Genomic DNA, 115,343 nt, shown 5'->3' on the forward strand with positions numbered 1-115,343 from the left:
GCATGGAAAATAGGTTTAGCTTGGGGCATTGGACACTTAATAGGAATGATTACTATTGGGTTGCTTTTTGTGCTTTTTAAAGAACTCATTCCTGTTGAAAAAATCTCTGAATATAGCGAGCAACTGGTTGGTATTGTTTTAATAGGTATTGGTTTATGGGCTATTTACAAAATCTTTAAAAAGCCAGAGCAGCACGAACACTTGCACATTCATACAGAAAATGCGCCTATTATTCATAAACACACACACGAGCACACTCATAAAAAAACGCACGAGCATAAACATCCAAAAATTATCAGACAGAGTTATGTGGCTTCATTAAGTATCGGCGTTTTGCATGGGCTTGCAGGTATAGCTCATTTTTTAATATTTCTTCCTGTATTAGCTTTTGAATCTCAAGTGGACTCTATACTTTATATTGTTGGATTTGCTTCGGGCATCATTTTAGCAATGACCATTTTCGCGTTTGTTATTGGCAACATAGCAGCGTCTGAAAAAGCTGGACATAATGAGTTATTCTTTAATGGCATTCGTATGGCGGGTGGCTTATTCGCCATAATTATAGGAATTTATTGGACTTTAAATTTTTAACAAATTCTGGGCAGTTGTTCTCCAATCATAGGACTCACTATACGTTTTCCTCCAATAGTACTGGTCATAACCACTTTACCAGGATGCGCTTCAGTAATTTCACCAATACACACCGCCTGTTTTCCTTTGCTATCTTTTTGCATCCATTTAACCACCTCATCCGCAATATACTGATCTACAATGGTAATAAAAACACCTTCATTAGCTACATAAAGTGGGTCTAAACCTAAAATTTCGCACGCAGCAGCCACTTGTCTATCCAGCGGTAAATCAGTCTCGATTATGGAAACACCTTTTTTAATTTCTGAAGCAATTTCTGTTAACACACTCGCCAATCCACCTCGAGTCGCATCTCTAAATAAATGAATACCATGTCCGAATTCGTTTATTAGATCATTGGCAATAAAGTTCAAATTGGTCGTATCACTGACGATGGTAGACTCGAACTCCAAACCTTCGCGCTGCGACATGATGGCCATACCATGTTGCGCGATACTTCCATTTACAATAATCTTATCGCCAACTTTAATGTTTTTAGCCCCAATATTTCCTTTAGGATTTACCGCGCCAAAACCCGTAGTATTAATAAATATTTGATCGCCTTTACCACGTTCTACAACTTTAGTATCTCCGGTTATAATTTGAACTCCACAAGTTTCGGCAGTGTCTTTAATTGAATTAACTATCTTTATAAAATCTTCAACCAACAACCCTTCTTCAATAATAAATGCTAACGATAAATATTTGGGTTGAGCGCCACACATCGCCACATCGTTAACGGTGCCATTTACAGCCAATTCACCAATATTTCCGCCTCTAAAAAAGATAGGAGACACCACAAAACTATCAGTTGATATAGCGATTTTGCCTTCAATTTTAACTACAGCGCCATCGTGTTTTTTATCTAAATACGGATTGCTAAACGCTTTAAAAATAATGGCATCGAGAAGATTTTGTGTCATTAATCCACCGCTTCCATGTCCTAAATTAATCGTCTTATAATCTATCATTTCTACTTATTAGATGTCGTTAGTACTAAAATGAAAATAAGCTGCACAGGCGCCTTCCGAAGAAACCATCGGCGCTCCCAAAGGATTCGAAGGGTTGCAGGTTTTTCCGAAAGCGGGACATTCCTTGGGTTTTTTTATACCTCTTAATATCTCTCCCGCAATACATATGGAGCTTTCAGGCACCTTAATTTTTTCAATATTAAATTTAGTTTCAGCATCAAAAGCCACAAACTCCTTTCTTAATTTATAACCGCTATTTGGTATTTCGCCAATACCCCGCCACTCTCTATTAGCAACATCAAAAACTTGGTGTATAACTTTTTTTGCAGCAATATTGCCTTCTTCTTTAACAACGCGCGCATATTGATTTTCAACTTTATGATTACCGGCTTCCAATTGACAAACGGCCATATAAATACCCTGAACTAAGTCTAATGGTTCAAATCCGGTAATTATTATTGGAATGCTATACTTTTTTGCTAAAGGATGATATTCTTCATTCCCCATGATTGCGCATACATGCCCAGCGCCAAGAAAAGCATCGATATTACAAAATTTATCGTCCAAAATAGCTTCCATCGCTGGAGGCACTAAAACGTGCGATACTAAAATCGAATAATTTGTAAGTCCCTCTTTTTGCGCATGAAGCACTGACAATGCATTTGCCGGAGCCGTGGTTTCAAACCCTACAGCAAAAAAAACAACTTCCTTTTCTGGGTTATTTTTAGCAATTTTCACCGCATCTAATGGAGAATATAACACGCGTAAATCGCCACCATCTGCTTTAGCTTCTAATAAACTTTTTTTACTTCCGGGAACCCGAATCATATCGCCAAAAGAACATACGATAACACCCTTTTCCAGCAATTCTATTGCTTTATCAATAAGACTTAACGGCGTCACACAAACCGGACAACCAGGTCCATGAATCATTTGAACTTGCTGCGGCAACAATTCAAGAATCCCGTTGCGAACTAAACCATGTGTTTGACCACCACAAACCTCCATAATCTTCCAGGTTCTTGTTACTTTTTTAGCAATAAGATCCAAATAGCCTTTTGTAGCTTCTAAATTTCGATATTCACTGAGATATTTCATTGTAAATGCGTTCTGTTTTCACAATTTAAATAATACATCATTTGTCCGAATGCCATATTCTCATCGTTAGGTGTTAAGTTACGATTAAAATATAATTTATACCTGTTATCATTAAGTTCAATTAGCATATCAATCAACGTTGTATTCTGAAATACGCCGCCACTTAAACAAATTTTTGAACTCCCACTATTCTCAGCTACCTTATAAATTATTGAAGCTAAAGTAAATAAAAAATTAGTCGCAATTTGTGCTGTTTCAAGTCCGTTCTTTATATCAGATTGCACTCCTTTAAGAATTAGTAATGTTGGAATTGTTTTTCCTGAAAATCCTTTACAATAATTAACACAACGCCCGATATTATAATCAATAATCCTGTTTTCAAGTAGCATAGCCGCTTCACCTTCAAACGAATTAAAATCGCATATTTTTAACACAGAAGAAACCGCATCAAACAGTCTTCCTACAGAAGATGTTTTCAGCTTATTTTTACTTTTTATAGCAGTTAAAACGTTTAGTTCTTCTCTTGAAAATTTTGAATTAAGCAGGTCATGGAATGATTCGTCTGCTAAAGAAAACAAAGATAACCGTGGTTCTTTAGACATTTTATCGCCAGAAATCCAATCAAAATACTCAAAATGAGCAAGTCTTTCCATTTCTCCCGCGTTGTATTTAAAAAATTCGCCGCCCCAAATAGCACCATCGTCTCCATATCCCGTTCCATCCCAAACAACACCTAGAACATTATCATCTTTAAATAAACCATACTCCCCGAGTACCGCGGCAAGATGCGCTTTATGATGCTGTATAAAATAGAGCTTTGTATTCCATTTTTTAGATAGTTCTAAACCATATTGAGTACTCTGATAATTTGGGTGTTTATCGACTAAAATGACTTCTGGTTTCTGTTCAAATATGTTAATAAACGCCTTAATTTCTTCCACAAATCTATTGTAGACATCGAAGTTTTCAAGATTACCTAAATACTGCCCCACATATAAATGTTGATTAGGAAAAAAGGCGATACTATTTTTTAAATCTGCACCTAATGCCAGTATTTTGTCGTTCGATTGAACTTCAACATTTAAATAATTTGGCGCATAGCCACGGGAACGTCTGAAGAGACATTCAAAATTATATTTATCGCTGATTTTTAAAACTGAATCGTCTTGCGGGTGTGTAATTTCGAGGTTATGATGCAAAAAATAATCTGCAACCGATTTTAATTTAACCTCAACATCCTTTTTATGACTAAGAATTGGGGAACCATGAATATTACCACTGGTAGCCACAATCGGGACATCCAGCTGGTTGGCAAGCAATTGTAAGATTCCTGTATAGGGTAGCATAACCCCGAGTTGATTTAAGCCGGGAGCAACTTCTTGCAATGCGATATGGCCTTTATAATTTGATAAAGAAATTATGGTGATGGGACGCTCGGTGGATGTTAAGACGTCAATGGCTTTTGCGTTTAAGCAAGCTTCATTTTGCAGTAGTTCTAACGAAGGATAAAGTACCGCAAATGGCTTATTAGGTCGATTCTTAAGCGTTCTTAATTTTTTTACAACACCGTCATCTTCGGCATTACAACATAATAAATAGCCACTTGTGTTTTTAATCGCTATTATTTTTCCTTCTGAAAGTTGTTTAGCAATGGTTTTAAAAATATTTTCAGCCTTAAAAATATTTCCTCGATTATCGGTGAATTCAAAAGAAATTCCACATTCTGGGCAGGTATTTGTTTGCGAATGGAAGCGTCTGTTTGCAGGATTGGTGTACTCATTATTACAAGATTCACACATGGGGAAATCGGCTATACTTGTATGTGCGCGTTCAAAAGGAAAGGTTTTGGTAATCGACCATCGCGGACCGCAATTAACACAGGTAGTAAAAGCATAATTGTATCGTCTGTTTTTAACATCGGCTATGTCTTTTTTACAATCGTCACAAATCGCAAAATCGGGTGTTAAGGGTAAATTAACCTGACCTTCTTTACTTGACGGAATAATTTGAAACCTATTAAAGTTTTGGATTGGTACTTCTTCAATAGCACTCGAAATAATTTTAGATACTGGCGGTGGGTTTTTAATTAAATTATCGTAAAAACCCTCAGCATTCTTAGGTGCTCCGGTAACATAAATGATAACCCCGTGTTCATTATTTGAAACGGTTCCTGTTAATGAAAAATCTTTTGCTAAACTGTAAACATAGGGTCTAAACCCAACACCTTGGACTTGGCCAGAAACTATTATTTTATAAGTTTTTGCCATTTGACAACCCTTTTTTTTAAAACTATAATTGCGCTAATTTTTTTAAATTATTATGCATCAGCTTAGGGGAACACTAAAATTATTGAATGATTAGCACTCCCTAGATGATATATATCATATGCATCCTGCTCTGTTATTTATATTTTTAAATGTTTTATTCATCTAAAATTCAATTTATGCACGAACTATCTGTAGCCATAGGCATTGTTAGAATTGCTGAAAATGAAACAAAAAAAGCCCATGCCAAAAAAGTTGAAAAAATAGCGCTTGAAATTGGTACGCTTGCTGGAATCGCTTTCGATTCTTTAGATTTTGTATGGCCCGTTGCCGTTAAAGACACCATTCTTGAACATGCCAAACGTGAAATTACTATAATACAAGCAAAGGCAAAATGTATAGATTGCGATACGATTTTTAATGTCGATAACTTTTATGATGCTTGTCCAATATGCTCAAGTAATTTTAAAAGTATTATTCAAGGTAAAGAGCTGAGAGTGAAATCCTTAGAAATTGTTTGATCATTTCAAGTTTTGCTAGTTTCTACTTTGTTTATTACTCTGTTCCTGCAAAAAATTTAAGTTTTTATTATTCCTGCCATTTATTCTGTAAAAAGTGCTTTAACTGATCTTTGTCATTGTTTTACTCCTTGATAATAAATAAATTACATACCATCGAAAAATTTCTGTATTATGGAGTCTAAAGAAGCTACTGCAAAAAAATCCTCTTTAATGAACGTTCTCTGGGATATTCAGAATAAAAGAAGGTACATTAGTCAAGATGACAAGACTAAAATCGCGAAAGAATTTAATATTTCGAAAATAGAACTCGAAGGGGTTACTTCTTTCTATCACTTCTTTCATGATACACATGCTGGTAAATTCACTATTTATTTAAATTGTTCTACCATTTCTAAACTTCATGATTACAAAGCAGTTAAACAGGCCTTTGAAGAGGAATTAGGCATAGAAATTGACAATGTAACGAAAGACCGTTTATTCGGATTTTTTAAAACCTCGTGCATTGGTTTAAGCGATCAAGAAACATCGGCGCTAATCAATTTTCATCCGTTTACAAATTTAACGCCTAAGAAAGTTAAAACTATAATTTCAAAATTAAAACAAGGGCATTCGGTAGAATCTTTAAGTAATTTTCCAAAAGATAATATTCGCTACACCCCAGAGCAAGATAAAACCGTGTTTTTTAAATCATACACCCCGGGTATCGCTCTAGAAAAACTAAAACAATTTACTCCAGATGCCATTATAGAGACCGTAACCCAATCTAAATTATCGGGTCGTGGTGGCGCTTTTTTCCCAACAGGTATTAAGTGGCAATTCTGTAAAAACAATGTTTCCAATCAAAAATATATTATTTGTAATGCGGATGAAGGAGAACCAGGAACTTTTAAAGACCGTGTGTTAATGAATAAATACCCTGGATTGCTTCTTGAAGGCATGACTATAGCAGGTTATGCCGTTGGCGCTACAGAAGGAATCATTTATTTAAGAGCAGAATATTTATACTTAAGAAGCAAACTTGAAGAAACCATTAAGGAATTCAATAAACAAGGACTTTTAGGAAAAACTATCCTAGGTATTGATGGTTTCGATTTTAAAATTACTATTCATTTAGGTGCTGGAGCCTATGTCTGTGGTGAAGAAACCGCCCTTATCGCATCAATGGAAGGCAAACGTGGAGAACCCACTACCAAAGAATTTTTCCCTGTAGAAAAAGGATATTTAGGCAAACCAACAGTTGTGAATAACGTAGAAACCCTCTGTGCGGTGCCTAGAATTCTAGAAATGGGCTTAAAACACTATTTAACTATAGGTACCAAGGCAACCCAAGGCACCAAATTATTAAGTATTTCTGGCGATTGCGAAAAACCAGGAGTTTACGAAATTGAATGGGGCATGAAATTAAAGGAATTTTTAGATCTAATAAAAGCTAAAGATCCACATTACATTTTATTTAATGGTTTCGCTGGAGAATTCCTGTCGTCTGCCGATTTAGACCGAGACATATCAGGCGAAAATTTATTAGCAGACCACATTCAATTTACCTTTAAAGACCCCATAGAATATTCGCGTAAAATGAGTGGTGTTGGTCTAAGAAGTGGTGGATCGTTTATGGTATTCAACTCACAACGCAACCTGCTTTCCATTCTTAAAAACATTACCGATTTTTTTATAGCAGAATCCTGCGGCATATGTGTACCGTGTAGAACAGGAAACTTTTTATTGAGTAAAAAAATTAATAAAATCATGCTTTGTCATGCAGACAATACCGATTTAGACGAAATTAAAGAATGGAGCACCATTATTAAACAATCCAGTAGATGTGGTTTAGGCAAACTATCAACAAACTGTTTGTTAACTGCCATGTTAAAATTTCCTGGAGAATTCCAAAAATGTTTGCTTGCAGAAAGTGATGTGAATCATGCTTTTAATTTAGAAAAAGCTGTTGAAAATTATAATAGTGTAATTGAAGAAATAGAAAGTAGTCATGGATAATCTAATAAACATAAAAATAGACGGAAAAAACTACCAAGCCCACGAAGGAAAAAATTTGGTAGATGCTGCTAAAGAGAATGGTATATACATTCCAACTTTATGTCATTTTCATGAAGTGAATCCACCATTAGGAACCTGCCGCATTTGTACGGTTATTGTAAATGGCAAAACTACCACAAGTTGCACAACAAAAGTGTATGAAGGCATGGACGTGGAAATAAACACGCCCGAACTTTTAAATACAAGAAAAGCTATTATAGAAATGCTGTTTGCCGAGGGAAATCATTTTTGTCCGTCCTGCGAAAAAAGTGGTCATTGCGATATGCAAAACCTGGGCTACGATATGGGCATTACCAATACACGCTTTCCGCATGTTTACAGCCATAAGGCGGTCGATTTTACATCAGACCGTATGATTATGGAATCGAATAGATGTATCCTTTGTAAACGTTGTGTGGAAGAAATTAAAACCAAGGACGGCAAAGATGTATTTTCTTTTGTGAGTCGCGGTGTTAAAACACGCGTTCAAATTGATTATGAACAAGAAGCTAAATTAACCGATGCCGAAGCGATGCACGCCATGAACATTTGTCCTGTTGGCGCTATTCTGATTAAGGGTATGGTTTACGAACAACCGTTTGGAGATCGAAAATATGACATTGTTGGTAAAGATAAAGAAGCCCCCAAAAGAGATAGCCTTAAAAAAAGAACAAACGACAATAAATTTATAGTTGCAACGACATCGCTAGCAGGTTGCTTTGGATGCCATATGTCTTTATTGGATATTGATACAGATATCATCGATATTTTGGAAATTATTGAGTTCAATAAATCACCTTTAACAGATATTAAAAAATTTAGTAAACGCTGTGATATCGGACTTATTGAAGGTGGCTGTGCCAATTCTGAGAATGTAGAAGTGCTAAAAGAATTCAGAAAAAAATGCGACATTTTAATTGGCTTTGGCGAATGTGCTATTATGGGTGGTATTCCTGCCATGCGTAATTTTGTTCCGCTTAAAGAATGCTTAGAAGAGGCGTATATTCATGGATTAACAAGCGAAATTGGAGCCAACGTTATTCCAAACCATGAGGATATTCCTAAAATACTAAACAATGTATATCCATGTAATGAAATTGTAAAAATTGACTATTACATTCCTGGTTGCCCACCTAATGCCAACCATATCTGGAAAGTTGTAAAAAATATTCTCTTAAATGAAGAATACTCTATTACCCACGAAGAATTTAAATACGATTAACAATGAAAAAGATAGTTATAGATCCAGTAACCAGAGTTGAAGGGCACGGAAAGGTCACTATTCATTTAGATGAACATAACAAAGTAAAAGATTCCTTCTTTCATATTGTAGAGTTTCGTGGTTTTGAACGGTTTATACAAGGACACCCATACTGGGAAGCTCCTGTATTGGTGCAACGTTTGTGCGGTATATGTCCCGTAAGTCATCATTTGGCAGCTGCTAAAGCCATCGATCAAATTGTTGGACTCAATCCTGAAGATTTATCTGTACCTGCTCAAAAAATTAGAAAACTATTGCACTTTGGTCAAGTTTTTCAATCACATGCTTTACATTTTTTCTACTTAGCATCTCCAGACTTGTTGTTTGGTGTTAATGCAGATCCGGCAAAACGTAACGTCGCCGAAGTAGCCATCGAGCATATGGATTTGGCTAAAAAAGGCATTTTAATGCGGAAATTTGGCCAGGAAATAATCAGAGCCATCGCCGGAAAACGTATTCATGGTATTTCGGCTGTTCCTGGTGGTGTTCATAAAAAAATTACTGTAAAAGACCGAGATTATTTCTTAAATAGTAAAGAGATTCCATCGGTTGATGCCATGATAAACTGGTCTAGCGAAATCATTCAATTCCTAAAAGGATATCATGACGCCAACAGACAATGGCTAGATGAATTTGCCGATTATCCTTCCGGACATCTGGGATTAGTCAATAAAGAAAATGGCTTTTTAGAATTATACGATGGTAATTTAAGAGCGTTAGATTCCAATGGAAAAGTTATTTTAAATGACATTCCAAACGATGATTACCTCCAATATTTTAATGAAGGTGTAGAAAAATGGTCCTATTTAAAATTCCCTTATTTAAAAGAAATAGGCAAAGAAAAAGGTTGGAATCGTGTTGGTCCCTTAGCAAGAATTAATGTTTGTAATGGCATAGAAACGCCATTGGCAGAAGAAGAGCGCATCATGTTTAAATTAGCTACCAATAACAAAGTTAATAATAAAACTATGTATTCGCATTGGGCAAGATTAATTGAAATGTTATACTGTGCTGAAATGATGAAAAACTTGCTTAATGATGAAGATATTTTAAGTAACGACCTGATTAGAAAAGGCGAAAGACGTGGCGAAGGTATTGGTATTATTGAAGCGCCAAGAGGTACATTGATTCATCATTATGAAGTTGATGATAAAGATCGAATTACCCGTTGTAACTTGATTGTATCTACAACCCATAATAACGAACCCATGAATCAAGCGGTGCGTTGGGTTGCTAACAATGTGATAAGTGGCAAGCCAGAAATTACCGAAGGCATGCTAAACCAGGTTGAAGTTGCTATTAGAGCTTACGACCCCTGTTTAAGTTGTGCTACCCATGCGCTTGGGCAAATGCCACTTGAAATTTCGTTGTTTGATAATGATGGTAAATTAATAGATGAGAAAAAACGATAAAAAGGCAACCCTTGTTTTTGGAATAGGCAACAATGGCAGACAAGATGATGGTTTAGGCTGGTTTTTTTTAGACTTTTTAAAAGAACAGAACACTACGATGGACTTGGAATACCGTTATCAGTTACAAATTGAAGATGCTGAGTTAATTTCTAATTACATTCAAGTCATTTTTATTGATGCGACAAAAGAAGAAACGAAAGATGGATTTTATTTAAAACCTTGTCATCCATCAGAAAAATATAGTTTTAGTACACACGCATTAGCACCAGAAACCGTATTGCATTTGGCATCTAAACTATATGATTACAAACCAGTTGCCTTTGTTTTTGGAATTCAGGGTTATGAATGGGAATTGAAAATCGGCTTAAGTAAAAAAGGAGCCAAAAATCTAGACAAAGCGAAAAAATATTTTAATGATACAGTTATAATTGATTATCTTTAAGTAAATAAAAACGACTAAAATTATGTGTGGAACTTGCGGTTGTGGATCAGAAAAAAATGGGGTAACCATTCAAAATCCTAAAGAAATAAAAGCTCACGATCATCATCATCATGATGGTCATAGTCATACACACGATCACCATCACCATGATGGCGATTCTCATAGCCACAGTCACCATCACCATGATCATGACCATGACCATACGCATAGCCATCATCACCATCCTAAAACTGTTATAGAACTAGAACAAGATATTCTGCATCATAACGATGTGATGGCCGCCAGAAATAAAGGCTATTTTGAAGCTAAAAATATATTTGTATTGAATTTAGTAAGTTCACCTGGTTCTGGTAAAACGGCCATATTAGAAAGAACTTTATCAGATTTAAAAAATGATATTCCTTTTTATGTTATAGAAGGCGATCAGCAGACTCTTAATGATGCAAATAGAATTGATGCTTTAGATATTCCCGTAATTCAAATAAATACCGGGAAAGGCTGCCATTTAGAAAGTGACATGGTTTATGATGCTGTTAAAAAATTGAATGTAAAAGACAACTCCATTTTAATGATTGAAAATGTGGGGAATTTGGTGTGTCCTGCCATGTTTAATTTAGGAGAATCGAAGCGCGTGGTTATTATAAGTACGACTGAAGGTGAAGACAAGCCTATTAAATATCCAGATATGTTCCACTCTTCTGATATTTGCATTATAAACAAAATAGATTTGTTGCCCTATGTAAACATCAACATCAACAAATTAAAAGAATATGCCTTAAAGGTGAATCCAGATTTACAATTCTTTGAAGTTTCTGCAACAACTGGCGAAGGCATGACCAAGTGGTACGACTGGTTAAAAGCTCAAAAAAATAATTAGATAATTTAAAAAGTTATGTGTCTATCCATACCAGGAAAATTAATCGAAATTACGGCTCAACTTGACGAAATTTTTAGAACAGGAAAAGTCTCTTTTGACGGTGTTGTTAAAGAAGTAAGCTTAACCCTTGTTCCAGAAGCCAAAGTTGGCGATTATGTGATGGTACATGTTGGGGCCGCTATTAGTATTGTTGATGAAGAGGAAGCTAAAAAAACATTTGAATTATTAAAACAACTCGACGAATTGAACGATTTGTATCCACCGAATATTCCCTAAAATTCATCAAACCTAATTAATGTTTTCTACTTGTTTTAAATTTGATTTCAACTCCTATTTTAACTCATTCGTTTGAAGTTTTTCTCATCAAAAAATTTCATAAGTAGTGCTAAATTGTCTTTCTTCTTTTAGCTAAATAATAGCAATAATTGTATCTTCATCCTCTAAATTATTTGAAGACTTTAAGATTCTTTATGTGATCCATTTGTTATGTTAATTATCTGTTATGTTAATTATCTATTTACCAAAAGTTAATTCCTAAAAACACATCAACAGGGAATCGCTAGAAAGTTTCGAAATAAACCAGAATACACACAATAAATCCATGCTTTTTCACAAAAACATGATTTAAAAAATAAAATTATTTATAAAATGCAACAAAATACACATCTAAAAACATCAAACGAACTTGTTGGAACTGTTATCTCCATTGAAGAAAATAAGGCTACCGTACAATTAAAAATATCAGAAAATATGGCTGTTGATTCCGTAGGATTAGCGCACGGAGGCTTCACTTTTGGTTTAGCTGATTATGCGGCAATGGTGGCAACCAATCACCCTAATGTTGTGTTGGGTAAGGCTGAAGTGAAATTTATAAAACCTACTGTAGTTGGAGATTTATTAACCGCTGAAGCTGTAATTTCAGAAAAAGTTAACCCTGTTAAATCTGCCGTTTCGGTTACCGTTAAAAATCAAAATGAAGTAGTAGTGTTTGAAGGTGACTTTATTTGTTTTTCATTAGACAAACACGTGTTGCAGAATTTATAAATAGACAACCATATTTAAAAAAATAATTTTGCTATCCGATTTGTTGTCCTTTTTTCACAGCATTTTACAATTAATTTCGGATTCAATAAAAATCAAAAAACCTGTTAATCATATGATTAACAGGTTTTTTATTGTGATTGATATACTAAAAAGTCGGGGTGGCAGGATTCGAACCTGCGACCTCCTGCTCCCAAAGCAGGCGCGATAACCGGGCTACGCTACACCCCGATTTGGTTATCTTTAAATTGCGGAGAGACGGGGACTCGAACCCCGGCGACAGTTACCCGTCGACAGATTAGCAATCTGCTCCATTACCACTCTGGCACCTCTCCTAGTACATTAAATGAACTTGTGCAATAAAATTGCGGTTGCAAATGTAATCTATACATAATAAGAACGCAACTATTTTATTTACTTTTTTATAAAAATTATTCAGGGTATTCTATTCGTAAATGGTAAATGTTTGCAAGCTTGTGTTTTAACACCTTTTTTATAGATTGTATCTCTTTAAAAGTAATATTCGCGTTTAAAAACTGACCTTCCTCAATCTGCTTATCTACAATACTTTCAACAAAAGCATCAATTTTTGTAGATGTTGGTTCCTTCAAACTTTTTGAAGCAGCTTCAACGCTATCACACATCATTAAAATGGCTGTTTCTTTACTAAATGGTTTCGGTCCCGGATAACAAAAATCTGCTTTATTTACCGCTTCAATATCTTTTTTCTCCTTCATATAAAAATAATACACGGTACTTGTGCCATGATGCGTTCTAATAAAGTCGATAACGCGGTCTGGTAAATTATATTTTTTAGCAATTTCAATGCCGTCAATTACATGCGAAATTATTATTCGTGCACTTTCTTTAGATGATAATTCATCGTGCGGGTTTATGCCGGTGGATTGATTTTCGGTAAAATACGTTGGATTTTTCATTTTACCAATGTCGTGATACAACGCTCCAACCCTAACCAGCATCGCATTGGCGCCAATCTCATTTGCGGAGGCTTCAGCAAGATTCGCTACATTTAAGGAGTGATGAAACGTTCCTGGAGCTTTATTAGAAAGTTCTTTTAAAAGTGTTGAATTGGTATCTGAAAGCTCTAATAACGATACATCGGAAACCAAACCAAAAATCTTTTCGTATGCATAAATTAAAGGCTGAACAAAAAGTGTCGCAAGTCCACTTAATATAAACCAGATAAACATTTCCCATTGAATATTCTCTACACTTCCTTCATGAATTACATAAAATGCAAAATAAGCCACGATATATACAGAGGTTATTTGACCTACCGAAATAAACAAATTAGCACGCTTATATAGTTCTGATACAGTTAAAATGGTTACGATACCCGCAAGTATTTGAAGAAACATATATTCATAACTATTAGGCACAATAAACCCTAATAATAATACAGTTATTACATGTGCAAACATCCCTAAACGTGCATCAAAAAAGGCCTTAAATATTAAGGGTAAAATACAAATAGGAACCACGTAGATAAACTTGGAATCGTAATTTACAACCAGTGTGGTTATAAATATCATTAAGAAGATATTAAAGAAAATAAAGGTGACTTTAGTATTATTTTCAAATACTTCTCTTCGATACTTTCTTAAAAACAAATACAACATAAGTAGTGCCAGCGCTACTAATAAGGTATAAGCAAATATAATCCAGTTATAATTTGATTTTCCCCACTCCTGAGATTCAAACTCCGATTGTAACGATTTTAATATTTGAAACCTTTCGGCATCAACGACTTCTCCTTTCGAAATAATTAATGTTCCTTTTTCAACACTACCTCTTACTAATGCAATTTTATTTAAATCTTCCTGTAATGCCTTTTCTGTAAACGACTTATTAAATACAAGGTTCGGTTCAATCAGGTCAAAAAATAATGAAATGAAATTCTTTTTATATTTAATTAAATTGTGTTTTAAGAGTGATTTCTCGATTATGGGCGTTATGGCATCTTGTTTTATTATTTCAGAAAAAAAGCCTTCTTGTTTTTTAACCCGATCTTCAAGAATTACGATACTACTGGTTTCAGAAAAATTATAACTCTCCCCTAATACGCCAACTATATAAAATTCTGATATAATTTCTTGTCCGACCTTAAATAAACTATTGTAAGTTACCCGCGGTAAGGAATCGGAGAACATTTTTTTAAATTGAGCTGCAAAAGATTGAGTAACCCGAGTTTTAACTGAGTTGTCTAAATCGAAATACAACACCGAGTTATTTGCAATTTCCTGCTTTTCTTGTGTTAATTCGGCATCATTCTTTTTTATTGCAAAATCAAAAGGCGCTAATAATACTTCCGATTGCCAGGGTTTTCCTTTTTCAAAATTATATTTAAACTTTCCGCTTTTAGGAAATAAATACACTATTAAAAAAGTTGTACAGATAAACAACAAACCTTTATATATAAAGGAATGGTTTCTGTATAATTTATTTATAAAGTCTTCCATTTAAAAAGTTAAGGAAACCAAATGTAATAAAATTATATACTTCTAGCATTCTTTATAATGCAGGAATCGTTCAAATTTCTACTAAAAAATGATTATTTTCGCATGTACTAAGCATAAGTAAGAACTAATGAACAAAGAAGTCGTAATTGTTTCTGCAGCAAGAACGCCCATAGGTAGTTTTATGGGCGCATTATCAACCATTCCAGCACCTCAACTTGGAGCTATCGCCATAAAAGGTGCGTTGAACAAAATAAACCTTAATCCAGCTTTGGTTGACGAAGTTTTAATGGGTCAGGTTATTCAAGCAGGTGCGGGTCAAGCACCAGCAAGACAAGCTGCCATTTATGCGGGAATTCCCAATACGGTGCCATGTACTACTGTTAATAAAGTTTGTGCGTCGGGCATGAAGGCTGTTATGCAAGCGGCTCAAAGTATTGCCAATGGCGATGCGCATATTATTGTTGCAGGTGGTATGGAAAATATGAGTTTGATTCCACATTATTTATATGCCAGAACGGGTACGAAATTCGGACCAACATCGCTTATTGATGGTATGCAAAAAGATGGCTTAGTGGATGCCTACGACCAAAATGCCATGGGTGTTTGTGCTGATGCCTGCGCTACCGAATATAAATTTACCAGAGAAGACCAAGATGCTTTCGCAATACAGTCGTACAAACGGTCTGCGGCTGCATGGGATGCTGGAAAATTTGACAATGAAGTAGTTCCTGTAGAAGTTCCGCAACGCCGAGGCGAACCTGTAATAGTAAGTAAAGATGAAGAATTTACTAACGTAAAATTAGATAAAATCCCGCAATTACGACCTGCTTTTACTAAAGATGGCACCGTAACTGCTGCGAACGCTTCTACCATTAACGACGGCGCTGGTGCGATGATTTTAATGAGTAAAGAGAAAGCTCAAGAACTAGGTTTAAAACCACTCGCAACGATTAAAAGTTTTGCTGATGCTGCCCACCAACCAGAATGGTTTACAACGGCACCTGCAAAAGCATTACCAAAAGCCTTAGATAAAGCCGGAATTACACTGGAAGATGTTGATTTTTTTGAATTTAACGAAGCGTTTTCTGTGGTTGGTTTGGCAAATATGAAAATTCTTGGACTTCATGATACGAACGTTAACGTAAATGGTGGCGCCGTGTCGCTTGGGCATCCGCTGGGTTGTTCGGGTGTTAGAATCATAATTACCTTATTAAATGTATTACAACAAAACAACGCTAAAATTGGTGCTGCAGCCATTTGTAATGGTGGTGGCGGCGCTTCGGCAATTATAATAGAACGTTAACATTATTTTTTAATTGAATAGTATTTATTTTAAGATGGTTTATTACTCGAAGTTTTTATTACGAATGTGTATTGTATGTTTCATGGTATTTCAAAATATAATTATCAATAAGCAATAGACAATAATTATATGCAATACGGAATTTGTAATTTAAGCATTGTTCCTTTAAGATTTGATGCTTCTGATAAAAGCGAATTAGTTTCGCAAGTGCTTTATGGCGACATTTTTAAAATTTTAGAACAGCGCAAACAATGGAGCAGAATAAGAATTTCTTTTGATGGTTATGAAGGTTGGATTGATAACAAACAGTATGTAGAAATAACCGAAGAAAACTATCAAAAAATACATAAAGGAAACCTAAAACTATCTATAGACTTGGTTGAGTTTATCCAAGACACAAATAGCCAATTACATCCCATTATTTTAGGTTCGTCTTTAAACGGCTTATCGTTATTAAATCATTCTCATGATGGTCATATAGTAACGGGTAAAAAACCCAAAGAAAACATTATTGAAACCTCATTTTTATATTTAAATGCCCCCTATTTATGGGGAGGCAAAACGCCCTTTGGAATAGATTGTTCGGGTTTTACCCAAATGGTTTATAAATTAAATGGCTATAAACTTTTACGCGATGCTTCACAGCAAGCCTCCCAAGGAGAAGCTTTAAGTTTTATTGAGGAAAGTGAACCCGGAGACCTAGCGTTTTTTGATAATAGTGAAGGCATCATTACGCATGTTGGCATTATTATGAAAGATAATTACATTATCCATGCACACGGAAAAGTTAGAATAGATAGATTAGACCATTCTGGAATATATAATGTCGATAAAAAAATACACACCCATAAATTACGCGTTATAAAAAAGGTCATATAATCTGTTTTTTAGCGTTCCTTAAACATTACTCGAAGCCTGAAAATGTAATTAGTTAACACGAAATTATATTCAACATAAGTCAAAGAAAAAACACCAAAATAAAAAAGCCGCTAAAAGCGGCTTCTTCATTTTATTAGAAAAATATTAATTGTTATTCTGCAGCTTCAAGTGCATCCACTTTTACTTTCATTTCTTTAAACTTAGCAGTCTCACCAACAATATTGTAAATATTCATTAATGTTTTAGCTGCACTAATATTTTTAGCATCTATTTCTAATGCTTTAGTTAAAAAAGGAATGGCATCTTTATATAATTCTTGACGTTGTGTTTTTAACTCTTCGTATCTTAAATCGTCTTTTTTAGAATTTCCTAAACCATTCATTTCTTTAATTAATGGCTCTTCTTTAGATAAAATTAAAGCCGCTAAATTAATATAGGCATTGATATAATTTGGATTTAATTCAATACATTTTTGGTAATAAGCTCTAGCTTCTTTTGCATGACCAGACTCTGCAGAGATTACTCCTAAATTATATTGTAACTCTGGATTGTTAGGATCCATTTTAGTAGCTTCCTCTAACAAAGTTTTAAACTGCTCGATATTACCTAATTTATAGTAAATATTTGCTTCAGAAAGTATTAAGTTAATATCGGTAGGACTTTCTGCTCTTGCATCTTTCATGGCTTTTAGTGCCTCGTCATCTTTACCTTGACTTACATAAATAAGCGCCACATTTTTAGCGATTTCTGGTTTTTTAGATTCTGAAAGTCTTTGCCCTGGATTCGTATGGGTTTTTGTTTTAACAGACATGTCTCTAATATCCTTGTTAGCAAAAATCTCTTCTTCATTTTTACTTACATCGGTTGCATAGTACTGCTTTTCAATACCTGTATATCCTAATGCTTTTAATTCTTCGTATAAGCCTAAAGCTCTATCATACTCCTGAACATTCACTGCGGTAGCAGCCGCGTAATATAAGAATGTAGTATCTCGTGGACTTAAGCGATATGCTTTTTCAAAGTATTTTGATGATGTAGAAAAATCTTTTTTCTCGTAATAACTATTTCCTTTAGTTAAGATACCATTAACCATGGTTTGTTTTAAGGTAGTAACCTCAGAATCAAGAGAACCTTGTACTTTATTTAAACTTTCTAATGCAGCATCAATATCTTTTATGCTTCCAGCGCCGTTAGCATATAATGTCTCTGCATTTAAATAATAATATTGAGCTTTTAGTTTATCATCCATCGATGACATTAAAGCTTCTGCTTGTTTTAATGCTGCCTTAGCTTCAGCGAAATTATTTCCTTTTATAGCCTTTTCAGCCGTTTTCAATTCTTTTTTCTGTGCAAATGAAAATGCACATATTGAAAATGTTAAAGCTATGATAATCTGTTTTTTCATTTTTAGTAATATTTAATTTAATTTTCCGTGTTATTTTCGTCTATGTTTGTATCAAGAGTTGTGCCATCGTTGGTATCTTCACTATTTTCAATACCTTCGGATGTTTCTACTTCATCATCCTCATCGCGCATTACTTTGGCAACCGCCGCAATGGAATCGTTGTTTTTAAGGTTTATAAGTTTAACACCTTGTGTAGCTCTACCCATTACTCTTAAATCTTTCACTTCAAGTCTTATGGCAATACCAGATTTATTGATAATCATTAAATCATCATTATCTGTTACACTTTTAATGGCCACTAATTTACCAGTTTTTTCTGTAATTGAAATGGTTTTCACCCCTTTTCCACCGCGATTGGTAATTCTATATACTGGCTCACCATCTTCTGGATCATCAATGTAAGTACGTTTTCCGTATCCATTTTCTGAAACCACTAATACCGACTCTTCTTGTGGGTTTTCAATAGTTACCATACCAATAACTTCATCGTTTTTATCGGCAAGTGTGATACCTCGAACACCAGATGCACTTCTACCCATTGGGCGCGTTTTTGCTTCTTCAAAACGAATGGCCTTACCAGATTTAAGCGCTAACATCACTTGGCTATTACCAGTTGTTAACCTTGCTTCTAATAAAATATCGTCTTCTTTAATAGTGATGGCATTAATACCGTTTGTTCGTGGACGCGAATATTGCTCTAATGATGTCTTTTTAACCTGACCTTGCTTCGTAGCCATAATTACATAATGACTGTTTATATAGTCTTCGTCCTTAAGGTCTTGCGTACAGATAAATGCTTTAACCGCATCATCTTGCTCAATATTTATTAAATTTTGAATTGCTCTACCTTTCGATGTTTTGCTTCCTTCTGGTATTTCGTAAACACGCATCCAGAAACATTTTCCTTTTTGAGTGAAGAACAACATATATTGATGATTCGTACCAACAAATAAATGCTCTAAGAAATCTTCGTTTCTGGTTGTTGATGCTTTTTGACCAACACCGCCTCTGTTTTGTGTTTTATATTCTGATAATGAAGTGCGTTTAATATAACCAGCGTGCGAAATAGTGATAACCACTTTTTCATCGGCAATCATATCTTCAATACTTAAATCACCTCCGGCATACTCAATAACTGAACGACGTTCATCTCCGTATTTTTCTCTTACTTCAACTAATTCGTTCTTAATAATTTCCATTCGACGCTCTTTTTTATCTAAGATATCTTTTAAGTCGATGATAAGTTTCATTATATCTTCATACTCTGAACGCAGTTTATCCTGCTCTAAACCAGTAAGTTGACGCAAACGCATCTCAACAATGGCTTTCGCTTGTATTTCAGATAATTCGAAACGTTTTATTAAATTTTCTCTTGCTTCGTCTGCATTTGAAGATGCTCTGATTATGGCAATTACTTCATCTATATTATCTGAAGCAATGATTAATCCTTCTAATATATGTGCACGTTCTTCCGCTTTGCGTAATTCGTATGTTGTACGTCTAACAACAACTTCGTGTCTGTGCTCAACAAAATAGTGTATTAACTCTTTTAAGTTTAACAACTGCGGACGCCCGTTTACCAATGCAATATTGTTTACACTAAAAGACGACTGTAACGCTGTGTATTTGTATAATTTATTAAGAACGATATTTGGAATAGCATCGCGTTTTAAAACATATACGATACGCATCCCGTTTCTATCAGATTCGTCACGTATTGTAGCAATGCCTTCTAGTTTTTTCTCGTTAACCAAATCGGCAGTCTTCTTAATCATGTCCGCCTTATTGGTCTGATAAGGTATTTCGGTTACAATAATACACTCTCTCCCTTGAACTTCTTCAATATTTGCTTTTCCACGAACAACAATTCGTCCTCTACCGGTATGAAACGCTTCTTTTACGCCATCGTAACCATAAATAGTTCCTCCTGTTGGAAAATCTGGAGCTTTAACGTGCTTTATAAGCTCATCTATTTCAATATCGTTGTTTTCGATGTAAGCAATGGTACCATTAACCACCTCGGTTAAGTTATGAGGCGGCATATTTGTAGCCATACCAACTGCAATACCCGAAGCTCCATTTACTAAAAGCCCTGGAATTCGTGTTGGTAATACCGTTGGTTCTTGTAAAGTATCGTCGAAATTAAGTTTATGATCTACTGTTTCTTTATCAATATCTGCCAACATGTCTTCAGATATTTTGCGCATACGTGCTTCTGTATAACGCATTGCCGCTGGACTATCGCCATCAATTGAGCCAAAATTTCCCTGGCCATCGACTAACATATATCGCAAACTCCACTCTTGCGCCATGCGCACCATAGCATCATACACCGAAGTATCTCCATGCGGGTGGTACTTTCCTAAAACTTCTCCAACTATTCTCGCTGATTTTTTGTGTGCACCTGTCGCTCTAACTCCCAATTCATGCATACCAAAAAGTACACGTCTGTGAACTGGTTTTAATCCGTCTCTTACATCTGGTAAAGCACGTGACACAATGACCGACATTGAGTAATCAATGTAAGCCGTTTTCATCTCATCTTCAATATTAATAGGGATCAATTTTTCTCCTTCTGCCATAAATAATTTAATTAAGTTTTATGAGTTTTTCAAAACATGCTAATATACGTATTTCAATAGTCAACATAAGCCTATTGAAGCTATTTTTTCGTGTTTTTTATTAACAATTATAGACGCTTTTTTCGTTAATAAATATGCCTTAAAAAATTTTGATTTTATAAACTTTTTTTCGTCAATTAGCAACTTTCACACATTTTAAGGTATAGTTTTTGCCGTTAGTAAAATGTTTTAGTATTTTTAATGCAGAAAGGAAACTGATATGGACGATAATTTTTCACCTAGAGTAAAGGATGTAATAGCTTATAGCAAAGAAGAAGCGCTACGATTAGGGCACGATTTTATAGGCACCGAGCACTTAATGCTTGGTCTATTGCGTGACGGCGATGGTAAAGCCATCAATATTTTAAACGCGTTAGATGTAGATTTAAACCATCTAAGACGCAAGGTTGAAATATTAAGTCCGGCAAACCCGAATATCTCGGCTGCAACAAATCAGAAAAAGAATTTACATCTTACAAGACAAGCAGAACGTGCTTTAAAAACAACTTTTCTAGAAGCTAAACTTTTTCAAAGTGCTTCTATTAATACAGCGCATCTATTGCTATGTATTTTAAGAAATGAAAACGACCCCACTACCAAGCTTTTAAATAAGCTTAAAGTTGATTACGACAATGTTAAAGAACAATTCAAACTTATGATTACAAACGATAGTGATTACATAGAACCAAAAGCCGAATCTTTTCAAGACGACGATTCGCATGCTGAAGATGGCGGTTCAAAAGATAATATTTTTAATAGTCCAACAGGAAAAACAAATAAAAAATCTAAAACACCTGTTTTAGATAATTTTGGTCGTGATCTAACAGTTTTGGCCGAAGAAGGCAAATTAGATCCAGTTGTGGGACGCGAAAAAGAAATTGAACGCGTTTCGCAAATTTTAAGTCGAAGAAAGAAAAACAATCCGCTTTTAATTGGCGAACCTGGAGTGGGTAAATCTGCTATAGCGGAAGGATTAGCGCTTAGAATTGTAAAGCGCAAAGTATCTAGAATACTTTTTAACAAGCGTGTAGTGACCTTAGATCTAGCAAGTCTTGTTGCGGGTACAAAATACCGTGGCCAGTTTGAAGAGCGTATGAAAGCGGTTATGAATGAGCTTGAAAAAAATGACGATGTTATTTTGTTTATCGACGAAATTCATACCATTGTAGGCGCTGGTGGTGCTACCGGAAGTTTAGATGCTTCAAACATGTTTAAACCAGCCTTAGCACGTGGCGAAATTCAATGTATAGGTGCTACAACCTTAGATGAATACAGACAATATATTGAAAAAGATGGTGCCTTAGAACGTCGTTTTCAAAAAGTAATCATCGAACCAACTTCGGTTGAAGAAACGATTGAAATTTTAAATAATATTAAATCTAAATACGAAGAACATCATAATGTTAATTATACACCAGAAGCGATTGAAGCTTGTGTTAAATTAACAAATCGGTATATGACAGAGCGTTTCTTACCAGATAAAGCGATTGATGCTTTAGATGAAGCCGGATCGCGAGTACACATTACCAATATTGAAGTTCCTAAGCAGATAATTGAACTTGAAAAACAACTTGAAATTGTAAAAGAAACAAAAAATTCGGTTGTTAAAAAGCAAAAATATGAAGAAGCTGCTAAACTTAGAGACGACGAAAAACGTCTGGAAAAAGAATTAGCTATAGCTCAAGAAAAATGGGAAGAAGACACCAAACAACATCGCGAAGAAGTTACAGAAGATAATGTGGCCGATGTGGTGTCTATGATGACTGGCATACCTGTAAACAGAATTGCCCAAACAGAGATTAATAAATTGGCCGAATTACCAAAACTTATCAAAGGAAAAGTTATTGGTCAGGACGAAGCGGTTGCTAAAGTTGCTAAAGCTATTCAACGAAACCGAGCTGGTTTAAAAGACCCTAACAAACCTATTGGTTCGTTTATATTTTTAGGTCAGACAGGTGTTGGAAAAACCCAATTAGCCAAAGTATTATCTCGTGAACTATTCGACAGCGAAGACGCACTTGTTCGTATAGACATGAGTGAATACATGGAGAAATTTGCAATCTCTAGATTAGTAGGTGCACCTCCAGGATACGTTGGCTATGAAGAAGGCGGACAATTAACCGAAAAAGTAAGACGTAAACCTTATGCAGTTATTCTTTTAGATGAAATTGAAAAAGCGCATCCAGACGTATTTAACATGCTATTGCAAGTACTTGATGATGGCTATTTAACCGATAGTTTAGGCAGAAAAATTGATTTTAGAAATACTATCATCATCATGACATCTAACATTGGAGCGCGTAAACTTAAAGATTTTGGAACCGGAATTGGTTTTGGAACATCATCTCAAAAAGCACAAGAAGATGCCAATGCGCGTGGGGTAATTGAAAACGCCTTGAAAAAATCGTTCGCACCAGAATTTTTAAATAGAATTGATGATGTGGTTATGTTTAACGCTTTAGAAAAAGAACACATCAACAAAATTATTGATATTGAACTTAATAAACTTTTAGTTAGAATTAAAGATTTAGGCTATACTCTAAAACTAAGTGATAAGGCTAAAGATTATATTGCAGAAAAAGGTTTCGATAAACAATATGGTGCTAGACCTCTAAAACGTGCGATTCAAAAATACATTGAAGATGCCTTAGCAGAAGAGATTATAACCTCTCATGTTGAAGAAGGTGATAGCATAATTATTGATTTAGATGAAACGACTCAAGAGCTTAAAATAAGTATTGAAAAAGCAGAAAAGCCAGCTCAATCTTAGTAAATATTTAATGCATAAACAAAAAACCACACGCCGTTGCGTGTGGTTTTTTTTATGCCTATTTCTTTAATTTGCTTGTTTCGGCACCCTAAATAATAAAATAATTCCTGCTAAAAAAAACAGAAATAAAAACAGAATACCATTACGCATGCTACCTGTTATCTGATCTATGGAAGCGAAAATAACCATTCCGATTACGATGCCTATTTTTTCGGCCACATCATAAAAGCTAAAGTAGGATGTTGTATCATCAGTTTCAGGCAAAAATTTTGAATACGTCGATCTTGCTAAAGCTTGTATACCACCCATAACCATACCCACTATAGAAGCTGCTAAGTAAAATTCCGCAGGTGTTTTCATAAAATACGCATAAAAACACAAAGACATCCAAATGGCATTTACAAAAATGAGTGTTTTTATGTTTCCAAATCTAGCTGAAGCTCTGGAAGTTAAGTATGCACCAACCACAGCTACTAATTGTATAATTAAAATGCTAACAATGAGTCCCGTAGTTTTCTCATCGTTACCTCCCCAGGCTATTTCTTCTTCTCCAAAATAAACCGCCACAAGCATGATGGTTTGTACCGCCATACTAAACACAAAAAAAGCATATAAATAGCGTTTTAACCTTAAATTTTGCTTGAGTTGGTTCCATACCAACTTTAATTCTTTTAAACCATTAAAAACAACTGTTGTTGTAACTTTATGACCTGAAGAAGTTCCTTTTGGTAAAAAATAAAATGAATATTGACTAAATAATGCCCACCACAAACCTACTGTTACAAAGGCATACCGCATCATCAAAATTTTTGATGCGCCATCATCCTGACTCATAACCATCGCTAAATTTATTATTAACAATATTACACTGCCAATATATCCTAAAGAAAACCCTTTGGCACTTATACTATCTTGCTGTTCTGGAAACGCTATGTCTGGCAAATAAGAATTATAGAACACCAAACTTCCCCAATACCCTATTAATCCCATAAAATAGAATATTAAACTTAAATGTATGCGATCGGGAGTAATATCAAACCAATACAACCCAATACAACCTGCGCTCCCAACATAACAAAAGAATTTCAAAAAATTCTTTTTGTTCCCTACATAATCGGCAATTCCTGAAAGGATGGGCGACAAAAAAGCCACCACTAAAAAAGTAAACGCAGTAACAAATGTTATTAAGGCGGTGCTTTTAAACTCAAATCCGAAAGCCTGAACTTTTTTTATTTCACTTAAAAATAACGCCGAATAAAATATTGGAAAAATGGACGATGCGATGGTTAATGTATAAACCGAATTTGCCCAATCGTAAAACGCCCACGCGTTCAAAAGTTTTTTGCTTCCTTTTTCTAATACTGCCATAATAAAAAAGCTGCTCTTTTATGAGCAGCCTCGAAAGTACTTAAATATTTTTATTTATGTAAAAAACTATTATTTAAATGTGGTGACCCCAAATTTCTTTGCCTCTTCTCTAGCTTTTGGTGCTAAGGCTTCAAGATTAGCGATACGCGATGCGTTTGATGGATGCGTGCTTAATAACTCTGGTGTTGATTGCCCATTACTTAAGGCACTCATACGTTTCCAAAGTTCTGCTCCTTCAGCAGGGTTATAACCAGCAATCGCCATTAAATACAATCCTATTTTATCAGCTTCGGTTTCATGACTTCTACTAAATGGTAACATCACGCCTACTTGCGACCCAATACCATAATATTGATTAAAAGCATTTCTAGATTGCTCGTCTTTAATCGCAATATTTCCCGCAATAGCAACGCCTTGCTGAACGTAAGCTGCACTCATACGTTGCTGACCATGATTCGCTAAGGCATGTGCTACTTCATGGCCCATTATAGCTGCTAAGCCAGTTTCATCTTTCGCTATTGGTAAAATTCCTGTGTAAACCACAATTTTTCCTCCAGGCATACACCAAGCATTTACTGTTTTATCGTCTACTAAATTATATTCCCACTTGTAATCATTTAAATAACCAACATGCCCGTTAGCCGTTAACCAGCGCTCTGCAGCAACTGCAATTTTTTGACCCACACGCGTTACCATTTCGGCCTCTTTAGTGCCTTTAACTACTTTGTTTTCGGTTAAAAACTGGTCGTATTGCGCGAAAGCTGTTGGAAACAATTGCGAGTTGGGAACCAATGCCATTGTTTTCTTTCCTGTAAATGGATTTACTGCACAGGCTGAAATGATGGCAACAACACCAATAATTAGAAGTATATTTTTCAGTTTCATCATAGTTACATTATTAATAAACAAAAGTACAAAAATTGTACCTTTCTTTTTGGACACGTTTTTTTTTAATTAGTCACTTTTATAATTAAAATTTTTAAACAGGAAAGTGTGTTATGTTTTTACATATTATACGACAAAATGATTGTGTTCAATCTGAAAATAGTAACCATGAAAAGATACTTAATTTTTATTACGGCCTTACTTTTATTTAATTGTAATGGAAATTCGCAAAAAGATAAAAACAAAAGCTTCAAAATAACAAAAACGGATGCAGAATGGAAAGCACAGTTATCTGACATGGCCTATTATGTTTTGAGGAAAGAAGGAACCGAACGCGCATTTTCAAGTCCGTTAAACAAAAATTACAAAAAAGGTATTTATGTTTGTGCAGGTTGTGATACCCCATTATTTAAAAGTGAGCACAAATTCGATTCTGGAACAGGTTGGCCAAGTTTCGATAGAGAAATAAAAGGTAATGTCGCATTTTCAAGTGGCTCGGATTTATTTTATGGAATTGAAGAACATTGCGCAACTTGTGGCGGACATTTAGGGCACAAATTTAATGATGGCCCAAAAAACACCACTGGTATTAGACATTGTATAAATGGCGCCGCACTAAAGTTTATTCCTGAGAAATAAAATAACATCTTTACTTTATGGAAAGCTATATTGATAGTGCTATAAAGCAGTTTACATACTATAAAAGTTTAGGCGATAAAACTTTGGAACAGTTAACTTTCGATGAACTTAAGAAAGAAATGGCAACAGATTCTAATTCCATTTCTATAATTGTAAAACATATTGCGGGTAATATGTTAAGTAGATGGACTAACTTTTTAACCGAAGATGGTGAGAAATCTTGGAGACATCGCGATTCTGAATTCGAAGATTCATACAATTCAAAGGAAGAATTAATACATAATTGGAATAATGGCTGGAAATGCTTATTCGATACTTTAAATCTGTTAAATGATTCTGATTTGGAACGAATCATTTATATTAGAAATGAAGCACATACCGTAACCGAAGCTATTAATCGGCAATTAGCGCATTACCCTTACCACGTTGGCCAAATCGTTTTTATAGGAAAACTTATTAAAGGTAAAAACTGGCAATCTTTGTCTATTCCTAAAGGGAATTCTATAAAATATAATGAAGAAAAATTTAGCCAAGTAAAAAGCAAAAGCCATTTTAGGGATGATTTGTGGCAATAACTACATTTGGTATGGCGATGTTTTTGGCTGATAGGTTTGCGTTAGGGATTGAAGCGGCATCCTTTTGGTTTTCTTAAAAAAACCAAAAGATATAGCGGAAAGCCCGACCCTTGTGGTAACGCCCAAAATTTTAAACTACCCTTTTAGCTTCCTTTTAAACGGACGAATTATTAATCGTGCTTCTCTATCAAAACGAATATAATTATACACCCAATTTACAAAAACCACCATACGATTTCTAAATCCAATTAAGAAAAACAGGTGCACAAACATCCACACGTACCATGCAAATACCCCTTGAAATTTAAACTTTGGTAAATCTACCACGGCTTTATTACGCCCAATGGTTGCCATGGCGCCTTTATCTTTATATATAAAAGGTTTCATGGGTTGTTTTTCTATTAAGCGAATCATATTATCACCTAATTGTTGTCCTTGTTGAATGGCCGGTTGCGCCATCATTGGTAATCCATTTGGGAATTCTTCTGTAGCCATACAAGCAATATCGCCAATGGCGAAAATAGTTTCGAATCCTTTTACTTGATTGAATTCATTTACCAAAAGCCTATTGCCTTTTGTAATATAATCTTCTGCGTTTAAACCTTTAATAGTCGCTCCTTTTACGCCTGCTGCCCAAACTAAAGTGGCGGTCTCGAAAGTTAAATCGGTATTGGTTGTTACTTTTCGGCCATCATAATTGGTAACGCGTACGTTCTTCCAAATATTAACTCCCAGTTTCTCTAAAAAATCTTCAGCCCTTTGTGAAGCTTTGTCACTCATGCCTTTTAAAATACAATCGCTGGACTGAATAATATGTATCTGCGCCAATCGCGTGTCTAGATCTGGATAATCCTTTGGTAAAATTCCTTTTTTAATTTCAGCCAATGCACCTGCAAGCTCTACTCCTGTTGGGCCACCGCCAACAATCACAAAATTCATAAGCGCATTGCGCTCGTTTAAATCGGATGTTAATAAAGCTTCTTCAAAGTTTTCTAGAATTAAGCTTCTTAAATTTAAAGATTCAGGTATGGTTTTCATTGCCATACTATACTTTTCGATTTCAGAATTACCAAAATAATTGGTTTCAGCACCCGAAGCTACTACCAAATAATCGAATTTTAACGGACCAATATCGGTCATCACTCTTCTATCCTTCGTACTTATTTCTTCAACATTAGCAAGTCTAAAATGAAAATTTGGAAAATCTTTAAGAATTTTTCGAATAGGATATGCTATAGAATCTGGCTCTAATCCGCCGGTAGAAACTTGGTATAATAAAGGTTGAAACGTATGATAGTTGTGTTTATCTAATAACACAACCTGCACTTCTTGCTTCGATAATTTTTTGGCTAACGCTATGCCAGCAAACCCGCCTCCAATTATTACAACCCGAGGATAACTGGTTAAAGGTATGTTCATATTCTAATTCTTAAAAACAAAGGTAACAAAAGATTCAAATTTATAGGTTTCTAAATTCTTTATTCGAAATACGTTTCGTAAATTGGCACCCTAATATTAACTGATTATAAAAATCTCATGAGTAAATACGATATTATTGTTCTTGGAAGTGGTCCTGGTGGTTATGTTACAGCTATTAGAGCATCGCAATTAGGCTTTAAAACTGCAATTGTTGAAAAAGAAAATCTTGGTGGTGTATGTTTAAATTGGGGTTGTATACCTACAAAAGCATTGTTGAAATCTGCACAGGTTTTTGAATATTTAAAACACGCGGGAGATTATGGGTTATCTGTTAAAGAATACGATAAAGACTTTAATGCTGTTGTAAAACGTAGTCGTGGTGTTGCAGAAGGCATGAGCAAGGGTATTGAGTTTTTAATGAAAAAAAACAAAATCGACGTTATTAAAGGTTATGGGAAACTTAAACCTGGTAAAAAGATTGATGTTGATGGAACAGAATATAGTGCCGACCACATTATAATTGCAACAGGAGCACGTTCTCGTGAATTACCAAGTTTACCTCAAGACGGTAAAAAAGTAATTGGTTACAGAGAAGCTATGGTGTTACCAACCCAACCTAAAAAAATGATTGTGGTAGGTTCTGGAGCTATTGGTGTTGAATTCGCTTATTTCTACAATTCTATGGGAACAGAAGTAACCATTGTAGAATATTTACCAAATGTAGTGCCTGTTGAAGATGAAGATGTATCTAAACAATTAGAAAAATCTTTTAAGAAAAGCGGTATTAATATTATGACTTCTGCCGAAGTAACTAAAGTTGATACTTCTGGCGCTGGTGTAAAAGCGACTGTTAAAACAAGTAAAGGTGAAGAAATATTAGAAGCTGATATTATTTTATCGGCCGTTGGTATTAAAACAAACATTGAAAACATTGGTTTAGAAGATGTGGGTATTGCGGTTGATAGAGATAAAATTTTAGTTAACGGATTTTACCAAACAAACATCCCTGGCTATTATGCGATTGGAGATGTTACACCTGGTCAAGCATTAGCACACGTTGCTTCTGCTGAAGGTATTTTATGTGTTGAAAACATTGCAGGAATGCATGTTGAGGCTTTAGATTACGGCAACATACCTGGTTGTACTTATTGTACGCCAGAAATTGCAAGTGTTGGTTTAACCGAAAAGCAAGCTAAAGAAAAAGGATACGACATTAAAGTTGGAAAATTCCCATTCTCTGCTTCAGGTAAAGCGAGTGCTGGCGGAAATAAAGATGGTTTTGTAAAAGTTATATTTGATGCTAAATATGGCGAATGGTTAGGTTGCCACATGATTGGTGCCGGTGTAACCGATATGATTGCCGAAGCTGTTTTAGGAAGAAAACTAGAAACTACAGGACATGAAGTGTTAAAAGCAGTTCATCCTCACCCTACTATGAGTGAAGCGGTTATGGAAGCTGTGGCTGCCGCTTATGATGAAGTAATTCATTTATAGACCATTAGATTACTAGACATCTTAGATTACTAGATAAAAAAGTTCCGACATGTATCGGAACTTTTTTGTTTTATAATGATTTATCTACGTGTTAAATTTTATTAGGAATCTATAAAAAACTTTGGACAGCCAAATCGTAACTCTGCAAACCAAAACCAAGAATAACGCCTTTAGCATTTGGCGAAATATAAGATTGGTGGCGAAACTCTTCTCTGCTAAATGTATTTGAAATATGCACTTCTACTACAGGCGTTTCTATACCTTTAATAGCATCTCCGATCCCAATAGAAGTATGGGTGTAAGCCCCTGCATTTAATATAATACCATCATAACTAAATCCAACTTCGTGCAGCTTGTCTATTAAATAACCTTCTACATTAGACTGAAAATATTCTAATTGCACATTAGGGTATTTTTCCTTAATAGCCTCAAAGAACTCTGTAAACGTTAAACTTCCGTAAATATTTGGTTCGCGTTTGCCTAATAAATTTAGGTTTGGACCATTGATGATGATTAGTTTTTTCATGAAGTAAATATATTAATTTTTGATATAAAAAAAGAGGTACTGTTTTTCTTTACTTAAAACAGTACCTCTCTATCAAAATTATATTTTAAAGCTTGAAAACACCTCCAACATTGAATGAACTTTTAGAGTTTCTAATCCCATAAGGTAAAATACCATCTTCAGCAACATCTATAAAACCACCATATCCCTGATAATCGATGACTAATTGAAAGTTTTCACTAACATCAAATTTATATCCAATACCCAATGCAATACCTACATCAACACTTTTCAAAAAGTCCTTTATATCCACGGTTGGACCGTCTGAGAATTCAGTTTTTGCACTTTCGATAAATGCAACCGAAGGACCGAAATTTAGAAACCAATTTCTATTTTTACCAAAATGCCAATTTGCGTTTAAAGGAACCGATAAATAATTTAATTTATCGATATTATCATATCCGTCTTTAGCACCCATGGTATCGTACAATAAACCAGACCTCAAACTCCATCTGTCATTTAAATAATACTCTACAATTGCGCCTGCAGTCAATGATATTCTGGCATCATAGCCATAATTTCTATCGCTTGGAGTATAGGTTGAGAATGCCACTCCTAATTGAGGCGCTAAGGTGAAATCGCCAGTGTTACTTTGAGCGTTTAAGGTGTTCAATCCGAGTATCAATAAACCAATAAGAACTAATTTTTTCATAATTTTAAGTCTAATTTAATATGTGTTATTACTAATATAAAAGTAGTATAATTATATTTGTAAATAACAAAATTTCTTACGTGAATTTTCAAAAAATAAAACAAAAAAAAGGAAGCTATTTAGCTTCCCGTTTTTTTAAACATTCAAATTAATTACAATCCAAATTGCACACCTAAGGTTAGTACATCAAACGAACCACCATCAAGACTCACGCCTCTGTAAGCAAAAACAATATCCATTGAGTCGCTCACACTGTAATACGCTCTTGGTGCATAATAAAATCCTCCATCATTACCATCATTTATACCAATTGCATATCCTAAATCTGCTCCTAAGCCAAATTTATCTGAAACATTAAAACGTGCAGCAGCCGCGATAGGTAAAAATTGAACATCATCAACATCTAAAGTAACTGATCCACCTTCACCAAAATCGTAGGTTTCTGAATCCCCAAAAGAATGAGAAAAACCTGTAGCTATACCGGCATCGAATCCGTCGGATACTTCCCAGAGATAACTAAGATCTACAGTAACATTAAAAGTCCATCCATCTCCCGCATCACCAATTGGAAGTCCTAAATTAACACCAGCATTAAAATTGCCTTGAGCATTCAAATTACTCATAGCTAAAACCGCAAAAACAAATCCTAAAACTAATTTTTTCATAATGTCTTAATATTTAGTTGGTTAATAACGAATAAATTTAATGTTTTTTTTGACACATTCGTAAATTACTAATGTAATTTTTATTGATATCGTAAAAAATACGTAGAGGTACGTATTAAATATTCATGTAAAAATATAATAGAATTATCCTATTTTTACACTTATGAAATGGCAACATGCATTAAAAGATTATCAACTCTATTTAAAAATTGAACGTGGGCTTTCTAAAAACTCCATTGATAATTATACGCTTGATGTTGAAAAATTAATCCGTTTTTTAGAAGACAAAAACATTAATGATTCGCCGATTACCATTACAACCGAAACCATTCAACACTTTATTTATGAAACTGCCAAAACTGTAAAAACCAGATCGCAGTCACGTTTAATTTCAGGTTTACGAAGTTTTTTTAATTATTTGGTGTTTGAAGATTATATAAAGATTAATCCGCTAGAGCTTATTGAATCTCCCAAAATAGGCCGAAAACTTCCAGATACTCTTTCTGAAGATGAAATAGATCGCATCATCAACGCCATAGACTTAAGTACACCAGAAGGCGAACGCAATCGCGCCATGTTAGAAACTTTGTATGGCTGCGGACTGCGAGTTAGCGAACTCACAAACCTTAAAATATCGGATTTATTTTTTGATGAAGGCTTTATAAAAGTGACGGGAAAAGGCGATAAACAGCGCTTTGTGCCTATTGTGAATGTCACGCAAAAATATATCACTATTTATAGAACAGAAATAAGAAATCATATGAGTGTTAAACCAGGTTTCGAGGATACTCTATTCTTAAACCGACGGGGTAAACAACTTACTAGAGCCATGGTTTTTACCATTATTAAACAATTAGCCGAAAAAATAGGACTTAAAAAAAGCATATCTCCGCATACGTTTAGACATTCTTTCGCAACCCATTTATTACAAAACAATGCAGATTTGCGCTCTATACAACTTATGCTCGGGCATGAAAGTATTACCACCACCGAAATTTACGTGCATCTGGACAAAAGTCATCTCACTAAGGTTGTAGAAAAATACCATCCTAGAAAATAAACTGCATTTTATCGAATATTTTTGTTTTTAGTCGGATTTATTATATCTTTGCCTATAACTATTTTAAGTTTTATCGTACAAAAATATATTTAAATAGCCCCTTATCTCTCAGGTCATAATGGATATTAAAAGAAAAACTCATAAAACATTCAACTTAAACACTTCAAATTCAATTGATTTCAATGAATTAAAGTGGAAGTTTGCTTTAAAAAACTCTAACATAGGCATTTGGGATTTTGATGCGAATTTAAATAGAGTCTTTTTTTCTGAAGAATCTAAAAACATCATAGGTTTTAAATCGGATGAGTTTGGGTCTAATCCTCAAGATTGGAATGACAGAGTGCATCCCGAAGACAAAGAAAAATATTTTAAGGATTTTAACGACCATTTAAATGGGCTAAAACCCATGTACACCAACACACATAGAGTGCTATGTAAAGACGGAACCTACAAATGGATCTTAGATAAAGGAAAAATAATAGAAAGAGACAAAGATGGAAATCCTCTAAGAATTATAGGGACGCATTTAGATATTACCGAACAAAAAGAAAACGAGCTAGCGAATGCTAAATTGTTAAAATTGCTTAAACTCCAAAATGATAAATTAACAAATTTCGCGCACATTGTAACACATAATCTCAAATCGCATGCTGCAAATTTTGAAAACTTATTAGAATTTTACGATGAAGCAGAAACTGCGGAAGAAAAAGAAGAGTTAATTGGCCATATGAAAACGGTTACGGAATCTTTAACTAAAACCATAGCTAATCTCAATGAAATAGTATCGATTCAAACCAACAAAAATGACGAAGTTAAAAACCTTAATATATACAGCTATATTAATAATACTATAAATCTCTTGGAGGTTGAAATTAAACAATCGCAGGCGGTGATTATTAATGAAGTTAATCCACTTATTAATATAGATTTTAATCCGGCGTATCTAGAAAGTATTTTTCAGAATTTAATATCAAATGCCATTAAATACAAACACCCCAATAGAGCGCCTTACATACAGTTTAATTCTATCGAAACAACCGATTCTTATCAAATCACCATTCAAGATAATGGTTTAGGTATCGATCTGGATAAATATGGCGACGAAGTGTTCAAACTTTACCGAACGTTCCATAGAAATGAAAACTCTGAAGGTGTTGGTCTCTACTTAATAAAAAATCATATAGAATCTTACGGAGGAACTATCACACTACACAGTGTGGTAGACGAAGGTTCTATATTTACTATAACATTACCAATCAAAACAAAAAAACCGGTTAATTAACCGGTTTTTTTTTGATTCTTATTTAGCGATATTTACTGCCCTTGTTTCTCGAATAACTGTAACCTTTACTTGTCCTGGATAGGTCATATCGGTTTGAACTTTTTGAGAAATACTGAATGATAATTCGGCAGCTTTTTGATCATCTACCTTTTCACTTTCAACAATGACTCTTAACTCTCTTCCCGCCTGAATAGCATACGCCTTTTTAACACCATTAAATCCAAATGCAATATCTTCTAGATCTTTTAAACGTTGAATATAACTATCTAAAACTTGACGTCTTGCACCTGGACGAGCACCAGATATAGCATCACATACCTGAATAATAGGTGCTAATAGCGATTTCATTTCAATCTCGTCGTGATGTGCTCCAATGGCATTACAAACTTCATCTTTTTCACCAAATTTCTCAGCCCATTGCATACCTAAAATAGCATGTGGCGTTTCCATATCGGCTTCGGCATCCGGCACTTTTCCAATATCGTGTAACAATCCAGCACGCTTCGCTAATTTAGGATTTAACCCTAATTCGGCAGCCATTACCCCACAAAGTTTGGCTACTTCACGCGAGTGTTGTAACAGATTTTGTCCGTAAGAAGAACGATATTTCATTCTACCTACCATTTTAATAAGCTCTGGATGTAAATTATGAATTCCTAAATCTATAACTGTACGCTTACCTACTTCTATGATTTCTTGTTCGATTTGTTTTTTCGTTTTTTCAACGACTTCTTCAATTCTTGCAGGATGAATTCTTCCGTCTGTTACTAACTTATGCAACGACAAACGTGCAATTTCTCTTCTAACAGAATCAAAACACGAAAGTATAATAGCTTCCGGTGTATCGTCTACAATAATTTCAACGCCAGTAGCCGCTTCTATAGCGCGAATATTTCTTCCTTCACGGCCAATAATACGTCCTTTAACATCATCCGATTCAATGTTGAAAACAGACACACAGTTATCGACTGCCTCTTCTGTTCCAATACGTTGAATGGTGTTTATAATGATTTTTTTAGCGTCTTGCTCTGCCGTTAATTTGGCTTCTTCCAGGGAGCTTTGAATGTATGCCATCGCATCATTTTTAGCTTCTCCTTTTAAAGATTCTACCAATTGTGCTTTAGCTTCTTCGGCAGAAAGACTAGAAATAACTTCTAACTGTTGTACCTGACTTTTATGTAATCGGTCAATTTCTTCTTGTTTCTTTTCTAACACATCAATTCTGTGGTCATAGTCCTTTTCTTTTGATTCAAGACTTTCACTCAGTTTTTTAGTTTTAGAGAGCTCATTAGAAATTTGAGACTCCTTATCGCGTATACGTTTTTCTGCTTCGGCCATTTTTTTATCACGACCGAGAATCACTTTTTCGTGCTCTGCTTTAAGCTCTAAAAATTTTTCTTTAGCTTGAAGTATTTTATCTTTTTTAATTGTTTCTCCTTCACTATTCGCCTCTTTAAGAATTAATATGGCGTTCTTTTTAGCTTCTTTAACCAGTTTAGAAGCGTTATTTTTCTCTAAGGCTTTTGCTATTATAAAACCTATAATAAGTCCTATAATTACACCAGCAGCAATCAATATAATTGAGTTATCCATTATTGTGTTTAGTTAATTTTAATATATAAAAAAGCCTACATCAGTTTGAAATTTTGTATAAACTCCTTAAATACAGGTTTAAGGCTAACAAGCTGATCAAGGATCTGCTAGGTACTGAAATAAATTCAGCACATGCAGCATGCTTTTACAACTTAAACTCACCTTTTTTAAAGAATTAACGTTGAGTTTATCAAATATAAATAACTAATGTAGGCAGTAACTTTTAGTTTATTTTAAAGAACGTTTAAGAGACTAAATGCGATTGTAGCAAGTTATTTAAGGCATTTAGTTTTTCTTCTAAATGCTCACTTACACTCTCTTTATCAATAGACTTCTGTTCAACCTGAGATGCAAATTGTAAAGCACACATAGCTAATACGTCTTGTTTATCTCGAACAGAATAACTTTGCTCAAATTGTTTAATCATCGCATCAATGTTTTTAGCCGCTTTTCGTAACCCTTCTTCTTGACTGGCTTCAATTGTTAAAGGATACACACGATTGGCTATTGAAAGCTTAATTTTTAACTTTTCTGACATTGGCTCTTTTATGTATTAATCAGAGAGTTGCGCTATACAATGGTCTATATCTCTAATTAATGCGTTTATTTTAAGCTTAGTTTCTCTTTTATTTTCGTCACTACCAAGTATTGTATTTGCCATTTTTAAAGCTTCATATTTTTCTTCCCAATTTGCTATTTGCACTTTTTGGTTCTGAATTGCTTGCCTTGTAATCTCTAATTCTTTATTCAATTTCGAGTTAGCCAGCTTTAAAAGCTCAAGTTTGTGTAATACTTTGCTAATTTTGTTTTCTAAAGAATCTACAATATCTTCAATATTACTCATTTACAAATTTCAATACTTATCTCACAAAGTTAACATACCTGCTTATAAATTACAATTGTTTTTTAATAAAAATTTATTTTTATCGTTATTACTCAAAATCAAGACAATGCATCATTTTTATTCTATTCCTTTGCACATTCACATCTAATTAATATTTTAGCAACAACTACTTACATATGCGAATTATCTTCTTTTTAATTTTAACGGCCTCACTATTTTCTAATGCTCAAAATAATTATCCTCAGGATTATTTTAGCAATCCTTTAGAAATTCCACTTATTCTATCTGGAAACTTTGGTGAGTTACGTTCTAATCATTTTCATTCTGGATTAGATATTAAAACACAACAGCGCGAAGGCTTAAAAGTTGTAGCCTGCGCCGATGGCTTTGTAAGTAGAATTAAAGTGTCTCACTTTGGGTTTGGAAAGGCATTATATATTACCCACCCAAACGGATACACAACAGTGTATGGGCATTTGCAAGAGTTTTCTCCAGAAATTGAGGCCTATGTTAAAAAACACCAATACGAAAAAGAGTCTTTCGAAATTGAATTGTTTCCAAGCGCAGAAACGCTACCTGTTACTAAACAAAGTCTTGTAGCTTACAGTGGTAATACGGGAGGTTCTGGTGGGCCGCATTTACACTTCGAAATTCGTGATAAAAAAGAATACCCCATCAACCCAATGCTTTTTGGAATTTATATAAAAGACACCACAAAACCCGTTGTTAATTCGCTTTACGCATATGTTTTAGATGAGAATTCGTTTGTAAACAAATCTAACTCAAAACAAAAACTGAGGCTTATCCCTCAAAAAAGTGGCGATTATATTGCCGAAAGCATTCAAGCTATTGGCAAAATTGGCTTAGGAATTGAAGCTACCGACCGACAAGATTTAGCGGCAAATTCTAACGGTGTGTATAACATCCAGACCTTTGTTAATGGCAACCAGAATTTTGAAGTTGATTTTAGTACGTTTTCATTCGATGAAAGCAATTGCATCAATCAGTATATTGATTACGAACATTATGCATCCAGCAGACATCGTATTCAAAAATTATTTAAAAAGAACAACCCTTTAAGTATTCTAAAACCAACTTTAAATGATGGCATCTTATCTATTGAAGATAACACGAATTCTGTTTACAAAATTCGCCTGTCGGATTTTAAAAACAACGAAACGTGGGTTACTTTAAACATTAAAGGTACCAGCAGTAGTATTTCTATACCCGAAGCTAAAAAAACAACCCCTTATTTTATTAATGCAAACCATACCAATAATTTAAAATCTGGTAAAGTATCTGTCGATTTTTATCCTGAAACATTTTTTGAAGATTTTTATATCGATTTTGATGTTACTAACGATGTGCTAACATTACACGACGACACCGTTCCGGTAAGGAAATATTTCAGCATAAATTACGATGTAAACAACTATAACGATGCCGACAAAGACAAATTATTTATTGCCAGACTTGTGGGGTATAAAAACTATCCGCTGTATACAAGCACAAAAAGAAATGGCGATGTTTTAACTGCCAGCACTAAAACTTTAGGCAAATACGCCCTTTATTCCGATAGGGAAAATCCAACCATTGCCCCATTAAACTTTAAAGACGGCCAGTGGTTAAGCAATTTTAGATATTTAAAAGTTAAAATTGACGACAACCTTTCTGGAATTTCAAATTATCGCGCCACGGTGAATGATAAATGGATTTTAATGGAATACGAATACAAAACAAAAACATTGACTTACGATTTTAATGATAATATTGTAACAGAGGGTAAGAATAATTTCAAACTAATTGTAACCGATAATGTTGGAAATAGTTCTACTTTTGAAGCATTATTTTACAGAAAATAAAATTTTACATCCCTTTGAAAACAAGATTCTTTGTATTTGCATTATTTTTTTTATCGATAATCGTTACAGGTTACTCACAAACAGCTACCATTCGAGGTATTATTTTAGACGAGAACAACACGCCTGTTGCCAACGTAAATATTAAAGCCGACAATAAAGGCACCGAATCTAACAACAACGGTTTTTATATTTTAGAAATTCCCGCAAACAAAGCTGTTAGCATAGAATTTACACATATTTCACACAAAAAAGTGGTAAGTGTTTTTAATTTAAAAAATGCTGAGGATTATGAATTTAATCCTGTGATGAGCACTTCCGTCGAGCAAATTGCTACCGTAATTGTTACCAACAAACGCCAAAGAGATATTGAAGGTGTTATTACCTTAAAACCTGAAACCATTCGTAAAATTCCAGGTGCTAATGCTGGTGTTGAAAATTTGCTTTTAACCTTACCGGGAGTAAATAATAACAACGAATTAAGTACGCAATATTCGGTTCGTGGTGGTAATTACGATGAAAACTTAGTTTATGTAAACGATATTGAAGTGTATCGGCCGTTTTTAATACGCTCGGGACAGCAGGAAGGTTTAAGTTTTGTGAATACCGATATGGTTCAAAACGTCGATTTTTCTGCGGGCGGATTTCAAGCCAAATACGGCGATAAACTTTCATCTGTACTCGATATCACCTACAAAACTCCATATGCATTTGAAGCCAACGCCGATTTAAGTTTGCTGGGAGGAAGTCTTTCATTAGAAAATATGAGTAAAGACACCAAATTTTCCGGCATAGTGGGTTTACGTTATCGAGACAACAGTTTATTGGTAAATGCACAGGAAACCGAAACCAATTTTAAACCCACATTTGCAGATGCGCAGGCTTATTTTACTTATAAGTTTACATCTAAATTTCACTTAAGTTTTTTAGGCAATGCCTCTATTAATAAATACAATTACCAACCCCAAACACGACAAACAAATTTTGGCACCTTAAGCGAGCCCATAGCGCTTTTAGTTTTTTACGAAGGACAAGAAAAAGATGCTTATCAAACCTATTTTGGCGCTTTTAAAGGCACTTATTTTGTAAATGACGATTTAACTTTAAAGCTTATTACCTCCAGATACTATACTACCGAAGAAGAGTATTTTGATATTTTAGCGCAATACAGATTAGGCGAAGTCAACTCTAGTATTGGTGATGAAAATCTGGGTGAAGTTGAATACAGCGAAGGTGTTGGCAGCCAATTAAATCATGGTAGAAATGATTTAGACGCCCTCATTACCAACATTGAACATAAAGGCGATTTTAAAATTAGAGACAACCGTTTTGAATGGTCTTTAAAATATACGAATGAAGATATTCGCGACCGACTGATTGAATGGGAGGTTATCGATTCTGCTGGTTTTTCTATCAGGCCACCTAAAACAATTCCCGTTAACGAGCAACCTTATGTGCCTTATAATGGCCCACTAGAACCTTATAACAACGTTCGGGCGACTAACAACACACAAATTAACAGATTACAGGCTTACGCCCAATGGAGCAAACGTGCTACCTTAGGGAATAGTGATGTTTGGTATAATGCAGGGGTTCGTGCTCACAACTGGTCGGTTAGCGGCGATGGCATTTCATCGTCCAACCAAACGGTATTTAGTCCGCGTGCTCAATTCGCCATTAAACCCTATTGGGAAAAAGACATGTTGTTTAGAATTGCAGCGGGTTTATATTATCAACCACCGTTTTACAGAGAACTTCGCGATGCGGATGGCGTTGTTCAACCCGATGTTAAAGCACAACAATCCTTTCATCTGGTTTTAGGCAATGATTACAGCTTTAAAATGTGGGAAAGACCTTTTAAATTAACCTCAGAAGCCTATTATAAAAATCTCTCCGATGTTAATCCGTATACCTTAGAAAATGTGCGTATTCGTTACGCCGCCAACAACAACGCCAAAGCCTATGCTTACGGATTAGACATGCGCTTAAATGGTGAATTCGTTCCTGGAACCGAATCCTGGTTTAGTTTCGGATATTTAAAAACAGAAGAAAACATCGATAATAAAGGCTATATTTCTAGACCAACAGACCAACGCTTAAAATTTGCTGCCTTATTTCAAGATTATGTGCCAAATATGCCTCACATGAAAATGTATTTAAATTTGGTTTACAATACGGGCTTACCGGGAGGCTCACCTAGTTATGCCGACCCATATGAATACCAAAACAGGTTGCCTGCTTATAAACGTGCCGATTTAGGACTACAGTTTGTATTAGTAGATGCTAACAAACAATTTAAATCTGGCTGGAAAAAACAATTTAAAGAATTATCATTCGGGTTCGAAATTTATAACATGTTCGATGCGCAAAACTCCATTACCAATACATGGGTAAGAGATGTTTACTCAAAACGTCAATATGCCATCCCTAATTATTTAACGCCCAGAGTTTTTAACATAAGAACTACCATGAAGTTTTAAGCTTAAAAATTGGGTTATGCCAATTATATATTTTAACTTTATTAGTTACCAAAAACGCAGCCTACGCTTCATAAAAATGAAATCGGTTTTTAGTTTTATTTACGTCTTCTTCATCTGTTTATTTTTAAATGCGCAATCTTTTGAAAATTTAACCTTTGGATCTGAAGATACCTTTGAAGTGATGACCTGGAACCTTGAGAATTTTCCAAAAAACAGCACGACCACCATCAATTATGTCACTCAAATAGTTGAAGCGTTAGATATCGATTTAATAGCCATTCAAGAAATAAGCGATGAAGCTTCCTTTCAACAATTAGTCAGCAATTTACCTGATTATTATGGTTATTTAGAATCAACTTATTATGATGGGTTGGCGTTATTGTACAAATCTGATGCCACCAGAATCAATAATATTTACAGAATATTTAATACAACTGCTTATTGGAATGCATTTCCTAGAGCGCCTATGGTTATTGATTTAACTTACAATAGCCAGCAGATTTATATCATTAATAATCATTTAAAATGTTGTGGCGATGGTGTTTTAAATCTTAGTAATTCGAATGATGAAGAAACCAGACGGTACGAAGCCATGAATTTATTAAAAACCTACATTGATACCAATCTACCAAATGAAAATGTGATTGTTGTAGGCGATTTAAACGATGTATTAACCGATGCTGAAAGCAACAACGTGTTTCAAAATGTACTAGACGACGCTACTAATTACCTGTTTTCAGATTTTGACATTGCACAAGGAAGCAGTGCAGATTGGTCGTATCCGTCATGGCCTTCTCACTTAGATCATATTTTAATTACCAACGAATTGTTTTATGCCTTTAACTTAAGTAGTTCTAAAATTCAGGTTATTAAAATAGATGAATCATTATCTGGAGGTTGGGATGAATACGATGAAAATGTTTCGGACCATCGACCTGTGGCCTTGAAACTTACTATCAATTCAAATTTAGGTTTACAACATACGGTGACAAATAGTTTGCGATTTACTTCGTACCCAAATCCTGCAAGCAGCAATATGGTATTTAACTTTAATCCTTCACAAACAAATACACACATTCAAATTGTGGATATTATGGGACATTTGGTGTATTCGAAAAACTTGACGAACGGACAATCTAAAGTAGTGTTTAACGTAGAAAGTTTATCAAATGGTATTTATGTTGCTAAGTTAAGCTCAGCAAATAACACGGCGACCATAAAAGTTGTTGTTTCAAGATAAAAATTAGGTACTAATCGCACATTTCTTTAAGTACACTTATCACATAATCTATGTCTTCGGTAGTGTTATAAATGCTAAAAGAAAAACGGAGCGATGGTTTTTTCAAATCGTCATCATTCAAAATTTCAAACAACACATGCGATACTTGGTTGCTTCCACTTTGGCAAGCACTTCCTTTAGAGCAAGCGATTCCTTTTAAATCTAATTGAAATAAAATCATAGCCGCTTTACTTGCAGGTATTGGCAACCGTACATTTACCATGGTGTAGCTGCTTGATTCTAAATTTTCGGAAGCACCATTAAAAAACACATTAGGAATGTTGTTTTTAATCTTTTCAATAAAATACTGCTTCAGTCCTTTTATGTATTCCGTTTCCTTTTCTAGATTTTCATAGGCCAGTTTTAAAGCCACTTCAAGACCTACAATATTGTGAATACTTTCGGTACCTGCACGTAAACCACGTTCCTGTTCGCCACCAAAAATAATAGGTTTTAAGCCAGAATTCTTTCTAATAAATGCAAACCCAACACCTTTTGGACCATGAAACTTATGTGCCGAGGCTGCTAAAAAATCCACTTGTATCTCTTGTAAATCCAACTTATAATGCCCAACCGATTGCACTGCATCGGTATGGATGAAAGCACCATAAGTTTTGCACATTATTGCAACTTGTTCGATATTTAATAGGTTGCCAATTTCATTGTTAATATGCATTAAACTAACAAGTTGTTTTTTATTAGAATTCGCCAATAAGCTTTCTAATTGGGCAGTATTGATGCTTCCATCTGCTTCCAATTTTAAATACTGAACACTTAAATTGTATTCTTTCTGTAACTGTTCGAGGGTATTTAAAACTGCGTGATGTTCTATTTTGGTGGTGATAATTTCCTCGACCCCTAAATCTCTAACGGCGCTTCGCAATATTAAATTATCGGCTTCGGTGCCACCAGAGGTAAAAACAATTTCACCCGCAGAAACATTTAAGTAACTCGCAATGGCTTTTCTCGATTTTTCGATAATTGCTTTAGCCGACCTCCCAAAACTGTGTGACGAAGAGGCGTTGCCAAAATTAGAATGCATTACTGCTGCCATAGCAGTTATTACTTCTTCTCGAATGGCTGTAGTTGCCGCATTATCTAAATACACCTGTTTCATTTGCTTAAAAATTTAAAAAGTGTCATTAACAAATTAGGCACCTTTCAAGTTTCAAAAGTAAATAGAATAAAATTATTATTAATAACCCACGTTATAATTAACAATTCCTTTATTTTTGTCCAAATAAAACCCAAACCTAATGCGAAAGTTATATTTAGTTCTATTACCAATTTGTTTATTGAGTTTTTATACGTGCAACGATGGTGATATTATTACAGTAGAATTTGATTTTGATGATACCTTTAGCGTTTGCAGCGGAACAGATGCATTAGTTTTTTACAAAACAAAAGACGACCCCTCAGAATCATTATCTATAAAAATAGCGTCTTTAAGTCTGGCAGATATTCTTGCTGTTGGTGATGATAATATCTATGAAGAAGATTTTTCACTTAGTTCCACAAATCCATTTAATTATAGAACCTACAGTAACAGCTCTTTACCCACTTCTGGGTTGTTTTGTAGTGAAATACCTTTATCTTCTGTAAAAATCACTAAGGATATTGAAAGTACTAGTGGAACGGTAAAAATAAAAACGGTTTTAACGGAAGATGATAATGATGGTATACCGGCAGCGTTAGAAGACATTAATGGCAATGGTAATTTAGACGATGATGATACCGATGGTGATGGCATTCCAAATTATTTAGATGTTGATGATGATGGAGACAACGTACTTACCATTAACGAAAAACCAGACCCAGACGGTGATGGCAACCTTAGTGATGCCTTGGATACAGATGGTGATGGTATCCCAAATTATTTAGACAATGATGATGACAATGATGGTGTTTTAACCCGCGATGAAGAAAACGAATCTCAAGACCAAAACCCGTCGAACGATATTACCAATTCCTTAATTGGAGCCGATTATTTAAACCCAGCCATTGCAACTAAAGTAACGGCAACTAAATACAGAGAACATACTATTTACCAAACCTATGTTGTAACGCTTACCGTTTCTAATTTCGACTTACAAATAATTTCGTTGGATGTATTTGATTTTGGGACGTTAGAAAACAGTGCCTTATCTACAAGTCGAAAATTAACCCCTACTTTTTAATTAGGCATTAGAAACATTCTGGTAAATATAAACTTCGGTGGCTCCAACACCATATTTTTGGTAATTGGCGTCGTAGAATTTTACATTATTATAGCGACCAAATAAATATTCTAATTCTACTTTTAAAACGCCTTCGCCTACCCCATGAATAAATACTATTTTTTGAATGCGTTTAGAAATGGCAAATTCTAGTTGACGTTTGGCGGTTTCTAATTGTAGTGTAAGCATGTCGTGATTAGACATGTTTTTTGAAGATTTAACCAACTGATGGATGTGTAAATCTACTTCCATGGTGGGCTCGTAACGGTCTTTTGCCCTAACTTTTGGCTGTTTTCTTTTTTTTGATTGTTCCTTTTCTTGAAGCGCCAAATTTATAGTGGCACGCGATAACATATCTTCTTTAAGCACATTTTTGGAGCTTTTTTTAACTAATTCCTCGCTCTCAAAATCTAATAAAAAACCATCGGTTGTTTCGATAGAAATCGTATTTCCTACAATTTTTTTAACAACGCCCGTTATGGCTTCATCTAACACTAAAACAGTATCACCTACAGTAAAAATCATTACATCTCATTTTCATTATTATCATATCTACGCTCATCTGTATCTCTGCTAGGAATTGTTTTAGAAATTCTATAAATACCAGCCATCAACATCATAATACCACCTATTAAAATATATTGATTTTGTTCTGTACCCGTTTTGGCATAAATGGCCACCACGGCGCCTGCTAAAATTAATATATAGTTTATGTATTTCATTCTATGAATTTTTGTTTAAGGCTATAAAATTACACTAAAAATTAGAGTTATGTCATGTATTCAAAAATCTATTTTGATTAAAATTTCAAATCCATTGAGGTTATGAGTGACGTCAGAAATAATTCTAAACAATTATAAGTCATTATACAAAACAATATAAAATCAATTAAAAAAATAAGACTCATAATTAATCATTTTTCGCACAAAATTTTTATAAATTTGAAAATCATCTAATTTACAAAATGCAGTCTACAGACTCTTACATGCTTCCTTGCTTAAACAAAAAACTTTTTGGTTTTGAGTGTATGGGCTGTGGTATGCAACGGTCTGTTAGTCTACTATTTCATGGCGATTTTATTGCGGCTTTTAAAATGTACCCTGCTATTTTTACTATAATTCCGCTGGCTATAGTGATTATTGTATCCTTATTTATCAAATTTAAATACGCCTCAAAAATTATAAACTATTTGGCTATTGCCACAGTAGCCATCATTATTATCAGTTTTATTATCAAAAAAATTTACTAACCAAAATCTTAAAAATGAAAAAACAACTCAACACAACTTTAATCTATGTTTTATCTATTATTGGCCTGTTTTGCTGCTGCTTCGGTGGCTTAGGTGTGTTTCTTTCTGGACCAGCCTATTACATCGCTTCGAACAAAGTTAAAGACGCTCAATTAAATCCTGATGATTATGAAGGCGACTTAAACGCTATGAATACCGCTAAAACAGTTGCTTTAATTATAACTATTATTTGTGGAATAACACTGCTTTATAATATTTACGATTTATCGACTGGTGGCTGGGAAAGAAGACAGGAATTCATGAATGAATTTATGAAAGGTTTTAACGAAGGTGTCAATAATGCTAATTAACTAAAGGCAAAAATATTTTTCATAAAAAAAGCGACCAAATGGTCGCTTTTTTTTTATGCTTTTAAAGCTTATTTTTCAAATTGTTTAAGCGTTTTAGTTATAATGTGTACGCAGTCTAACAACTGTTCTTTATTCATTACTAAAGGCGGTGCAAACCGAATAATATTACCATGTGTTGGTTTTGCTAACAAGCCATTATCGCGTAAGGCTAGGCAAATATTCCAAGCCGTATCGCTTTCTTCGGTATCGTTAATAACAATAGCATTAAGCAAGCCTTTACCTCTTACTAAACTAACAATCGTACTTGTTTCAATATACTTATTTAACTCACTTCTAAAAAGTTCACCCAGCATATGGGCATTGTCGGCAAGATTTTCGTCTCTAACAACTTCTAGAGCAGCAATCGCCACCGCTGCTGCTACAGGATTTCCGCCAAATGTACTACCATGATTTCCAGGTTTTATAACATTCATAATGGCATTATTGGCAAAAACGGCCGACACAGGATATACCCCTCCACTTATGGCTTTTCCTAATACTAAAATGTCTGGTTTTACATATTCATGGTCTACCGCTAAAAGTTTACCCGTACGCGCAATTCCTGTTTGTACTTCGTCTGCAATAAATAAGACATTATATTTTTCACACAATAATTTTGCCTTGGCTAAATACCCTTCTTGTGGTACATAAACACCCGCTTCGCCTTGAATGGGTTCTACTAAAAATCCTGCTACATTCGGATTATTTTTTAAAGCAGACTCTAAAGCTTCTAAATTATCATATTCAATTTTTATAAACCCTTTGGTGAATGGTCCAAAATTTTTACGCGCTACCGGATCGTTTGAAAATGAAATTATCGTAGTTGTTCTTCCATGAAAATTGTTTTCACAAACAATGATTTCTGCTTCATTTTCATCAATCCCTTTTACTTCGTACGCCCATTTTCTACATATTTTCAACGCAGTTTCCACGGCTTCGGCACCCGTATTCATTGGTAGCAGCTTATCGTAACCAAAATACTCGCATGCAAATTGTTCGTACTTCCCAAGCATATCGTTAAAAAATGCGCGCGATGTTAAGGTTAAAGTTTGTGCCTGTTGCACCATGGCATTAACAATTTTTGGGTGACAGTGTCCTTGGTTTACAGCCGAATAGGCCGATAAAAAATCGTAATATTGCTTTCCTTCAATATCCCACACATAAACGCCTTCTCCCCTGTTTAATACAACAGGTAGTGGATGGTAATTATGTGCACCATATTTGTTCTCTAATGCAATGGTTTGTTGTGGTGTTAAGTGTTCTAAAACAGCCATTTTAATGAAATTTAAATTGATAAAATAACCATTCCTTCTGTACCTTTATTCTTTCGATCTTCTCGAAAAAGCAGCGTGGGAGAGAAATCATCCCCGGATAGACCTGCAAGTTACTAAATATTAGTTGCTAAATAAAATTTTTTATAATTCTGTAATAAGGTCAAAATTCAGAATTTAGATTTCAGAATTCAGAATTCGTTTCATTACTTTTGCAGCATGTCAAAAAGAACAAAAAAGCAAGTATTTACAAACGTTGAAGTTTTAGATGCAGGAGCCAAAGGAAAAACAATAGCCAAAGCACCCGATGGAAAGGTTATTTTTCTGCCAAATGCCGTACCAGGCGATGTTGTAGATGTACAAACATTTAAAGCGCGTAAAGCGTATTACGATGGTAAAGCAACCGTTTTTCATAAATTATCCGATAAACGCACAACACCTGTTTGCGAGCATTTTAATGTGTGTGGTGGTTGTAAATGGCAGGATATGGGTTATGAACACCAGCTATTTTACAAACAAAAAGAAGTCACCAACAATTTAACGCGTATTGGACATATAGATCTTCCTGAAATTACTCCAATTTTAGGCGCCGCTAAACCCTATTTTTACAGAAATAAAATGGAGTTTTCGTTTAGCGATAGCCGTTGGTTAACGCAAGAAGAGGTGGAATCTGATGCCGATTTGGGCGATAGAAATGCCTTAGGGTTTCATATTCCAGGTATGTGGGATAAAATTCTTGACATAAAAAAATGTCATTTACAGGAAGATCCATCAAACGCTATAAGAAATGCGGTAAAGCAGTTTGCACTTGATAATAAGTTTGAATTCTTCAACACGCGCAACCAGACAGGATTGTTACGTACTATGATGATTCGTACTTCAAGTACAGGAGATATTATGGTGGTAATTCAATTCTTTAAAGAAGATGAAGCGAAACGCATGTTGTTGTTAGACTTTCTTGCTGAAACATTTCCGCAGATAACCTCACTACAATACATTATAAACAGTAAAGCGAACGATACCATTTACGATCAAGAAGTGATTTGCTATAAAGGCGAAGACCACATTTTTGAAGAAATGGAAGGTTTAAAATTTAAAATTAATGCCAAGTCGTTTTATCAAACCAATTCCGACCAAGCATTTGAATTATATAAAATAACCAGAGCTTTCGCGGGTTTAAAAGGAGATGAGTTGGTGTATGATTTATATACAGGCACAGGTACCATTGCACAATTTGTTGCAAAACAAGCCAAAAAAGTAATTGGAGTTGAATCGGTTCCTGACGCCATTACCGCTGCCAAAGAAAATGCACAATTAAACAACATTAATAACGTTGAGTTCTTTGTGGGCGATATGAAATTAGTGTTTAATGATGCTTTTATAGCTAAAAATGGTCAGCCAGATGTCATTATAACCGATCCGCCACGCGACGGCATGCACAAAGATGTTGTACAACAAATATTAAACATCGCACCTAAAAAAGTGGTGTATGTTAGTTGTAATAGTGCTACCCAGGCGAGAGATTTAGAGTTAATGGATGCCATGTATAAGGTAACTAAAACACAAGCGGTGGATATGTTTCCGCAAACGTTTCATGTTGAGAATGTGGTGTTGTTAGAAAGAAGATGATTTAGATTGTTAGATTATTAGATTGTTAGATTTTTAGATTCTTAGATTCTTAGATTTTTAGATTTTTAGATTTTTAGATTTTTAGATTTTTAGATTTTTAGAACATAACAAATAAACAGTTAAACAGTTAAACGCATAAACGCATAAACAAATAAACTCAAAAAAGGAGATTTATGAAAAAAACAGGTTTCATTTTAATTCTACTTACCCTGGTTGGAATTGGAATCAATATAAGTTGTGAAAGCGATGATATTTGCGCATCAAGCACGTCTACAACACCCAGTTTAATTATTGATGCTTACGATGTATCGGATACAGAAGAAGCAAAAAGTATTACTAATTTGGTAGTAATTGGTGATGGCAATGATACGGTTTTGTCTGGTTATAACATCGAAGATGTTACTCAAATTGTATTACCATTAAAAACAGATAGTAATGTAACGCGATACACACTTATAAAAGAAGCTTCTGTAAATGATAACGGAACACCAGATAATTCCAGCGACGATTATTATGACGGCAATCAGGATGTAATCACCATAAGTTACAGCAGAGAAAATGTTTATGTATCGCGTGCCTGCGGTTACAAAACTATTTTTAATAATGTGACCCTTACCATTGTATCCGATTCAGATAATTGGATAAAATCAAGACAACCTTTAAACGATAACCAATCTGTAGAAGATGAAACAGAAACTCATTTTAACATTTTTCACTAATAGTTTTTTCTTGTTGCTACTGTTTTGGGTGCCTGTTAATGCTCAGAACGATGACGCTGCCAAGGCCACCAAAGATTCCATAAAAATTAAAGAAAAATACGGATTGCGTGTTGGTGGTGATGTTGTTAAACTAACACGTTCGTTCTTTGATGACGCCTATAGCGGCTTCGAAGTTTCGGCCGATTATAGGTTGAAAAAACGTTTATACCTAGCTGGAGAACTTGGTTTTGATGAAAAAAACAATACCACCGATTATCTAGATGTTACCACAACCGGAAGTTACATAAAGGCCGGAATCGATTATAATTTATACCAAAACTGGCTCGATATGGATAATATGATTTATTCTGGTTTTCGAATTGGTGCCAGCACCTTTAACCAAAAACTAAATAGTTACACCGTTTATACAACAGACCAATATTGGTCGCCTCAATATAGCTCGACCGACTTTCAGGAATTTAAAGGTTTAACGGCCATTTGGGGCGAACTTATAATTGGAATAAAAGCGGAGTTATTTAACAACCTCTATCTGGGTTTAAACGCACAACTTAAAATATTAGTGAGTGAAACCGAACCAGATAATTTTGAAAATCTTTATATCCCAGGTTTTAATAAAACATTCGATACAACAGGTATAGGCGTTGGCTTTGGTTACACCCTATCCTATCGCATCCCTCTTTACAAGAAGGATAAATAGTCTAAATCTAATTATTTTTTATAAAATCTTTAGAAAGATTCGGCTTTGCGATTTGAAAAATTATTGGTAACGAATAAGGTGTAGGAATAGCTTCTCCATTTTTATAACCAGGTTTAATAGCTTCAGGAATACTATTTAATATTCTTAAGGCTTCTTGAGCATAAATAGGATTCGAAGCTCTTACTCTTACATCAATTATCTTCCCATCAATATCCACTTTAAATATGCAATAAATCCTATAATCACCAGAAGCAAATAAGCTTGTTTTCAGATTTTTATCAAAATTAGACTCAACATATTCTGATATTTTCATAGAAAAACACTTTTTTAATTCATTTGGGGTGCTGGAATCTCCACAACCTTTATATATCGGAAATAGTTTCACTTCAGGTGTTGTACTACATTTAATGGTCTTTATACCGTTTACCTTAGTAATTATTTGATAAGTGTAAAGTTCTAATATACTTTTTGAGTTTATATTTAATTTCTCTTTAGGAACATTTATAAATACCTGAATTATTTTTTTGTTTAAAGATTCAACTTTCGAATTACAGTTAAGATCTATAAACTTCCCTCTATCATCAATACTAAAGCTAACGCTTATACTCTTTCTATTTGAAAGAATATCGGCGGTATCTATTTCATCTTGGGTAAAAAATCGTTTAAAATAATGTGATAATTCATTCTCTGAATTTGGATTTGTAGTTTCCGTATAAAGATTTTCCTCTTCGTGCTTAAAATTTTCAGCATCAATTTGCAACGTAATAATATCTTTAAAAAACTCTCTAGTGGGATTTCCATTTCTTAATGCTGGATTTTTAATTTTCGGAAAAAGGCTTACTACCCTATTTAATTCAACAGTCAAATTATCTGTTGGTGCTTTACAATTCACATTTATAATATTACCCGATTCATCAATATGAAATTTAGTTTCCAACTTTATTCGACCCAAAATCCCTGATTCTTCAATTTCTTCAAGCGATATGGTATTTATTATATGCTCCTCCAATCTACTACTCAAACATTTCCTTAAGTCGTTATTGGTAGCAGATGCTTCACAACCTTCAGCAATAGCGTATATATCGCAAATAATATTTGAACTACAATTAATTATATTTTTCCCATCTTCTCTTGATATTATTTGCAAAAAATAAGCGCAATTAGTGTACTCTTTAGGGATATTTAAATCTTCAATGGGATATCTTATAAAAATATCTTCTATCATTTTATTAAATTCTGAATATTTTGAAGAAACTTTTATATTTACAGGTTCATTATTTTCATCTAAATAAAAAGTCAAAAAAACTCTTTTTTTATGTTCTTCAGATTCATAAAAATCGATTGCTTCCAACATTTTGAAATTAATTCGTTTTTTAAAATAATTTGAAAGTTCATTATCTCGATTTGGTTTCGCATAAAAATCAAACTCTTCGTATTTGTCTTTATATTTGTCTTCAAATTTTAAAGTGTCTTGCTGTGAGTAACCAAAAACACCAATAAACAACACCAAATGAGCTATAATTAATTTCATAAAAAGTAAAATTTTTATTCATTTTGAATTTCGATCAATTTACAAAAATCTTACAAAATCAATCTGAAATATCTTAGAAAGATAAAATATAGAATTTACATATATTTGCATCAAAATATCAACACTTAGTGATGTCTAAAAACACATACAAAATAGCAGTTATTCAGTTAAATTTGAATGACAAACCAGAAAACAATCTCAAAAAATGCATTCAATGGGTAAAAGATGCCGCCAAAAAAGGGGCTGAAGTAATCTCCTTACCCGAATTATATAGCAGTCATTATTTTTGCCAGAGCGAAGATGTGGATAATTTCGCTTTCGCGGAACCTTTATACAGCACATCGTTTAATGCTTTTAGTGCTTTAGCAAAAGAATTAGGCGTGGTTATTATTGTGCCTTTTTTCGAAAAAAGAATGGCAGGTATTTATCATAATAGTGCCTATATTATTGATACCGATGGTTCTGAAGCTGGTTTGTACCGAAAAATGCATATTCCAGACGATCCGCATTTTTACGAAAAATTCTATTTTACCCCTGGCGATATCGGTTTTAAATCGTTCCCAACAAAAAAAGGAAACATTGGCACACTAATTTGCTGGGATCAATGGTATCCTGAAGCGGCGAGATTAACGGCCTTACAAGGTGCCGAAGTTTTGTTCTACCCTACCGCTATTGGTTGGCATCCGCAAGAAAAAGCGCAATATGGTGAAAACCAACAAGGCGCCTGGATGAACGTAATGCGCGGTCATGCGGTAGCCAACGGTATTTACGTAGCTGCAGCTAACCGAATTGGCTTAGAAAAATACCTTCCAGACACCAATGGTATCGAGTTTTGGGGTTCTTCGTTTATCGCAGGTCCGCAAGGTGAAATTTTAGCACAAGCATCGGTTGATACAGAAGAAATTTTAATTGCTGAAGTCGATTTAAGTTTACAAGAAAACGTACGCCAAAACTGGCCGTTTTTGCGCGACAGACGCATTGATAAATATGGTGATATCACAAAAAGAGCTATCGATTAATAACCATTTTTGATATCTTAAAAAAATTATATAAAGTATCATGGTCAGGTCGAGCGCAGTCGAGACCTAATTTATAAGTTATTAAGTTAAATAACCTCTCGACTGCGCTCGAGGAAACAAACAATAGTAATAATTACGAACAATTATAATGAACGATAACTGGATATTTCCTGCCGAATGGGAACAGCAACAAGGTATTTTATTATGTTTTCCGCACAATGGTAATGATTGGCCAGGAAAATACGAAGCGGTACAATGGGCTTTTGTAGAGTTTATTAAAAAAGTCGCTTCGGTGGAAACCGTATTTTTGGTGGTTGCCAACGAAAAACTAAAAACCAAAGTTACAGGCATGCTTGAAATGGCGCATGTAAATCTTAAAAATGTATCGTTTATCATTCATAAAACCAACCGTAGCTGGATGCGCGATTCGGGACCTATTATTGTAAAACAAGGCAGTAAACGAAAAGCGATTAATTTCAACTTTAACGGATGGGCAAAATATACCAATTACCAACTCGATAAACACGTGCCTGCTAAAGTAGCTAACTTTTTAAACATCCCGTTAGAACAAGCGATGTACAATGCCAAACCGTTTATTTTAGAAGGCGGTGCTATAGATGTGAATGGGAAAGGCTCGCTTTTAACCTCTGAAGAATGCTTGCTTCACCCAGACATTCAAGTAAGAAATGCCGGTTTAACCAAAGAAGATTACGAGGCAGCTTTTAGAAGCTATTTGGGTGTTACCAATGTTATTTGGTTGGGTGATGGCATTGTAGGCGATGATACCCACGGCCATATAGACGATTTAGCGCGTTTTGTAAACAACGATACTATTGTGACTGTAGTCGAGTCCGACCCATTTGATGCGAATTACAAACCGCTTCAAGATAATTTAAAACGTTTACAGGCAGCTAAGTTAGAAAACGGCAACAAACCCAAAATAGTAACATTACCAATGCCAATACGTTTAGATTTTGATGGGTTACGTATTCCTGCCAGTTACGCCAACTTTTTAATTTTAAACAAAACGGTTTTAGTACCAACCTTTAATGATGCGAACGACCGTGTGGCACTCAATACTTTAGCAGATTGTTTTCCCGATAGAGACATTATAGGTATTGCGGCAACCGATTTTATTTGGGGCTTTGGTACCTTACATTGTTTGAGTCAGCAAATTCCAGAATAAACAAAACGAATAAATTCGGGCGCTTTAAGGTGCTGCATTTTACTCAGTCCATTTTCTAATACGCACGGCGTCTTTGGTTGGAAAATCAGCAGGTACTTTTTGAGTTACTTTACCTGTTGCTGCCCATTCGGCACCTCTTTGAAATGTGGTAATAAACCCAACACATTCCATAGAATAATCCATATGTCCTAATGTAGAATGGAAGATTTTACCTTTGCCATAAGTAATCGTCATTAATAACGGTTCATGACGTTTGGTAGCCTTTTCGCCTACTTGCGAATAAGATGTGGCTAATACGGTTACATTTTTTGCAGGTCCGCGTAAGCGTTCATACAATTCGTCTTTTGCATGCTTCCACGATAACGGAAGGCCTTTCATTATAGGATGTTCAGGTTCTCTGGTGTCTAACACAAATTCTTGCTGAGCGCCATGCGTACCTGCCTTTCCTTCGGTAGTATCTTTTTGCAAAACTAAGTTCTCGTCATAATACAGGTACGGACCATTTTTTTCATTTCTATTATCCCAGCCACCAATAGCTGTCATTTTATTAAAGTCTTCCCAATCGCCCCAAGCATTGTTGGCAGCATGCACCACTACCAATCCACCACCATTTTTAATATAAGTCTCAAATTTCTTTTTGGTAGCCTCAGGCCAATTTGAAGCCTTCCAACCAAAGTTTGAAATCACGATAGCGTAAGTTTCGAAATTCGGACTATAATCTGGGTCTGGTGTAGGTTCATCGACAGCTATATGTTGTTTTTCAGAGGTTATAGGATATAAGGTTAGGAGGTCTTTAATATCCGCAACACCCAGGGTATTATTATAATGTGGTCCTTGCCAGGTGTAGGTAGTGCGGTCAATATCCACTTCAAACAATCCGGTTTGTTCCAGATAGGCTTTTAGCATAACCGTGGTTTTTAGCCATACGCCATGGCTGTTTTCTCCATCAATAATTAACGCCTTCAGTTTCGGCTTTGGCTTTTGTGCCATAGCGCAGCCTGATAACACACTTATTAAGATAATGGTAGCAACGAGCTTAAAATTTTTAAAACGCAACATGGTTTGATTGTCTTTTAAATTGTAATAAATATACAATAGTTTATAATTGGTGAGCTAAGAACAGTGGAAACCTATCCATTTTTTTCAGGCTTTAATGGACTACATAAATAGTTGCCACTTGGGCAAAACAAAAACATGAGCCAAAGACCTTAAACAATCATAATTAAACCTAGTGGTGCAAACTCTAGTTCTTGATAAATTTTGAAGGAAATTGTTAATAACCAGTAACATTTATTTCTTGTCGTTTTTGACAGAAAATTCTATATTAGCTTGTCGCTTGAAATAAAATATTTAAACGATTTATATTATAACCTTCTCTATTATGCTAAAAATTATTCCCATGAAAAATTTATTAACGATTTTGACACTATTTTTATTTAGTCATCAATTAGTAGCACAAGAATTAAATTCTAATACTTTCACCATCACAAAAGTTGATTCTGAATTCAAAATCGATAAATTATATAATAAGCAAACTGGAAAAAAAATATCAAAGAAGGAATTTGATATTTTGATAGAAAACAACCCTAATTTATCTTTAGAAAGCGTTTATGATAAATATGGCAAAATTATTAAATATTATTACGACTCAAATTCAACTAATAATAATATAAAAAGAAGTGGAAATGCTCAACCTGAAAACGGCAAGATGTTTCCTGATTTTGTGTTAAAAACAATTGATAACAAAAAAATTAGTTTAAATGATTTAAAAGGAAAATTAATTGTCCTAAGATTCGAATTATTTGCAGATAATTTTCGATTTAAAAAAAATGAGATTGTCGAATTAGATACGAAAATAAATGAAACCAATAGAAAATCAGAAATTGAATCGATTATTATTTTTACAACTCCAAAAGAGGAAATATTAAAAGGATTTGATATTAAAAATTCAAATTTTAAACTTGTTCCAAATGGAAGTGGATTTCATAACAGTTGCCATATAACTAGATATCCAACGACAATGATTATTGATAAAAATGGAAATTTAATAGATTCATTTAAGATTATTGATGACATAAATCTAATTGAATTATTAAACAGGTAATACAACTACCAACAATGGGTTTAAAAAATTACTAAATTCAATAAAATAGAACGTTTCTAAAAGATAAAAATTAAAGTTTCAAAATCGCGATTTTTCATATTATAACGATTACAACAACGAATTAACCAAACACAAAATCAAATGAATAGCAAAATAGAAAGTATTAATACGGGTGAAAATTTAACCGAAAAAGAAATATTCACAAAAATATGGACAAAACCTAGAGAAGTTTTTAAGTTTATTAATGACAATCATTATGATAAATATGTGAATATTTTATTAGTTCTTGCTGGAATTTCAAGTGCGTTCGATAGAGCTTCTAAGAGAGATATGGGCGACCGATTGTCAATTTGGGCAATTATAGGTTTGAGCATTTTATTAGGAGGACTTTTAGGTTGGATATCATATTACATTTATGCCGCATTACTAAGTTGGACAGGAAAATGGTTAGATGGGAAAGGTGATACTACCTCTATTTTACGAATCCTTTCATATGCCATGACACCAGTAATAATAACTTTATTGCTACTTATTCCTCAAATTGGAATTTATGGCAACGAACTATTTAAATCGGATGGAGATCTTTCAAGTGCTGGAATCTTGCCAAATATTATTTTTTATAGCTCAATGATTTTTGAGTTAATTTTTAGCTTATGGATTATTGTTTTTTGTGTAATTGGAGTATCAGAAGTTCAAAAGTTTTCCATTGGAAAGTCAATACTAAATTTATTGTTACCTGTTTTGGTTTTTGCTGTCCCTATTATAATACTCGTTTTAATTTTTAAATCAATCTAACGAGTTATCACCCTAAAAACCAGTATTTTTACACTACTTTTTTACGCTATTATTAACTACAATTCGTAAAATAGATTGATTCAATTTATGACAAAAAACTTGTAATGCCCTATAAACTGTTCATAAATTTTATTGTATTTCAATTAAAATAAATAGTAGGTAAGTTTGGCATCTTAAATAAACTTCTCACTTAACACCAAAACCCAACAAACCAAGTGAATAAAACAATATTTGAAATTACTAAAATGGATTGTCCCTCAGAGGAAAATCTTATCCGTATGAAATTAGACGGAATTTCCAGTATTGCGCATTTAGAATTTGATTTACCAAATAGGACATTAACTGTTTTTCATAATGCTGAAAGCGACCGAATTGAAAAGGCTATTATAGAACTGAATTTAGGGGCAAAAAAAGTGTCCACGAAACAGACCGATGAAACAGACTCTATAGAAACTACAAATCAAAAAAAATTACTTTGGTCTTTACTTGCTATTAATTTTTCGTTTTTCATCATTGAAATGACCACAGGATTGATTTCTAAATCTATGGGATTGGTCGCAGATAGTTTAGATATGCTGGCTGATAGTTTTGTGTACGGAATTAGTTTGTTTGCCGTTGGCGGATCTTTGATTAAAAAAAAGCGGATTGCAAAACTTGCCGGGTATTTTCAAATAGCACTTGCCATTATAGGATTTATAGAAGTTTTAAGACGTTTTTTTGGAGACGAGAAACTGCCCGATTTTTCAACCATGATTATCATTTCTATATTTGCACTGGTTGCAAATGGCATTTGCCTTTACCTATTCCAAAAGTCAAAAAGCAAAGAAGAAGTCCACATGAAAGCAAGTATGATTTTCACCTCCAACGATGTAATTATCAATTTAGGGGTTATTACCGCTGGACTTATGGTAAATTGGTTAAACTCTAACAAACCAGACTTAATAATTGGTAGCATCGTTTTTGTTTTGGTCGTTCAAGGCGCTATAAGAATTTTAAAACTAGGAAAATAATGTATCTATTCATCTACATGATAGTTTATTTTTTACTCGTATTCGTAATTCGGTCGGTACTTGTATGGAAGAAAACTGGAATTAATCCGTTTACCTTTAACAAAACCGATGATGCACATAGTTTCAACGGAAAAGTATTTAGCATAATCTCTTTTATAGAATTGATTGTTGTTGGAATTTATGCTTTTAAAAACCATTGGTATGATTATTTACTTCCGTTTTGGTATTTAGAAAATGCCATGGCGCAGAAAATTGGTTGGGGACTTTTAATACTTTCACTCCTATTTGTTTGGATTGCTCAAACACAAATGGCAAATTCGTGGCGCATTGGAATCGATGAAAAAAACAAAACAACATTGGTGACTAGCGGATTTTTTTCAATATCAAGAAACCCCATTTTTCTCGGAATTATGATAGCAAACATTGGGTTGTTTCTTGTAATTCCAAATGCATTTACCCTTTTAATAACGACTTTATCAAGCATTAGCATGAATACCCAAATTAGATTAGAAGAAGAATTCTTAAAGAACGAATTTGGAAAAGAATATATTGAATATGCAAAACGCGTAAGACGATGGATATAATAGCTACACTCTAAAAAAACACCTCTTTTTATTCCATTTTCTAATACCTTGTAACCCTTAGTTTCCTAAAATAGACAATCTAATTACATCGTAAATCCAAATCAAATGTTAAATCTTTTTTTTATTTCTAACCGATTGTTTAGTTTTGTCACGTAATTAGAAATAATGGCAAGAACTAAAGCATATAAAGAAGACGAAGTGATCGAAAAAGCTATGAATTTATTCTGGCGAAACGGTTATGAATCCACTTCAATGCACATGCTTGAAAAAGAAATGGGCATCAATAAATTTTCTATATATGCAAGTTTCGGAAGTAAAAACGGGGTTTTTCTTGAAAGTTTAAAATGCTACAAGCAAAAACTCAACAGCCTAATCACTAAGTTAAAAGCATCCAACGACGGCACTTTGGGAATTAAAAATTATTTCTATGATTTTATTGACTTTACAAAAGAAACAGAATTTGGAAAAGGTTGTTTAATTACCAATACAGCAAATGAAATTGGCGATGAAGCCGACGAACAAATAAAAGTTGCATTAACAGCATTTACCGAAGAAGTAAAACAGGTATTTAAAACAATTTTAAAGCAAGACGCTACTAAAAACCCCGAAACCATTGAGCAAGAAGCAGATTTTTTTATTATAGCTATGTTCGGACTCTCTTCTGCGACGCGCATATTCAATAAAAAACAACTCGATAATTATATAGAAAACATATTTAAAAACAGATAACATTTTTTTTAATCTAAAACTAAACGAATGTTTAGTTATTTAACAATAAGTACATTAATAATAATTAAAATTATGACCACTTTAAAAATTCACAACATCGAAACGGCTCCAGAAGGCAGCAAATCATTATTAGAGCAATCGCTAAAAGCAAACGGTATGATACCAGGTTTACACGGTGTTTTAGCTGGAGCTCCAGAACTATTAGAAGCCTACCAGACCTTACATAAACTCTTTACACAATCGTCTTTCAATAAAGAAGAATTAACCGTAGTTTGGCAAACCATTAATGTAGAACACGAATGTCATTATTGTGTACCAGCACATACAGGTATTGCCCATATGATGAAAGTAGACGCCACTTTAACTGAGGCATTAAGAAATAAAACTGCGATGCCAACCGAAAAATTACAAGCCTTACACAATTTTACCTTAAAGGTGGTTCGTAATCGTGGACAGGTAACCACAGAAGATTTGAACGCATTTTACGCAGCAGGTTATGGCGAACAACAAGTTTTGGAAGTTATTTTAGGCCTATCGCAAAAAGTGATAAGTAATTATACCAATCACATTGCTAACACACCAGTGGATGCACCTTTTCAAAAATTTGCTTGGAAAGCAGAAACAGTATAAATCTAACAAAACAAGATAAGCTCAAACTAAAGGTTTGGGCTTTTTTACTTTTAAAACCAGCTGTTAAAATTAGTAACCACAGTAACCAATTTTTTAAGTTTTGGATGTTAATTCGTAAAAACGTAAAACACAGATTATTGAAATAATCATTCAATATTCACTCTTAAACCCTGCTTCATTTTAATTGTACGCTATACCTGTATTTTTAAGCTTTGTTATATAACGATTGATAACTCTCAAAAATACCTATTTCTTTTCTTACATATTTTGATTAACTTAGCTTATCTCTTACATAACTCAAATCTAAGTTACTAATCATGTCGATGGCAATTAACAAAACGACCAAGTTTATTTTAGTATCATTCATCATATTATTTTTTGGATGTACACCAAAAATAAGTGAACATTTTGAACATAATAATTATATTAAAAACTATAGCATTCACATTGTAAATGACTCTTTAGAATTATATTTTAAATCACCCGCCGACATCATCTATACGACAGATAAAAATGAATTAAAAAAAGTAATTCGCCATTCAAAATTTAAGTTAAAACATAGTGTTCTTGCTTACGGCAAAACTGATGAACCACCCTACGAATATTTTGTTGCTACATCAAAAAACAACAAACACAATTACCCAAAAAACATAATCGTTTTTGATACTTTAATCAATAATCGCCTGATACAATTTATAGGAAATCCGCTAACAGAAAACTCTAAAAACACTTTAGAAATTGATTTGAGAAATATTTTTAAAAGTTTAGAAGTCGGAAAAAGTTACAGAAAAGAAATAAGCACAGTAATGGATATTGTGAAAAAGCATCAAAATTCCAATAAATTTTTTGCAATATTAAATGAACTTAGTGAATTCCCAACTTATGATAAACAAGAAGAATGGACAAAACTACAAATGCAATTGACCTTCTCTTCATTTTTGGGAAACAATAAGTTTTATGACAAGCACTTAACAGATCTTGAATCAAGATTTAAACCAAACGACACAATTTCTAAGCTAATAGAGAAGTATTCGGTATTTGATTCAAAAGTTATTGACACCATTGTTTTAGAAGCTGAAAAACATAAAATTGTAATGATAAATGAAAATCATTTTTATCCAAACCATAGGTTATTGATTTCCGATTTATTAAAACAACTAAAAAAAATAGGCTATTCTTATTTGGCATTAGAAGCTTTAAATATTAAACAGGATAGCTTACTAAATCTCGATGATTCATACCCAACTTTAAAAACAGGCTTTTATACGAGTGAACAGAATTATAGCAATGTAATTAGACAAGCAAAGGAATTAGGTTATGAATTCATTGCCTATGAAAATTCAGATTTAAATAAAAATAGAGAAGTTGGGCAAGCTGAAAACTTATACAATAAAACATTTAAATTAAACCCTGATTGCAAGGTTTTGGTGCTTGCCGGAATAGACCATATTCTTGAAAAACCAACTAAAAGAGGAAAAGAATGGATGGCATCAATATTTAAAGAAAAATATAATATCGACCCACTCACCATAAGCCAAACCCATCTTAATTCTTACAGAAAAGAAATAAATACTACCTATGGTATTATAAACAGTAAGCATTTCAATAATGACCGATTACAATCAGTAGATTATTTCGTACTAAATAACAAGATAAACAACCTAACTGAAAACCTCCACACATTTTCTTATTTAAACAAGTCGGAAAATGAAGTTCAGATAGTATTATTCTATGAAAACGAAATATTAAACAAATACGACTTTCATAATAAAGTGCCCTATTTTACCAGCATTGTAAAAAGTGGTGAAAAATATAATTTATCTATAAATAAAAACTGTAAAGTATATTTATACACATTCGATAAAAATGGAAAACGAATTGATAAACAATTAATTACATTAACAAATTAGCAACTTAATCTCCACTTCAATAAAACCCTCTTTTGCATTTTACCCCACCTGCAACCCACAATAAACCGAAGCCTTCACTTCTACTCTATCCAATGCAATTTAGTCTTCCCCACAACCACTAAACTCTTGATGATATAGTTCAATTTTCTGTTGTTTTTTATTAAAAAATTCTAATTTCGTCTATCAAAACCATTAAACATGTAACCCGTTTTATATTACATTAAAGCTGGGACTTTTTAAAACAACTACATTGAACATAAGAAAAGCAATACCGTCTGATTTTGACGCCGTTTGGGAGATATTCTCGCAAGTTATTAAAACCGGAGACACCTATGTATTCAATCCAGACACACCAAAAAAGGATTTAGAAAAACATTGGTTTGCCGCTTATATGGAAACCTACGTGCTCGAAGAAAACAGCGAAATTCTAGGAACTTATATTATAAAACCTAACCAAATAGATTTAGGAAATCATATTGCAAATTGCAGTTATATGGTAAGTTTGAATGCACAAGGAAAAGGTGTTGGGAGAAAACTTTGTGAACACTCGCTAGACATCGCAAAACAAAGAGGTTTTGAGGCTATTCAATTCAATATTGTAATCAGTACAAACACAGCAGCTGTAGCCTTATGGAAAAAATACGGCTTTGAAATAATTGGTACAACGCCCAAAGGATTTAGACATGCCAAATTAGGTTTGGTTGATACTTACATTATGTATAAAGACTTAAAAAAATAAAGCAACTACCTGCAATAAAAACCAAACTAAAAAACTCATTTTTCGCAACTTATTTACCTTCACGAATAACACCCGTTTTTTTTTGCGGGATTATGCACAACCCACAACAAAGAGATTGCTTCGTTTCATGGATTGAGGCTTGCAATGATGTAAAAAAGCTGATAAATACTTATTGTTATTTATGTCTTTTTCATAAGAAAATTCCAACTTCCCTTATCGTCTCTTTTAAAACATTAAAACCATTTCATATCATCTCGATGTGAGCAATTTAAGAACACTTCAAAATTAACTAATTCAGTGTCTGAATCTTAAGATTTTCCCAATTATTAAATTCTTAACTAAAATTTATTTTTTAATTTTTAGTATTGGTAACTAAATAAAAAATCAACGACCATCATGAAATTTACCATATCATTATTATCCATATTTATAAGTTTAATTGTTCACTCTCAAGAAAAAACAATAACTGGAAAAGTTTTGAATTTCGAAAATAATGAACCTCTTGCTTATGTTAATATTGGTATTAAAAACAAAACTGTCGGAACCGTTTCCAATAACAATGGTTTATTCAATCTTTCACTAAATGACAAAGTGACTATAAAAGACACTATTATTTTTTCATACATTGGTTTTAAAACCGAAAATATTTGGTATCAGAACTAAATAAAAATAAAAAACCAATTTTACTTCAACCCAAAAATATGGAATTAGATGAAGTAGTTGTGAGTTCAAAAAAAATAAAAATAAAATCTAAAACAATTGGAAGGACATCAAAAGGGCTCGGATTGATGCACTCGAATTTTTACTCATATTATGAAAAAGATGTTGACGACCGATTAAGTAAAGAAGCAGGAATGAAATTTAAAATGAGACGAAATTGCCATATCAACGATTTGAATTTTAATATAACCTCCAATGACTTCAAATCTTTAAAATTTAGGGTGAATTTTTATAAAATACAGGATGGAATTCCAACAGATTTAATAGTTCAGGAAAATATCATATTCGAAATAAAAAACAACTTTTTAGGCTGGTTTACAGTCGATTTAAAACCTTATAAAATTTATTTAAATGAAGAAATCGAAGACGTTGCAGTAACAATACAATGGCTTGAAAGTGTAAAAGCAAATGAAAAAAGTAAATATTTCTCCATTTCAACAGCTAGTTCACCAACACATACAGCCTATTTTAGAGATAAAGCAATGGACAGTTGGAATAAAGGAGGACAAAATTTGAGTTTTTATTTGAATGCAATGTGTGAATAAAAACTACTTACAACATCGGTAACCGTTGCTCAAGTCCTAATTTTATAAAAGCAAGTTAAAAATACGATCGTTAAGGACGTTTGTTTTTTGGCTTAAGCAGCTCATGATACCTCACGTCATCCTATGTTTGTAAAAGCAATAATTGTAAATTCTATGCTTTTACAAACATAGGATGACGTATAAAATGCTGATAAATACTTATTGTTATTTATTGCTTTTTGGCAAGAAAAATATAACTTAGCTTATCGTCTGACATAAAATAATAAAACGATTTCATATCATTTCGTTAGCAGTAATATTTACAGAAAGTGAATAAACTCGACTACAGCATATCATTAAGAGCAAAAGGATTATCCAAAGAAGCCATAATCAAAGAAATGGGTGCGAATGGGTTTAATGAATCTGAGATTAAATTTTATTTAAAAAAATCTGATGACATTCATTTGAAGCAATTATTAAATAATAAACTATCGAAATCTCAGACTAAATTTTCTCGTGTTTTTAAAACAGTTATTCTAATAATTAGCCTCCTTCTTTTGTTAGTTGTTTTTTATGGACATGCAACCATTGGTCTTATTGGACTGTTTTTATTTTGGAGTTTAGTAAAGTTTAGTTCTTATAGGAAATAAAAATGCACATTTGCCTTCGTACTTGTTGCTCGTCAGCCAAATATTATACCGTTGTAAGCTACAGCGCTAGCCTATTTCATATACTTCCCCTTCTTACTACCTTCATACATCACGTATTTAACCAAACGCGCTTCTAGTTTGGCGTTAAATAAATGTATTTTTCTTGAAGGGCGTAAGCCAACATGTTTTAAGGCATCGAGGTTAGAGGTTATAAACCAAGCATCGGTACCTGGGTAACTTTGCTTTAGGGTATCGCCAATGTTTTTATAAAAGTTTTCCATATCGATATCTAAACGCTCACCATAAGGTGGGTTAAATACCATGTGCAATTTCTGGTCGCCACCTTTTTGGGTTTTAAAAAAGTCTTCGTGCTTTACTTCTATAAAATCGTCTAACTGGGCATTTTTTACATTTTCTATGGCTTTGGCAACGGCACTTGGTGCTTTATCGTACCCTATTATTTTATGATGAAAATCGCGGGTTTTTTTAAGCAGCGATTCTTCTATTTTTTCGAATAAATCGACATCCCAATCGTTCCAACGCTCGAAGGCAAATTCTTTACGCATCAGGTTTGGTGGGATGTTACAAGCTATCATAGCGGCTTCTATAAGCATGGTTCCAGAACCACACATAGGGTCCATGAAATCGGTTTGTCCGTCCCAACCAGATAACATAATAAGTCCTGCTGCCAGTACTTCGTTTATTGGCGCAATATTGGTAGCCATTTTGTAACCACGTTTATGCAGCGAATCGCCCGAAGAGTCTAACGAAATGGTAACTTGGTGCCTATCGATATGCACATTTACTTTTAGGTCGGGGAATTTTAAATCGACGTTTGGTCGTTCGCCCGTCGTATCGCGAAACTTATCTACAATAGCATCTTTGGTTTTTTGAGCTATGTAAAGCGAGTTTGTAAACAACTCGGAATGTATAGTAGCATCAACCGCAATGGTGCCGGTAGGTTTTACATACTGCTCCCAAGACATATGGTAAAGTTTATTATATAAATCCTGCTCGTTATTTACAGTAAATGAGTGTATGGGTTTTAATATTTTTATAGCGGTACGCAAGCCTAAATTTGCTTTGTACATAAAGCCTTTATCGCCGGTAAAAGATACACTACGAACGCCTGTTTTTACATCTTGTGCCCCTAGTTGTGTAAGCTCGTTTGCTAATAATTCTTCAAAACCAAATAAGGTTTTGGCTAACATATTAAAATTTTCTTCCATTTTTTATCTCGAATAGATTGCAAAAATAATGTAATTTTGTGGCAAACACGATGTTTATTGAAATTTAGGTTAAGGATTGCAGCGGCATCCTTTTTGTGAAGCGTAGGAACAATACATTTTTATTGAACCTGAATGCATAACGATAATGAGATCCCGAAACAAATTCGGGACTGCTTCGCAGAAAGATATAGCGGAAAGCCTGACCCCTCCCGATAGCTATCGGGATTGGGGGAACCTCCAAAATAAAAAAAAGATTCCTGCCTTCGCAGGAGGTTACTATGAATAAAGATACTTCTACTTGGTTTACTTCTTGGTTTGACACGCCATTTTACCATATTTTATATAAAGACAGAGACGAAACCGAAGCGCAACATTTTATGGATACGCTTACCGGGTATTTAAATATTCCGGAGGGTGGCAGCATACTCGATTTGGCTTGTGGCCGTGGGCGACATGCGGTTTACTTAAACACTTTGGGCTTTGATGTTATTGGCGCCGATTTGAGTGAAAGCAGCATTGCTTACGCCAAAGAATTTGAAAACGACACCCTGCATTTTGAGGTTCATGATATGTGCAAGCCGTTTAACAAAAGCTTCGACGCCGTTTTTAATTTGTTTACCAGTTTTGGGTATTTTGAAAAAAATGAAGACAATTTAAATACCATAAAAGCCATTAAGTCTGACTTAAATGAATCTGGTTTTGGGGTTATTGATTTTATGAACAGCGAGTTTGTGATTGATAATTTGGTGCCCGAAGAGGTTAAAACGGTTGATGGTATTGATTTTAATTTAAAACGCTATGTGGCTGATGGCTACATTATTAAAGATATTAGTTTTACGACCGATGGGGAACATTATAAATTTCAGGAGCGCGTAAGAGCCTTTACTTTAGCCGATTTTGAAGCGCTTTTTGAGCAGGCAGATGTTTATTTATTAGATGTTTTTGGTGATTATAAATTGCGTAAGTTTAACCCGCAAACATCGGAGCGTTTAGTGATGATTTTTAAGTAGACTATTTATTAAATTTTAAGTGCAATTAGTTTAAATGTATAAATTTATTTTTCCCATTGTTGCTGTTATTGTTGGATTCTTTTTGGCTATGGTTACCCAAAAACAAAAATCCTGGAACATCAAACTCCTACTCTCTTTTAGTGGTTCGTTTTTATTAGCCTTAACACTTTTTGAATTGTTACCCGAAGTTTACGAACATCTGGATACCAAACTGGCAGGACTCATTATTATGTGCGGTATTATGCTGCAACTTATTTTAGAATTGTTCTCGAAAGGTGCCGAACATGGGCATGTACATATACATAGCCACAGTTCTATTTTTCCGTGGTCGCTGTTTATAAGTTTGTGTATTCATAGCTTTTTAGAAGGCTTTTCTATACACGACCATAACGATATGGTGTATGGTATTTTGGTACATAAAATTCCTATTGCCACTTTAATTACCATGTTTTTATTTCAGTCGCATTACAGCAAACCACAAATTGCGGTCTTTTTATTAGTATTTGCTGCTATGACGCCGCTAGGAACTTTTTTAGGTAACACCTGGGAAGCCGTTGCTGCCTATTCACAAATACTTAATGCACTCGTTATCGGTATCTTTTTTCATATTTCAACTACCATTTTATTTGAAAGTGCCGAAGGCCATAAATTCAACTTTTCTAAGTTTATTTCTATTGTTTTAGGTGTTGGAGTTGCCTATTTAATATAGGCTGTAGGCTGTAGGCTGTAGGCTGTAGGCTGTAGGCTGTAGGCTGTAGGCTGTAGGCTGTAGGCTGTAGGCTGTAGGCTGTAGGCAAAATTAAATTTTTGAACTTTGATACTTCGAAACTCTGAAACTTTGACACTTTAAAACTCTGCAACTTTGAGACTCTGAAACTTTGAAACTCTGAAACTTTAAAAACATGTTTAGCAAAGAAGAATCGCGCATATTACGACAAGAATTCTGGACGAGCTTTGGGAAATCGTTTCCACGAAAATGGACTTTATATGATACGAAGTTAAAAGGATTCTCGTTTAAATTTCATTTCGATACCAAAAGTGCTTTAGTAGCTTTAGATTTAGAAGACGATTTAGAGTTTAGAATAAAATACTGGGAGAAACTGCTGGCTTTAAAATCGATTATTCTTGATGATTTTTTACCCGATGCTATTTTTGAAGAAGCCTATTTTTTAGAAAATGAAAAAGAAATTTCTAGAATTTATGTTACTTTAGAGCAAAAAGTATCTATCCATAACAAAAACACATGGCGCGACGTTATGGAGTTTTTTAATGAAAACATGATGCTTTTTGAAGCCTTTTTTGATGAATACAAAGATGTAATAGAACACTAATTAAAACCATATTTACCATGATTATAGACATGCACACCCATATTAATAATTACCATGAAGACCGTGTAATTTCGTTAAAAGGATGCTTAGACGAGCTTACCGAAAGCATGCAAAAAAACAAGGTAGATTATTCGTTGGTGTTAACATCTTACAAGGTTAACGAGCACAGACCCAGCACCAAACAAGTGGTAGAAGCTATAAAAGGCTATGACAATTTAGGGGTGGTAGCAGGTATTAGTTACCTTAATTACAATTACAAAGACATTATAGAAATTAGTAGTTTTTTAGATCAAAAACTCATAAAAGGTTTAAAATTCTACCCTGGGTACGAGCCTTTTTATCCTAACGACAGTCGTTTAAAAGTGTTTTATGATATGGCAACCGAATATGATGTGCCGGTGATGTTTCATTCGGGCGACACCTATGCTCCAACGGGAAAGGTGAAATATTCGCATCCGCTGCATATTGACGATTTAGCGGTAGATTACCCCAAAATGAAAATTGTTATTTGCCATGTTGGAAACCCATGGATTCGCGATTGTATGGAAGTCGTTTACAAAAACGAACATGTGTACGCCGATATTTCTGGGTTGGTACTTGGGAATTTCTCAGAGAAATTTGAGCGTTTCATGAAAAAGGAAATCGAAGAAATGATCTCGTATGCCGGTGACCCTAATTATTTGCTTTATGGTACCGATTGGCCTATTTCGAATATGGATTCTTATTTAAAATTTATGAATCAACTTGATTTACCAGAAGATAAAAAGGAATTGATTTTATGGAAAAATGCTGCCGATTTATTTAAAATTGATGTTTCAAAATTAAAAAAATAATAGCATTAAATTTTAATGTCTGGTGGCGTCGTTCAACTGTGTTCTAGATAGCTTAAAGTCGGAACCCGAAAAAATATTCAGTTTAAAGACTTAATACTTTTTCCATTTCGTAATCATCCATTACAAAACCGTTTCCAATATCTGAAACAAGAGCTCTGGTTTTTACAAAACCTAGTTTTTCGTATGCCAGAATGGAATTCGTATTGTACTTGTTTACATGTAATTTAATCGCTTTTAAGTGAAACGATTTTGCAAGGTCGTTAACATGCTGCATAGCCGCTTTTCCAATTTTTTTGCCTCTATAGCTGCTTAAAACATATAATTTACTAAGAAATAAATAGTCCGTTTCCTTTTTTACCGCTACATAGCCAACAGGTAAATCTTGGTACCTAATAATATAAAATAGCGCCCCCTGATTAATTTGAGATTTGATGGCTTCGGGCGAATTAAACTTATCTAACATATAGTCTATTTGCGCTTCACTTATAATTGTGATGTAATGTTTACGCCAAATAATATCTGCCAGTTCAGAGATTTTTTTATAATCGACTTCACTTTTTGCAAGCGTCATTTGTATCATATTAAATGACATAGAAAAAAATCATAAAAAAATGAAACATCGCGCCTGCCAGTACAAACAAATGCCAGATGACATGGTTATAAGGTATTTTTTTAATGGCATAAAATATAATGCCTACAGTGTATGCTAAACCACCAGCAAACAGCAACAATACCCCGTTGCTATCCATGGACGCGTATAGGTTTGTAAAATCGAAAATAATTAACCAGCCCATTAGTAAATACAACAGGGTTGAAAAAATTTCGAAACGGCCGGTAAAAAATAATTTTAAAATAACACCAAAAGCCGCAATACCCCAAACAACATAAAATAAGGTCCATCCCAAATTTTCATGCAAGGTTATTAAAAGAATTGGTGTATAGGTACCTGCAATAAGACCATAAATACTAATATGATCGATGATTCTGAAGTAATGTTTTTTCTCCTCGTCTTTTACAGAATGGTATAACGCCGATGCAGTGAATAAAACGATGATTGACATTCCGTACACAATCACGCTAAATAAACTCCAAGAGGTTTTATAACTATTAAATATAATAAGTGCTATTAAACCTAACACACCAAAAATGGCACCTATGGCGTGCGTAATAGCGTTAAGTCGCTCTTGTAATGGTGTTTGTTTAAATTCTGTCACTACTTTTTACTGTTTCTGTCTAGCCAAATATCCGTTAAATCGTAAAAATTATATTCTTTAGCCGCTTTTTGCCTAACAATTAAACCACTTTTAAAACTGCGCTGTAAAATATCTTCAATAAGATAATCTTCATAAACATTAACCGGGTCGTATGGTTTTTTTAATGAGATATCGAACATTCCTGCGGTGGTATTATACCAAAATGCTCGCCACCCACTTCGCAGTTCTTTAACCAATCCAAACGTGGTTTTTCCCGTTTGTCTGTGTATTAATTTTACTAAAATCTGCCCTTCGGTACGGGTGAGTTTTTTTAATTCATCTGAAAACTCCCCTTCAATATATTTCTGAATTATTTTCGTGTAACGATTCTTATCACTTTTCTTTTTCATAGATTCTAAACGCGTGTTTAACGAATCTAAACGTTCGGCAGCCAATTTAGCGTAAGGATACACTTTTAGGGTTTTTCTGCGTAATATTAAATAGCGTACCCGGTCTTCTCTACTGGCAAATTTCATGTCGGTAAGAATATAAACCGTATTCAGGTTTACTACCTTCTGGGGTATAGAATCGCCCTCTATAAACATATAGTCGTAATCCATCTTTTCATCATCCTCATCTTTAATCTGAGCATTAATAAAAACTGGAAAAAGTATCAATAGAAATATTATAAAATTCTTCATAAAACTTTTGGAGCAATAATCATTCAAAATTAACAATTTACAATCTTAAAAACATTTTTTTTCTATTTATATTATTATTTTAGTGCAAAACTTTAACACAATACAATGAAGAGCATTTTAAACAAAAAGTCGATGGACTTTTTAGAATCATATTTAAACAATGCCGCTCCAACTGGCTACGAATGGACAGGGCAAAAACTGTGGATGGATTATTTAAAACCTTATGTAGATGAATTTATTACAGACACCTACGGTACTGCGGTTGGCGTAATTAACCCAAAAGCGAAATACAAAGTTGTTATAGAAGGACATGCCGATGAAATTTCCTGGTATGTAAATTACATATCAGACAACGGGTTAATTTATGTAATAAGAAACGGTGGTAGCGATCACCAAATTGCGCCTAGTAAAATTGTAAATATTCACACGAAAAACGGCATCGTAAAAGGTGTTTTTGGATGGCCAGCCATTCATACTAGAGATAAGGGTAAAGAAGAACCTCCCAAACCAGATAATATTTTTATTGATTGCGGATGCAAAACTAAAGAAGATGTCGAAAAATTAGGCGTGCATGTAGGCTGCGTAATTACGTACCCAGATGAATTTCATATTCTAAATGGTGATAAATTTGTTTGTCGCGCCTTAGATAATCGTATGGGTGGATTTATGATTGCCGAAGTGGCTCGATTACTAAAAGAAAACAAAAAAACCTTACCGTTCGGATTGTATATAGTTAATGCGGTTCAAGAAGAAATAGGTCTACGTGGTGCCGAAATGATTACGCAAACCATAAAACCGAATGTGGCTATTGTTACCGACGTAACACACGATACCACAACACCAATGATTGAAAAGAAAGTGCAAGGTGACTTAGAAATGGGTAAAGGACCAGTAATTGCATATGCACCAGCAGTGCAACAAAAACTTCGCGATTTAATTACCGATACCGCCGAAGCTAAAAAAATACCGTTTCAAAGAAATGCCCTCTCAAGAGCTACAGGAACAGATACCGATGCCTTTGCTTATAGCAATGGTGGCGTAGCTTCTGCCCTTATTTCCTTACCGTTAAGATACATGCATACTACGGTAGAAATGGTGCACAGAGACGATGTAGAAAACGTAATAAAACTTATTTACGAAAGCTTACTTAACATAAAAGATGGTGAATCTTTTAGTTATTTTAAATAATATTTAAATAGAATCGTCATAGCGAGCTTTTCCAATAAAAAAAGCGAAGCAATCTTTTTAATTGAAACTGAGTCAAATAAAATCAGTTAACAAATTAACAGATTGCTTCGTTCCTCGCAATGACGTTTAAAATATTATATAATAATTTGGGCGTTACCACAAGGGTCGGGCTTTCCGCTATATCTTTCTGCGAAGCAATCCCGAATTTGTTTCGGGATCTCATTATCGTTATGCGTTTAGGTTCAATAAAAATGTATTGTTCCTACGCTTCACAAAAAGGATGCCGCATCAATCCCTAACGCAAAAACAACTATAAACAAAATTCAGTAAAACAAAACAAACAGTTATGGACGAATACATTGATATTGTAGATGAAACCGGAAAACCACTTGGTAAATCAGAGCTAAAATCTGTAATACATCAAAAGGGGTATTACCACCATACTGCCCATGTTTGGTTTTATACTCAGGACGGCAACATTTTATTATCACAGCGTTCAGCCAAAAAAAGCATTTGCCCATTAATGTGGGATGTGTCGGTAGCAGGTCATATTGATGCTGGCGAAACTCCAAAACAAGCAGCCATTAGAGAAATAAAAGAAGAGATTGGTGTAACAGTCTTACAGTCGGATTTGCAACCCATTGGAATTTTCCCTTGTTTTCAATCGTATGCAAATGGCATTGAAGACAATGAATTTCATAACACTTTTAAGTGTTTACTATCGGTGCCTCTGTCTACCTTAATTCCACAAGAAGCAGAAGTTGAAGCGCTAAAACTAGTGTCGTTTAAAGACTTTAATTGGCTTATTAATAATATTGGAATCGACAATCATTTTGTGCCTTCAAACAAAAAGTACTACGAACTAGTATTTCAACACATAAAGCAATCATTCTTATAATTTTTTCTTCCAGTCTTTCTTTTTAATCTGGTGTTTAATAGCTTACAAAGCTATTTACAACCACGCCAAAAGTTCTCATTTTATAATTTAAAAGGGTTTTACTCATTTTTAATATTCAGAATCTCATATTTTAAACGAAGTACAAACGCTTAAAATTCTTATATTTACTATGTATCAAAAGGTAAAATATGAGCAAGATCTTTAAAGCGCGCGTTAATAATTCATTTGATTTTGAAATAACTTCCGAAGACCTTTCCAGTCTTGATGCTATTAAAATTTCAGACTCAGAGTATCATATTCTTCAACAAAATAAATCATATAAAGCGGCAATAACAGCATGCGATTTTAACCAAAAAACATATACAGTTTCTGTTAATAAAAACACTTACACTATTAAAATCCAAAATGATTTAGATCTATTAATTGAAAATATGGGGTTTTCATCAGCCATAGAAAAACATATAGATTTCATTATGGCGCCTATGCCGGGTTTAATTTTAGACGTACCTATTAAAATCAATCAAGACGTAAAAGAAAATGATCCGTTATTAATACTTGAAGCCATGAAAATGGAAAACGTTATTACTTCACCTCGAAATGGTCGTATTAAATCCATTTTAATCAAAAAAGGAGATGCTGTCATAAAAAATCAAATATTAATAGAATTTCAATAAGCCATGAAAAAGATTTTAATTGCAAACCGTGGCGAAATTGCCATTCGAGTAATGAAAACAGTTAAAAAAATGGGCATCAAAACGGTGGCTGTTTACTCTACTGCAGACAGGAATGCTCCACACGTTAAATTTGCCGATGAAGCCGTATGCATTGGTGAACCTCCATCAAATGAATCGTATTTGCGAGGTGATAAAATTTTAGCTGTTGCTAAAAAACTACAGGTAGATGCCATCCATCCTGGTTATGGCTTTTTAAGTGAAAATGCAGATTTCGCCGAATTGTGTGAAAAAAATAACATCATATTTATTGGTCCAAAATCCAAAGCCATTCAAATTATGGGAAGCAAACTTGCGGCCAAAGAAGCTGTTAGTCATTATAACATTCCCATGGTGCCCGGTATTGATGAAGCGATTACCGATATCACAAAAGCCAAAACAATTGCAACTAAAATTGGCTATCCCGTGCTTATAAAAGCATCGGCTGGTGGCGGTGGAAAAGGCATGCGTATTGTTGAAAAAGAAAGTGAATTAGAATCTCAAATGAATCGCGCCATTAGCGAAGCAACCTCTGCCTTTGGCGATGGTTCTGTTTTTATTGAGAAATATGTAACCTCTCCAAGACATATCGAAATACAAATTATGGCAGATAGCCATGGCCATATTTTACATTTTTTTGAACGCGAATGTAGCATACAGCGACGGCATCAAAAAGTAATTGAAGAAGCACCATCATCAATTTTAACGCCAGAATTAAGATTAAAAATGGGAGAAGCAGCTATTAAAGTTGCAAAATCTTGCGATTATTTAGGTGCTGGTACCGTAGAATTTTTATTAGATGCCGACCATAATTTCTACTTTTTAGAGATGAATACACGACTACAAGTAGAACATCCGGTTACTGAAATTATAACAAATGTTGATTTAGTAGAACTTCAAATTCGAATAGCCCGGGGTGAAGCCCTTCAAATAAAACAAGAAGATTTAAAGATTAACGGGCATGCTTTAGAATTACGTGTTTATGCCGAAGACCCATTAAATAATTTTTTACCGAGCGTAGGGCAACTTAATATTTACACATTACCCGTTGGAAATGGTATTCGAGTGGACAGCGGATTTGAAGCCGATATGAACATTCCAATTTATTATGACCCTTTGCTTGCAAAGCTTATAACTTATGGAAAAACAAGAGCAGAAGCCATTGAGCTGATGCTCGAGGCGATTGAAAACTTTCATGTTGAAGGTGTAGAAACAACCCTTCCGTTTGGATCTTTTGTTTGCCAACATGAAGCCTTCCGAACAGGAAATTTTGACACACATTTTGTTAAAAAATACTATTCCCCAGAAGCCCTAAAAGCACAAACTAAAATTGAAGCAAACATAGCCGCTAAAATAGCAGTTAAACAATATTTGGAAGACCTAAAAATAGTACGATTACCAAATCAGTAAATTATGGATTCAAAAATCAATAGATTAGATAAACTTAATGCCTTAGCGAAATTAGGTGGTGGACAAGAACGTATAAACAGGCAGCATGAAAAAAAGAAATTAACAGCCAGAGAACGTGTAGATTATTTTTTGGATGAAGGCTCTTTTGAAGAAATTGGTATGCTTGTAACCCACCGATCGAATGATTTTGGTATGGAAAACGAAATATACCATGGCGATGGTGTTGTTACTGGTTACGGTACCGTTAATGGTAGATTGGTATATATTTACGCCCAAGATTTTACTGTTTTTGGGGGTTCATTATCAGAAACCCATGCAGAAAAAATTTGTAAGGTTATGGATTTAGCAGTTAAAGTTGGAGCGCCCATAATTGGTTTAAATGATTCTGGTGGTGCCAGAATTCAAGAAGGTGTAAATTCTCTAGGAGGCTATGCCAATATATTTTATAGAAATGTAAATACTTCTGGCGTGGTGCCTCAAATTTCTGCCATCATGGGGCCATGTGCTGGAGGTGCCGTTTATTCCCCAGCAATTACCGATTTCACCTTCATGGTAGAAAACACTAGCTATATGTTTGTAACGGGCCCAAATGTTGTTAAAACCGTAACGAATGAAGATGTTTCAAGTGAAGATCTGGGAGGTGCTTATACACATGCCTCTAAATCCGGGGTAGCTCATAAAATATCGGCAAATGATATTGAGTGCTTAAACGATGTGAAAAAACTACTTAGCTATCTCCCTCAAAATAATACGGAAACAACCAAAAAACTTAAATTTAAACTTAACAATGAAATAAGAGAAGTACTTTCAGATATTATTCCCGAGAACCCAAATAAACCTTACGATATGCATAAGGTAATTTTAGGCATCATTGATGAGGGTTCCTTTTTTGAAATTCATAAAGATTTTGCTGAAAATATTTTAGTCGGATTTGCAAGACTTGGGGGACGAAGCATCGGTATTGTAGCTAATCAGCCCATGTTTTTAGCCGGCGTTTTGGATGTTAAAAGTTCAAAAAAGGCAGCTAGGTTTGTTCGGTTTTGTGACAGCTTCAATATCCCATTATTAGTCTTAGTTGATGTTCCCGGATTTTTACCAGGAACCGACCAAGAGTGGAATGGCATTATAGTTCATGGCTCAAAATTATTATATGCCTTTAGCGAAGCGACGGTACCCAGAGTGACGGTTATAACAAGAAAAGCCTATGGAGGTGCCTACGATGTCATGAATTCTAAACACATCGGGGCAGATTTAAACTTTGCATGGCCAAGTGCAGAAATAGCTGTAATGGGCGCGAAAGGTGCTGCTGAAATAATATTCAAAAAAGAAATTATAGAGGCTAAAGATCCTGAAGCTAAATTAGCAGAAAAAGAACTGGAATATGGCTTAAAATTTTCAGACCCTTATATAGCAGCGCAACGTGGTTTTATTGATGAAGTCATTTTGCCAAAAGATTCTCGAAAAAAGTTAATTAAAGCTTTTGCCATGTTAGAAGACAAAGCGGTTATAAAGCCCAAACGCAAACATGGTAATATCCCTTTATAGAGAAAGGAGCCTTTTTACAAAGACTCCTTTCGCATCCCTAAAACCAATTTTTTGTCAATAATCCTTTTGTCTTTTTGTTTAATTAATTAAACAATTCCAACCACTAGAAAACAAAAGTTATATATTACTGAAAAATCAGTTAATGATTAATAGCAGGTACAAATATGCTCTAATAAGTTAATAATACACAATTTACAGATACGCACTTACTACGCAAATCGATGAAAAACCGCAGTATGATTGAATAATCAGCGTTTTCGTACATATCATTGCATAAAATTTTTAATGACTAAAGGTTTCTTGTAAGTGTTCTACCAAAGTGGTCTTTTTGGTATCTAATTTTATTTTTTTTGTTATTCTATAGCGTTTACTTTCTAATGCCCGGACAGACATATTTAAAAACAAGGCAATTTCTTTGTTTTTAAACTCCATAAACAAATAATAACAGGTAATTATTTCTGAATCGTTTAATTGCGGATACTTTAATTTAATTTCTTTAAAAAAATGAACGTTTAGCTCGTTAACTAATTCAATATGGTTTTCACTCTTATCTAAAAGTGTAGACGAATTAACATGCAACGATTTATACAATTCTTTAATCCGCTCTTTCTGATAAGGCAACTCATGTATTAACGAAATGTCTTTAATCTCATTTTTTAAGTTTGCAATATACTCTTCCAATCCACGAACCTTTCCTGTTAGCTTTTCGTTATTAGATTTTAAATAATCGTAATTACTAATCTCATCATTAAAATCGTGTACCTTAATTTTATGCTTTCTAAAAAAAACAACATACCGTATACTTAAAAATGCAAGCATAATAAACAAAGAAAACGAGAAAACTGTAATCCAAAATTTTTTATCCTTTTCTGAGGCAAGATTCGATTCTGCTTTTAATAACGGCTTGTTTAATTCATAACTGGCATCTACCATATTCTTAAAAATTTCCTTTTCAAAAACATTTAAAGAATCGAGGTAAATTTTAGCCTGGGCAATATTTCCGGTATTTTTATAATAGTCGGCAAATAAACTAATATATTCTCTTGCCAAATCGCTACTCATGTAGGCTCTAAGATTTCTGGCCTTCTCTAAATAATGAAACGTAGAATCTGTTTGTTTTTTTTTTGAATATTCTTCGGCAAAAGTTAAATTAATACCCGCTTCAAATGACAAGTAATTGTATTTTACAATAGTTGGGTTATTTTTTAAAGATTGAAATTCCTTAAAACTGGCATAAGCTTTTTTGAACTCGTTAAGTTTTATATAATTTTCTGTGAGCATATAATTTGCAAACAAGTAATAATACGCATCATCTTTAACCTTTTTATATTTCTCTAAATGCGGTAATATTAAATCGTTACAACCCTTATACTCATGGTCTAAATACTTAACATAAGCATACATTAGTTCTACTTCTAATAAACCATTTTGGTAATTATCTAGCATATAGAACTCTTTTGCCTTCTCTAAATATTTAAACGCTGTTTGATCCTTTTTAACAAAATAGATATTGGAAAACAGCTCTAAACAGGCACGTCCACCAACACGATAGTTTTTTTCCTTTTCGGCGTAGTTTAAGGCTAAAATATAACTTTGATACAAGTTGGCATATTCACCATCGTCACTTTGAATTAATGCCTGTAATGCGTAAAAATCTGCAACACGACCTTGTATTGCTTTTTCTATGGGCGTAGGAATGGAGTCGAGAAAAGACTGTGCTTTTGTTAGCGAATTTTTTACATGAAATCTAGCAGAATCTACAAAACGCGCGTATTTATGATCAGTTGAATTTTGACCATATAGCGTTGATAAACTTAATAAAAGAAAGCAACATACCCATTGCCCTTTTATTATAATCTTGTTGTTGACAGACCTAAACAAAGAATGTAAATATTAATTTTATAAAAAAAATTACACCTTAAAAATAAGAAAAATATTCAAAAGCATCAGATTAAAACAAAACCAAATACTGTGAATAGCAGAAAATCGAAAAAAATGTAAGATTTGTTATTTAATAATTACTTTTTGAGCAAGAAACATGAAAGATTCTTCCCATCGCTCGAAGCGGTTATCAAAGTGATCTGAAAATACAAGGTACTGACATTTACCAATGCTTTCTGGTGTTCTTGTTACTTCGGCAAAATTATTATTCCTAAATAAAAATTCCGCATCTTCAACAATACACATTTGTAGTTTATTAAGATTTATACCATTTAAATAAAAGATTCTATTTAAACGTTTTGGGGACGCTATGACTATATCGGTGCCTAAATATAACTCTTCGCGTTGCAATTCTAAATTATGCTCTTCGTAAGCACAATAAACGCGTAAATCTGTACCGCGTTTGTACAGATTAAATAAGTCGGCCAATTCTAAAGCCGCTTGTTTATCTTTTACAAAAATTAATGCGCGTGGTGCATCTTCAAATGCTTCTTTTAATTTATTAATAACACTTATAACAAGAGTTGTTGTTTTACCCGCATTTTTTGGCGCTATAATAAATAAGTTCGCGCCACTCTTTATTTTAGATAACACTTTTGTTTGAAGCGCATTAGGTATTTCTATTCCTTGAGCTTTAAGTGCATCTTTAAGCGGTTCTATTAATTTTTTAAATGACATAGTATTGTTTAGAGCCACAAATATACTCTTTTAAAAAAGCATTGCGGCTTTAATAAAAACAAAAAAAGGGACACTCCTATGGAATGTCCCTTTCTTTGATTAGTCACTATTAATTAAAATTCTAAATCTGAAACTAAATCGAATTCATCGTAGATAGCTTTGTCTTTCAAGCCATCAAAAAAGCTTGTAGATCCGTAACGTACATCGTATTTAGTTCTGTCTATCTTTAAAGATGCTGTTGCTTTGTTCCCATAAATAGACATCATAAAGGTTATTGGGTGAGTTTTCCCTTTAATAGTTAAATCTCCCGTAACACTGTAAGCATTTTTTCCAGAAGCGGTAACCTTCGTAAAAACTAATTTAGAGGTTGGATGAGTTTCAACACCAAAGAAATCGTCCGATTTTAAATGTCCGTCAAGTTTCCCTTTGTACTCGCCTTGTAAATCTGTACTTCCTAAAGTTGTCATATCTATAACAACCTCTCCACCTACTAATTTACCTTCATTAAATGATAAAAAACCAGACTTAATATCGATAGTACCTTCGTGAGAACCTGTTACTTTATAACCTTTCCAAACCACTTTACTCTTGTCGGTTTTAATTTCTTTTTTTTCATTCGCTATTTTAGTGAATGATAATGCTGTAAAAGCAATTAAAGCTACGATTGCTAAATTTTTCATTGTGTTTTTCATGTTATTCATTTTTTGTTGTTTTTAAATTTTATTCTAACCCGTGAAGCTATTATTGTAAAGCTCCTAAAGCTTTTCCTATTAATATAATATAGTTAAGCTGCTTGTTTTCTCTATTAATATAATGATAATTTTTCCTTTATCAATATGATACAAAGATGACGAAGAAAACAGAACTATAAAATGAAGTAGTTTATTAAATAAAGTTAAACTAGTTTAACATTTATTGTTCAAAGATAAGTTGACTTTTAATTTTACTTAGAAACTCTTTAGTGATGCCAAGGTAGGATGCCACCATATATTGTGGAATGCGCTGTTCTATTTTTGGGTATTGCTCTCTAAAATGCAAGTATTGTTCTTTAGCCGAAAGACTAAAATTGCGAACAATGCGTTTTTGGGATGCAGCAAATCCTTTTTCTATAATTTGTCTAAAAAACCGTTCCAGTTTGGGGATTTCTCGATATAAATCTTCAATGGTATCATACGAAAACATCACCAATTCTGTATTTTCTATACATTGTACATTAAAATCGGCTGGTGTTTGGGTTACAAAACTCCCCATGTCAGAGGTCCACCAATCTTCAATAGAAAACATTAAAATATGCTCTTGACCATCGTTGTCCACATAAAATGTTTTGGTGCAACCAGACAAAACGAAACATGAATATTTACACACATCGCCCTGTTGCACAATGTATTGCCCTTTTAAATAGCTTCTAACAGAAATTTTAGATTCTAAATAAGCAATTTCTTCATCAGTTAAACTAATGTAGTCGCTCATGTATTTTAATAAGGGTTCAATCGTCATATTTAAATGCTTGTAAGTAAGCTATATCAATTAGTTAACAGCAATCAGTGTTACGTCAAAAATTAACACAGATCCTCCGGGAATCCCTTTATAATCGTCGGAGCCATAAGCTAAGCGCGATGGAATTAAAAGTACACCACTACCGCCTTCTTTAAAATAAGTTATACCTTCTGTCCATCCTGCAATTACACCTCTTAAATTAAAGGTTATACCTTCTTCATCGCTTTTATCGAATACCGTTCCATTAGAATAATAGCCTTTATACGCCACTGTTACATTCGAACTTGATAAAGGTTGTTCGCCTGTTCCAGGTTCATTTATAACATAATATAACCCAGAATCACTTTTAAGCGCTTGTAAATTATTTTCACTGATATACTCAAGAATTTCTTCTTCGTTTGCTTGCGTATAATCTTTAACGCCTTCGTTTGAAGAACAGGATATGATTAATAATAAAACAACTGGTAAAATAAACTTTTTCATTCTTTTTTTAAACAAATATAATAAACTGAAATACTTTAAACCTGCAATTCTGCTAGTACAATCAGATTTTAATACTAATTAAATCTTCGCTTGATAGGTATACAAATCAAAATAGCGCCCTTCTAAAGCTATAAGTTCGTTGTGTGTACCACGTTCAACAATATGGCCCGCTTCGATAACTAAAATTTGATCTGCTTTTTTAATGGTACTTAATCGATGCGCAATGACAATGGTTGTTCTATCCTTTATTAATTCTGCTAAACTTTTTTGAATCAACGCCTCACTTTCGGTATCTAAACTTGAAGTAGCTTCGTCTAAAATAATAATTTTTGGATTCGCTAAAATGGCGCGTGCTATGGCCAATCGCTGACGCTGACCACCACTTAATTTAACACCACGTTCACCAATTAAGGTGTCTAAACCATCGTCAAATCTATCGGTAAATTCATTTACATAGGCTGCTTTTACGGCGTTTTGTAATTCGGTTTCCGATGCATCGGGACATGGAAACATAATGTTTTCGCGTATAGTGCCTTCAAATAAAAACTCATCTTGTAAAACAACACCTAAATACTTGCGATAGGTGCTGAGTTTAACTTTCGATAAATCTTGATTATCAATAGTTACTGTTCCAGATTTGGGCGTTAAAAACGTTGCCGATAACCCTGCAATAGTCGATTTTCCTGAACCCGAACTTCCAACCAAGGCCGTCACAGAACCTGCAGGCGCCGTAAAATTGATGTTGTGAAGCACTTCTTTTCCTTCTTCATAAGAAAAAGACACATTGTTAAAAGCGATATCGCCTTTAATATCTTTTAAAAGAATCGTGCGTTCTTCATTATCTTCTTCGGCGGTCATATTCATAAGCTCTTCCGTTCTATCTAAACCCGCTAAGGCTTCGGTAAGCTGACTTCCAATATTGCTCATTTGAACTATGGGCGCAATCATAAAACCTAAAATTAAGGTGAAGAATAAAAAATCGCCAGTGGTCATCTCACTTTGAATCATATAATACCCACCAATGCCCATAATTCCTGTGGTCGCAACACCAATTAAAAAGGTAGAAGAACTGGTCATAAATGCCGTGGCCGTTAAACTCTTTTTTACATTTTGATATAATTTTTCCACCCCTTTTTCGAACACCAATTGTTCTTGTTCCTCTGCGTTAAAAGCTTTTATAACCCTTACCCCCGCTAAGGTTTCTGTTAAACGGCCTGTAACTTCCGCATTTATTTTTCCGCGCGTTCTAAAAATAGGACGGATGTATTTAAAAGCTCTTAGCGCTATGTAACCAAAAATAGACAGTGGTACGAACACAAAAAGTGTCATCCACGGGTTTATTTTTATCAAAATGATTAAAGAAACAATAGCAGTAAAACTACCACCAACTAATTGTACCAAACCCGTTCCGATAAGGTTTCTTACACCTTCAACATCACTCATAATACGAGAAACCAAGGCACCTGACTTGGTATTATCAAAAAAACTTATGGGTAACGACAACACCTTTTTTTGCACCTGAGCCCGCAGTTCGCTTATTAAAAACTGCGCCTGTACACTTAAAATACTGGTTAGTAAATAGGAAGTTACGGCCTGAATTAAAATAGCCCCTAATACAATGGCAATAAGACTATACAAATGCCCAAAATCTTTATTAGGTATTACGTCATCTAAAAGTACTTTACTCTGCCAGGGCAACACTAAGCCCGATAAACTTTTTATTACGATTAAAAACAATCCAATAAACACCAAATTTCGCCGTGGCCAAATAATGGTTTTAAAAGCCTGTACCATGGTTACTTTTGGTTTTGTTTTTGATGTTTCTTTTAAATGTCGCATGAAAAATGTCTTGATTATAAAAATGAAATGCAAAAATAATCATTCTTATTCGTGTATTCTACTGAAAGGAATTAAATAAAAAACCACTTCTACAAGAAGTGGTTTTAATGCGTTAATTAATTTAAATGTATTAACTGCGTCTTGCTTTTTTAGCGATTTTCGCTGCTTTTTTTTCTTTTGGTGTTAAAAGCGGCTCTTTTTTTACCGTCTTCTTTGCATCGTGTGTTTTTGCCATTTTTAATAATTTTTAATTACTTTTTTTAAGTTTTTAGCACAATTCTAAATCGTGCTTTTCCTTCTTTTAGATGTTTTATTGCTTTGTTTACATCTTCCATTTTAAATTCTTCAACTGTTGGATAAATACTGTGTCTTACACAAAAATCTAACATTGTTTTAGTCAAGGCGATGCTTCCTAGCGGACTTCCTCCAACCGTTTTTTCACCCATTAACAACGTAAAGGCAGGAATAGCCATAGGCTCTAAAACAGCACCTACATTATGAAAACGACCTTGCGGCGCTAAGGTAACCAAATAAGAATTCCAATCTAAAGTTACATTGGTAGTATTTAAAATAAAATTTAAAGACCCTGCTATATCTGCTAAAGCTTCTGGATTTGTAGAATCTACTACCCGATGCGCTCCCATAGCTAATATTTCTTTCTCCTTAGCCGGATTAGAAGTGAATGCAGTAACATCACAACCCCATGCTTTTAAAAATTTAATGGCCATATGTCCTAAACCTCCAATGCCTATCACACCTACTCTATCTGTTGCTTTTACACCTGCCAAAATTATAGGATTAAACACGGTAATACCACCGCATAATAACGGACCAGCTTTTTTAAGATCTATTCCTTTGGGTAACGGAATGGTCCATGACCAATGACTTCTTACCGTGTCTGCAAAACCGCCATGGCGACCAACAATAGTTGCTTCGGCACTTCCGCATAAATGCTGATTCCCGTCTAAACATTGGTTACAATGCATACATGAACCAGCATACCAGCCCACACCAACTTTATCACCAACTTTCAATCCTTTAACTTCTATTCCTAAGGCAATAACTTCTCCAACAATTTCATGTCCTGGAACTAAAGGATACTGCGACATACCCCATTCGTTATCAATCATGCTTAAATCGGAATGGCAAATACCACAGTATTGCACTTTAACATCTACTTCTTCGTTACCAATTGCAGGCAATTCGTATTGAAACTTTTCTAAAGGGGCTCCAGCTTGTTTTGCTGCATACGCGCTAATCTTTGTCATGATGTCGTTATTTTATAAGTGATGAAGGTACGAAAATAGCACCAAATTATTCTGTACTAAAAGTTAAATTTAGTTTAATATTAAACACCTAATTACTAAATTTACAGCTTAATCTTATAAAACAAACATAACCATGAAAATTATTGGAATTGGAAAAAATTACGTGAGTGATAAATCTGAAATTAGTGCCATTAAAACAGGCGATCAATTAATATTTTTAAAAGCAGAAAGCACATTAGTAAGCAATAATGAAGATATTGTTTTTCCTGCAGTTACAAACGAATTGGCTTATGAAGTAGAATTAGTTGCGAAAATCGGTAAAAAAGGAAAAGACATTTCGTTAGAAGACGCGACCTCTTACATCTCTGAAATCGCCGTTGGTATCGATTATACCGCAAAAGACTTACTAGCTGCCAGTCGCGCTAACAAAGGACCTTGGACACTTGCCAAAGGCTTTGATGGTGCATCTCCAGTGTCCAAATTCAAACCCGTTTCTAATTTCCCAGATTTAAATAATATCAATTTCGATTTAGTAATTAATGGTGAACAAAAGCAAGTTGGAAACACCGACTTTATGATTTATAATTTTGCTGAAATTATTGCGTTTGTTTCTAAATTCATGACGCTAGAACCAGGAGATTTAATTTTTACAGGAACGCCTGCATTAGGCGCTGGGTTAAATGTAAAAGGCGATCATTTACAAGCCTCTATTGAAGGGGAATTACTTTTAGATTTTAAACTTATTTAATTCTTAATTTTCAAGATTAAGTAGTGTAACTTTATGGAATGAAGAATTCTATTGCAGAACGTGTTTATGATTTTTTAAAACTCTATCCGCCATTTAATATTCTAAAAAATGACGATTTATTCGAAATTTCAAAAGAAGTTTCAATCATTTATTTAGAAAAAGGCGATACATTGTTTAAAAAAGGAGACGCTTATAACGAACATTTTTATTTGGTTAGAAATGGTGCTATCACACTCTTTCATACCAACGCTAATAATACGCAGGAAATAATAAATATAAGTGATGCAGGCGATATTTTTGGCGTTAGACCGCTTATAGCCAAAGAAAATTACAAGCTCACTGCAACCGCTAACGAAGAATCTATTGTATATGCGATTCCCATTAACACGTTCCAAGAAGTTACAAAAGATAATGCCAGCGTTTATAAGTTTTTAATTACGGCATTTGCTACCAATGCTTACGACCCCTACACTGCAGAAGAAACAGGAAAGATTTTTGTTGATTACCTGCCTAATAGTTCGCAGGATATGGTTAATTTCCAAACGGCGAACTATACTAAAAATCCAATAACCTGCGATTCTAAAGCAACTTTAAAAGAAGCTGCTATTAAAATGAGCAGTCATAAAATTGGCTGTATAATAGTTATTGATGAGGCTAAAAAACCCGTTGGCATCATCACAAACAGCGATATAAAAAACAAAATTGCGACCGGCTTATTTCCTATAGATACACCCGTAACAAATGTTATGAGTTCTCCGGTAATTACCAATAAAAAGGATTTAACGGTAGCCGACGGGCAACTTCAAATGATTAAACATAGTATTGGTCATTTGTGCATCACAAAAGATGGTACAATCAATTCTAAGTTGGTTGGTGTGTTATCGCATCATGATGTTTTAGTGACGCTAGGAAATAATCCGGCAGTAATTTTAAAAGAAATTAAACGTGCCAAACGCACTAAAAAATTAAGAGCTGCCAGGATAAAAGCAAATACGTTGCTAAAAAGTTATCTAGAACAGAACATTCCGCTAACACACATTATAAAAATCATTTCTCAAATTAATGATGCAGTAACAATAAGTGCCATAGAGATTGCGCTAAAAAAGATGCCGGCACCGCCTCCTGTTTCTTTTGCTTGGTTACCGCTTGGTAGTCAAGGCAGGAAAGAACAGATGCTTTTTACGGACCAAGACAATGCTATCGTGTTTCAAGATGTTCCAGAAAACCAGTATCAGGAAACACAGACCTATTTTCTAGAACTTGCAAAGTTGGTTACCAAATCGTTAAATAAAATTGGCTTCGAATATTGCGAAGCCGATATGATGGCGCGTAATACTGAATGGTGTAAATCGATTTCTGAATGGAAAGCGCAATTTGAGCATTGGATTTTGAGACCAGATGAAAAAGCCATTTTATTATCGTCTATATTTTTTGATTTCAATTGTGTTTATGGCGATCAATCACTAGTTGACGAGTTATCGGATTCTGTTTACGAATCCTTGAGCAAAACTTCCTTGTTTTTTAAATTTTTAGGAAAAGATGCGCTTAAAAGTCCGCCGCCACTAGGCTTTTTTAAACAATTTTTAGTGGAAGAAAATGGTGAGCAAAAAGACCTTTTCAACATAAAAAGCAGAGCCTTAATGCCGTTAATTGATGCCGCTAGATTACTTATTTTGAGTCATAATATTAAAGGAATTAATAACACCTCCGAACGTTTTGAAAAACTAGCCGAATTAGAAGCAAATAACAAAGAATTGTACGAATCGTGTTCGTATGCTTTTAAAGCATTATTAAAATTTAAAACAAAACAAGGCTTGTTGCATAACGATTCGGGAAAATTTATAAAGTTAGAAACCTTAACAAAGGAAGAGAAGCTGAAATTAAAGCGCTGCTTTAAACCCATTCATGAAGTTCAGGAAACGTTAAAAATTAGGTTCGATTTAAAAAACTTTATTTAAGATGTTATTCAACTGGTTCTTTAAGAAAAAACAAAGCTTTCCAGATTTTTGGAACGACTATCTTGCCTGTTTTGAAAACAAGAACGAGACACCCATTCAAGAAACACGTTTTGTAGCCTTCGACACAGAAACTACCGGATTTAACATTAAAGAAGACCGCATACTATCTATAGGCGCTGTGTCTTTTAAAAATAAAATTATTTACGTAAATACTAGCTTAGAACTATATTTACAGCAAGAAATATTTAAACCAGAAACCGTTAAAATTCATGGTTTAATGAAAACAGGAATGCTTGAAAAAGTATCGGAATTAGAAGCCATAAAAGCCTTTTTATTGTATGTGAAAAACGATGTATTAATTGCACATCATGCTAATTTTGACAAAAACATGATGAATGAAATGCTTTTAAGACATGGCTTAGGAAAACTAAAAAACAAATTTATAGATACGGGTTATTTGTATAAAAAATCTAAGCATATTATTTATCAGGAAAACCTAAAACCTCATTCATTAGACGAGTTGTGCAAAGAATTAAACGTACCAATAGTAGACCGACATACCGCAACGGGTGATGCCTTAATTACCGCTTTAGTGTTTTTAAAAATTCTTGCGCGTTTAGATAAACGCAAGCATTTAAACTGGGGTTATTTGCTTAATAAATAAAGTAAAAGGTAGTTGTTTATTTACACCTTAATTTTTATTCCCTTAAAATTTTCTCTAGTTTCTTTCCTCCTGCCAATTCATCAATCAGTTTATCTAAATAACGAATCTTCTGCATTAGTTTGTCTTCAATATCCTCCACCCGATACCCACAAATAACCCCTGTAATTTTTGAAACATTCGGATTGATTTGTGGTGCTTCTGCAAAAAAAGTTTCAAAACTATTTTTATCATCAATTTGCTGTTGCAATGCTTTTTGATCGTAGCCCGTTAACCAACATATTATAGTATCAACCTCCTGCTTTGTACGACCTTTTTTTTCAACTTTACTTACGTAGTGTGGATACACACCAGCAAACGACATTTTAAAGACTCTTGAATTGTCCATGCTTTTAATTCTCTTTAATTACTTTACATCTTCTGTAGTTGTATTCCAAACTCTTTTACGCGCTCCCAATTGGTATATTCAATTTCTGTATTCGTATCGGTTGGTCCTTTGGTCATCCACATAATAAATTGAATCATGATTCTATCAAAATACCCGTATTTTTTATATTCTAGTTTTCCTGCAAACACGGCAACATTTGTTGGTGTCCAATCAATCGTTTTAAAAAATTTTATCACATACGGATTCGTATCTGCAGCACTTTTTTCTTGTTTTCTAGCAACCAGATTTACAGAAAAAAATGCTGTTTTTATAGAATCAAGCTGATTTTTATTAGTGTTTATGAACTCAATTATTTTTTTGTTATGAACACCGTATCGAATGCTTGCCCCAATAACAAGCAAATCAAACTTGGTTACATCTTCACTAAAATCATCAATAGAATATAATTCAATATGTTGGTTATTTTGAAGAAATTCATCTCTAATCTTATTACAAATTTTTAGAGTTTGTCCGTCTACCGAAGAATAAATAATTCCCGTTTTTTTATTCATATATTAACAAATAAATTCTATTTAAAACCATTAATTATGGCTTTATAAATATAATACTTTTATAGTGCATTATCAATAATTTCCTGTACTACTTCTGGGTTTAGCAAGGTGCTTGTATCGCCCAAATTACTAATGTCTTTACAAGCTATTTTCCTTAAAATGCGCCGCATAATTTTTCCTGAACGCGTTTTTGGTAAGCCACTTGTAAACTGTATTTTATCGAGTTTCGCTATCGGGCCAACATGTTCGGTAATAATTTGATTGATTTCATTACGTAAATTGTCGTGAACACGCGTTTCTCCAAAATCTTTTAGAATAACAAATCCGTACAACGCATTCCCCTTCACATCATGCGGGAAACCAACAATAGCAGATTCCGCAACTGCTGGGTGCTCATTTATGGCATCTTCAATCGGAGCCGTTCCTAAATTATGACCAGATACTATAATAACATCATCTACCCTACCTGTAATTCTATAATAGCCAACCTCATCACGTAAAGCGCCATCACCTGTAAAATATTTATTTTCAAAAGCTGAGAAATACGTGTCTTTATACCGTTGATGATTCCCCCAAATAGTTCGTGCTATACTTGGCCACGGAAATTTGATACACAAGCGTCCATCTACCTGATTCCCTTTTAATTCATTGCCATTTTCATCCATTAAACAAGGTTGAATGCCAATAAACGGTAAGGTAGCATAGGTTGGTTTTGTAGGTGTTACAAACGGAATAGGAGAAATCATAATACCTCCCGTTTCTGTTTGCCACCAGGTATCTATGATAGGGCTTTTCTTTTTACCAATATTGTCGTTATACCAATGCCATGCTTCTTCATTAATAGGTTCTCCTACAGACCCTAATACTTTTAGCGATGTTAAATCGTATTTATCAACCAATTCGTTGCCTTGTTTTGCCAAAGCTCTAATGGCAGTTGGCGCTGTATAAAATTGATTGACTTTATGCTTTTCTATGATTTCCCAAAAACGTCCGAAATCCGGATAATGCGGTACCCCTTCAAACATGACGGTTGTTGCTCCGTTTAATAAAGGACCATACACTATATAACTATGCCCGGTAATCCACCCGATATCAGCTGTACACCAATACACGTCGTTTTCTTTATATTGAAATGCATTTTTAAAGGTATACGCTGTATAAACCATATAACCAGCCGTAGTATGTACCATGCCTTTTGGCATACCTGTTGAACCTGAGGTATATAAAATAAACAGCGGGTCTTCCGCATCCATGATTTCTGCTTTACAATCTGAAGAAGCTTCATCTAAAAGCGGCTGTAACCATTTATCGCGACCAGCTTTCATTTCAATATCCGAATGAATTCGTTTTGCAACCAACACGCTTTTTACACCAGAGCAATTTTCTAAAGCTTCATCAACGATTCCTTTTAAATCGATAGCTTTGGAACCTCGGTAAGAACCATCGGACGTGATGACCATTTTACAATCGCTATCATTAATTCTTGTTGATAAGGCTTTTGAAGAAAAACCAGCAAATACAACGGAATGAATAGCACCTATGCGCGCACAAGCCAACACAGAAATAGCTAATTCAGGAATCATAGGAACATAAATACAAACACGATCGCCTTTTTTAATGCCTTCAGCTTTTAAAACGTTGGCAAATTTACAAACACGCTCATACAGTTGATTATAAGTAATATGTTCTGCTGCCTCGTCAGGATTATTAGGTTCAAATAAAATAGCTGTTTTTTCACCACGAGTAACTAAATGCCTGTCTATACAGTTTTCTGTAATATTAAGTTTAGCACCTTCAAACCATTTTACATCGGGCTTACTAAAATCCCAACTTAAAACATTATCCCATTTTTTGCGCCACATAAAATGTTCTTCGGCAACTTCTTCCCAAAAATTTTCTGGCTCTCTTATAGATTTTCTATAAACCTGATAGTATTCTTCTAAATGTTTAATGTGGTAATTACTCATATAATTTGTCTTATAGTTTATAATATGTCTATTTTCATTAGTTATAAAACTAATAAATTACTTGTGTTTCCATAATTTATTTCTACCTGTAACGCATTATTATTAACAACCGTGCGATTTCAAAAAATGAACCTTTTGCTATCTTAAAGGCTGTTTTAATATTGATACTTAGCATTTAACTAATATTAATTGACTAAATCTACTAATATTTATTAAAAAAAAGAATCTTGATTCTTAAAAAGAAATGCATCAAACTTGCGATAATGTTATAAATATATCATTTTTGTTGTATCATGTTTTAAAATTTTAGAAGTATATTTAACCCCATCAAACCAAATTGTATTGCAAGCAAATCGTTTATACTTTATTGACGCCGTTCGAGCATTTGCCATATTAATGATGCTTCAGGGTCATTTTATTGATACACTCATAGACCCAGTTTACAGAAACTCTGCGTACACAGCATACAATGTATGGTCTTATTTTAGAGGTATTACAGCACCTACATTTTTTACTATTTCTGGATTGGTATTTACCTATTTGTTATTGCGTGCCAATGCAAAAGGCAATGACAAAGAGCGTATTAAAAAAGGTTTATTTCGTGGAGGCTTATTGCTATTAATTGGCTATAGTTTACGTATTAATATTTGGAGTTGGTTAACCGGCTATTTTAATACCTATTTTTTAGTTATCGATGTATTGCAATGTATTGGGTTATCGCTTATCATTTTAGTTTGTTTGTATACGCTGTTTAAAAACCATAGTTACATATTTTCGATAGTGTTGTTTTGTATTTGTATTGCGTGTTTTATATCTGAACCTTTATACAGAAACCTAGAAATAACCAATTTACCCCTGATTATTGCCAATTACATGACCAAAGCTAACGGGTCTATTTTTACCATTTTACCTTGGTTTGGTTACTCGGCAGCAGGTGCTTTTCTTTCAACTGTATTCTTTAGACATGCCCATAGAAAACAATTTAAGGTGCTTACTATTTTTACCTTTTTTACCGTGGGTAGCATCTTAATTTTTTATTCAACAAAAATACTTTTCAACTTACATAGACTTACTGGATACGATTTATTATACAGATGTGCCGACTTTAATTATTTATTCATTCGTATGGGTAACGTATTAATATTGTTCGGACTTTTTTATACGTTCGAGCGCTACTTAAAACAATCCATTATTTCCAGAATTGGTGAAAAAACATTATCCATGTATGTTATACATTTTATTCTGTTATACGGAAGTTTTACAGGTTATGGCTTAAAAAAATTCTATTACCAGTCGTTTACCCCAATGGAGGCCATTTTCGGCGCCGCGTTATTTGTGGCGGTAGTTTGCTTCATATCGTTTTATTATGCGCGCACCAACCATTTTGTTTATAGTCTAGCAGGAAAAATAATTAGGCTTTTTAAGAAAAATTAATCTGGTCTTTTGATTTGTTTTTAGCCTGCGAGCAGCAGCTGTTAAACAAAGAATTCTTGGAGCTGATTTTTATAACTATTTAAAAATATCTATATTTAACTCATTGACATATAATCAGATGAGTTTAAACACCATAAGCATAGCGCCAATTATCAATAAAACGACTTTAAAAAAGAAAGGTGATTACTATTCTGTTTGCTGGATTAAAGACGACATAGCATCCATAGAAATCGATAAAAAAGTTTACAAAAACATTTCGAATTCTATATTCTTTTTAAACGCTCGAATAGATTGGAAAATAAAAAAGAAAATTACCACATCGTCATCCGGTTATGTGCTCTATCTTCCAAAAGAAGTTTTAAATAATCCGTTGTTAAGTCAGCTACACATTAATGAAGTGGTGCTTTTTTCAAAAAATGAAATTCCTAAAATCAATCTCGCCCCAGGTATTGAAAAAAGAATTCAATCTATTTTAGAAATGCTGGATGAATTAATAGGGTCTCATTTAAAACATAAAGACGATGCTATTATTTCGTTATTAAACACCTTTTTTGTGTATTGCGATGGCCAATGCAACATAAAATCGATTATAAGTGAAAACAGTTCGAAAAAAAACATTGTGTATAAGTTTAAAAAACTGGCAGACAAACGAATTGTTGAATTGCACGAAGTAAACGAATATGCCCAATTATTAAATATTTCTAGCAGTTATTTAAACGAGTGCGTTAAAGAAATTCTCGGGGTTAATGCGATGCAGATTATTACAGAACAACGCATTATGCGGTCGCGACACGAATTAAAATTCACCAATAAAACCATCAAAGAAATTTGTTTTGACTTAGGGTTTTCGTCTCCCGATTATTTTAGTTACTTCTTTAAAAAACATACCGGAACTGCACCTTCTTCACTCAGATAATTAGTTCAGTTTTAAAATTCTAAGGATTTACCCTGTTTTGCTAATGGCGCGACACCTGATTATGTTATAATTTGGCTAAAAAACAAATCATGAATCGCAAACAATTTATAAAAACGTCTAGCATTGGCATCGGGCTAACATTACTTCCCGGAATATTTCATAGCCAATCAAAACAAGAAAAATCAATCGATTTAAACAATGCCAACCCTAAAATTATTAAAGATAAAGATGGAAAGGTATTAAACGTAATTGGCGACATACAAACCCATAAACTAGTGGGGAGTGATACTGGGAATCAAATTGTAGAATGGGTAGATAACGTAGAACCTGGAGTTGGCATTCCACCTCATATTCACACCTTAGAAGACGAAATTTTTAGGGTTATTAAAGGAAAAATAGAAATTATGGTTGATGGTATATCCACTGTTTTAGAACCTGGAGATGTTGCTTTTGCTCCGAAAAATGTGCCGCACGCTTGGAAAGTAGTTGGAACAGAAAAAGCTAAAATGATTACTTCGGCATTTCCTGCTGGCATAGAACATATGTTTAAAACCTTGTCTGAACTTCCTCCCGGTCCGCCCGATTTCGAGAAAGTAACTGCCATTTGCGCAGAACACGGTATTACATTTGTATAAAACTCAGGTATGCTGATTTAGGATACACAATCCGTTTTTAAACAGGGTTAAAATAGAAGATGCGCAACTAATTCTGGCAATCTTCAGATCCCCATGTATCCAAACTTCTTAAAATAGTTTCGAGAGACTTCCCTCGTGCGCTTAAGCCGTATTCTACTCTCGGGGGAACCACTGGATAAACTTTTCTGGAAATAAGTCCTGCTTTTTCCAATTCTCTAACAGTTTGTGTAAACATTTTATTCGAAATTCCCGGAATTTTCTTTTGTAATACTCCCGAACGCAAATCGGCTTCTAGTAAATGAAATAATATTAAAGGTTTCCATTTTGTTCCTATTAAATTCATTGTGTAATTTAACGGACAGTGATTAACTTCACTCATAATTTATAACTCAAATTATTTATTATCAGCATTTTACTCCTTTTGGTAACTATACTACTTTTTAGTAAGTTATTGCCTATTAAGCAAATATAGATTAATTTTGCAATCTAATTTATAATTTATGACAACTATTAAAGAGTATCCTAAATCATTTTCTCATATTGGAATTACAGTTCCAAATATAAAAGAAGCCGTAAAATTCTATTCTGAAGTAATGGGATGGTATGTTATTATGGAACCTTCAAAAATTAAAAAAGAAACCGAAACAGCTATTGGCCAAATGTGCATCGATGTTTTCGGGAACGATTGGACGGAATTTGAAATTGCACATTTAGCAACTTCAGATGGAATTGGGGTTGAATTGTTTTCATTTCCACACGGCATTAAAGAAGCACCCGAGTTTAATCCGTTTAATACTGGTCTTTTTCATTTTTGCGTGCAAGACCCAAATATTGAAGAACTTATCGAAAAAATTCTGGCTTACGGCGGAAAACAAAGAATGCCAATTAGAGAATACTACCCGAACGACAAGCCATTTAAAATGTGCTATGTTGAAGATCCTTTCGGTATCGTTTTTGAAATTTACACGCATAGCTACGAATTAACATATTCTTCGGGAGCATACGCGAAATAAAACTAGTTTGTAACATTTAACGAATTTAATATAGAGAAAAGCGCAGGTTTAACAACTTGCGCTTTTCTATTTTAGTAGCTGATTTAAAAATTCCACCTATGTAATACCTTCATGATAAAAAAGAGCATCATAAAATTATAGCACGCATTTTCGGTTTAACAATCTGTATATCTATTTAATAACGTAACTTTGGAAATTGATGATTAAAAATTAAACGCAACCCATAAAATATGGATTCAAATATAAATTTAGCTGTACTTATTGATGGCGACAACATTCCGTCTGCACATGTAAAAGAAATGATGGAGGAAATTGCAAAATACGGCAACCCTACTATTAAACGTATTTATGGCGACTGGACCAAACCACACTTGTCTAAATGGAAAAACCTATTGCTAGAAAATGCCATTACCCCCATTCAGCAATATGGCTATACAACTGGTAAAAATGCCACCGACTCCGCAATGATTATTGATGCCATGGATGTTCTGTATTCTGGCAAAGTAAATGGTTTTTGCTTGGTATCGAGCGATAGCGATTTTACGCGATTAGCCGTTAGGTTGCGCGAAGCGGGTATGCTGGTAATTGGTATTGGTGAAAAAAAGACCCCCAACCCATTTATTGTAGCCTGCGATAAATTTATCTATGTTGAAATACTAAAAAATAAAACCGACAGAGAAAATATTGATGTAGATGCGACTAAAGATAGCGTCGATAAAATAACTCCAAAAGACATTAAATTTATTGCATCCACAATCTCGGATGTTTCTGATGATGATGGTTGGGCATTTTTAGGCGATGTTGGTAGCTTATTACAAAAAAAGCAACCTAATTTTGATTCCAGAAATTTTGGTTTTGAAAAACTAACACCGTTAATAAAATCGATTGATAGTTTTGAGCTGGAGCAACGCGAAAACCCGAAAAGTCGCCATAAATTAATTTTTGTCCGTATCAAGGCAAAACCCGCTGCCAAGAAAAAACGCCGCTAATTGTGTTGTGCTTTCTACAGCTACTAAAACAGCATATAAATTAAATTATATGCAAAAACGCATATATATTTGATTATATCCTAAAAAGCATATATATTTACTAAAATTAAACATGTATGGTAGCCATTATTACAGGAGATATAATAAAATCTAGAAATATAGAAGCCAAACAATGGATGCCCGAACTAAAAAAGGTATTAAACCGTTATGGCAACGAGCCAAAAACCTGGGAAATATATAGAGGCGATAGCTTTCAAATAGAAGTAAAACCTGAAGAGGCATTACATGCCGCCATCTTAATAAAAGCGGCCATAAAACAATTTAAACCTTTAGATGTACGGCTTGCCATAGGTATTGGAGAAAAAACATACCACTCAGAAAAAATTACCGAATCGAATGGGACTGCTTTTATTTATTCGGGTGAATCATTCGAAAGCCTGAAAAAACAAACGCTTGCCATTAAAACCGAATGGAAAGATTTTAATAAAACCATCAATTTAATGTTCGATCTGGCGTCGCTCACTATGGATAACTGGACACCAATATCGTCGTTAATCATTAAAACCGCACTCGAAGCAAAACCCGAAAGCAACCAACAAGAATTAGCAGCAGTACTCAATAAAAAACAAAGTAATATTAGCACAGGCTTAAAACGCGGTGGTTTTTACGAAATCCAGAAACTAATAAACTACTATCAACACGAAATTAAAAACAAATGCTAACACTCGCTTTAAAGTTTATTTTGGCGCATTTAATGGGCGATTTTTTATTACAACCCGATAGTTGGATTAAACACAAAAAAGAAAAAAAACACCGATCTAAATATCTGTACTGGCATATTGCGATTCATACCGTGTTATTGTTATTGGTGCTACAATTTAATATGCGTTACTGGTTAGGTATTTTGCTCATCATCGTTTCGCATTATATTATCGATGTGGTAAAACTTCATTTAGAAAAGAAATCGAATGCGCGCCTACTGTTTTTTTTAGATCAACTACTGCACGTTGTGGTTATTTTTGGAGTTATTCAAATCTACAGTCCGTTTAACATAGCAATTGCCTCCATTTATCACCCACAATCATTACTAGTTATAACTGCTATAGTAACGCTTACCTATGTATCTTCCGTAGTTATAAAAACACTCATGTCTAAATGGAAACTAAAAGACAGCTCTAAAAACCAAGCAGGAAAATATATTGGCATGCTAGAGCGCTTATTTATTTTTTACTTCATCGTTATAAATTATTGGGCAGGTATTGGTTTTCTGCTAGCCGCAAAATCTATTTTTAGATTTGGAGATTTAACCAAAACGGAAGACCGAAATTTAACCGAATATATTCTAATTGGCACCTTATTAAGTTTTGGAATTGCCATTGCCATAGCTGTAGGCTACCAGTACTTATTCAACATAGCGAGCCAACTGTAAAAAAAACATGAATAAATCTAACAACTCTTTAGTTGAAATAAAACAATCGCCGCTTCACGGAAAAGGCGTATTTGCCACACAAAACATAGCAAAAGGAACCATTTTAGTAATAAGCCATATGGTGCCTGTACATGTAAACGAAAATTTACCCGAATTACTGGCAACCCTGCAATTTCCTTGGACGGACGAATATGATGCTATTTGTTTAAGTGATGCTGGCAGTTTTTTTAACCACAGTGGCCAACCCAATGCCGAAATTATTGCCCGCGATTTTGAAAACCTAACCCAAACATTTGCCGCTAAAACAACTATTAAAAAAGGCGAAGAAATTACGATTTATTATAACGATGCTTTTCAAGCGTTTATTCAACAATAATCTTTTGAAAAATCGGAAAAGTGCAGTTTTAGTTTTTCACTGAAACCTTGCAAAAACTAGGTTGTTTTCAATTCTTTTCAGCATCAATAGTACTCTCTAAAAGCAAACCACCTTTGTACATGCCTTTTAAAACCGGACGAATGTCACGCCCTAATTCGGTTAAACTGTATTCTACACGTGGTGGTACTTCAGGAAAAACAGTTCTGTGAATCAATCCGTCGGCTTCTAATTCTTTAAGCTGCTTCGTCATCATGCGTTCACTAATATCAGGCATGAGTTTTACCAGTTCATTATAGCGCTTATCACCTTGCCACAAATGCAAAATAATAGTGCCTTTTCGTTTTCCTTTAATCGAATTAATAAAAGTATCTATCGGACAATAACTTTTTTTCATTTTTTTTCCTTTGCATGCCCTGACTATACACAAAATAGCACAAAATGTTCGTATGGGCACAATTTGTAAGGTCTTGTAAACCAACATATTTTCATCGACCTTTGCAGCAAAAATAAACAAAAGTTATAACATAATATCATGAATACAGCTGCAACATTTAAAGCGTTTCGCGTAGAAGAGACCGAAGGAAATTTTACAACCAGCATTAAAGACATGCCATTTAAGTCGTTAGAAACTGGCATCCTGCTTATAAAAGTTCACTACAGTTCTTTAAATTACAAAGATGCCCTTTCGGCAACGGGCAATAAAGGAGTTACTCGTCAGTTTCCACACACGCCAGGTATCGATGCCGTTGGAACTGTTGTTGAAACTAAATCTGATGCCTTTAAAACAGGCGATAAGGTTATTGTAACCAGCTACGATTTAGGCATGAATACCGATGGTGGTTTTGCACAATATATTAATGTACCTGCAACATGGGCGGTAAAATTACCTGAAAATCTGAGCATGAAAGACGCCATGATATTTGGTACCGCAGGATTAACCGCAGGTATGTCTGTATTACGCTTAACACAATTAGTTAAACCAGAAGACGGAACCATTGTTGTTTCTGGAGCTACTGGCGGTGTGGGTGCCTTAAGCGTATCGATACTAAGTAAATTAGGCTATACGGTGGCTGCCATTACAGGTAAAGAAAGTGAAAGTGCATACTTAACAAAACTAGGTGCTAAAACCATTATTACACGTAGTGAATTTGAAGCATTAGATAATAAACCGCTTTTAAAACCACAATTTGCAGGTGGTATAGATACAGTAGGTGGTGTTATTCTTGAAAACATCATTAAAGCCACACAACCTATGGGCGTTGTTACCAGTTGTGGTAATGCGGCATCCATAAAACTTAATTTAACCGTCTTCCCTTTTATTTTAAGAGGTGTTAGCTTAATTGGTATTGACTCTCAAAATTATCCAATGGCTTACCGAGAGCAAGTGTGGCAAAAATTAGCCAACGAATGGAAACCAGATACGTTAGCCGATACATGTAATGAAATAACATTAAACGAATTAGATGCTAACATCGCCCTAATTTTAAAAGGCCAAATTAAAGGAAGAACAGTTGTTACTTTAGAAGCCTAAAAATTAAATTTGTTTATCGATGAATATAAATTAACGCAACGTATTTATATTTTAAACGATAAGTAGAAACCTAACACGCACAAAAAAAGACCTTAACAATTAAGGTCTTTTTTAATTTTATAAAATCGTGTTTACTATTTCTTTAAATACGCCAACACATTGGTTTCAATTCGTTTTTGTATGTTGCTTACATCGCCTTTTACAAAAGTTTCTCCTGTAATGTTTTCATACAATTCTATATAGCGCTCGCTTACAGTATTAATATATTCGTCGCTCATAAACGGTACGGTTTGCCCTTTTAAGCCTTGAAAGTTATTGGCAATTAGCCATTGGCGAACAAACTCCTTACTCAATTGTTTTTGAGGTTCTTGTTTAGCTTGTCGTGCTTCGTAACCATCGGCATAAAAATAGCGCGACGAATCTGGAGTGTGTATTTCATCTATCAACACGATTTTGCCCTCTTTAGTTTTGCCAAATTCATATTTAGTATCTACTAAAATCAAGCCTCGACTTGCAGCAATCTCACTTCCTCGCTTAAAAAGTTTACGGGTATAATCTTCTAAAACCAAATAATCTGCTTCGTTTACAATACCGCGTTTAAGAATATCTTCGCGAGAGATATCTTCGTCGTGGTCGCCCATTTCTGCCTTGGTGGCTGGTGTAATAATAGGCTCTGGAAACTTATCGTTTTCCTTCAAACCTTCTGGCATGGCAACTCCGCAAAGCATGCGTTTACCTGCTTTATACTCACGGGCTGCATGTCCAGACATATAGCCTCGTATTACCATTTCTACTTTAAAAGGTTCGCATAAATGCCCTACGGCCACATTCGGGTCGGGTGTAGCAGTTAACCAGTTTGGCACAATATCTTGGGTCGCTGCCATCATTTTGGTGGCTATCTGGTTTAGTATTTGCCCTTTGTAGGGAATGCCTTTTGGCATCACCACATCGAACGCCGATAGTCTGTCGGTTGCAATCATTACCAACTGCTCGTTGTTAATGTTGTAAACTTCTCTTACTTTTCCTTTGTACACACTTACCTGCCCTGGAAAATTGAAATTGGTATCTATTATAGTATTACTCATTTTTTTTACTGTTTATGAGTTTATGTTTTTATTGTTTATTCGTTGATTTGTTGATTTGTTTTACGCTGCAAACTTAGACTGAACACTGTTTAGGACTTAGCCCCGGTTGCAGCGGCATCCTTTTTTTTGTGCTTTCTGAATTACTAAATTTAAATCTGCTTCCACTTTAAAAACTATATTTAAATAAGATGATAAAATATGCTAAGTACAAGAAAAAGATATAGCGAAAAACGGGAAATAGTTTCTAATAGAACTAATCTGCGTGCTCGATACTTTTATAAGCTTCAATCACTTTTTTAACTAATCTATGGCGAATAACATCTTTATCGTCCAGAAAAATCATGCCTACACCTTCAACATTTTTTAATATTAACAAGGCCTCTTTAAGTCCGGATATAGTACGACGCGGTAAATCTATCTGTCCTGGGTCGCCGGTTAATAAAAATTTGGCGTTTTTACCCATACGGGTTAAAAACATTTTCATTTGGTTATGCGTAGTGTTTTGACCTTCGTCCAGTATTACAAAAGCATTGTCTAAGGTTCGTCCGCGCATAAACGCCAGAGGTGCGATTTGTATGGTGCCATTTTCTATGTACATGGCCAGTTTTTCGGCTGGTATCATATCGCGCAAAGCATCGTACAACGGTTGCATGTAGGGGTCTAGTTTTTCTTTTAAATCACCTGGTAAAAAGCCCAGATTCTCCCCTGCTTCTACTGCTGGACGCGTTAAAATAATACGTTTTACCTCTTTATTTTTTAATGCCTGAACTGCTAAGGCAACACCGGTGTAGGTTTTACCTGTTCCTGCTGGACCTATGGCAAAAACCATATCGTTAATACGCATACTTTCTACCAGTTTGCGCTGATTAGCGGTTTGCGCTTTAATGAGTCGGCCTCCAACACCATGCACCAAGACTTCGCCACTAGAATCGGAAGTGGAATAATCGTCGCTGCTATGGCTTGTTAATACGCGCTCTATAACATTCTCGTCTAGCTTATTGTATTTTGTAAAATGGTTGACAAGCATTTTCATTCTGCGTTCGAATTCTTCTAGTAATTCGTCGTCACCAAAAGCTTTTACTTTATTGCCTCTGGCCACAATTTTTAGCTTTGGAAAATGTTTTTTTAAAAGTTCAATATTGGTGTTTTGTGCTCCAAAAAATTCTTTTGGAGTAATTTCTTCAAGTTCGATAATAATTTCGTTCAAAGGCGTAGAATTTGTTTAAAAGTTCTTGTTAGAATTAATCAAATAACTGTTATACAGATGAAAAGATTTATTACTTTTATTCAATTATTTTTATTTGATAAATTTGTCTTCATGAACCTACATTTTTCATGCTAAACATAAAAATGAAAACAAAAATTTTATGTAGGTTTGCTCTATATAAGTTAAAACTCAAAAATACATAAAATTGAGTGACCTAACGATAAAAACATATCAACAATTTGCCAATGGCGATAATAACTTTAACAACTGATTTTGGAGAAAAAGATCACTTTGTAGGCGCAACGAAAGGGGCAATTTACAGTGAATTACCCGATGTTAGAATTGTTGATATCTCGCATTCTGTATCACCTTTTAATATTTTAGAAGCCGGCTATATTACACAAAATGCCTATAAAAGTTTCCCAAAAGGAAGCATTCATATTATAGGCATTGATTCGGAATTAAATGAAGAAAACAAACATATCGCTGTTAAACTAGACGATCATTATTTTATTTGTGCTAATAATGGTATTATGAGTATGATTTGCACAGAAATTGTACCAGAAAAAATTGTTGAAATTAACATACACGATAAAATACAAACCAGTTTCCCTGTGCTAGATGTGTTTGTAAAAGTTGCTTGCCATATTGCCCGTGGTGGTACACTGGAAGTTATCGGTAAAAGTATTCCGGAAATTAAGCCGATTAAAAACATTACGCCTTTTGTAAACGACGATAAAAACCAGATTTTGGGCAACGTTATTTATGTTGATAACTACGGAAATGTTATAACCAATATTAAACGTACTTTTTTTGAATCGGTACAAAAAGGACGCGCCTTCGAAATTTTAGCACGGCATTATAAGTTTAAAAAAATATACCATAAATACTCCGATATTATAAATTTTGCTATCCCCGAAGATCAACGACACGACGAAGGACGCGGTATGGTAGTGTTTAATTCTGGTGGTTTTTTAGAAATTGCGGTGTATAAAAGCAACAGTGCCACAGTTGGGAGTGCATCCACCTTAATGGGGTTAAAATTAATGGATACTGTAAGTGTTAAATTTATAAATGAATCTCTTTTGCCAAAAGGGTTTGAAGATTTAGAAATTGAAGAATAACGGTTTTGCTTCTATGAAATTTAAAATTTCTTCTTTAATGTTGATAAGAATTGTAAAAATGAGAGGATACGTAACTAACACTGAAGCATTTCTTAGTAATTTTGCGTCATGTATACTCATAAAATGATTGATGGTTTTTTGACATATGATTTACACAAACGCAACATCTTTTAACTTTTAACTTTTAACTTTTAACTTTTAACTTTTAACTTTTAACTTTTAACAAAATTAATGTTCGCCATACTTAAAAAAGAAATAAACTCATTTTTTGCGTCGCCCATAGGCTATTTAGTTATTGCCATTTTTTTATTACTTAACGGATTGTTTTTATGGTTATTTAAAGGTGATAACAATATTTTAGACTATGGATTTGCCGATTTAGAATCGTTTTTTGTATTGGCACCATGGATATTAATTTTTCTAATTCCTGCGGTGACCATGCGAAGTTTTTCTGATGAAAAAAAACAAGGCACTATAGAATTGCTTCTCACTAAACCAATTTCACTTATTAAAATAGTATTAGGTAAATATTTTGGCGCTTTTATTTTAATTTTAATCGCCCTTTTGCCAACCTTACTTTACGTATATACGGTATATCAATTAGGAAATCCTGTTGGTAATCTAGATATAGGAAGCACCTTAGGATCTTATTTTGGTCTATTATTTTTAATTGCTGCGTATACCGCTATCGGGGTATTTACTTCCACCCTGTCAGACAATCAAATTGTGGCCTTTATAAGTTCAGTTTTTATATGCTTTTTATTCTATATAGGTTTTGATAGTATTGCTGAATTTACGGCTAGTAATTTTATAGAACAATTAGGCATTAACGCGCATTATAAAAGTATGAGTCGCGGTGTTTTAGATACCCGCGATATTATATATTTCTTAAGCATCACTGTATTTTTTATACTCCTTACAAAACTCAATATTAACAAAGAACAAAAATGATTTTAACACCAGTATTCGTTATTTTATTAATCGTTGTTTTTATTCTAGTTTGGCTATTCACCAATACTATAGATAAACGCAAGTGGTTAAGTTTTTTAATAAGCATCATTTTAACACCCATCGTGTATTTTTATATTTTTTATCCGTTATTAAATATATTTAGCAGCTACCACCACGAAAAATATTTTGACGCCGAAGCATGGAAAGAAAAACCTGCCTACCGTTTTGAAATGAGTAATGAGATTACCCGTCAACAAATGTTTAAGGGAAAAACTAAAAGCGAAGTTCAGGCCATTTTAGGAGAAAGTGAATGGTATGGGTGGGATGATAGTATTAAAGCAAATTCTCCCGAAAAGTGGAATTATAATATGGGCTTTAAACCAGGCGCTTTTAACCTTACGCAAGAATGTTTGGAGCTAGAATTTAAAAACAACAAAGTTGTTAGTGTTAAACAATATCAATTAGAAACTAAGTTTGAAGACACACCTTAAACAAATAATAGCCATAGCCATTGGCTTATTAGCTATTAACTACATTAGCAGTTTTGTATTTAAACGTTTCGATTTAACCGAAGATAAACGCTATACATTAAGCGAATCGGCCATTAACGTAATTAAAGACATAGACGCACCTATTATTGTAGATGTTTTTTTAAGTGGCGATGATTTCCCTTCGGAATTTAGACGACTTCAAAATGAAACCAAACAAGTACTTGAAGAGTTTTCGTCTCAAAACAGTAATATCATTTTCAATTTTATTGATCCGATAGCAGACGATGCTACGCGAGAGAGGAACATACAACAGTTAACCGAAAGAGGGTTAACCCCCATGCAATTAAGTGTTCAGGAAAGCGGAAAAGCAACCCAGGCCATTATTTTTCCATGGGCATTAGCAAGTTTTAACGAGCAGACCGTAACCATTCCATTGGTTAAAAACAAAATTGGGGCATCGCAGCAAGAGTTAGTAACCAACTCTGTTCAACATTTAGAATATGCCTTTGCCGATGGTTTTAACAAATTAACCAAACCTAAAAGTCGTAAAATTGCCGTTTTAAAGGGAAACAAACAATTAAGCGATATTTACATTGCCGATTTTATTAAAAAATTAGGCGAGTATTATTTTATTGCACCATTTACTTTAGATAGTGTTGCTAAAAACCCTCAAAAAACGTTAGATGGGTTGAAAAATTTCGATTTAATTATTTCGGCAAAACCAACCGAAGCTTTTACCGAAGAGGAAAAACTTGTGCTAGATCAATACACCATGCAAGGTGGAAAAAGCTTATGGCTTGTTGATGCTGTAGCCATGGAAAAAGATAGTCTTTACAATGATCGCGGATCTAATTTTGCGGTTACACGGGATTTAAATCTAACCGATTTCTTTTTTAAATATGGTATTCGCGTAAATCCGGTAATTGTAAGCACCTTATACTCGGCTCCTATTACTTTGGCTATGGGCGAAGGTAGCGATTCTCAATTTCAGCACTTACGTTGGCCTTATTCACCTTTAGCATCAACAAATAGCACGCACCCTATTGTAAACAATTTAAATCTGGTAAAATTCGATTTTGCCAACCAAATTGACACCCTTAAAAATAAGGTTAAAAAAACCATTTTACTTGAAAGCGCTCCTTTAACAAAGTTAGAAGGCACACCACGACAAATTAGTTTAGAAGTGGTAACCCAGGAGTTAGATCCTTCAACATTTAACAGCGGAAATCAAAATTTAGCTGTTTTATTAGAAGGCGAATTTCCTTCGGCATATGCCAATCGTATCAAGCCAATCGAGTTAAAAAACATTAAAGACTTTAGTGTTCCAACAAAAATGATTGTTGTGGCCGATGGCGATATTATAAAAAACGATGTTTATAAAAAGTCGCCTCAAGAATTAGGATTTGACCGTTGGACTGGACAAACCTTCGGAAATAAAGAATTTTTACTTAATGCGGTGAATTACCTTTTAGATGATGACGGACTTATAAACATTCGATCGAAAAAAATTGAAGTCGCATTTTTAAATCATGAAAAAATAGCAGAAGAAAAAACAAAATGGCAACTATTAAATATCGTGTTACCTCTAGTGTTATTAGGGGTTTTTGGCATACTTTTCAATTATTTTAGAAGAAAAAAATATGCGCACTAACACATCAAAACCATAGTAAATATTGCGAGTTTGCGAGATTTAAATGTTAATAAGTTTGTTTCCAATTTCAGTCAGTAAAGAATATATTTGTAAGTAGTATTATTTAAACATAAACCAAGCGATTTTAAATGAAACATTCAAAGAAATGTGCTAGTACAATCAACTAGTCAATTTTTAGAATGTTACATGTGACCAATAAAAAATTAAAATTAACACATGAAATTTATAGTATCAAGTACCTATTTATTAAAACAATTACAAGTTTTAGGTGGTGTTATTAACAGTTCGAACACGTTACCTATTTTAGATAATTTCTTGTTTGAATTAGACAATTCGACATTAACAGTTTCGGCTAGTGATTTAGAAACAACTATGGCTTCTTCGTTAGAAGTTGAAAGCGAAAGTAAAGGAAGTGTTGCCATACCTGCTCGCTTGTTACTAGATACTTTAAAAACATTTCCAGAACAACCACTAACCTTTGTAGTGGAGGATAATAACACTGTTGAGATTAGTTCTAACCATGGTAAATATGCCTTGGCCTATGCTAATGGCAACGAATTCCCTAAGGCTGTTTCTTTAGAAGACCCTAGCAAAACAGTAGTTGTTGGCGATGTGTTAGCAACAGCGATAAGTAAGACCATTTTTGCTGCTGGAAACGACGATTTACGCCCTGTAATGAGTGGTGTATTCTTTCAGTTTTCAACACAAGGATTAACCTTTGTGGCTACCGATGCTCATAAACTGGTAAAATATACACGCGAAGATGTAAAAGCGAATCAAGTTGCAGAATTTATAATGCCTAAAAAACCTTTAAATTTATTGAAAGGTATTTTGGCTGGAAGTGAAAATGAAGTGACAATTGAATATAATGATTCAAACGCGAAATTTACTTTTGAAAATTCAGAATTAATTTGCCGTTTAATCGACGGGAAATATCCAAATTATGAAGCGGTTATCCCGAAAGAAAACCCAAATAAACTGGTTATTGACAGAACACAGTTTTTAAATTCTGTACGTCGTGTTAGTATTTTCTCGAACAAAACAACCCATCAAATTCGATTAAAAATTGCAGGAGCCGAACTTAATATTTCTGCTGAAGATATCGATTATAGCAACAAAGCCGAAGAGCGTTTAACCTGTGATTACCAAGGTGACGATATGCAAATTGGTTTTAACTCACGCTTTTTAACCGAAATGCTAAACAATCTAAACTCTGATGATGTACAATTAGAAATGAGTTTACCAAACAGAGCGGGTATCTTAACGCCTAACGATGGTTTAGATGAAGGAGAACAAATTACTATGCTGGTTATGCCAGTAATGCTTAACAGCTAAGATTTCACTATAAAGTAAATAAAAAGGTTCACCAAACGGTGAGCCTTTTTATTTACTTTAAATTAATTGACAAAATTAAAAGTAATTGGATATTTAGGCACTTCGCCATTACTTGTTTTAACGGCATTTATTATTGGGAATATCACCGATAGAATACCCAAAATAATAAAACCTAACAAGCCTAATCCTAAAAATAAAATTAACGGAATACAGATTATAAAGTATATAATTAAGCTTAGCTGAAAATTAATAATATTCTTTCCGTGTTCGTCCATTTGGTAAACTTTATCTTTTTGTGTCAGCCAAATGACTAATGGAATTAATAAACTACCAAAGCCAGTTACTAAGGTGACTAACTGACTTAAATGTGTTATAACTAAAAGTTGATTGTCTTCTCTCATGATGGTGATTGTTTTTGATTGATACTCATAAGACGGATAACCGGCCAAAATGTTACATCATTCGGAATGTGACTTTTATCATAACAAAAGATTTATTGCATGCCTCGCCTACCTTTACCCATGTTTTGATTTCTATGTTCCTGAAACCATTCTGGTTCTTCAATTTCATTATCAAAAATATAATCGGCAATCAGTTTTACATCCTTTTCCGGGTACGGTAATTTCGTCATCACTCCAAATCGTCTTACGGCTCCAAACATTCTGGCGTCCTTTTCGTTTGGGTTTTTAATCCAATTTTGTACATCATTTATAAACTCATCCTTAGTGGTGTTATTAAAAACATAACGTGTTTTAACAGCAATCATAGGTGGTGCCAATCGCTTTTCTTCGGGAGTTTTCGCGTCATGACACGCATAACAATACATTTCCATAAGTTTTTTACCTGGATGCTCTTCTTTTGATGTATTGCCATAAAAATCTAATGACGCTTTATAATTATCTTTTTCTGAATTTTTACATCCTGCAAAAAGCAAAATGCATAGTAATAGTAAGAGAAAATTTTTCATTTATTTAATTATCGATATGAATGACTAAAAATGGAACGTCGATACTAAAGGCGAATTTTTCTAAAGCATGTCGCGTAAATAAGCGTTCAATAAACGAATGGCGCTCACTAATCATTACAAACATTTCAACATTATTATCTTTTAAATAGCGATGCACCTTTTTAAACATATCTTTGTTTTTAACATCGATATAATCATGCTCTGCTTCTTCAAAATAGATGTTAAAGAAATTCATATTTTGAAGTTGCTTTTGCGCCTCTTGAAACTTGTCTGCAATATGCAAGATATGTAGTTTAGAATGGTGTAAAGCCGTCATCTCTTTTAACACACTTAATTGTTTAATATTAAACGTTGTGATATGATTTGTTGTAAAAGCAATTTTTTTTAACCCCGATAAAGTATACCCATCTGGGATGGCTAAAACTGGAGTTTTACAACGTTGCATAACACGTGCCGTGTTGCTGCCAAAAACAACTTTTGCCAAACCAGTAGCGCCTTTGGTGCCCATTACTATCATATCGATATCATATTTGGCAGTCACTTGGTTAATAGAATCAATAAAATTGTCGTAATCTACAATCGCTTCAAATTCATGCTTTTCATTATGATATTGCTTCTTTATTTTTGAAATTATATTTGTAACCGATTTTTTGGCGGCATCAATTATGGTGTTATAAATAGTTGCTGACGTGCTAACACCCATCAAATCATCAGAGATATATGTAGAAGCCCTTTGAACGTTTAAAACATAAAATTTACATGCTTCGTTTCTATACAATTCCAGAGCATAATTAATGGCATTTATCGAATTTTTTGAGAAATCTGTGGGTAATAATATCGTTTTCATTGGTAAGAGTTTTTCTGTTAACAATCTAATTTACAACACATCAATAATTTCATTACAAACTAAAATTTGAATTCATTTTAATTATCTAATAAAAATTGCACGGAATTAAATATAAATTAAGAACAAAGAAAAAACTATGATAAATATCAGTTAGCTACCAGATTAGCAATCCAATAAGAAAATAATATTAGCATAATTTCATAAAGCGTCGTACTTTCGCCGCGTAAATTTTTAATAATACTATTTAACTTATAATACATACTAAAATGATGCGCCTACCTATTATTTTTATTTTATTAATTACGCTTACTTGCAACGTAAATGCGCAAAACAACGCTGTGGCAGCAGGTGAAAAACTCATATTTACTGCCTCATATAACATGTCCGGAATCCTTACAGACCTTGCTCAGGTTAATATGGAAACCAGTGAAGTTAAAACCTCCAAATCAACTTTATTAAAACTAAAATGTACTGCGGTAACTTATAGTAAGTGGGATAATTTTTTTAAAATTAGAGATCTCTATGAAAGTTATGTAAACCCAAAAACACTGACACCTTATTTATATAATAGGGATGTTAATGAAGGTAGTTATTATAAAAACATGAAGTACACCTTTAGTCCGAGTACTAACAATGTTAAATCTATCCAGAAAAGAAAAAACAACAATATAGAGCATAAAGATTTAAAAATTAATCCCGGAACAAAAGATATTGTTTCTACCATTTACTATATGCGCCTGTTAGATTTTAAAAGCATGCCTGTTGGCACTAAAAAAACCTTTACTATATTATTCGATAGAGAAGAAATTAAAGGCTTAATAACCTATTTAGGAAAAGAAACTATTAGCACCGCCATAGGTACCAAGTCTTGCTATAAATTAGCTATTGGAAGTAGCGAAAACGTGCTACAGGGTAAAAACAGCAATTACCTATATCTTACCGCCGATGAAAATAAAATTCCGGTTTACGGAAAATTCAAGATTCCTGTAGGCAATGGGGAATTAAAAATAAAATCTGCTTCTGGTCTAAAAAATTAAATTTATTACGATGAAAAAAGTATTTACAATTTTAGCCATTATAACTTCTGCATTAGCGATTTTAATTGCTGTACTACCAATTTCTAATTTTGCCATATTCCCCGCCATTGTTGCAATCATATCGGGCGTTATTGCCTATATGTTGTCTAAGAAAAACGGACAACCCAAAAAAATTATTCAATTTACATTTTTATTAACCGCCGTAGCCCTATCGCTTAGTGCGTATAAAGCTTTTTTTACGGTGACTAAAGTGGCAAATACAGATGTGATTGATGCCAAAGAAATACAGTTTGAAGAAGATGCCATTCAAGAACTTGAAGGTCTGGACATAAACGATGCTGAATTTGAAGAAATTAATACTGAAGAATTAGATTCGCTAATGTAAAAGTAAGCGATTTCGTATTTTTTTATATATTTACCAAAAGTAGCTTACAAATTTTCTGAATAACGAGTTTTTATTCGTTTTTTAATAGCATTTATTGTAAATTACTTTTGAATAGCTATTATAATCTTAAATGAAATCCTTTTTCATACTCTCAATAATTGCCTTGGTTGGCACTTGCGCATCACCAAAATATACTGCCAAAATTCAAAACCTGAAGGATAGTATAAAAATTGCCGATAGTAGTAACATCATGACCTATGCAAATACCATTACCGCAAGAGAATTGAGTATTCTCTTATTTCAGTTCGCTTCAAAGGAGTTTGAAGGAAGAAAAGCTGGTGAGGCGGGCGAAAAAAAGGCTGCTCAATTTATAAAGGCATACTACCAAAAAGAAGGCATTCCATCACCATTTGGAACTTCAAATTATTCTCAACAGGTTCCAGCTGAATTTTTATCAAAAAACTACAGCACATCCGAAAATTTACTCGCATTTATTGAAGGTTCTACCAACCCAGAGGAGATTGTTATCATTTCGGCTCATATGGATCATTTAGGAATTAGCAATAATGGCGCTATTTATTATGGTGCAGACGATGATGGTTCTGGAACCGTAGCACTCATGGAAATGGCACAAGCTTTTAACCAGGCCAAGAAAGATGGTCATGGGCCAAAACGAAGTATCGTCTTTTTACATTTTACAGCTGAAGAAATAGGTAAACGCGGCTCGGAATATTATGCATCGCACCCCGTTTTTCCTTTAAAAAATACACTGGTAGATCTGAATATAGACATGATTGGCAGAGTTGACAATCTTCATAAAAACAACGATAATTACATCTATTTAATAGGCTCAGACAAATTAAGCAAGGAACTCCATTTTATCTCAGAAAAAATAAACAATTCATTTTTTAAAATCGATTTAGATTATCGTTATAACACCGAACAAGAAAAAAACAGATATTATACGAGATCAGACCATTATAATTTTGCTAGCAAAGACATACCAGTTATTTTTTATTTTAATGGCGAACATGAAGATTACCACCAACCAACAGATACACCAGACAAGATTAATTACAATTTATTAGAAAAACGTACCAAACTTATTTTTGCTACGGCGTGGCAAATAGCCAATCAGGAACACAGATTAGAAATAGATAAAAAAAATGACATTTTAAATTAGTTAAAATGCAGATAAAAATCTCCAATTTTGTAATATAGCAGAATAATAATATTAAAGTAAATGAAAAAAATCGTACTGTACTTTTGCTTCTACTTTTTAATGGTAGGATGCACTTCTTCACAAAGTAAAAAAACATATAAAAATTTAGGCAATCCAGTTGAATTTGCGACTACCATAAGCGCAAAAGATTTAAAAGAAGCGCTTTATATTTATGCTTCAGATGAGTTTGAAGGCAGACAAACGGGCGAACCTGGACAAAAAAAAGCAGTCGAATTTATTAAAGAGCGTTATATGGCATTAGGCATTCCGTCGCCCATAGCTAAAGATGATTATTTTCAAGAAATTCCAGCTAACTTTTTCAACAATCAAGCAAATGGCGATTCTGAAAATGTTTTGGCTTATATAAAAGGAGCTGATAAACCAGATGAAGTCATTGTAATATCTGCGCATTTAGATCATATTGGCATATCTAAAAATGGTGATATTAACAATGGTGCCGATGATGATGGTTCGGGTACCGTTGCCCTTATTGAAATTGCTAAAGCTTTTAAAGCTGCTGCTGACAAAGGATTCGGACCAAAGCGCAGCATCTTATTTTTACATGTTACTGGAGAAGAAATAGGTCTTTATGGTTCACGGTATTACACCGAAGTTGACCCTACATTTCCATTAGAAAATACGGTAGCCGATTTGAATATAGACATGATTGGTCGCGTTGATAAAAAGCATGAAAACAAGCGTAATTATTTATATTTAATAGGTTCTGATAAATTAAGCAGCGAACTTCATGATATTTCTGAAGCAATCAACAAGAAGTACTTTAACATGGAATTTGATTATACTTATAATGACGACAACGATCCAAATCGTTTTTACTACCGTTCCGATCATTATAACTTTGCAAAAAACAATATCCCGGTAATCTTTTATTTTAATGGCACACACGCCGATTACCATAGACCAACGGATACGCCAGATAAAATTGAATACGACCTTTTAGAAACCCGTTCGCGTTTAATATTTCACACCGCCTGGGAATTAGCTAACAGAGAAGACCGTATTAAAGTAGATAAAAAATAAGGTTTTTATCGATTAAAATAAAATAGCCTTTTGGGAAACCAAAGGGTTTTTTTATGGTGCAAAAATAAAGGCAAAGTGTAACCACAAAAAAAGCCTCTCATTTCTGAGAAGCTTTATTTTTGGGTGGAAGACCGGGCTCGAACCGGCGACCCTTGGTACCACAAACCAATGCTCTAACCAACTGAGCTACAACCACCATGTAGCGCACATTCTAAATGCGAGTGCAAATGTAAATGATTTCAAGCTTTTCTACAAAGACTTTTTTTAATATTTTTTAAATGAATTGAAAATAAATTAAAACCGTAAGTTAACTATTTCATATTAAACAAACTATCAACGGCAATATATCGGTCTACCGTAAACCCTTCGGCGTACTCTACCCCTACTAATCGCCCTAAATCTCTAGCTCTATAGGTAATACTGTCTGTAAAGTTTTTGCTAGATATTGGAGTTTCTGGTTCTTCGCTGCTTGCATCGTAAAACTGTGTTTTATAGGCCAACACCGATTTCATCTTTAATTCCATGAAATCTGATACATCTACCACAACATCTGGTTTTAAGTTATTCCACTGTATGTAATGGTACAGCTGCTTTGGCCGCCATGAGTCTTGCCAACTATCGGTATTTACATCCTTTGTATCAATTTTTAATAAACCACTTAAAAAACAAGCATCGCTGACTAATTTACTGCCCTTAGCATGATCGATATGCCGGTCTTCAATAGCATTGCATATAACAATTTCTGGCCTGTATTTACGAATCATTTTAATGAGCTCCAGTTGATGGAATTTATCATTCACAAAAAAACCATCTGCAAATTCCATATTCTCTCGAACGGCAACTCCTAAAATACTGGCAGCCATAGCAGATTCAACTTCTCTAGTTTCTGCAGTTCCTCTGGTACCTAATTCGCCTCTCGTTAAATCGATAATACCTACTTTTTTGCCGTTAGAAACTTCTTTGGCTAAGGTAGCACCACAGCCTAATTCCACGTCGTCTGGATGCGCTCCAATTGCTAAAATATCTAGCTTCATGTTATAATTTTTTTTGCTTCAATTAATTAATTCTCAAATCAACCCATCAATAAATAAAAAGTCGGTAATCCCACAAAGTTCTTGTCACCAATTTAACACTAAAATGCGTTAAAAATTCATTTTTTTATAAAAATATCTTCCAAAGTTACTTCATGATAATAATCATGATTATTGGTAATAATACATTGTAAATTTATGTCATTATCAGAAAAACCAACACATAACTTCCCAACCAAAGGTGTGCTGTAAAAATATAACTTATAAATAAAAATACAGGTCGTTGTAAGACCTTTTCGAAATAATTTATTAATAAGAGTATTAAAAATCAATCAACATGAAAGAAGCACTAACCATTTCTACACATACGAACTTAGAAAAATACGGCTTAAAAAATGTAACGGCAAATTGGAATTTACCTCCTCGAGAACTTCAAAAAATTACTATTGAGAAAAACATGGGGAGAGAAACACCAAATGGCACGCTTGCTGTAAATACTGGGAAATTTACAGGACGCTCGCCTCAAGACCGTTTTATAGTACAGGATGATTACACAAAAGATAAAGTTTGGTGGGGTAAAATAAACAAACCCGTTTCACCTGAAAATTTTGATAAACTTCATAATGAAGTTTTAAAATATCTTTCAGGGAAAGAAATTTACATACGAGATGGTTACGTTTGTGCTGCTCCAGAATATAGAACAAATATTAGAACAGTTACTGAGTTACCATGGTCCAGCATGTTTGTTTTCAATATGTTTTTAAGACCAAGTGAAAAAGAATTAGAAAACTTTGAAGAAGAGTGGTTGGTACTTTGCGCTCCTGGATATGAATGCCCAGACCCAGAAGCTTTTGGCATTCGTCAGGGCAATTTTTCAATCATCAATTTTACTAAAAAAATCGCTCTGGTAGGCGGTTCTGCCTATACTGGTGAAATTAAAAAAGGTATTTTCTCTGCATTAAACTTAGTACTTCCAATAGAAAAGAATGTGCTTCCAATGCATTGTTCTGCCAACGTAGGTAAAAATGGCGATACTGCTATTTTCTTTGGTTTATCGGGTACTGGAAAAACAACGCTTTCGGCAGACCCTGAAAGAAAATTAATTGGCGACGACGAACATGGGTGGACTGCCGATAATACCATTTTTAACTTTGAAGGCGGTTGTTATGCGAAGGTGATTGATTTAACCGAAGAAAAAGAACCAGACATTTATAGAGCCATAAGACCAGGTGCTTTATTAGAAAACGTCGTTTTTCAAGAAGATGGCGAAGTCGATTATATGAGCGGCAAAATAACACAAAACACACGTGTTAGCTATCCTATTTACCACATTGATAATTTTCAAGAAACGCTGCTCGCTAACAACCCTAAAAACATATTTTTCTTAACCTGTGATGCCTTTGGTGTATTGCCACCAGTATCTAAATTAACTCCGGGTCAAGCGGCTTACCACTTTATTTCTGGCTATACGGCGAAAGTTGCTGGTACAGAAGCCGGTGTTACCGAACCAGTACCATCGTTCTCTGCCTGTTTTGGAGCCCCATTTATGCCATTACACCCAACAGTTTATGGTGAAATGTTAAGTACAAAGATGCGTGATGCTGGTGTAAATGTATGGTTAATAAATACCGGATGGAGCGCAGGACCCTA

113 protein-coding genes, 3 tRNA genes and 1 other RNA gene (2 of these 117 running past the window's edge) are annotated in these 115,343 nt (G+C 34.1%); 70 read left to right on the forward strand and 47 right to left on the reverse strand.

Annotated elements, in window-relative coordinates:
* Positions 1–591, forward strand: the 3' portion of a protein-coding gene (locus ACFQ0I_RS12020) for an urease accessory protein UreH domain-containing protein (protein ID WP_379942580.1). Its footprint begins 114 nt before the window's first position; only the last 591 of its 705 coding nucleotides appear in the window; its start codon lies off the left edge, out of view; it ends in the stop codon at positions 589–591.
* Here ACFQ0I_RS12020 and hypE read toward each other — a convergent pair.
* The 3 genes from hypE to hypF are packed head-to-tail and all read right to left on the reverse strand — an operon-like array spanning position 588 to position 4,966.
* Entirely contained in the window at positions 588–1,601 is a 1,014-nt protein-coding gene (gene hypE, locus ACFQ0I_RS12025; protein ID WP_379942582.1) for a hydrogenase expression/formation protein HypE, read from the reverse strand. The genes ACFQ0I_RS12020 and hypE overlap by 4 nt on opposite strands.
* Positions 1,602–1,610: 9 nt before the next feature.
* Entirely contained in the window at positions 1,611–2,699 is a 1,089-nt protein-coding gene (hypD, locus tag ACFQ0I_RS12030; RefSeq protein WP_379942583.1) for a hydrogenase formation protein HypD, read from the reverse strand.
* Positions 2,696–4,966, reverse strand: a complete 2,271-nt coding sequence (hypF, locus tag ACFQ0I_RS12035) for a carbamoyltransferase HypF (protein ID WP_379942585.1) — start codon at positions 4,964–4,966, stop codon at positions 2,696–2,698. Before hypF ends, hypD begins: the two co-directional genes overlap by 4 nt.
* A gap of 176 nt (positions 4,967–5,142) precedes the next feature.
* Here hypF and hypA point away from each other — a divergent pair, with 176 nt between their 5' ends.
* From hypA to ACFQ0I_RS12075, 8 genes are all read left to right on the forward strand, one after another.
* The gene (hypA, locus tag ACFQ0I_RS12040; RefSeq protein WP_379942587.1) at positions 5,143–5,484 is read left to right on the forward strand and encodes a hydrogenase maturation nickel metallochaperone HypA; all 342 of its coding nucleotides are present in this window, start codon (positions 5,143–5,145) and stop codon (positions 5,482–5,484) included.
* 171 nt (positions 5,485–5,655) lie between these two features.
* The gene (locus tag ACFQ0I_RS12045; protein ID WP_379942589.1) at positions 5,656–7,479 is read left to right on the forward strand and encodes an NAD(P)H-dependent oxidoreductase subunit E; all 1,824 of its coding nucleotides are present in this window, start codon (positions 5,656–5,658) and stop codon (positions 7,477–7,479) included.
* On the forward strand, positions 7,472–8,740 hold the full coding sequence (locus ACFQ0I_RS12050; RefSeq protein WP_379942591.1) for an NADH-quinone oxidoreductase subunit B family protein: 1,269 nt from the start codon (positions 7,472–7,474) through the stop codon (positions 8,738–8,740). The genes ACFQ0I_RS12045 and ACFQ0I_RS12050 overlap by 8 nt, the downstream gene beginning before the upstream one ends.
* Before the next feature lie 2 nt (positions 8,741–8,742).
* Complete coding sequence (locus ACFQ0I_RS12055; protein WP_379942593.1) at positions 8,743–10,191, forward strand: Ni/Fe hydrogenase subunit alpha; 1,449 nt, start codon at positions 8,743–8,745, stop codon at positions 10,189–10,191.
* Positions 10,175–10,633 carry a hydrogenase maturation protease gene (locus tag ACFQ0I_RS12060; protein ID WP_379942595.1) on the forward strand — a complete coding sequence of 153 codons (459 nt, stop codon included), beginning with the start codon at positions 10,175–10,177 and terminating at the stop codon, positions 10,631–10,633. Before ACFQ0I_RS12055 ends, ACFQ0I_RS12060 begins: the two co-directional genes overlap by 17 nt.
* Positions 10,634–10,655: 22 nt before the next feature.
* Positions 10,656–11,510 (forward strand): hydrogenase nickel incorporation protein HypB, encoded by an 855-nt coding sequence (gene hypB, locus ACFQ0I_RS12065; RefSeq protein WP_379942597.1) that lies wholly within the window; start codon positions 10,656–10,658, stop codon positions 11,508–11,510.
* Positions 11,511–11,525: 15 nt separating this feature from the next.
* A complete protein-coding gene (locus tag ACFQ0I_RS12070) occupies positions 11,526–11,786 on the forward strand; it encodes a HypC/HybG/HupF family hydrogenase formation chaperone (protein WP_379942599.1) in 261 nt (86 codons plus the stop codon).
* A gap of 372 nt (positions 11,787–12,158) precedes the next feature.
* Positions 12,159–12,554 carry a hotdog domain-containing protein gene (locus tag ACFQ0I_RS12075; RefSeq protein WP_379942601.1) on the forward strand — a complete coding sequence of 132 codons (396 nt, stop codon included), beginning with the start codon at positions 12,159–12,161 and terminating at the stop codon, positions 12,552–12,554.
* 153 nt (positions 12,555–12,707) lie between these two features.
* On the opposite strand, the gene ACFQ0I_RS12080 is transcribed toward ACFQ0I_RS12075, so the two are convergent.
* From ACFQ0I_RS12080 to ACFQ0I_RS12090, 3 genes are all read right to left on the reverse strand, one after another.
* Positions 12,708–12,782: transfer RNA gene (locus ACFQ0I_RS12080), tRNA-Pro, on the reverse strand.
* Between the two features lie 20 nt (positions 12,783–12,802).
* Positions 12,803–12,886 (reverse strand) — tRNA-Ser (locus ACFQ0I_RS12085).
* Between the two features lie 96 nt (positions 12,887–12,982).
* Positions 12,983–15,031 (reverse strand): HD family phosphohydrolase, encoded by a 2,049-nt coding sequence (locus tag ACFQ0I_RS12090; RefSeq protein WP_379942603.1) that lies wholly within the window; start codon positions 15,029–15,031, stop codon positions 12,983–12,985.
* Between the two features lie 127 nt (positions 15,032–15,158).
* On the opposite strand from ACFQ0I_RS12090, the gene ACFQ0I_RS12095 reads away from it, so the two are divergent.
* Positions 15,159–16,334 (forward strand): acetyl-CoA C-acyltransferase, encoded by a 1,176-nt coding sequence (locus tag ACFQ0I_RS12095; RefSeq protein WP_379942605.1) that lies wholly within the window; start codon positions 15,159–15,161, stop codon positions 16,332–16,334.
* Between the two features lie 129 nt (positions 16,335–16,463).
* Positions 16,464–17,213, forward strand: coding sequence for a C40 family peptidase (locus ACFQ0I_RS12100; protein WP_379942607.1), 750 nt, complete (start codon positions 16,464–16,466; stop codon positions 17,211–17,213).
* A 151-nt stretch (positions 17,214–17,364) separates the two neighbouring features.
* On the opposite strand, the gene ACFQ0I_RS12105 is transcribed toward ACFQ0I_RS12100, so the two are convergent.
* Positions 17,365–18,618: a tetratricopeptide repeat protein gene (locus ACFQ0I_RS12105; protein ID WP_379942609.1), complete on the reverse strand. Its 1,254-nt coding sequence runs from the start codon at positions 18,616–18,618 to the stop codon at positions 17,365–17,367.
* Between the two features lie 17 nt (positions 18,619–18,635).
* Positions 18,636–21,200: a DNA gyrase subunit A gene (gene gyrA, locus ACFQ0I_RS12110; protein ID WP_379942611.1), complete on the reverse strand. Its 2,565-nt coding sequence runs from the start codon at positions 21,198–21,200 to the stop codon at positions 18,636–18,638.
* 259 nt (positions 21,201–21,459) lie between these two features.
* Between gyrA and ACFQ0I_RS12115 the strand changes: the two genes are divergently transcribed.
* Positions 21,460–24,009 carry an ATP-dependent Clp protease ATP-binding subunit gene (locus tag ACFQ0I_RS12115; RefSeq protein WP_379942613.1) on the forward strand — a complete coding sequence of 850 codons (2,550 nt, stop codon included), beginning with the start codon at positions 21,460–21,462 and terminating at the stop codon, positions 24,007–24,009.
* Between the two features lie 66 nt (positions 24,010–24,075).
* Here the strand turns inward: ACFQ0I_RS12115 and ACFQ0I_RS12120 are convergent, their stop codons facing one another.
* Together ACFQ0I_RS12120 and ACFQ0I_RS12125 are read right to left on the reverse strand one after the other, a co-directional pair.
* Positions 24,076–25,377 carry an MFS transporter gene (locus ACFQ0I_RS12120; protein WP_379942615.1) on the reverse strand — a complete coding sequence of 434 codons (1,302 nt, stop codon included), beginning with the start codon at positions 25,375–25,377 and terminating at the stop codon, positions 24,076–24,078.
* Positions 25,378–25,446: 69 nt separating this feature from the next.
* The gene (locus tag ACFQ0I_RS12125) at positions 25,447–26,262 is read right to left on the reverse strand and encodes a M48 family metallopeptidase (protein WP_379943042.1); all 816 of its coding nucleotides are present in this window, start codon (positions 26,260–26,262) and stop codon (positions 25,447–25,449) included.
* A gap of 168 nt (positions 26,263–26,430) precedes the next feature.
* On the opposite strand from ACFQ0I_RS12125, the gene msrB reads away from it, so the two are divergent.
* Positions 26,431–26,901: a peptide-methionine (R)-S-oxide reductase MsrB gene (gene msrB / locus ACFQ0I_RS12130; protein WP_379942617.1), complete on the forward strand. Its 471-nt coding sequence runs from the start codon at positions 26,431–26,433 to the stop codon at positions 26,899–26,901.
* Positions 26,902–26,918: 17 nt separating this feature from the next.
* Entirely contained in the window at positions 26,919–27,476 is a 558-nt protein-coding gene (locus tag ACFQ0I_RS12135) for a DUF1572 family protein (protein WP_379942619.1), read from the forward strand.
* Between the two features lie 135 nt (positions 27,477–27,611).
* On the opposite strand, the gene ACFQ0I_RS12140 is transcribed toward ACFQ0I_RS12135, so the two are convergent.
* Complete coding sequence (locus tag ACFQ0I_RS12140) at positions 27,612–28,895, reverse strand: NAD(P)/FAD-dependent oxidoreductase (RefSeq protein ID WP_379942621.1); 1,284 nt, start codon at positions 28,893–28,895, stop codon at positions 27,612–27,614.
* Positions 28,896–29,012: 117 nt separating this feature from the next.
* On the opposite strand from ACFQ0I_RS12140, the gene lpdA reads away from it, so the two are divergent.
* A complete protein-coding gene (gene lpdA, locus ACFQ0I_RS12145; protein WP_379942623.1) occupies positions 29,013–30,389 on the forward strand; it encodes a dihydrolipoyl dehydrogenase in 1,377 nt (458 codons plus the stop codon).
* A gap of 109 nt (positions 30,390–30,498) precedes the next feature.
* Here the strand turns inward: lpdA and aroQ are convergent, their stop codons facing one another.
* The 3 genes from aroQ to ACFQ0I_RS12160 form a co-directional block, all read right to left on the reverse strand.
* A complete protein-coding gene (gene aroQ / locus ACFQ0I_RS12150) occupies positions 30,499–30,915 on the reverse strand; it encodes a type II 3-dehydroquinate dehydratase (RefSeq protein ID WP_379942625.1) in 417 nt (138 codons plus the stop codon).
* A gap of 85 nt (positions 30,916–31,000) precedes the next feature.
* Entirely contained in the window at positions 31,001–31,606 is a 606-nt protein-coding gene (locus tag ACFQ0I_RS12155) for a porin family protein (protein ID WP_379942627.1), read from the reverse strand.
* 152 nt (positions 31,607–31,758) lie between these two features.
* Positions 31,759–32,271 carry an outer membrane beta-barrel protein gene (locus tag ACFQ0I_RS12160; protein ID WP_379942629.1) on the reverse strand — a complete coding sequence of 171 codons (513 nt, stop codon included), beginning with the start codon at positions 32,269–32,271 and terminating at the stop codon, positions 31,759–31,761.
* Between the two features lie 163 nt (positions 32,272–32,434).
* Between ACFQ0I_RS12160 and xerD the strand changes: the two genes are divergently transcribed.
* On the forward strand, positions 32,435–33,331 hold the full coding sequence (gene xerD / locus ACFQ0I_RS12165) for a site-specific tyrosine recombinase XerD (RefSeq protein WP_379942631.1): 897 nt from the start codon (positions 32,435–32,437) through the stop codon (positions 33,329–33,331).
* Positions 33,332–33,449: 118 nt separating this feature from the next.
* Positions 33,450–34,613, forward strand: a complete 1,164-nt coding sequence (locus ACFQ0I_RS12170; protein WP_379942633.1) for a PAS domain-containing sensor histidine kinase — start codon at positions 33,450–33,452, stop codon at positions 34,611–34,613.
* Positions 34,614–34,631: 18 nt separating this feature from the next.
* On the opposite strand, the gene rny is transcribed toward ACFQ0I_RS12170, so the two are convergent.
* From rny to ACFQ0I_RS12190, 4 genes are all read right to left on the reverse strand, one after another.
* Positions 34,632–36,206 carry a ribonuclease Y gene (gene rny / locus ACFQ0I_RS12175; protein ID WP_379942635.1) on the reverse strand — a complete coding sequence of 525 codons (1,575 nt, stop codon included), beginning with the start codon at positions 36,204–36,206 and terminating at the stop codon, positions 34,632–34,634.
* A gap of 59 nt (positions 36,207–36,265) precedes the next feature.
* Positions 36,266–36,393, reverse strand: a non-coding RNA gene (gene ssrS / locus ACFQ0I_RS12180) — 6S RNA.
* A gap of 57 nt (positions 36,394–36,450) precedes the next feature.
* Entirely contained in the window at positions 36,451–36,744 is a 294-nt protein-coding gene (locus ACFQ0I_RS12185; protein ID WP_379942637.1) for a cell division protein ZapA, read from the reverse strand.
* Between the two features lie 15 nt (positions 36,745–36,759).
* Complete coding sequence (locus tag ACFQ0I_RS12190; protein WP_379942639.1) at positions 36,760–37,050, reverse strand: hypothetical protein; 291 nt, start codon at positions 37,048–37,050, stop codon at positions 36,760–36,762.
* 176 nt (positions 37,051–37,226) lie between these two features.
* On the opposite strand from ACFQ0I_RS12190, the gene ACFQ0I_RS12195 reads away from it, so the two are divergent.
* The 3 genes from ACFQ0I_RS12195 to ACFQ0I_RS12205 all read left to right on the forward strand — a co-directional run bounded on the left by ACFQ0I_RS12195 (position 37,227) and on the right by ACFQ0I_RS12205 (position 42,629).
* Positions 37,227–38,912, forward strand: a complete 1,686-nt coding sequence (locus ACFQ0I_RS12195) for a M23 family metallopeptidase (protein WP_379942641.1) — start codon at positions 37,227–37,229, stop codon at positions 38,910–38,912.
* Between the two features lie 14 nt (positions 38,913–38,926).
* Positions 38,927–41,389: a TonB-dependent receptor gene (locus ACFQ0I_RS12200; protein WP_379942643.1), complete on the forward strand. Its 2,463-nt coding sequence runs from the start codon at positions 38,927–38,929 to the stop codon at positions 41,387–41,389.
* Between the two features lie 76 nt (positions 41,390–41,465).
* Positions 41,466–42,629 (forward strand): endonuclease/exonuclease/phosphatase family protein, encoded by a 1,164-nt coding sequence (locus ACFQ0I_RS12205; protein ID WP_379942645.1) that lies wholly within the window; start codon positions 41,466–41,468, stop codon positions 42,627–42,629.
* A gap of 10 nt (positions 42,630–42,639) precedes the next feature.
* Here ACFQ0I_RS12205 and ACFQ0I_RS12210 read toward each other — a convergent pair whose 3' ends face one another.
* Positions 42,640–43,785 carry a cysteine desulfurase family protein gene (locus tag ACFQ0I_RS12210; protein ID WP_379942647.1) on the reverse strand — a complete coding sequence of 382 codons (1,146 nt, stop codon included), beginning with the start codon at positions 43,783–43,785 and terminating at the stop codon, positions 42,640–42,642.
* A 139-nt stretch (positions 43,786–43,924) separates the two neighbouring features.
* Between ACFQ0I_RS12210 and ACFQ0I_RS12215 the strand changes: the two genes are divergently transcribed.
* Positions 43,925–44,845 carry a hypothetical protein gene (locus ACFQ0I_RS12215; RefSeq protein ID WP_379942649.1) on the forward strand — a complete coding sequence of 307 codons (921 nt, stop codon included), beginning with the start codon at positions 43,925–43,927 and terminating at the stop codon, positions 44,843–44,845.
* Here the strand turns inward: ACFQ0I_RS12215 and ACFQ0I_RS12220 are convergent, their stop codons facing one another.
* On the reverse strand, positions 44,846–45,409 hold the full coding sequence (locus ACFQ0I_RS12220) for a Smr/MutS family protein (RefSeq protein WP_379942651.1): 564 nt from the start codon (positions 45,407–45,409) through the stop codon (positions 44,846–44,848).
* Complete coding sequence (locus tag ACFQ0I_RS12225) at positions 45,409–45,606, reverse strand: LPXTG cell wall anchor domain-containing protein (protein WP_379942653.1); 198 nt, start codon at positions 45,604–45,606, stop codon at positions 45,409–45,411. Before ACFQ0I_RS12225 ends, ACFQ0I_RS12220 begins: the two co-directional genes overlap by 1 nt.
* Before the next feature lie 242 nt (positions 45,607–45,848).
* On the opposite strand from ACFQ0I_RS12225, the gene ACFQ0I_RS12230 reads away from it, so the two are divergent.
* Together ACFQ0I_RS12230 and ACFQ0I_RS12235 are read left to right on the forward strand one after the other, a co-directional pair.
* Positions 45,849–46,133 carry a DUF2752 domain-containing protein gene (locus ACFQ0I_RS12230; RefSeq protein ID WP_379942655.1) on the forward strand — a complete coding sequence of 95 codons (285 nt, stop codon included), beginning with the start codon at positions 45,849–45,851 and terminating at the stop codon, positions 46,131–46,133.
* A 14-nt stretch (positions 46,134–46,147) separates the two neighbouring features.
* On the forward strand, positions 46,148–46,483 hold the full coding sequence (locus tag ACFQ0I_RS12235) for a CCC motif membrane protein (RefSeq protein ID WP_379942657.1): 336 nt from the start codon (positions 46,148–46,150) through the stop codon (positions 46,481–46,483).
* A 68-nt stretch (positions 46,484–46,551) separates the two neighbouring features.
* Here ACFQ0I_RS12235 and rocD read toward each other — a convergent pair whose 3' ends face one another.
* Positions 46,552–47,796 (reverse strand): ornithine--oxo-acid transaminase, encoded by a 1,245-nt coding sequence (rocD, locus tag ACFQ0I_RS12240; protein WP_379942659.1) that lies wholly within the window; start codon positions 47,794–47,796, stop codon positions 46,552–46,554.
* 216 nt (positions 47,797–48,012) lie between these two features.
* Here rocD and rlmD point away from each other — a divergent pair, with 216 nt between their 5' ends.
* From rlmD to ACFQ0I_RS12255, 3 genes are all read left to right on the forward strand, one after another.
* Positions 48,013–49,422 carry a 23S rRNA (uracil(1939)-C(5))-methyltransferase RlmD gene (gene rlmD / locus ACFQ0I_RS12245; protein WP_379942661.1) on the forward strand — a complete coding sequence of 470 codons (1,410 nt, stop codon included), beginning with the start codon at positions 48,013–48,015 and terminating at the stop codon, positions 49,420–49,422.
* A 173-nt stretch (positions 49,423–49,595) separates the two neighbouring features.
* Positions 49,596–50,141, forward strand: coding sequence for a DUF6452 family protein (locus ACFQ0I_RS12250; RefSeq protein WP_379942663.1), 546 nt, complete (start codon positions 49,596–49,598; stop codon positions 50,139–50,141).
* Positions 50,107–50,838 (forward strand): DUF6048 family protein, encoded by a 732-nt coding sequence (locus ACFQ0I_RS12255; RefSeq protein WP_379942665.1) that lies wholly within the window; start codon positions 50,107–50,109, stop codon positions 50,836–50,838. The genes ACFQ0I_RS12250 and ACFQ0I_RS12255 overlap by 35 nt, the downstream gene beginning before the upstream one ends.
* A gap of 7 nt (positions 50,839–50,845) precedes the next feature.
* Here the strand turns inward: ACFQ0I_RS12255 and ACFQ0I_RS12260 are convergent, their stop codons facing one another.
* Positions 50,846–52,369 (reverse strand): hypothetical protein, encoded by a 1,524-nt coding sequence (locus tag ACFQ0I_RS12260; RefSeq protein WP_379942667.1) that lies wholly within the window; start codon positions 52,367–52,369, stop codon positions 50,846–50,848.
* Between the two features lie 131 nt (positions 52,370–52,500).
* On the opposite strand from ACFQ0I_RS12260, the gene ACFQ0I_RS12265 reads away from it, so the two are divergent.
* Positions 52,501–53,388, forward strand: a complete 888-nt coding sequence (locus tag ACFQ0I_RS12265) for a carbon-nitrogen hydrolase (RefSeq protein WP_379942669.1) — start codon at positions 52,501–52,503, stop codon at positions 53,386–53,388.
* 148 nt (positions 53,389–53,536) lie between these two features.
* Entirely contained in the window at positions 53,537–54,574 is a 1,038-nt protein-coding gene (locus ACFQ0I_RS12270; RefSeq protein ID WP_379942671.1) for an agmatine deiminase family protein, read from the forward strand.
* 39 nt (positions 54,575–54,613) lie between these two features.
* Here ACFQ0I_RS12270 and ACFQ0I_RS12275 read toward each other — a convergent pair whose 3' ends face one another.
* Positions 54,614–55,669 (reverse strand): ThuA domain-containing protein, encoded by a 1,056-nt coding sequence (locus ACFQ0I_RS12275; RefSeq protein ID WP_379942673.1) that lies wholly within the window; start codon positions 55,667–55,669, stop codon positions 54,614–54,616.
* 304 nt (positions 55,670–55,973) lie between these two features.
* On the opposite strand from ACFQ0I_RS12275, the gene ACFQ0I_RS12280 reads away from it, so the two are divergent.
* The 11 genes from ACFQ0I_RS12280 to ACFQ0I_RS12330 all read left to right on the forward strand — a co-directional run bounded on the left by ACFQ0I_RS12280 (position 55,974) and on the right by ACFQ0I_RS12330 (position 64,969).
* Positions 55,974–56,678, forward strand: coding sequence for a redoxin domain-containing protein (locus ACFQ0I_RS12280; RefSeq protein ID WP_379942675.1), 705 nt, complete (start codon positions 55,974–55,976; stop codon positions 56,676–56,678).
* A 141-nt stretch (positions 56,679–56,819) separates the two neighbouring features.
* Positions 56,820–57,473: a Yip1 family protein gene (locus ACFQ0I_RS12285; protein WP_379942677.1), complete on the forward strand. Its 654-nt coding sequence runs from the start codon at positions 56,820–56,822 to the stop codon at positions 57,471–57,473.
* A 215-nt stretch (positions 57,474–57,688) separates the two neighbouring features.
* Positions 57,689–58,483 (forward strand): cation transporter, encoded by a 795-nt coding sequence (locus tag ACFQ0I_RS12290; protein WP_379942679.1) that lies wholly within the window; start codon positions 57,689–57,691, stop codon positions 58,481–58,483.
* A complete protein-coding gene (locus tag ACFQ0I_RS12295; protein WP_379942681.1) occupies positions 58,483–59,067 on the forward strand; it encodes a methyltransferase family protein in 585 nt (194 codons plus the stop codon). The genes ACFQ0I_RS12290 and ACFQ0I_RS12295 overlap by 1 nt, the downstream gene beginning before the upstream one ends.
* A 165-nt stretch (positions 59,068–59,232) precedes the next feature.
* Positions 59,233–59,796, forward strand: coding sequence for a TetR/AcrR family transcriptional regulator (locus tag ACFQ0I_RS12300; RefSeq protein WP_379942683.1), 564 nt, complete (start codon positions 59,233–59,235; stop codon positions 59,794–59,796).
* Between the two features lie 72 nt (positions 59,797–59,868).
* Positions 59,869–60,426, forward strand: a complete 558-nt coding sequence (locus ACFQ0I_RS12305; RefSeq protein WP_379942685.1) for a carboxymuconolactone decarboxylase family protein — start codon at positions 59,869–59,871, stop codon at positions 60,424–60,426.
* Between the two features lie 323 nt (positions 60,427–60,749).
* Positions 60,750–62,336: a hypothetical protein gene (locus ACFQ0I_RS12310; protein WP_379942687.1), complete on the forward strand. Its 1,587-nt coding sequence runs from the start codon at positions 60,750–60,752 to the stop codon at positions 62,334–62,336.
* A 250-nt stretch (positions 62,337–62,586) separates the two neighbouring features.
* Positions 62,587–63,075 (forward strand): GNAT family N-acetyltransferase, encoded by a 489-nt coding sequence (locus ACFQ0I_RS12315; protein WP_379942689.1) that lies wholly within the window; start codon positions 62,587–62,589, stop codon positions 63,073–63,075.
* Positions 63,076–63,471: 396 nt separating this feature from the next.
* Positions 63,472–63,738 carry a carboxypeptidase-like regulatory domain-containing protein gene (locus tag ACFQ0I_RS12320; RefSeq protein WP_379942691.1) on the forward strand — a complete coding sequence of 89 codons (267 nt, stop codon included), beginning with the start codon at positions 63,472–63,474 and terminating at the stop codon, positions 63,736–63,738.
* Positions 63,723–64,340, forward strand: coding sequence for a hypothetical protein (locus ACFQ0I_RS12325; protein WP_379942693.1), 618 nt, complete (start codon positions 63,723–63,725; stop codon positions 64,338–64,340). The genes ACFQ0I_RS12320 and ACFQ0I_RS12325 overlap by 16 nt, the downstream gene beginning before the upstream one ends.
* Positions 64,341–64,648: 308 nt before the next feature.
* Positions 64,649–64,969, forward strand: a complete 321-nt coding sequence (locus ACFQ0I_RS12330; protein WP_379942695.1) for a hypothetical protein — start codon at positions 64,649–64,651, stop codon at positions 64,967–64,969.
* A gap of 71 nt (positions 64,970–65,040) precedes the next feature.
* Here the strand turns inward: ACFQ0I_RS12330 and ACFQ0I_RS12335 are convergent, their stop codons facing one another.
* Positions 65,041–66,198, reverse strand: coding sequence for a THUMP domain-containing class I SAM-dependent RNA methyltransferase (locus tag ACFQ0I_RS12335; RefSeq protein ID WP_379942697.1), 1,158 nt, complete (start codon positions 66,196–66,198; stop codon positions 65,041–65,043).
* 278 nt (positions 66,199–66,476) lie between these two features.
* Between ACFQ0I_RS12335 and ACFQ0I_RS12340 the strand changes: the two genes are divergently transcribed.
* The 4 genes from ACFQ0I_RS12340 (at position 66,477) to ACFQ0I_RS12355 (ending at position 69,372) form a co-directional block, all read left to right on the forward strand.
* The gene (locus ACFQ0I_RS12340; RefSeq protein WP_379942699.1) at positions 66,477–67,208 is read left to right on the forward strand and encodes a class I SAM-dependent methyltransferase; all 732 of its coding nucleotides are present in this window, start codon (positions 66,477–66,479) and stop codon (positions 67,206–67,208) included.
* A gap of 34 nt (positions 67,209–67,242) precedes the next feature.
* Positions 67,243–67,917 (forward strand): ZIP family metal transporter, encoded by a 675-nt coding sequence (locus ACFQ0I_RS12345; protein WP_379942701.1) that lies wholly within the window; start codon positions 67,243–67,245, stop codon positions 67,915–67,917.
* 193 nt (positions 67,918–68,110) lie between these two features.
* Positions 68,111–68,539, forward strand: a complete 429-nt coding sequence (locus tag ACFQ0I_RS12350; RefSeq protein ID WP_379942703.1) for a DUF4268 domain-containing protein — start codon at positions 68,111–68,113, stop codon at positions 68,537–68,539.
* 17 nt (positions 68,540–68,556) lie between these two features.
* Entirely contained in the window at positions 68,557–69,372 is an 816-nt protein-coding gene (locus tag ACFQ0I_RS12355) for an amidohydrolase family protein (protein ID WP_379942705.1), read from the forward strand.
* 82 nt (positions 69,373–69,454) lie between these two features.
* Here ACFQ0I_RS12355 and ACFQ0I_RS12360 read toward each other — a convergent pair whose 3' ends face one another.
* Genes ACFQ0I_RS12360 through ACFQ0I_RS12370 form a run of 3 tightly spaced genes read right to left on the reverse strand, consistent with a single transcriptional unit; the run spans position 69,455 to position 71,266 of the window.
* Positions 69,455–69,943 (reverse strand): GNAT family N-acetyltransferase, encoded by a 489-nt coding sequence (locus ACFQ0I_RS12360; RefSeq protein WP_379942707.1) that lies wholly within the window; start codon positions 69,941–69,943, stop codon positions 69,455–69,457.
* 10 nt (positions 69,944–69,953) lie between these two features.
* Positions 69,954–70,586, reverse strand: coding sequence for a PAQR family membrane homeostasis protein TrhA (gene trhA / locus ACFQ0I_RS12365; RefSeq protein WP_379942709.1), 633 nt, complete (start codon positions 70,584–70,586; stop codon positions 69,954–69,956).
* Positions 70,586–71,266: a DUF4294 domain-containing protein gene (locus ACFQ0I_RS12370; RefSeq protein ID WP_379942711.1), complete on the reverse strand. Its 681-nt coding sequence runs from the start codon at positions 71,264–71,266 to the stop codon at positions 70,586–70,588. Before ACFQ0I_RS12370 ends, trhA begins: the two co-directional genes overlap by 1 nt.
* Before the next feature lie 105 nt (positions 71,267–71,371).
* Between ACFQ0I_RS12370 and ACFQ0I_RS12375 the strand changes: the two genes are divergently transcribed.
* The 5 genes from ACFQ0I_RS12375 to ACFQ0I_RS12395 all read left to right on the forward strand — a co-directional run bounded on the left by ACFQ0I_RS12375 (position 71,372) and on the right by ACFQ0I_RS12395 (position 77,017).
* Positions 71,372–72,454 carry a M42 family metallopeptidase gene (locus ACFQ0I_RS12375; RefSeq protein WP_449288678.1) on the forward strand — a complete coding sequence of 361 codons (1,083 nt, stop codon included), beginning with the start codon at positions 71,372–71,374 and terminating at the stop codon, positions 72,452–72,454.
* Positions 72,455–72,800: 346 nt separating this feature from the next.
* Complete coding sequence (locus tag ACFQ0I_RS12380) at positions 72,801–73,352, forward strand: NUDIX hydrolase (RefSeq protein WP_379942713.1); 552 nt, start codon at positions 72,801–72,803, stop codon at positions 73,350–73,352.
* 188 nt (positions 73,353–73,540) lie between these two features.
* On the forward strand, positions 73,541–74,026 hold the full coding sequence (locus ACFQ0I_RS12385; protein ID WP_379942715.1) for an acetyl-CoA carboxylase biotin carboxyl carrier protein subunit: 486 nt from the start codon (positions 73,541–73,543) through the stop codon (positions 74,024–74,026).
* Positions 74,027–74,029: 3 nt separating this feature from the next.
* Positions 74,030–75,472: an acetyl-CoA carboxylase biotin carboxylase subunit gene (gene accC, locus ACFQ0I_RS12390; protein WP_379942717.1), complete on the forward strand. Its 1,443-nt coding sequence runs from the start codon at positions 74,030–74,032 to the stop codon at positions 75,470–75,472.
* 3 nt (positions 75,473–75,475) lie between these two features.
* A complete protein-coding gene (locus ACFQ0I_RS12395) occupies positions 75,476–77,017 on the forward strand; it encodes an acyl-CoA carboxylase subunit beta (protein WP_379942719.1) in 1,542 nt (513 codons plus the stop codon).
* A gap of 282 nt (positions 77,018–77,299) precedes the next feature.
* On the opposite strand, the gene ACFQ0I_RS12400 is transcribed toward ACFQ0I_RS12395, so the two are convergent.
* The 7 genes from ACFQ0I_RS12400 to ahr form a co-directional block, all read right to left on the reverse strand.
* On the reverse strand, positions 77,300–78,898 hold the full coding sequence (locus ACFQ0I_RS12400) for a helix-turn-helix transcriptional regulator (protein WP_379942721.1): 1,599 nt from the start codon (positions 78,896–78,898) through the stop codon (positions 77,300–77,302).
* A 126-nt stretch (positions 78,899–79,024) separates the two neighbouring features.
* Positions 79,025–79,636, reverse strand: a complete 612-nt coding sequence (locus tag ACFQ0I_RS12405; RefSeq protein ID WP_379942723.1) for a DEAD/DEAH box helicase — start codon at positions 79,634–79,636, stop codon at positions 79,025–79,027.
* A 113-nt stretch (positions 79,637–79,749) separates the two neighbouring features.
* The gene (locus ACFQ0I_RS12410) at positions 79,750–80,328 is read right to left on the reverse strand and encodes a YceI family protein (RefSeq protein ID WP_379942725.1); all 579 of its coding nucleotides are present in this window, start codon (positions 80,326–80,328) and stop codon (positions 79,750–79,752) included.
* 220 nt (positions 80,329–80,548) lie between these two features.
* Positions 80,549–81,133, reverse strand: a complete 585-nt coding sequence (locus tag ACFQ0I_RS12415; RefSeq protein WP_379942727.1) for a Crp/Fnr family transcriptional regulator — start codon at positions 81,131–81,133, stop codon at positions 80,549–80,551.
* 30 nt (positions 81,134–81,163) lie between these two features.
* The gene (locus ACFQ0I_RS12420; protein ID WP_379942728.1) at positions 81,164–81,616 is read right to left on the reverse strand and encodes an FKBP-type peptidyl-prolyl cis-trans isomerase; all 453 of its coding nucleotides are present in this window, start codon (positions 81,614–81,616) and stop codon (positions 81,164–81,166) included.
* A gap of 78 nt (positions 81,617–81,694) precedes the next feature.
* Positions 81,695–83,455 carry an ABC transporter ATP-binding protein gene (locus ACFQ0I_RS12425; RefSeq protein ID WP_379942730.1) on the reverse strand — a complete coding sequence of 587 codons (1,761 nt, stop codon included), beginning with the start codon at positions 83,453–83,455 and terminating at the stop codon, positions 81,695–81,697.
* 260 nt (positions 83,456–83,715) lie between these two features.
* The gene (gene ahr, locus ACFQ0I_RS12430; RefSeq protein ID WP_379942732.1) at positions 83,716–84,723 is read right to left on the reverse strand and encodes an NADPH-dependent aldehyde reductase Ahr; all 1,008 of its coding nucleotides are present in this window, start codon (positions 84,721–84,723) and stop codon (positions 83,716–83,718) included.
* A gap of 133 nt (positions 84,724–84,856) precedes the next feature.
* Between ahr and ACFQ0I_RS12435 the strand changes: the two genes are divergently transcribed.
* Genes ACFQ0I_RS12435 through ACFQ0I_RS12445 form a run of 3 tightly spaced genes read left to right on the forward strand, consistent with a single transcriptional unit; the run spans position 84,857 to position 88,093 of the window.
* Complete coding sequence (locus tag ACFQ0I_RS12435; protein WP_379942733.1) at positions 84,857–85,471, forward strand: fumarylacetoacetate hydrolase family protein; 615 nt, start codon at positions 84,857–84,859, stop codon at positions 85,469–85,471.
* A gap of 38 nt (positions 85,472–85,509) precedes the next feature.
* Complete coding sequence (locus ACFQ0I_RS12440) at positions 85,510–87,429, forward strand: DUF294 nucleotidyltransferase-like domain-containing protein (protein ID WP_379942735.1); 1,920 nt, start codon at positions 85,510–85,512, stop codon at positions 87,427–87,429.
* Position 87,430: 1 nt separating this feature from the next.
* Positions 87,431–88,093, forward strand: coding sequence for a 3'-5' exonuclease (locus tag ACFQ0I_RS12445; protein ID WP_379942736.1), 663 nt, complete (start codon positions 87,431–87,433; stop codon positions 88,091–88,093).
* Between the two features lie 34 nt (positions 88,094–88,127).
* On the opposite strand, the gene ACFQ0I_RS12450 is transcribed toward ACFQ0I_RS12445, so the two are convergent.
* The 3 genes from ACFQ0I_RS12450 to acs are packed head-to-tail and all read right to left on the reverse strand — an operon-like array spanning position 88,128 to position 91,017.
* Entirely contained in the window at positions 88,128–88,478 is a 351-nt protein-coding gene (locus tag ACFQ0I_RS12450; protein ID WP_379942738.1) for a DUF2200 domain-containing protein, read from the reverse strand.
* A 23-nt stretch (positions 88,479–88,501) separates the two neighbouring features.
* The gene (gene hemG / locus ACFQ0I_RS12455) at positions 88,502–89,029 is read right to left on the reverse strand and encodes a menaquinone-dependent protoporphyrinogen IX dehydrogenase (RefSeq protein WP_379942739.1); all 528 of its coding nucleotides are present in this window, start codon (positions 89,027–89,029) and stop codon (positions 88,502–88,504) included.
* A gap of 59 nt (positions 89,030–89,088) precedes the next feature.
* Positions 89,089–91,017 (reverse strand): acetate--CoA ligase, encoded by a 1,929-nt coding sequence (gene acs, locus ACFQ0I_RS12460; RefSeq protein WP_379943045.1) that lies wholly within the window; start codon positions 91,015–91,017, stop codon positions 89,089–89,091.
* A gap of 321 nt (positions 91,018–91,338) precedes the next feature.
* On the opposite strand from acs, the gene ACFQ0I_RS12465 reads away from it, so the two are divergent.
* The 3 genes from ACFQ0I_RS12465 (at position 91,339) to ACFQ0I_RS12475 (ending at position 93,981) form a co-directional block, all read left to right on the forward strand.
* Positions 91,339–92,430: a heparan-alpha-glucosaminide N-acetyltransferase domain-containing protein gene (locus ACFQ0I_RS12465; protein WP_379942740.1), complete on the forward strand. Its 1,092-nt coding sequence runs from the start codon at positions 91,339–91,341 to the stop codon at positions 92,428–92,430.
* 118 nt (positions 92,431–92,548) lie between these two features.
* On the forward strand, positions 92,549–93,346 hold the full coding sequence (locus ACFQ0I_RS12470) for a helix-turn-helix domain-containing protein (RefSeq protein ID WP_379942742.1): 798 nt from the start codon (positions 92,549–92,551) through the stop codon (positions 93,344–93,346).
* Between the two features lie 89 nt (positions 93,347–93,435).
* Positions 93,436–93,981, forward strand: coding sequence for a cupin domain-containing protein (locus ACFQ0I_RS12475; protein ID WP_379942743.1), 546 nt, complete (start codon positions 93,436–93,438; stop codon positions 93,979–93,981).
* A 67-nt stretch (positions 93,982–94,048) separates the two neighbouring features.
* Here ACFQ0I_RS12475 and ACFQ0I_RS12480 read toward each other — a convergent pair whose 3' ends face one another.
* Positions 94,049–94,360, reverse strand: a complete 312-nt coding sequence (locus ACFQ0I_RS12480; RefSeq protein ID WP_379942745.1) for a winged helix-turn-helix transcriptional regulator — start codon at positions 94,358–94,360, stop codon at positions 94,049–94,051.
* A 121-nt stretch (positions 94,361–94,481) separates the two neighbouring features.
* On the opposite strand from ACFQ0I_RS12480, the gene ACFQ0I_RS12485 reads away from it, so the two are divergent.
* The 5 genes from ACFQ0I_RS12485 (at position 94,482) to ACFQ0I_RS12505 (ending at position 97,788) form a co-directional block, all read left to right on the forward strand.
* Complete coding sequence (locus ACFQ0I_RS12485) at positions 94,482–94,994, forward strand: VOC family protein (protein WP_379942746.1); 513 nt, start codon at positions 94,482–94,484, stop codon at positions 94,992–94,994.
* Between the two features lie 230 nt (positions 94,995–95,224).
* Positions 95,225–95,983, forward strand: coding sequence for an NYN domain-containing protein (locus tag ACFQ0I_RS12490; RefSeq protein WP_379942748.1), 759 nt, complete (start codon positions 95,225–95,227; stop codon positions 95,981–95,983).
* A 116-nt stretch (positions 95,984–96,099) separates the two neighbouring features.
* Entirely contained in the window at positions 96,100–96,705 is a 606-nt protein-coding gene (locus ACFQ0I_RS12495) for a SatD family protein (protein WP_379942750.1), read from the forward strand.
* A complete protein-coding gene (locus ACFQ0I_RS12500) occupies positions 96,699–97,412 on the forward strand; it encodes a DUF3307 domain-containing protein (RefSeq protein WP_379942752.1) in 714 nt (237 codons plus the stop codon). Before ACFQ0I_RS12495 ends, ACFQ0I_RS12500 begins: the two co-directional genes overlap by 7 nt.
* Before the next feature lie 7 nt (positions 97,413–97,419).
* Complete coding sequence (locus tag ACFQ0I_RS12505; RefSeq protein WP_379942754.1) at positions 97,420–97,788, forward strand: SET domain-containing protein; 369 nt, start codon at positions 97,420–97,422, stop codon at positions 97,786–97,788.
* Between the two features lie 67 nt (positions 97,789–97,855).
* Here ACFQ0I_RS12505 and ACFQ0I_RS12510 read toward each other — a convergent pair whose 3' ends face one another.
* Complete coding sequence (locus ACFQ0I_RS12510) at positions 97,856–98,182, reverse strand: winged helix-turn-helix transcriptional regulator (RefSeq protein ID WP_379942756.1); 327 nt, start codon at positions 98,180–98,182, stop codon at positions 97,856–97,858.
* Positions 98,183–98,320: 138 nt separating this feature from the next.
* Between ACFQ0I_RS12510 and ACFQ0I_RS12515 the strand changes: the two genes are divergently transcribed.
* Positions 98,321–99,319 carry a YhdH/YhfP family quinone oxidoreductase gene (locus ACFQ0I_RS12515; protein WP_379942758.1) on the forward strand — a complete coding sequence of 333 codons (999 nt, stop codon included), beginning with the start codon at positions 98,321–98,323 and terminating at the stop codon, positions 99,317–99,319.
* Between the two features lie 134 nt (positions 99,320–99,453).
* Here ACFQ0I_RS12515 and ACFQ0I_RS12520 read toward each other — a convergent pair whose 3' ends face one another.
* Both ACFQ0I_RS12520 and ACFQ0I_RS12525 read right to left on the reverse strand, forming a co-directional pair.
* Positions 99,454–100,404 carry a phosphoribosylaminoimidazolesuccinocarboxamide synthase gene (locus ACFQ0I_RS12520; RefSeq protein ID WP_379942760.1) on the reverse strand — a complete coding sequence of 317 codons (951 nt, stop codon included), beginning with the start codon at positions 100,402–100,404 and terminating at the stop codon, positions 99,454–99,456.
* Positions 100,405–100,657: 253 nt separating this feature from the next.
* The gene (locus ACFQ0I_RS12525; RefSeq protein WP_379942762.1) at positions 100,658–101,611 is read right to left on the reverse strand and encodes a PhoH family protein; all 954 of its coding nucleotides are present in this window, start codon (positions 101,609–101,611) and stop codon (positions 100,658–100,660) included.
* Between the two features lie 245 nt (positions 101,612–101,856).
* Between ACFQ0I_RS12525 and ACFQ0I_RS12530 the strand changes: the two genes are divergently transcribed.
* The 5 genes from ACFQ0I_RS12530 (at position 101,857) to dnaN (ending at position 107,163) form a co-directional block, all read left to right on the forward strand.
* Complete coding sequence (locus tag ACFQ0I_RS12530) at positions 101,857–102,735, forward strand: SAM hydrolase/SAM-dependent halogenase family protein (protein WP_379942764.1); 879 nt, start codon at positions 101,857–101,859, stop codon at positions 102,733–102,735.
* A gap of 231 nt (positions 102,736–102,966) precedes the next feature.
* Positions 102,967–103,686, forward strand: a complete 720-nt coding sequence (gene gldF, locus ACFQ0I_RS12535) for a gliding motility-associated ABC transporter permease subunit GldF (protein WP_379942766.1) — start codon at positions 102,967–102,969, stop codon at positions 103,684–103,686.
* Entirely contained in the window at positions 103,683–104,177 is a 495-nt protein-coding gene (locus tag ACFQ0I_RS12540) for a hypothetical protein (RefSeq protein WP_379942768.1), read from the forward strand. The genes gldF and ACFQ0I_RS12540 overlap by 4 nt, the downstream gene beginning before the upstream one ends.
* Positions 104,161–105,828: a gliding motility-associated ABC transporter substrate-binding protein GldG gene (gldG, locus tag ACFQ0I_RS12545; protein ID WP_379942770.1), complete on the forward strand. Its 1,668-nt coding sequence runs from the start codon at positions 104,161–104,163 to the stop codon at positions 105,826–105,828. Before ACFQ0I_RS12540 ends, gldG begins: the two co-directional genes overlap by 17 nt.
* Positions 105,829–106,044: 216 nt before the next feature.
* Positions 106,045–107,163 carry a DNA polymerase III subunit beta gene (gene dnaN, locus ACFQ0I_RS12550; protein WP_379942772.1) on the forward strand — a complete coding sequence of 373 codons (1,119 nt, stop codon included), beginning with the start codon at positions 106,045–106,047 and terminating at the stop codon, positions 107,161–107,163.
* A gap of 62 nt (positions 107,164–107,225) precedes the next feature.
* On the opposite strand, the gene ACFQ0I_RS12555 is transcribed toward dnaN, so the two are convergent.
* From ACFQ0I_RS12555 to ACFQ0I_RS12565, 3 genes are all read right to left on the reverse strand, one after another.
* Positions 107,226–107,564 (reverse strand): DUF4870 domain-containing protein, encoded by a 339-nt coding sequence (locus tag ACFQ0I_RS12555; protein ID WP_379942774.1) that lies wholly within the window; start codon positions 107,562–107,564, stop codon positions 107,226–107,228.
* Positions 107,565–107,656: 92 nt separating this feature from the next.
* Positions 107,657–108,130, reverse strand: coding sequence for a hypothetical protein (locus tag ACFQ0I_RS12560; protein ID WP_379942776.1), 474 nt, complete (start codon positions 108,128–108,130; stop codon positions 107,657–107,659).
* Between the two features lie 4 nt (positions 108,131–108,134).
* Positions 108,135–108,977, reverse strand: coding sequence for a universal stress protein (locus ACFQ0I_RS12565; protein WP_379942778.1), 843 nt, complete (start codon positions 108,975–108,977; stop codon positions 108,135–108,137).
* A 266-nt stretch (positions 108,978–109,243) separates the two neighbouring features.
* Here ACFQ0I_RS12565 and ACFQ0I_RS12570 point away from each other — a divergent pair, with 266 nt between their 5' ends.
* The 4 genes from ACFQ0I_RS12570 to ACFQ0I_RS12585 all read left to right on the forward strand — a co-directional run bounded on the left by ACFQ0I_RS12570 (position 109,244) and on the right by ACFQ0I_RS12585 (position 112,662).
* Entirely contained in the window at positions 109,244–110,014 is a 771-nt protein-coding gene (locus ACFQ0I_RS12570) for a DUF3108 domain-containing protein (protein WP_379942780.1), read from the forward strand.
* A gap of 10 nt (positions 110,015–110,024) precedes the next feature.
* Complete coding sequence (locus ACFQ0I_RS12575) at positions 110,025–110,399, forward strand: FUSC family protein (RefSeq protein ID WP_379942782.1); 375 nt, start codon at positions 110,025–110,027, stop codon at positions 110,397–110,399.
* A 130-nt stretch (positions 110,400–110,529) separates the two neighbouring features.
* On the forward strand, positions 110,530–111,582 hold the full coding sequence (locus tag ACFQ0I_RS12580; RefSeq protein WP_379942784.1) for a M28 family peptidase: 1,053 nt from the start codon (positions 110,530–110,532) through the stop codon (positions 111,580–111,582).
* Positions 111,583–111,642: 60 nt separating this feature from the next.
* Positions 111,643–112,662, forward strand: coding sequence for a M28 family metallopeptidase (locus tag ACFQ0I_RS12585; RefSeq protein ID WP_379942786.1), 1,020 nt, complete (start codon positions 111,643–111,645; stop codon positions 112,660–112,662).
* Between the two features lie 121 nt (positions 112,663–112,783).
* Here the strand turns inward: ACFQ0I_RS12585 and ACFQ0I_RS12590 are convergent.
* Together ACFQ0I_RS12590 and bshB1 are read right to left on the reverse strand one after the other, a co-directional pair.
* Positions 112,784–112,859, reverse strand: a tRNA-His gene (locus ACFQ0I_RS12590).
* Between the two features lie 114 nt (positions 112,860–112,973).
* Positions 112,974–113,696: a bacillithiol biosynthesis deacetylase BshB1 gene (gene bshB1, locus ACFQ0I_RS12595; protein ID WP_379942788.1), complete on the reverse strand. Its 723-nt coding sequence runs from the start codon at positions 113,694–113,696 to the stop codon at positions 112,974–112,976.
* 334 nt (positions 113,697–114,030) lie between these two features.
* Here bshB1 and pckA point away from each other — a divergent pair, with 334 nt between their 5' ends.
* Positions 114,031–115,343, forward strand: partial view of a phosphoenolpyruvate carboxykinase (ATP) gene (gene pckA, locus ACFQ0I_RS12600; RefSeq protein ID WP_379942790.1) — the 5' portion only. 319 nt of this gene lie beyond the right edge of the window; the window shows 1,313 of its 1,632 coding nt (coding positions 1–1,313); its start codon is at positions 114,031–114,033; its stop codon lies beyond the right edge, outside the window.

Source organism: Mariniflexile aquimaris (genome assembly GCF_042676825.1).
GTDB classification, from domain to species: Bacteria; Bacteroidota; Bacteroidia; order Flavobacteriales; family Flavobacteriaceae; genus Mariniflexile; species Mariniflexile aquimaris.

What these genes read in the sequence shown, in the direction of transcription:
- hypE (WP_379942582.1), bottom strand. Translation starts at nt 1,601, where the DNA reads ATGATAGATTATAAGACGATTAATTTAGGACATGGAAGCGGTGGATTA.
- hypD (WP_379942583.1), bottom strand. Translation starts at nt 2,699, where the DNA reads ATGAAATATCTCAGTGAATATCGAAATTTAGAAGCTACAAAAGGCTAT.
- hypF (WP_379942585.1), bottom strand. Translation starts at nt 4,966, where the DNA reads ATGGCAAAAACTTATAAAATAATAGTTTCTGGCCAAGTCCAAGGTGTT.
- hypA (WP_379942587.1), top strand. Translation starts at nt 5,143, where the DNA reads ATGCACGAACTATCTGTAGCCATAGGCATTGTTAGAATTGCTGAAAAT.
- ACFQ0I_RS12045 (WP_379942589.1), top strand. Translation starts at nt 5,656, where the DNA reads ATGGAGTCTAAAGAAGCTACTGCAAAAAAATCCTCTTTAATGAACGTT.
- ACFQ0I_RS12050 (WP_379942591.1), top strand. Translation starts at nt 7,472, where the DNA reads ATGGATAATCTAATAAACATAAAAATAGACGGAAAAAACTACCAAGCC.
- ACFQ0I_RS12055 (WP_379942593.1), top strand. Translation starts at nt 8,743, where the DNA reads ATGAAAAAGATAGTTATAGATCCAGTAACCAGAGTTGAAGGGCACGGA.
- ACFQ0I_RS12060 (WP_379942595.1), top strand. Translation starts at nt 10,175, where the DNA reads ATGAGAAAAAACGATAAAAAGGCAACCCTTGTTTTTGGAATAGGCAAC.
- hypB (WP_379942597.1), top strand. Translation starts at nt 10,656, where the DNA reads ATGTGTGGAACTTGCGGTTGTGGATCAGAAAAAAATGGGGTAACCATT.
- ACFQ0I_RS12070 (WP_379942599.1), top strand. Translation starts at nt 11,526, where the DNA reads ATGTGTCTATCCATACCAGGAAAATTAATCGAAATTACGGCTCAACTT.
- ACFQ0I_RS12075 (WP_379942601.1), top strand. Translation starts at nt 12,159, where the DNA reads ATGCAACAAAATACACATCTAAAAACATCAAACGAACTTGTTGGAACT.
- ACFQ0I_RS12090 (WP_379942603.1), bottom strand. Translation starts at nt 15,031, where the DNA reads ATGGAAGACTTTATAAATAAATTATACAGAAACCATTCCTTTATATAT.
- ACFQ0I_RS12095 (WP_379942605.1), top strand. Translation starts at nt 15,159, where the DNA reads ATGAACAAAGAAGTCGTAATTGTTTCTGCAGCAAGAACGCCCATAGGT.
- ACFQ0I_RS12100 (WP_379942607.1), top strand. Translation starts at nt 16,464, where the DNA reads ATGCAATACGGAATTTGTAATTTAAGCATTGTTCCTTTAAGATTTGAT.
- ACFQ0I_RS12105 (WP_379942609.1), bottom strand. Translation starts at nt 18,618, where the DNA reads ATGAAAAAACAGATTATCATAGCTTTAACATTTTCAATATGTGCATTT.
- gyrA (WP_379942611.1), bottom strand. Translation starts at nt 21,200, where the DNA reads ATGGCAGAAGGAGAAAAATTGATCCCTATTAATATTGAAGATGAGATG.
- ACFQ0I_RS12115 (WP_379942613.1), top strand. Translation starts at nt 21,460, where the DNA reads ATGGACGATAATTTTTCACCTAGAGTAAAGGATGTAATAGCTTATAGC.
- ACFQ0I_RS12120 (WP_379942615.1), bottom strand. Translation starts at nt 25,377, where the DNA reads ATGGCAGTATTAGAAAAAGGAAGCAAAAAACTTTTGAACGCGTGGGCG.
- ACFQ0I_RS12125 (WP_379943042.1), bottom strand. Translation starts at nt 26,262, where the DNA reads ATGAAACTGAAAAATATACTTCTAATTATTGGTGTTGTTGCCATCATT.
- msrB (WP_379942617.1), top strand. Translation starts at nt 26,431, where the DNA reads ATGAAAAGATACTTAATTTTTATTACGGCCTTACTTTTATTTAATTGT.
- ACFQ0I_RS12135 (WP_379942619.1), top strand. Translation starts at nt 26,919, where the DNA reads ATGGAAAGCTATATTGATAGTGCTATAAAGCAGTTTACATACTATAAA.
- ACFQ0I_RS12140 (WP_379942621.1), bottom strand. Translation starts at nt 28,895, where the DNA reads ATGAACATACCTTTAACCAGTTATCCTCGGGTTGTAATAATTGGAGGC.
- lpdA (WP_379942623.1), top strand. Translation starts at nt 29,013, where the DNA reads ATGAGTAAATACGATATTATTGTTCTTGGAAGTGGTCCTGGTGGTTAT.
- aroQ (WP_379942625.1), bottom strand. Translation starts at nt 30,915, where the DNA reads ATGAAAAAACTAATCATCATCAATGGTCCAAACCTAAATTTATTAGGC.
- ACFQ0I_RS12155 (WP_379942627.1), bottom strand. Translation starts at nt 31,606, where the DNA reads ATGAAAAAATTAGTTCTTATTGGTTTATTGATACTCGGATTGAACACC.
- ACFQ0I_RS12160 (WP_379942629.1), bottom strand. Translation starts at nt 32,271, where the DNA reads ATGAAAAAATTAGTTTTAGGATTTGTTTTTGCGGTTTTAGCTATGAGT.
- xerD (WP_379942631.1), top strand. Translation starts at nt 32,435, where the DNA reads ATGAAATGGCAACATGCATTAAAAGATTATCAACTCTATTTAAAAATT.
- ACFQ0I_RS12170 (WP_379942633.1), top strand. Translation starts at nt 33,450, where the DNA reads ATGGATATTAAAAGAAAAACTCATAAAACATTCAACTTAAACACTTCA.
- rny (WP_379942635.1), bottom strand. Translation starts at nt 36,206, where the DNA reads ATGGATAACTCAATTATATTGATTGCTGCTGGTGTAATTATAGGACTT.
- ACFQ0I_RS12185 (WP_379942637.1), bottom strand. Translation starts at nt 36,744, where the DNA reads ATGTCAGAAAAGTTAAAAATTAAGCTTTCAATAGCCAATCGTGTGTAT.
- ACFQ0I_RS12190 (WP_379942639.1), bottom strand. Translation starts at nt 37,050, where the DNA reads ATGAGTAATATTGAAGATATTGTAGATTCTTTAGAAAACAAAATTAGC.
- ACFQ0I_RS12195 (WP_379942641.1), top strand. Translation starts at nt 37,227, where the DNA reads ATGCGAATTATCTTCTTTTTAATTTTAACGGCCTCACTATTTTCTAAT.
- ACFQ0I_RS12205 (WP_379942645.1), top strand. Translation starts at nt 41,466, where the DNA reads ATGAAATCGGTTTTTAGTTTTATTTACGTCTTCTTCATCTGTTTATTT.
- ACFQ0I_RS12210 (WP_379942647.1), bottom strand. Translation starts at nt 43,785, where the DNA reads ATGAAACAGGTGTATTTAGATAATGCGGCAACTACAGCCATTCGAGAA.
- ACFQ0I_RS12215 (WP_379942649.1), top strand. Translation starts at nt 43,925, where the DNA reads ATGCGAAAGTTATATTTAGTTCTATTACCAATTTGTTTATTGAGTTTT.
- ACFQ0I_RS12220 (WP_379942651.1), bottom strand. Translation starts at nt 45,409, where the DNA reads ATGATTTTTACTGTAGGTGATACTGTTTTAGTGTTAGATGAAGCCATA.
- ACFQ0I_RS12225 (WP_379942653.1), bottom strand. Translation starts at nt 45,606, where the DNA reads ATGAAATACATAAACTATATATTAATTTTAGCAGGCGCCGTGGTGGCC.
- ACFQ0I_RS12230 (WP_379942655.1), top strand. Translation starts at nt 45,849, where the DNA reads ATGCAGTCTACAGACTCTTACATGCTTCCTTGCTTAAACAAAAAACTT.
- ACFQ0I_RS12235 (WP_379942657.1), top strand. Translation starts at nt 46,148, where the DNA reads ATGAAAAAACAACTCAACACAACTTTAATCTATGTTTTATCTATTATT.
- rocD (WP_379942659.1), bottom strand. Translation starts at nt 47,796, where the DNA reads ATGGCTGTTTTAGAACACTTAACACCACAACAAACCATTGCATTAGAG.
- rlmD (WP_379942661.1), top strand. Translation starts at nt 48,013, where the DNA reads ATGTCAAAAAGAACAAAAAAGCAAGTATTTACAAACGTTGAAGTTTTA.
- ACFQ0I_RS12250 (WP_379942663.1), top strand. Translation starts at nt 49,596, where the DNA reads ATGAAAAAAACAGGTTTCATTTTAATTCTACTTACCCTGGTTGGAATT.
- ACFQ0I_RS12255 (WP_379942665.1), top strand. Translation starts at nt 50,107, where the DNA reads ATGAAACAGAAACTCATTTTAACATTTTTCACTAATAGTTTTTTCTTG.
- ACFQ0I_RS12260 (WP_379942667.1), bottom strand. Translation starts at nt 52,369, where the DNA reads ATGAAATTAATTATAGCTCATTTGGTGTTGTTTATTGGTGTTTTTGGT.
- ACFQ0I_RS12265 (WP_379942669.1), top strand. Translation starts at nt 52,501, where the DNA reads ATGTCTAAAAACACATACAAAATAGCAGTTATTCAGTTAAATTTGAAT.
- ACFQ0I_RS12270 (WP_379942671.1), top strand. Translation starts at nt 53,537, where the DNA reads ATGAACGATAACTGGATATTTCCTGCCGAATGGGAACAGCAACAAGGT.
- ACFQ0I_RS12280 (WP_379942675.1), top strand. Translation starts at nt 55,974, where the DNA reads ATGAAAAATTTATTAACGATTTTGACACTATTTTTATTTAGTCATCAA.
- ACFQ0I_RS12285 (WP_379942677.1), top strand. Translation starts at nt 56,820, where the DNA reads ATGAATAGCAAAATAGAAAGTATTAATACGGGTGAAAATTTAACCGAA.
- ACFQ0I_RS12295 (WP_379942681.1), top strand. Translation starts at nt 58,483, where the DNA reads ATGTATCTATTCATCTACATGATAGTTTATTTTTTACTCGTATTCGTA.
- ACFQ0I_RS12300 (WP_379942683.1), top strand. Translation starts at nt 59,233, where the DNA reads ATGGCAAGAACTAAAGCATATAAAGAAGACGAAGTGATCGAAAAAGCT.
- ACFQ0I_RS12305 (WP_379942685.1), top strand. Translation starts at nt 59,869, where the DNA reads ATGACCACTTTAAAAATTCACAACATCGAAACGGCTCCAGAAGGCAGC.
- ACFQ0I_RS12310 (WP_379942687.1), top strand. Translation starts at nt 60,750, where the DNA reads ATGGCAATTAACAAAACGACCAAGTTTATTTTAGTATCATTCATCATA.
- ACFQ0I_RS12320 (WP_379942691.1), top strand. Translation starts at nt 63,472, where the DNA reads ATGAAATTTACCATATCATTATTATCCATATTTATAAGTTTAATTGTT.
- ACFQ0I_RS12335 (WP_379942697.1), bottom strand. Translation starts at nt 66,198, where the DNA reads ATGGAAGAAAATTTTAATATGTTAGCCAAAACCTTATTTGGTTTTGAA.
- ACFQ0I_RS12340 (WP_379942699.1), top strand. Translation starts at nt 66,477, where the DNA reads ATGAATAAAGATACTTCTACTTGGTTTACTTCTTGGTTTGACACGCCA.
- ACFQ0I_RS12345 (WP_379942701.1), top strand. Translation starts at nt 67,243, where the DNA reads ATGTATAAATTTATTTTTCCCATTGTTGCTGTTATTGTTGGATTCTTT.
- ACFQ0I_RS12350 (WP_379942703.1), top strand. Translation starts at nt 68,111, where the DNA reads ATGTTTAGCAAAGAAGAATCGCGCATATTACGACAAGAATTCTGGACG.
- ACFQ0I_RS12355 (WP_379942705.1), top strand. Translation starts at nt 68,557, where the DNA reads ATGATTATAGACATGCACACCCATATTAATAATTACCATGAAGACCGT.
- ACFQ0I_RS12360 (WP_379942707.1), bottom strand. Translation starts at nt 69,943, where the DNA reads ATGACGCTTGCAAAAAGTGAAGTCGATTATAAAAAAATCTCTGAACTG.
- ACFQ0I_RS12370 (WP_379942711.1), bottom strand. Translation starts at nt 71,266, where the DNA reads ATGAAGAATTTTATAATATTTCTATTGATACTTTTTCCAGTTTTTATT.
- ACFQ0I_RS12375 (WP_449288678.1), top strand. Translation starts at nt 71,372, where the DNA reads ATGAAGAGCATTTTAAACAAAAAGTCGATGGACTTTTTAGAATCATAT.
- ACFQ0I_RS12380 (WP_379942713.1), top strand. Translation starts at nt 72,801, where the DNA reads ATGGACGAATACATTGATATTGTAGATGAAACCGGAAAACCACTTGGT.
- ACFQ0I_RS12385 (WP_379942715.1), top strand. Translation starts at nt 73,541, where the DNA reads ATGAGCAAGATCTTTAAAGCGCGCGTTAATAATTCATTTGATTTTGAA.
- accC (WP_379942717.1), top strand. Translation starts at nt 74,030, where the DNA reads ATGAAAAAGATTTTAATTGCAAACCGTGGCGAAATTGCCATTCGAGTA.
- ACFQ0I_RS12395 (WP_379942719.1), top strand. Translation starts at nt 75,476, where the DNA reads ATGGATTCAAAAATCAATAGATTAGATAAACTTAATGCCTTAGCGAAA.
- ACFQ0I_RS12405 (WP_379942723.1), bottom strand. Translation starts at nt 79,636, where the DNA reads ATGTCATTTAAAAAATTAATAGAACCGCTTAAAGATGCACTTAAAGCT.
- ACFQ0I_RS12410 (WP_379942725.1), bottom strand. Translation starts at nt 80,328, where the DNA reads ATGAAAAACACAATGAAAAATTTAGCAATCGTAGCTTTAATTGCTTTT.
- ACFQ0I_RS12415 (WP_379942727.1), bottom strand. Translation starts at nt 81,133, where the DNA reads ATGACGATTGAACCCTTATTAAAATACATGAGCGACTACATTAGTTTA.
- ACFQ0I_RS12420 (WP_379942728.1), bottom strand. Translation starts at nt 81,616, where the DNA reads ATGAAAAAGTTTATTTTACCAGTTGTTTTATTATTAATCATATCCTGT.
- ACFQ0I_RS12425 (WP_379942730.1), bottom strand. Translation starts at nt 83,455, where the DNA reads ATGCGACATTTAAAAGAAACATCAAAAACAAAACCAAAAGTAACCATG.
- ahr (WP_379942732.1), bottom strand. Translation starts at nt 84,723, where the DNA reads ATGACAAAGATTAGCGCGTATGCAGCAAAACAAGCTGGAGCCCCTTTA.
- ACFQ0I_RS12435 (WP_379942733.1), top strand. Translation starts at nt 84,857, where the DNA reads ATGAAAATTATTGGAATTGGAAAAAATTACGTGAGTGATAAATCTGAA.
- ACFQ0I_RS12440 (WP_379942735.1), top strand. Translation starts at nt 85,510, where the DNA reads ATGAAGAATTCTATTGCAGAACGTGTTTATGATTTTTTAAAACTCTAT.
- ACFQ0I_RS12445 (WP_379942736.1), top strand. Translation starts at nt 87,431, where the DNA reads ATGTTATTCAACTGGTTCTTTAAGAAAAAACAAAGCTTTCCAGATTTT.
- ACFQ0I_RS12450 (WP_379942738.1), bottom strand. Translation starts at nt 88,478, where the DNA reads ATGGACAATTCAAGAGTCTTTAAAATGTCGTTTGCTGGTGTGTATCCA.
- hemG (WP_379942739.1), bottom strand. Translation starts at nt 89,029, where the DNA reads ATGAATAAAAAAACGGGAATTATTTATTCTTCGGTAGACGGACAAACT.
- ACFQ0I_RS12470 (WP_379942742.1), top strand. Translation starts at nt 92,549, where the DNA reads ATGAGTTTAAACACCATAAGCATAGCGCCAATTATCAATAAAACGACT.
- ACFQ0I_RS12475 (WP_379942743.1), top strand. Translation starts at nt 93,436, where the DNA reads ATGAATCGCAAACAATTTATAAAAACGTCTAGCATTGGCATCGGGCTA.
- ACFQ0I_RS12480 (WP_379942745.1), bottom strand. Translation starts at nt 94,360, where the DNA reads ATGAGTGAAGTTAATCACTGTCCGTTAAATTACACAATGAATTTAATA.
- ACFQ0I_RS12485 (WP_379942746.1), top strand. Translation starts at nt 94,482, where the DNA reads ATGACAACTATTAAAGAGTATCCTAAATCATTTTCTCATATTGGAATT.
- ACFQ0I_RS12490 (WP_379942748.1), top strand. Translation starts at nt 95,225, where the DNA reads ATGGATTCAAATATAAATTTAGCTGTACTTATTGATGGCGACAACATT.
- ACFQ0I_RS12495 (WP_379942750.1), top strand. Translation starts at nt 96,100, where the DNA reads ATGGTAGCCATTATTACAGGAGATATAATAAAATCTAGAAATATAGAA.
- ACFQ0I_RS12500 (WP_379942752.1), top strand. Translation starts at nt 96,699, where the DNA reads ATGCTAACACTCGCTTTAAAGTTTATTTTGGCGCATTTAATGGGCGAT.
- ACFQ0I_RS12505 (WP_379942754.1), top strand. Translation starts at nt 97,420, where the DNA reads ATGAATAAATCTAACAACTCTTTAGTTGAAATAAAACAATCGCCGCTT.
- ACFQ0I_RS12510 (WP_379942756.1), bottom strand. Translation starts at nt 98,182, where the DNA reads ATGAAAAAAAGTTATTGTCCGATAGATACTTTTATTAATTCGATTAAA.
- ACFQ0I_RS12515 (WP_379942758.1), top strand. Translation starts at nt 98,321, where the DNA reads ATGAATACAGCTGCAACATTTAAAGCGTTTCGCGTAGAAGAGACCGAA.
- ACFQ0I_RS12520 (WP_379942760.1), bottom strand. Translation starts at nt 100,404, where the DNA reads ATGAGTAATACTATAATAGATACCAATTTCAATTTTCCAGGGCAGGTA.
- ACFQ0I_RS12530 (WP_379942764.1), top strand. Translation starts at nt 101,857, where the DNA reads ATGGCGATAATAACTTTAACAACTGATTTTGGAGAAAAAGATCACTTT.
- gldF (WP_379942766.1), top strand. Translation starts at nt 102,967, where the DNA reads ATGTTCGCCATACTTAAAAAAGAAATAAACTCATTTTTTGCGTCGCCC.
- ACFQ0I_RS12540 (WP_379942768.1), top strand. Translation starts at nt 103,683, where the DNA reads ATGATTTTAACACCAGTATTCGTTATTTTATTAATCGTTGTTTTTATT.
- dnaN (WP_379942772.1), top strand. Translation starts at nt 106,045, where the DNA reads ATGAAATTTATAGTATCAAGTACCTATTTATTAAAACAATTACAAGTT.
- ACFQ0I_RS12555 (WP_379942774.1), bottom strand. Translation starts at nt 107,564, where the DNA reads ATGAGAGAAGACAATCAACTTTTAGTTATAACACATTTAAGTCAGTTA.
- ACFQ0I_RS12560 (WP_379942776.1), bottom strand. Translation starts at nt 108,130, where the DNA reads ATGAAAAATTTTCTCTTACTATTACTATGCATTTTGCTTTTTGCAGGA.
- ACFQ0I_RS12565 (WP_379942778.1), bottom strand. Translation starts at nt 108,977, where the DNA reads ATGAAAACGATATTATTACCCACAGATTTCTCAAAAAATTCGATAAAT.
- ACFQ0I_RS12570 (WP_379942780.1), top strand. Translation starts at nt 109,244, where the DNA reads ATGATGCGCCTACCTATTATTTTTATTTTATTAATTACGCTTACTTGC.
- ACFQ0I_RS12575 (WP_379942782.1), top strand. Translation starts at nt 110,025, where the DNA reads ATGAAAAAAGTATTTACAATTTTAGCCATTATAACTTCTGCATTAGCG.
- ACFQ0I_RS12580 (WP_379942784.1), top strand. Translation starts at nt 110,530, where the DNA reads ATGAAATCCTTTTTCATACTCTCAATAATTGCCTTGGTTGGCACTTGC.
- ACFQ0I_RS12585 (WP_379942786.1), top strand. Translation starts at nt 111,643, where the DNA reads ATGAAAAAAATCGTACTGTACTTTTGCTTCTACTTTTTAATGGTAGGA.
- bshB1 (WP_379942788.1), bottom strand. Translation starts at nt 113,696, where the DNA reads ATGAAGCTAGATATTTTAGCAATTGGAGCGCATCCAGACGACGTGGAA.